The 114,551-nt window shown below is 72.0% G+C and carries 102 protein-coding genes and 3 tRNA genes (1 of these 105 running past the window's edge); 63 read left to right on the top strand and 42 right to left on the bottom strand.

Annotated features, from left to right (window positions below; all coding sequences use genetic code 11):
• Window positions 1-585: the 5' portion of a GOLPH3/VPS74 family protein gene (locus IE265_RS05465; RefSeq protein ID WP_190034200.1), read on the bottom strand. The gene continues 171 nt to the left of window position 1, outside the view; the window shows 585 of its 756 coding nt (coding positions 1-585); the start codon lies at window positions 583-585; its stop codon lies off the left edge, out of view.
• Window positions 586-825: 240 nt separating this feature from the next.
• Between IE265_RS05465 and IE265_RS05460 the strand changes: the two genes are divergently transcribed.
• Together IE265_RS05460 and IE265_RS05455 are read left to right on the top strand one after the other, a co-directional pair.
• Entirely contained in the window at window positions 826-3,594 is a 2,769-nt protein-coding gene (locus tag IE265_RS05460; RefSeq protein WP_229916048.1) for a D-alanyl-D-alanine carboxypeptidase, read from the top strand.
• 166 nt (window positions 3,595-3,760) lie between these two features.
• Window positions 3,761-5,749, top strand: coding sequence for a DUF8823 domain-containing protein (locus IE265_RS05455; protein ID WP_190034198.1), 1,989 nt, complete (start codon window positions 3,761-3,763; stop codon window positions 5,747-5,749).
• 96 nt (window positions 5,750-5,845) lie between these two features.
• Here IE265_RS05455 and IE265_RS05450 read toward each other — a convergent pair whose 3' ends face one another.
• The 3 genes from IE265_RS05450 to IE265_RS05440 form a co-directional block, all read right to left on the bottom strand.
• On the bottom strand, window positions 5,846-6,859 hold the full coding sequence (locus IE265_RS05450) for a MerR family transcriptional regulator (RefSeq protein ID WP_373302904.1): 1,014 nt from the start codon (window positions 6,857-6,859) through the stop codon (window positions 5,846-5,848).
• 99 nt (window positions 6,860-6,958) lie between these two features.
• Window positions 6,959-7,474 carry a glutathione peroxidase gene (locus tag IE265_RS05445; protein WP_190034197.1) on the bottom strand — a complete coding sequence of 172 codons (516 nt, stop codon included), beginning with the start codon at window positions 7,472-7,474 and terminating at the stop codon, window positions 6,959-6,961.
• A 109-nt stretch (window positions 7,475-7,583) separates the two neighbouring features.
• Entirely contained in the window at window positions 7,584-7,949 is a 366-nt protein-coding gene (locus IE265_RS05440; protein ID WP_190034196.1) for a PH domain-containing protein, read from the bottom strand.
• A 788-nt stretch (window positions 7,950-8,737) separates the two neighbouring features.
• On the opposite strand from IE265_RS05440, the gene IE265_RS05435 reads away from it, so the two are divergent.
• Entirely contained in the window at window positions 8,738-10,381 is a 1,644-nt protein-coding gene (locus IE265_RS05435; protein ID WP_190034452.1) for a cellulase family glycosylhydrolase, read from the top strand.
• A gap of 128 nt (window positions 10,382-10,509) precedes the next feature.
• Here the strand turns inward: IE265_RS05435 and IE265_RS05430 are convergent, their stop codons facing one another.
• Window positions 10,510-10,860 (bottom strand): hypothetical protein, encoded by a 351-nt coding sequence (locus IE265_RS05430; RefSeq protein WP_190034195.1) that lies wholly within the window; start codon window positions 10,858-10,860, stop codon window positions 10,510-10,512.
• 132 nt (window positions 10,861-10,992) lie between these two features.
• Entirely contained in the window at window positions 10,993-11,400 is a 408-nt protein-coding gene (locus IE265_RS05425) for a hypothetical protein (protein WP_190034194.1), read from the bottom strand.
• 226 nt (window positions 11,401-11,626) lie between these two features.
• Between IE265_RS05425 and IE265_RS05420 the strand changes: the two genes are divergently transcribed.
• Window positions 11,627-12,997 carry a helix-turn-helix domain-containing protein gene (locus IE265_RS05420; RefSeq protein ID WP_190034193.1) on the top strand — a complete coding sequence of 457 codons (1,371 nt, stop codon included), beginning with the start codon at window positions 11,627-11,629 and terminating at the stop codon, window positions 12,995-12,997.
• A 56-nt stretch (window positions 12,998-13,053) separates the two neighbouring features.
• Here the strand turns inward: IE265_RS05420 and IE265_RS05415 are convergent, their stop codons facing one another.
• The gene (locus tag IE265_RS05415; protein ID WP_229916046.1) at window positions 13,054-13,764 is read right to left on the bottom strand and encodes a DUF4232 domain-containing protein; all 711 of its coding nucleotides are present in this window, start codon (window positions 13,762-13,764) and stop codon (window positions 13,054-13,056) included.
• Window positions 13,765-14,133: 369 nt separating this feature from the next.
• On the bottom strand, window positions 14,134-14,493 hold the full coding sequence (locus IE265_RS05410; RefSeq protein ID WP_190034192.1) for a hypothetical protein: 360 nt from the start codon (window positions 14,491-14,493) through the stop codon (window positions 14,134-14,136).
• A gap of 419 nt (window positions 14,494-14,912) precedes the next feature.
• Here IE265_RS05410 and IE265_RS05405 point away from each other — a divergent pair, with 419 nt between their 5' ends.
• Together IE265_RS05405 and IE265_RS05400 are read left to right on the top strand one after the other, a co-directional pair.
• The gene (locus tag IE265_RS05405) at window positions 14,913-15,443 is read left to right on the top strand and encodes a hypothetical protein (RefSeq protein WP_190034191.1); all 531 of its coding nucleotides are present in this window, start codon (window positions 14,913-14,915) and stop codon (window positions 15,441-15,443) included.
• A gap of 300 nt (window positions 15,444-15,743) precedes the next feature.
• Complete coding sequence (locus IE265_RS05400) at window positions 15,744-16,481, top strand: SCO4225 family membrane protein (RefSeq protein ID WP_190034190.1); 738 nt, start codon at window positions 15,744-15,746, stop codon at window positions 16,479-16,481.
• A 697-nt stretch (window positions 16,482-17,178) separates the two neighbouring features.
• On the opposite strand, the gene IE265_RS05395 is transcribed toward IE265_RS05400, so the two are convergent.
• Complete coding sequence (locus IE265_RS05395; protein WP_190034189.1) at window positions 17,179-18,480, bottom strand: hypothetical protein; 1,302 nt, start codon at window positions 18,478-18,480, stop codon at window positions 17,179-17,181.
• A gap of 94 nt (window positions 18,481-18,574) precedes the next feature.
• Window positions 18,575-18,697, bottom strand: a complete 123-nt coding sequence (locus IE265_RS38930; RefSeq protein WP_268255783.1) for a hypothetical protein — start codon at window positions 18,695-18,697, stop codon at window positions 18,575-18,577.
• Window positions 18,698-19,159: 462 nt separating this feature from the next.
• Between IE265_RS38930 and IE265_RS05390 the strand changes: the two genes are divergently transcribed.
• Window positions 19,160-19,254, top strand: a tRNA-OTHER gene (locus IE265_RS05390).
• A gap of 163 nt (window positions 19,255-19,417) precedes the next feature.
• On the top strand, window positions 19,418-19,906 hold the full coding sequence (locus tag IE265_RS38170) for a hypothetical protein (protein ID WP_229916045.1): 489 nt from the start codon (window positions 19,418-19,420) through the stop codon (window positions 19,904-19,906).
• A gap of 521 nt (window positions 19,907-20,427) precedes the next feature.
• On the opposite strand, the gene IE265_RS05385 is transcribed toward IE265_RS38170, so the two are convergent.
• Window positions 20,428-20,739 (bottom strand): hypothetical protein, encoded by a 312-nt coding sequence (locus IE265_RS05385; protein ID WP_190034188.1) that lies wholly within the window; start codon window positions 20,737-20,739, stop codon window positions 20,428-20,430.
• Entirely contained in the window at window positions 20,736-21,206 is a 471-nt protein-coding gene (locus IE265_RS05380; RefSeq protein WP_190034187.1) for an NUDIX hydrolase, read from the bottom strand. The genes IE265_RS05385 and IE265_RS05380 overlap by 4 nt, the downstream gene beginning before the upstream one ends.
• Window positions 21,207-21,224: 18 nt before the next feature.
• Here IE265_RS05380 and IE265_RS05375 point away from each other — a divergent pair, with 18 nt between their 5' ends.
• The 14 genes from IE265_RS05375 (at window position 21,225) to IE265_RS05310 (ending at window position 29,364) form a co-directional block, all read left to right on the top strand.
• A complete protein-coding gene (locus tag IE265_RS05375; protein ID WP_190034186.1) occupies window positions 21,225-22,004 on the top strand; it encodes a GntR family transcriptional regulator in 780 nt (259 codons plus the stop codon).
• Between the two features lie 139 nt (window positions 22,005-22,143).
• A complete protein-coding gene (locus IE265_RS05370; RefSeq protein WP_190034185.1) occupies window positions 22,144-22,497 on the top strand; it encodes an SCO3933 family regulatory protein in 354 nt (117 codons plus the stop codon).
• Window positions 22,498-22,499: 2 nt separating this feature from the next.
• A complete protein-coding gene (locus tag IE265_RS05365; protein ID WP_190034184.1) occupies window positions 22,500-23,855 on the top strand; it encodes an FtsK/SpoIIIE domain-containing protein in 1,356 nt (451 codons plus the stop codon).
• 79 nt (window positions 23,856-23,934) lie between these two features.
• Window positions 23,935-24,138 carry a hypothetical protein gene (locus IE265_RS05360; RefSeq protein WP_190034183.1) on the top strand — a complete coding sequence of 68 codons (204 nt, stop codon included), beginning with the start codon at window positions 23,935-23,937 and terminating at the stop codon, window positions 24,136-24,138.
• A complete protein-coding gene (locus IE265_RS05355; protein WP_190034182.1) occupies window positions 24,138-24,812 on the top strand; it encodes a DUF2637 domain-containing protein in 675 nt (224 codons plus the stop codon). Before IE265_RS05360 ends, IE265_RS05355 begins: the two co-directional genes overlap by 1 nt.
• An 18-nt stretch (window positions 24,813-24,830) precedes the next feature.
• On the top strand, window positions 24,831-25,022 hold the full coding sequence (locus IE265_RS05350) for a mobile element transfer protein (RefSeq protein WP_190034181.1): 192 nt from the start codon (window positions 24,831-24,833) through the stop codon (window positions 25,020-25,022).
• Between the two features lie 10 nt (window positions 25,023-25,032).
• Window positions 25,033-25,188, top strand: coding sequence for a hypothetical protein (locus tag IE265_RS05345; RefSeq protein WP_190034180.1), 156 nt, complete (start codon window positions 25,033-25,035; stop codon window positions 25,186-25,188).
• Between the two features lie 23 nt (window positions 25,189-25,211).
• Complete coding sequence (locus IE265_RS05340; protein ID WP_190034179.1) at window positions 25,212-25,520, top strand: SpdD-like protein; 309 nt, start codon at window positions 25,212-25,214, stop codon at window positions 25,518-25,520.
• Window positions 25,521-25,609: 89 nt separating this feature from the next.
• On the top strand, window positions 25,610-26,167 hold the full coding sequence (locus IE265_RS05335) for a GGDEF domain-containing protein (protein ID WP_190034178.1): 558 nt from the start codon (window positions 25,610-25,612) through the stop codon (window positions 26,165-26,167).
• A 90-nt stretch (window positions 26,168-26,257) separates the two neighbouring features.
• Window positions 26,258-26,443, top strand: coding sequence for a hypothetical protein (locus IE265_RS05330; protein WP_190034177.1), 186 nt, complete (start codon window positions 26,258-26,260; stop codon window positions 26,441-26,443).
• Window positions 26,443-26,646, top strand: coding sequence for a hypothetical protein (locus tag IE265_RS05325; protein ID WP_190034176.1), 204 nt, complete (start codon window positions 26,443-26,445; stop codon window positions 26,644-26,646). The genes IE265_RS05330 and IE265_RS05325 overlap by 1 nt, the downstream gene beginning before the upstream one ends.
• Entirely contained in the window at window positions 26,643-28,025 is a 1,383-nt protein-coding gene (gene repSA, locus IE265_RS05320) for a replication initiator protein RepSA (RefSeq protein ID WP_229916044.1), read from the top strand. Before IE265_RS05325 ends, repSA begins: the two co-directional genes overlap by 4 nt.
• Window positions 28,022-28,210, top strand: a complete 189-nt coding sequence (locus IE265_RS05315) for a helix-turn-helix domain-containing protein (RefSeq protein ID WP_190034174.1) — start codon at window positions 28,022-28,024, stop codon at window positions 28,208-28,210. The genes repSA and IE265_RS05315 overlap by 4 nt, the downstream gene beginning before the upstream one ends.
• Entirely contained in the window at window positions 28,210-29,364 is a 1,155-nt protein-coding gene (locus IE265_RS05310; protein WP_190034173.1) for a tyrosine-type recombinase/integrase, read from the top strand. The genes IE265_RS05315 and IE265_RS05310 overlap by 1 nt, the downstream gene beginning before the upstream one ends.
• A 71-nt stretch (window positions 29,365-29,435) precedes the next feature.
• On the opposite strand, the gene IE265_RS05305 is transcribed toward IE265_RS05310, so the two are convergent.
• Together IE265_RS05305 and IE265_RS05300 are read right to left on the bottom strand one after the other, a co-directional pair.
• Window positions 29,436-29,508, bottom strand: a tRNA-Arg gene (locus tag IE265_RS05305).
• A gap of 352 nt (window positions 29,509-29,860) precedes the next feature.
• Window positions 29,861-30,622: an IclR family transcriptional regulator gene (locus IE265_RS05300; RefSeq protein ID WP_229916043.1), complete on the bottom strand. Its 762-nt coding sequence runs from the start codon at window positions 30,620-30,622 to the stop codon at window positions 29,861-29,863.
• Between the two features lie 333 nt (window positions 30,623-30,955).
• Here IE265_RS05300 and IE265_RS05295 point away from each other — a divergent pair, with 333 nt between their 5' ends.
• A complete protein-coding gene (locus IE265_RS05295) occupies window positions 30,956-32,314 on the top strand; it encodes an enolase C-terminal domain-like protein (protein WP_190034171.1) in 1,359 nt (452 codons plus the stop codon).
• A 67-nt stretch (window positions 32,315-32,381) separates the two neighbouring features.
• Here the strand turns inward: IE265_RS05295 and IE265_RS05290 are convergent, their stop codons facing one another.
• Entirely contained in the window at window positions 32,382-34,055 is a 1,674-nt protein-coding gene (locus IE265_RS05290) for an IclR family transcriptional regulator domain-containing protein (protein WP_229916041.1), read from the bottom strand.
• A gap of 61 nt (window positions 34,056-34,116) precedes the next feature.
• Complete coding sequence (locus tag IE265_RS05285) at window positions 34,117-35,400, bottom strand: M6 family metalloprotease domain-containing protein (protein ID WP_190034170.1); 1,284 nt, start codon at window positions 35,398-35,400, stop codon at window positions 34,117-34,119.
• Window positions 35,401-36,234: 834 nt separating this feature from the next.
• Here IE265_RS05285 and IE265_RS05280 point away from each other — a divergent pair.
• Together IE265_RS05280 and IE265_RS05275 are read left to right on the top strand one after the other, a co-directional pair.
• Window positions 36,235-36,879, top strand: a complete 645-nt coding sequence (locus IE265_RS05280) for a TetR/AcrR family transcriptional regulator (RefSeq protein ID WP_190034169.1) — start codon at window positions 36,235-36,237, stop codon at window positions 36,877-36,879.
• A 178-nt stretch (window positions 36,880-37,057) separates the two neighbouring features.
• A complete protein-coding gene (locus IE265_RS05275) occupies window positions 37,058-38,593 on the top strand; it encodes an MFS transporter (protein WP_190034168.1) in 1,536 nt (511 codons plus the stop codon).
• A gap of 194 nt (window positions 38,594-38,787) precedes the next feature.
• Here IE265_RS05275 and IE265_RS05270 read toward each other — a convergent pair whose 3' ends face one another.
• Window positions 38,788-39,291: a MarR family winged helix-turn-helix transcriptional regulator gene (locus IE265_RS05270; RefSeq protein WP_190034167.1), complete on the bottom strand. Its 504-nt coding sequence runs from the start codon at window positions 39,289-39,291 to the stop codon at window positions 38,788-38,790.
• Between the two features lie 131 nt (window positions 39,292-39,422).
• On the opposite strand from IE265_RS05270, the gene IE265_RS05265 reads away from it, so the two are divergent.
• Entirely contained in the window at window positions 39,423-40,223 is an 801-nt protein-coding gene (locus IE265_RS05265; protein ID WP_190034166.1) for a dioxygenase family protein, read from the top strand.
• Between the two features lie 201 nt (window positions 40,224-40,424).
• Here IE265_RS05265 and IE265_RS05260 read toward each other — a convergent pair whose 3' ends face one another.
• Window positions 40,425-40,943, bottom strand: coding sequence for a GNAT family N-acetyltransferase (locus IE265_RS05260; RefSeq protein ID WP_190034165.1), 519 nt, complete (start codon window positions 40,941-40,943; stop codon window positions 40,425-40,427).
• Window positions 40,944-41,111: 168 nt separating this feature from the next.
• Here IE265_RS05260 and IE265_RS05255 point away from each other — a divergent pair, with 168 nt between their 5' ends.
• Complete coding sequence (locus IE265_RS05255; protein WP_190034164.1) at window positions 41,112-42,110, top strand: sigma-70 family RNA polymerase sigma factor; 999 nt, start codon at window positions 41,112-41,114, stop codon at window positions 42,108-42,110.
• Window positions 42,111-43,329: 1,219 nt separating this feature from the next.
• Here the strand turns inward: IE265_RS05255 and IE265_RS05250 are convergent.
• Entirely contained in the window at window positions 43,330-44,295 is a 966-nt protein-coding gene (locus IE265_RS05250; RefSeq protein WP_190034163.1) for a helix-turn-helix transcriptional regulator, read from the bottom strand.
• 159 nt (window positions 44,296-44,454) lie between these two features.
• Here IE265_RS05250 and IE265_RS05245 point away from each other — a divergent pair, with 159 nt between their 5' ends.
• From IE265_RS05245 to IE265_RS05230, 4 genes are all read left to right on the top strand, one after another.
• On the top strand, window positions 44,455-46,071 hold the full coding sequence (locus IE265_RS05245; protein ID WP_190034162.1) for an MFS transporter: 1,617 nt from the start codon (window positions 44,455-44,457) through the stop codon (window positions 46,069-46,071).
• A gap of 207 nt (window positions 46,072-46,278) precedes the next feature.
• On the top strand, window positions 46,279-47,040 hold the full coding sequence (locus IE265_RS05240) for a DeoR/GlpR family DNA-binding transcription regulator (RefSeq protein ID WP_190034161.1): 762 nt from the start codon (window positions 46,279-46,281) through the stop codon (window positions 47,038-47,040).
• Window positions 47,037-47,984: a 1-phosphofructokinase gene (gene pfkB / locus IE265_RS05235; RefSeq protein ID WP_190034160.1), complete on the top strand. Its 948-nt coding sequence runs from the start codon at window positions 47,037-47,039 to the stop codon at window positions 47,982-47,984. Before IE265_RS05240 ends, pfkB begins: the two co-directional genes overlap by 4 nt.
• Before the next feature lie 286 nt (window positions 47,985-48,270).
• Complete coding sequence (locus tag IE265_RS05230) at window positions 48,271-50,394, top strand: PTS fructose transporter subunit IIABC (protein ID WP_190034159.1); 2,124 nt, start codon at window positions 48,271-48,273, stop codon at window positions 50,392-50,394.
• A 262-nt stretch (window positions 50,395-50,656) separates the two neighbouring features.
• Here IE265_RS05230 and IE265_RS05225 read toward each other — a convergent pair whose 3' ends face one another.
• The 4 genes from IE265_RS05225 to IE265_RS05210 form a co-directional block, all read right to left on the bottom strand.
• Complete coding sequence (locus IE265_RS05225; RefSeq protein WP_190034158.1) at window positions 50,657-51,442, bottom strand: DUF6227 family protein; 786 nt, start codon at window positions 51,440-51,442, stop codon at window positions 50,657-50,659.
• 157 nt (window positions 51,443-51,599) lie between these two features.
• Window positions 51,600-52,817 carry a L,D-transpeptidase gene (locus IE265_RS05220; protein WP_190034157.1) on the bottom strand — a complete coding sequence of 406 codons (1,218 nt, stop codon included), beginning with the start codon at window positions 52,815-52,817 and terminating at the stop codon, window positions 51,600-51,602.
• A gap of 291 nt (window positions 52,818-53,108) precedes the next feature.
• Window positions 53,109-54,137: a P1 family peptidase gene (locus IE265_RS05215; RefSeq protein WP_190034156.1), complete on the bottom strand. Its 1,029-nt coding sequence runs from the start codon at window positions 54,135-54,137 to the stop codon at window positions 53,109-53,111.
• 20 nt (window positions 54,138-54,157) lie between these two features.
• Window positions 54,158-55,390: a low temperature requirement protein A gene (locus tag IE265_RS05210; protein ID WP_190034155.1), complete on the bottom strand. Its 1,233-nt coding sequence runs from the start codon at window positions 55,388-55,390 to the stop codon at window positions 54,158-54,160.
• A gap of 233 nt (window positions 55,391-55,623) precedes the next feature.
• Here IE265_RS05210 and IE265_RS05205 point away from each other — a divergent pair, with 233 nt between their 5' ends.
• On the top strand, window positions 55,624-55,812 hold the full coding sequence (locus IE265_RS05205; RefSeq protein ID WP_190034154.1) for a hypothetical protein: 189 nt from the start codon (window positions 55,624-55,626) through the stop codon (window positions 55,810-55,812).
• Between the two features lie 46 nt (window positions 55,813-55,858).
• Here the strand turns inward: IE265_RS05205 and mscL are convergent, their stop codons facing one another.
• The 6 genes from mscL to IE265_RS05175 form a co-directional block, all read right to left on the bottom strand.
• Window positions 55,859-56,341: a large conductance mechanosensitive channel protein MscL gene (gene mscL, locus IE265_RS05200; protein WP_190034153.1), complete on the bottom strand. Its 483-nt coding sequence runs from the start codon at window positions 56,339-56,341 to the stop codon at window positions 55,859-55,861.
• A gap of 129 nt (window positions 56,342-56,470) precedes the next feature.
• On the bottom strand, window positions 56,471-57,019 hold the full coding sequence (locus tag IE265_RS05195; RefSeq protein ID WP_190034152.1) for a CpaB family protein: 549 nt from the start codon (window positions 57,017-57,019) through the stop codon (window positions 56,471-56,473).
• Between the two features lie 181 nt (window positions 57,020-57,200).
• A complete protein-coding gene (locus tag IE265_RS05190; protein ID WP_190034151.1) occupies window positions 57,201-58,043 on the bottom strand; it encodes an S-methyl-5'-thioadenosine phosphorylase in 843 nt (280 codons plus the stop codon).
• 93 nt (window positions 58,044-58,136) lie between these two features.
• Window positions 58,137-58,463 (bottom strand): FmdB family zinc ribbon protein, encoded by a 327-nt coding sequence (locus IE265_RS05185; protein WP_190034150.1) that lies wholly within the window; start codon window positions 58,461-58,463, stop codon window positions 58,137-58,139.
• A 68-nt stretch (window positions 58,464-58,531) separates the two neighbouring features.
• The gene (locus IE265_RS05180) at window positions 58,532-59,821 is read right to left on the bottom strand and encodes an MFS transporter (protein WP_190034149.1); all 1,290 of its coding nucleotides are present in this window, start codon (window positions 59,819-59,821) and stop codon (window positions 58,532-58,534) included.
• Between the two features lie 471 nt (window positions 59,822-60,292).
• The gene (locus tag IE265_RS05175) at window positions 60,293-61,801 is read right to left on the bottom strand and encodes a potassium/proton antiporter (RefSeq protein WP_190034449.1); all 1,509 of its coding nucleotides are present in this window, start codon (window positions 61,799-61,801) and stop codon (window positions 60,293-60,295) included.
• Window positions 61,802-62,283: 482 nt separating this feature from the next.
• On the opposite strand from IE265_RS05175, the gene IE265_RS05170 reads away from it, so the two are divergent.
• Window positions 62,284-65,046, top strand: a complete 2,763-nt coding sequence (locus tag IE265_RS05170) for a penicillin acylase family protein (RefSeq protein ID WP_190034148.1) — start codon at window positions 62,284-62,286, stop codon at window positions 65,044-65,046.
• Between the two features lie 58 nt (window positions 65,047-65,104).
• Here IE265_RS05170 and IE265_RS05165 read toward each other — a convergent pair whose 3' ends face one another.
• Window positions 65,105-65,737 (bottom strand): 5-formyltetrahydrofolate cyclo-ligase, encoded by a 633-nt coding sequence (locus IE265_RS05165; protein WP_190034147.1) that lies wholly within the window; start codon window positions 65,735-65,737, stop codon window positions 65,105-65,107.
• A gap of 94 nt (window positions 65,738-65,831) precedes the next feature.
• Here IE265_RS05165 and galU point away from each other — a divergent pair, with 94 nt between their 5' ends.
• The 7 genes from galU to IE265_RS05130 all read left to right on the top strand — a co-directional run bounded on the left by galU (window position 65,832) and on the right by IE265_RS05130 (window position 71,456).
• Window positions 65,832-66,734, top strand: coding sequence for a UTP--glucose-1-phosphate uridylyltransferase GalU (gene galU / locus IE265_RS05160; protein WP_190034146.1), 903 nt, complete (start codon window positions 65,832-65,834; stop codon window positions 66,732-66,734).
• A gap of 4 nt (window positions 66,735-66,738) precedes the next feature.
• On the top strand, window positions 66,739-68,061 hold the full coding sequence (gene glp, locus IE265_RS05155; protein WP_190034145.1) for a molybdotransferase-like divisome protein Glp: 1,323 nt from the start codon (window positions 66,739-66,741) through the stop codon (window positions 68,059-68,061).
• 62 nt (window positions 68,062-68,123) lie between these two features.
• Window positions 68,124-68,603, top strand: a complete 480-nt coding sequence (moaC, locus tag IE265_RS05150; RefSeq protein ID WP_190034144.1) for a cyclic pyranopterin monophosphate synthase MoaC — start codon at window positions 68,124-68,126, stop codon at window positions 68,601-68,603.
• On the top strand, window positions 68,600-69,103 hold the full coding sequence (locus tag IE265_RS05145; protein ID WP_190034143.1) for a MogA/MoaB family molybdenum cofactor biosynthesis protein: 504 nt from the start codon (window positions 68,600-68,602) through the stop codon (window positions 69,101-69,103). Before moaC ends, IE265_RS05145 begins: the two co-directional genes overlap by 4 nt.
• Window positions 69,100-69,762 (top strand): GNAT family N-acetyltransferase, encoded by a 663-nt coding sequence (locus IE265_RS05140; protein ID WP_190034448.1) that lies wholly within the window; start codon window positions 69,100-69,102, stop codon window positions 69,760-69,762. Before IE265_RS05145 ends, IE265_RS05140 begins: the two co-directional genes overlap by 4 nt.
• 173 nt (window positions 69,763-69,935) lie before the next feature.
• A complete protein-coding gene (gene sepX, locus IE265_RS05135) occupies window positions 69,936-71,285 on the top strand; it encodes a divisome protein SepX/GlpR (protein WP_190034142.1) in 1,350 nt (449 codons plus the stop codon).
• A gap of 97 nt (window positions 71,286-71,382) precedes the next feature.
• Window positions 71,383-71,456 (top strand) — tRNA-Ala (locus tag IE265_RS05130).
• Between the two features lie 151 nt (window positions 71,457-71,607).
• Here IE265_RS05130 and IE265_RS05125 read toward each other — a convergent pair.
• Window positions 71,608-72,084 (bottom strand): GNAT family N-acetyltransferase, encoded by a 477-nt coding sequence (locus tag IE265_RS05125; protein WP_190034141.1) that lies wholly within the window; start codon window positions 72,082-72,084, stop codon window positions 71,608-71,610.
• Window positions 72,085-72,162: 78 nt separating this feature from the next.
• Between IE265_RS05125 and IE265_RS05120 the strand changes: the two genes are divergently transcribed.
• Window positions 72,163-72,966, top strand: a complete 804-nt coding sequence (locus IE265_RS05120; RefSeq protein WP_229916039.1) for an exodeoxyribonuclease III — start codon at window positions 72,163-72,165, stop codon at window positions 72,964-72,966.
• Window positions 72,967-73,063: 97 nt separating this feature from the next.
• Here the strand turns inward: IE265_RS05120 and IE265_RS05115 are convergent, their stop codons facing one another.
• Window positions 73,064-73,690, bottom strand: coding sequence for a MerR family transcriptional regulator (locus tag IE265_RS05115; protein WP_190034447.1), 627 nt, complete (start codon window positions 73,688-73,690; stop codon window positions 73,064-73,066).
• Window positions 73,691-73,855: 165 nt separating this feature from the next.
• Here IE265_RS05115 and IE265_RS05110 point away from each other — a divergent pair, with 165 nt between their 5' ends.
• The 4 genes from IE265_RS05110 to IE265_RS05095 all read left to right on the top strand — a co-directional run bounded on the left by IE265_RS05110 (window position 73,856) and on the right by IE265_RS05095 (window position 77,495).
• Window positions 73,856-75,394, top strand: coding sequence for a flavin-containing monooxygenase (locus IE265_RS05110; RefSeq protein WP_190034139.1), 1,539 nt, complete (start codon window positions 73,856-73,858; stop codon window positions 75,392-75,394).
• Complete coding sequence (locus IE265_RS05105) at window positions 75,391-76,314, top strand: alpha/beta fold hydrolase (RefSeq protein WP_190034138.1); 924 nt, start codon at window positions 75,391-75,393, stop codon at window positions 76,312-76,314. Before IE265_RS05110 ends, IE265_RS05105 begins: the two co-directional genes overlap by 4 nt.
• A complete protein-coding gene (locus IE265_RS05100) occupies window positions 76,311-77,201 on the top strand; it encodes an SDR family oxidoreductase (RefSeq protein ID WP_190034137.1) in 891 nt (296 codons plus the stop codon). Before IE265_RS05105 ends, IE265_RS05100 begins: the two co-directional genes overlap by 4 nt.
• Before the next feature lie 81 nt (window positions 77,202-77,282).
• Window positions 77,283-77,495, top strand: coding sequence for a hypothetical protein (locus IE265_RS05095; protein WP_190034136.1), 213 nt, complete (start codon window positions 77,283-77,285; stop codon window positions 77,493-77,495).
• 283 nt (window positions 77,496-77,778) lie between these two features.
• Here the strand turns inward: IE265_RS05095 and IE265_RS05090 are convergent, their stop codons facing one another.
• Complete coding sequence (locus tag IE265_RS05090) at window positions 77,779-81,132, bottom strand: S41 family peptidase (protein ID WP_190034446.1); 3,354 nt, start codon at window positions 81,130-81,132, stop codon at window positions 77,779-77,781.
• Between the two features lie 478 nt (window positions 81,133-81,610).
• Here IE265_RS05090 and IE265_RS05085 point away from each other — a divergent pair, with 478 nt between their 5' ends.
• The 4 genes from IE265_RS05085 (at window position 81,611) to IE265_RS05070 (ending at window position 86,443) form a co-directional block, all read left to right on the top strand.
• Window positions 81,611-82,201: a TetR/AcrR family transcriptional regulator gene (locus IE265_RS05085; protein ID WP_190034135.1), complete on the top strand. Its 591-nt coding sequence runs from the start codon at window positions 81,611-81,613 to the stop codon at window positions 82,199-82,201.
• 112 nt (window positions 82,202-82,313) lie between these two features.
• Window positions 82,314-84,548: an MMPL family transporter gene (locus tag IE265_RS05080; protein WP_190034134.1), complete on the top strand. Its 2,235-nt coding sequence runs from the start codon at window positions 82,314-82,316 to the stop codon at window positions 84,546-84,548.
• Between the two features lie 540 nt (window positions 84,549-85,088).
• Complete coding sequence (locus IE265_RS05075) at window positions 85,089-85,601, top strand: YbaK/EbsC family protein (protein WP_190034133.1); 513 nt, start codon at window positions 85,089-85,091, stop codon at window positions 85,599-85,601.
• Window positions 85,598-86,443 (top strand): EamA family transporter, encoded by an 846-nt coding sequence (locus IE265_RS05070; RefSeq protein ID WP_190034132.1) that lies wholly within the window; start codon window positions 85,598-85,600, stop codon window positions 86,441-86,443. Before IE265_RS05075 ends, IE265_RS05070 begins: the two co-directional genes overlap by 4 nt.
• Window positions 86,444-86,668: 225 nt before the next feature.
• Here IE265_RS05070 and IE265_RS05065 read toward each other — a convergent pair whose 3' ends face one another.
• From IE265_RS05065 to IE265_RS05040, 6 genes are all read right to left on the bottom strand, one after another.
• Complete coding sequence (locus IE265_RS05065; protein WP_190034445.1) at window positions 86,669-87,856, bottom strand: serine hydrolase domain-containing protein; 1,188 nt, start codon at window positions 87,854-87,856, stop codon at window positions 86,669-86,671.
• A gap of 92 nt (window positions 87,857-87,948) precedes the next feature.
• Window positions 87,949-88,398, bottom strand: a complete 450-nt coding sequence (locus tag IE265_RS05060; protein WP_190034131.1) for an organic hydroperoxide resistance protein — start codon at window positions 88,396-88,398, stop codon at window positions 87,949-87,951.
• Window positions 88,399-88,512: 114 nt separating this feature from the next.
• On the bottom strand, window positions 88,513-88,962 hold the full coding sequence (locus IE265_RS05055; RefSeq protein ID WP_190034130.1) for a MarR family winged helix-turn-helix transcriptional regulator: 450 nt from the start codon (window positions 88,960-88,962) through the stop codon (window positions 88,513-88,515).
• Window positions 88,959-89,717 carry an energy-coupling factor ABC transporter ATP-binding protein gene (locus IE265_RS05050; RefSeq protein WP_190034129.1) on the bottom strand — a complete coding sequence of 253 codons (759 nt, stop codon included), beginning with the start codon at window positions 89,715-89,717 and terminating at the stop codon, window positions 88,959-88,961. Before IE265_RS05050 ends, IE265_RS05055 begins: the two co-directional genes overlap by 4 nt.
• Window positions 89,705-90,466 carry a cobalt ECF transporter T component CbiQ gene (cbiQ, locus tag IE265_RS05045; protein WP_190034128.1) on the bottom strand — a complete coding sequence of 254 codons (762 nt, stop codon included), beginning with the start codon at window positions 90,464-90,466 and terminating at the stop codon, window positions 89,705-89,707. The genes IE265_RS05050 and cbiQ overlap by 13 nt, the downstream gene beginning before the upstream one ends.
• A gap of 1 nt (window position 90,467) precedes the next feature.
• Window positions 90,468-91,529 carry an energy-coupling factor ABC transporter permease gene (locus IE265_RS05040; protein WP_190034127.1) on the bottom strand — a complete coding sequence of 354 codons (1,062 nt, stop codon included), beginning with the start codon at window positions 91,527-91,529 and terminating at the stop codon, window positions 90,468-90,470.
• 192 nt (window positions 91,530-91,721) lie between these two features.
• On the opposite strand from IE265_RS05040, the gene IE265_RS05035 reads away from it, so the two are divergent.
• Window positions 91,722-92,063 (top strand): SsgA family sporulation/cell division regulator, encoded by a 342-nt coding sequence (locus IE265_RS05035; protein WP_190034126.1) that lies wholly within the window; start codon window positions 91,722-91,724, stop codon window positions 92,061-92,063.
• Window positions 92,064-92,222: 159 nt separating this feature from the next.
• Here the strand turns inward: IE265_RS05035 and IE265_RS05030 are convergent, their stop codons facing one another.
• From IE265_RS05030 to IE265_RS05020, 3 genes are all read right to left on the bottom strand, one after another.
• A complete protein-coding gene (locus IE265_RS05030; RefSeq protein ID WP_190034125.1) occupies window positions 92,223-93,941 on the bottom strand; it encodes a penicillin-binding transpeptidase domain-containing protein in 1,719 nt (572 codons plus the stop codon).
• A 126-nt stretch (window positions 93,942-94,067) separates the two neighbouring features.
• Window positions 94,068-95,684 carry a penicillin-binding transpeptidase domain-containing protein gene (locus IE265_RS05025; RefSeq protein WP_190034124.1) on the bottom strand — a complete coding sequence of 539 codons (1,617 nt, stop codon included), beginning with the start codon at window positions 95,682-95,684 and terminating at the stop codon, window positions 94,068-94,070.
• A 288-nt stretch (window positions 95,685-95,972) separates the two neighbouring features.
• The gene (locus tag IE265_RS05020) at window positions 95,973-97,715 is read right to left on the bottom strand and encodes a dolichyl-phosphate-mannose--protein mannosyltransferase (RefSeq protein WP_190034123.1); all 1,743 of its coding nucleotides are present in this window, start codon (window positions 97,713-97,715) and stop codon (window positions 95,973-95,975) included.
• 62 nt (window positions 97,716-97,777) lie between these two features.
• Between IE265_RS05020 and rsmI the strand changes: the two genes are divergently transcribed.
• The 13 genes from rsmI to galK all read left to right on the top strand — a co-directional run bounded on the left by rsmI (window position 97,778) and on the right by galK (window position 114,460).
• Entirely contained in the window at window positions 97,778-98,635 is an 858-nt protein-coding gene (rsmI, locus tag IE265_RS05015) for a 16S rRNA (cytidine(1402)-2'-O)-methyltransferase (protein WP_190034122.1), read from the top strand.
• 176 nt (window positions 98,636-98,811) lie between these two features.
• Window positions 98,812-99,333 carry a hypothetical protein gene (locus IE265_RS05010; RefSeq protein ID WP_373302903.1) on the top strand — a complete coding sequence of 174 codons (522 nt, stop codon included), beginning with the start codon at window positions 98,812-98,814 and terminating at the stop codon, window positions 99,331-99,333.
• A gap of 101 nt (window positions 99,334-99,434) precedes the next feature.
• Window positions 99,435-100,304, top strand: a complete 870-nt coding sequence (locus tag IE265_RS05005; protein ID WP_190034121.1) for a TatD family hydrolase — start codon at window positions 99,435-99,437, stop codon at window positions 100,302-100,304.
• A 135-nt stretch (window positions 100,305-100,439) separates the two neighbouring features.
• Complete coding sequence (locus tag IE265_RS05000; protein ID WP_190034120.1) at window positions 100,440-101,840, top strand: resuscitation-promoting factor; 1,401 nt, start codon at window positions 100,440-100,442, stop codon at window positions 101,838-101,840.
• Window positions 101,841-101,900: 60 nt separating this feature from the next.
• On the top strand, window positions 101,901-102,800 hold the full coding sequence (gene rsmA / locus IE265_RS04995; RefSeq protein ID WP_190034119.1) for a 16S rRNA (adenine(1518)-N(6)/adenine(1519)-N(6))-dimethyltransferase RsmA: 900 nt from the start codon (window positions 101,901-101,903) through the stop codon (window positions 102,798-102,800).
• Window positions 102,797-103,711, top strand: a complete 915-nt coding sequence (locus IE265_RS04990) for a 4-(cytidine 5'-diphospho)-2-C-methyl-D-erythritol kinase (RefSeq protein WP_190034118.1) — start codon at window positions 102,797-102,799, stop codon at window positions 103,709-103,711. Before rsmA ends, IE265_RS04990 begins: the two co-directional genes overlap by 4 nt.
• A 149-nt stretch (window positions 103,712-103,860) precedes the next feature.
• Window positions 103,861-105,669 carry an ABC-F family ATP-binding cassette domain-containing protein gene (locus IE265_RS04985; protein ID WP_190034117.1) on the top strand — a complete coding sequence of 603 codons (1,809 nt, stop codon included), beginning with the start codon at window positions 103,861-103,863 and terminating at the stop codon, window positions 105,667-105,669.
• A gap of 211 nt (window positions 105,670-105,880) precedes the next feature.
• Window positions 105,881-107,773 (top strand): outer membrane protein assembly factor BamB family protein, encoded by a 1,893-nt coding sequence (locus IE265_RS04980; RefSeq protein WP_190034116.1) that lies wholly within the window; start codon window positions 105,881-105,883, stop codon window positions 107,771-107,773.
• Between the two features lie 88 nt (window positions 107,774-107,861).
• On the top strand, window positions 107,862-109,700 hold the full coding sequence (locus tag IE265_RS04975; protein ID WP_190034115.1) for an outer membrane protein assembly factor BamB family protein: 1,839 nt from the start codon (window positions 107,862-107,864) through the stop codon (window positions 109,698-109,700).
• Between the two features lie 278 nt (window positions 109,701-109,978).
• Entirely contained in the window at window positions 109,979-110,668 is a 690-nt protein-coding gene (locus IE265_RS04970) for a helix-turn-helix transcriptional regulator (protein WP_190034114.1), read from the top strand.
• Window positions 110,669-111,263: 595 nt separating this feature from the next.
• Entirely contained in the window at window positions 111,264-112,340 is a 1,077-nt protein-coding gene (gene galT, locus IE265_RS04965; RefSeq protein ID WP_190034113.1) for a galactose-1-phosphate uridylyltransferase, read from the top strand.
• Window positions 112,337-113,305: a UDP-glucose 4-epimerase GalE gene (gene galE, locus IE265_RS04960; protein WP_190034112.1), complete on the top strand. Its 969-nt coding sequence runs from the start codon at window positions 112,337-112,339 to the stop codon at window positions 113,303-113,305. Before galT ends, galE begins: the two co-directional genes overlap by 4 nt.
• Window positions 113,306-114,460, top strand: a complete 1,155-nt coding sequence (gene galK / locus IE265_RS04955) for a galactokinase (protein WP_190034111.1) — start codon at window positions 113,306-113,308, stop codon at window positions 114,458-114,460. It begins immediately after the preceding gene.
• The last annotated feature ends 91 nt before the right edge of the window (window positions 114,461-114,551 follow it).

Here is a 114,551-nt window from a genome sequence, read left to right as displayed (position 1 = left end):
GAGACCGCCCATGGGGTCGTGCCTGATCAGGTCCCGGAGGCGGGAGCGCGACGAACGCCCTTCGTTCCCCGGGTAGAGGTGCTTGCCCAGGCCGACGGCGTGCGCCAGCGCGGCCAGTGCGGCGGTCCGCGGGTCCGGCGGTACGCCGGTGCGGATCGCACTGTCCAGCCGGGCCCTGATCTCCCGGCTGATCTCCGTGTCCGTCGCCTGATAGCGAGTCGTCGGAAGCACCCCGCACATCTGGCCCGCCACGGCATGCACCATGCCGCACCGCTCCAGATGCGAGAGATATGTCTGGCGCAGCCCCAGCCGGGGCCCGCCGATCCAGTTCACAGCGCGTACCGGTGCACCCCGCCTGCGGAGTAGCTCCAGCGCACAGTCCAAAGTCGGATCTCCGGTCGGCCGTGGTACCACCACGGCGATACGATCCCCGTCTGGGGCTATCCGTCCGGCCAGCGCCAGCTCCACTAGCTGCGCTCCGGCCAGACCGAGGTCGAGCGACTGCGGCTGCGCGGTGGTACCCGTGGTCGGGTCCAACGCCAGCAGCAGAAGCTCCTCCGGAATAGTTCTGCGGCTCCTGCCCATCCATGCCTCCCCGCGTGGATGAATGACAGGGTGACCCCTCTCACATTGGTCTGTCGAGAGTGCGTGACCGGTTCGTAGTGGAACCGGCAGGTATGTCGTTCTCGTCTACCGAGGGGGGTAAGCCCGCACACAGGACACTGGTACATGGTTCGGACACGCGTTGTCGGGCCCCGCGTGCACGGGTTGACGGGTTCATGGTTCGGTTGGGCGCACGGTGTGTGGCGCACGGAGGAGGCATCGGTGGCGGGCGAGTCCCCCGACAGGTCGAAGCAGCACGAGTCGTCGGCGGAACCGGCGTCGGGGAGTACGGCTCCGGTTCCGGATCCGAGGCTCGCGGTGGCACGGGAGACCGTGACGGCGGCTTCCCGGACGGACACGGCGACGGCCGTGTTCTCCACCAAGGGCGCCACGACGGGCCCCGCGAAGGGAGCCGAGGGCTCCACGCGGGGTTCCGCGGAGGCCCGGGTGTCGGGCGAAGGGCGTTCCCGGGGGAGTGACGGTTCTGCGGAGCCCGCCGGACCCGCCGACGGCCCGGAGGCCCCGGAGCCCGCCGAACCGGCGGACGGGACCGACCGGTCCGACTCGGGCGAGGGCCCCGTCGCGGGTGACGCGCGGCTGCGCGAAGCGGTGGCCGCGTGGGTCTCCGGAACGGGCGGGGAGGCCCCCGAGGGGACCTCGGGCGCCGGTGACGGCGATTCCGAAGCGGCGCCCGCCCCTGACGCCGCGGACACGGGAGAGGCCGCGGGAGAGGCCGCGGAGGGCTCCGGTGCGGCGCGCGACGCGGACGCGGAGGCCGACTCCGGTGCCGACGCCGACATCGATGGCGACTCAGGTACCGACTCGGTCCCGGGTGCCGACGCCGAGGACTCCTCCGCGGAGGGCGGGAGCGCCGGGAACGCGGAGGGCACCGCGACCGCCGCGACCGCCGAGGACGGTCCCGGTGACGCCGAAGGGGACGCGGACGCGGCTCCGGCCGCCTCGAAGTCCGACTCCGCGTCCGGTGCCGATACCGACTCCGATGCCGACACCGATGCCGAATCCGACGCCGGGACAGGGTCCGTGTCGGACACAGGCACAGGCACAGGCACGGGCACAGGCACCGGTACCGGTGCAGACTCCGCTGCCGTCGGCGACGAGGGCTCGGACTCCGAGCCCGCCGGTGGTGCCCGCTCCGAGGAGCCGGACGCACCGGACGGGTCCGAGGGCGGAGCCGCGCGGGAGACCGGTGCGGCGACCGGGGGCAGGCCCGGCGCCGGAGCCGATTCGCACGCGAAGCCCTCCGCCGACGAGCCGGACGCCGGCCCCGAGGCCGACGAGGCCGACGAGACCGACGGCGCGACGGCGGGGAAGCCCCGTGTCGACCAGCCCACCGCCGTCTTCAAGGTGCGCCCGCCCGCCGTGGACCAGCCCACGACGATGCTCAAGCTGGGCGACGCCCGGCCCGCCGCGGGTCGCGCCGGGTCCGACGCGAGGACCGGCGCCGAGGCCGGGGGCCGGACGGCCGAGAAGCCCCGGTCCGAGCCGCCGGCCGCGCCGACGGCCAAGCCCTCCGACGAGCCCGTCGCTGAACGCACAAGCAAATTCGTGGCGCTCAAGCCGCTCGACGAACAGGCGTCTCCGACGGCGGCCCCCGCTGCCCGGGGGCCCGTGCCCGCGGCTGCCGAGACGGCCGTCGTCCCGCAGATCGGCCCCGAGCGGACGACGCAGCAACCGCTGCCGCCGAAGCCGCCGTTGGACCTGCTGGCGGAGCTGACCAACACTCCGCCGCCCGCGCAGACGCCGGTGCGCACGCTGCTGCGGCGGGTCAAGATCTGGACGCCCCTCGTCCTGCTGCTCGTCGTGGTGTTCGCGGTCGCGCAGGCCGTCCGTCCGCTGCCGACGCCCGAGCTGACGCTGACTGCCGACGAGTCGTACCGCTTCGAGGGCGACAAGGCGTCCCTGCCGTGGCCCGACGAGGGCCAGGGCTGGATGGACGTCAACGGCATCGGGACCGTCGACACGTTCGGCGAGCAGAAGCCGGTCGCGATCGGCTCGGTCGCCAAGGCCATGACGGCGTACGTGATCCTCAAGGAGCACCCGCTGAAGGCGGGTGAGGACGGCGAGTCGATCCCCGTCGACGCGAAGGCCGAGACGGAGGGCGGCTACGACAAGGACGGCGAGTCGACGCTCAACACCGTCAAGGAGGGCGACACCCTCACGGAGAAGGACGCCCTGGCGGCCATCATGATCCCCTCCGCGAACAACATCGCCCGGCTGCTGGCCCGTTGGGACAGCGGTGGTTCCGAGGACGCGTTCGTCGACAAGATGAACGCGGCCGCCGAGGACCTGGGGATGAAGAACACGACGTACACCGACCCCTCGGGGCTGAAGGAGACCACGGTCTCCACCGCCGAGGACCAGGTGAAGCTCGGCAACGAGCTGGTGCGGATGAAGGCGCTGGTGGACATCACCAAGCTGCCGAGCTGGGTGGACCCGTCCGGCAAGAAGTGGGACAACTACAACCGCCTCGTGCCTTACAACAACGCCATCGGCATCAAGACCGGCTCCACCACCAAGGCCGGCGGCAACCTGCTGTTCGCCGCCACCCAGGAGGTGGGCGGCGAGAACGTGATCGTCGTCGGCGCGATCCTCGGCCAGCACACGCCGCCGATCATCGACACGGTCAACGCGGTCAGCAAGGAGGCGATGATCGCCGCCCAGGAGGCGCTGACCTCGCGGAAGATCCTCAAGAAGGGTGACGTCGTCGGGTACGTGGACGACGGGCTCGGCGGCAGGACGCCGGTGGTCGCCACGAAGGACGTCTCCGCGGTGGGCTGGGCCGGGCAGACCGTGAGGCTGAAGCTGGGCGAGGACGGCACGAAGATCCCGCACGAGGCGAAGGCGGGAACCGTGGTCGGCACGCTGAGCGTCGGTGGCGGTACGACGGGAGACGCGGTCGAGGTCCCGGTGGCACTGCAGTCGGACCTCACCGAACCGGGCTACGGCACCAAGGTGACGCGGATCCTCTGACGCGGACGTACACTCCCAAGTCCGACGAACCGGCCGCACCCCGCCGACGGAGAGCCACTCGGGCGCTCTTCGGCGGGGTGCGTGCTAGCGTCGCGAGAATTGGGGCAGGTCGCCCGCCGCGGGGCACGGCCGAGAGTGGAACAACGGGACACGGGAGTGCCTTCACGTGGCGACAGCGGAGCCGACGCACGCCGATGACGCCGAGCCGGGCCAAGAGGCCGGCCCGCGAATAGGAGTGCGCACACGACACGTCGAGGGCACCGGCGGTACCGGGGCCCCGGGCGGAGACACCTCCACCGATGCCGATGCCGATGCGGCTGCCCGAGCCGATGTCGACGGTGAGGTCGAAGCCGGAACCGACGCCGACGCGGGGACGGCACCCGATGCCGGTGCCGGTGCCGGTGCCGATGCCGGGTCCGACTCCGGGGCCGGCGGCGGGGACTCCACCAGGCTGAGCCGCTTCCTGCGGCACCCGGCGACCCTGGCCACCGCCCTCTCGGGCGTCCTCCACATCATCTGGTTCTTCACGTTCGCGAACAGCGGTGGCGATCTCGCGGCCCAGGACGCCTGGGCCGAGTTCGTCGGGCGGCACCCGGACTCCGCGTACAACCTCGCCTGGTACGGCGGCATGCACCCCGTGTCGTACAGCGTGGTGTCCCCGTACCTCATGTCCGTGTTCGGCGTGCGGACGACGATGATGATCGCGGGGACGGCCTCAGCCGGGCTGCTCACGCTGGTCCTGATGCGCAGCCGTGCCGTGCGGAACCCCGTGTGGCCCGCCCTCGCGGGCGTCTTCGCGCTCCTGTGCAACGCGGTGTCGGGACGGGTGACCTTCGGCCTCGGCATGCTCTTCGGGCTCGGCGCGACGGCCGTCGTCTTCTGCTGGCCGTACCGCTGGCGCTACAAACGCTGGGCCAAGGCCCTGTGCGCCGCCCCCCTCGCGGCGCTCGCGACCGCCGCGTCCCCCGTCGCCGGGCTCTTCGTCGGGTTCGTCGCGGTGGCGCTCTTCCTGCAGAAGCGCCGGCCGGGCGCGTACGCGCTGGGCCTCGCGCCGGCCGCGGTGGTCGGGGTGTCCGCCTGGCTGTTCCCCTTCTCCGGCACCCAGCCGATGCTGTTCGCCTCGACCCTGCTGCCGCTCCTGTACTCGGTGTTCGTCTACTTCCTCGTCCCCAGGGAGTGGAAGACCGTCCGCATCACGGCGGCGGTGTACGGGCTCGCGGTCCTCCTCGTCTGGCTGATCAGCTCGCAGATCGGCTCCAACATCAGCCGTCTCGCGATGCTCTTCGCGGGCGTCGCGCTGATCGCGGCGCTGCCCTTCACGGTGCCGGCGTCGCGCAAGTGGTACGCGATCATCGTCACCTTCATCGGCCTGAACGTCTGGATCGGCTTCAAGGCCGTGGACGACGTCGTGCACACCACGCCCGTCGCCTCCTGGGCCCGCGAACTGGCGCCGCTCGTCAACCAGCTCCAGGTGGTCGGCGCCGAGAAGGGCCGCGTCGAGGTCGTACCGGCCCGCTCCCACCGCGAGGCGTCCGCCCTCGCCCCGTACGTCAACCTCGCCCGCGGCTGGAACCGGCAGGCGGACATGGAGCGCAACCCCCTCTTCTACGACGACACCCTGAACTCCGCGAACTACCACGAGTGGCTCCAGCGCTGGGCCGTCCACTACGTCGTCGTCCCCAAGGGCGAGCCCGACGGGGACGGCGGAGAGCGGGAGCGGGAGCTGGTGCAGCGCGGAATGCCCTATCTGAAGCAGGTGTGGGGCGACGCCAACTGGCAGCTCTTCGAGGTCACCGACCCGATGCCGATGGCCGACCCGCCCGCCGTCGTCGACCGCGCCGAGCAGGGTGAGCTGACGATCGAGGTCAAGCGCCCGGGGCGGGTCCTCATCCGCGTCCCCTACTCACCGTGGCTGGGGCTCGTCGACGCCGAGGGCAAGGGCGTGAAGCCTCCCCAGGAGACGGACGAGTCCAAGAAGCGCGAGGACGGCACGCCGAAGACGTACGAGAACGTCAACGGCTGCCTGCTGGAGACCGAGGAGGACGCGCAGGGCGACCAGTGGACGGAGCTGCTGGCCCCGGAGGCCGGCACGTACCGGCTGGCGGCGCCCTACCAGCTTCCCCGGGGCACGCCGTGCCCCGAGGAACTCCGCTGAGCGCGTCCGCCGCAACCCCCGCTCGTCCGCGGTCCCACGGTCGGGACCGTCCCCGGGGACGGTCCCGACCGGTGGTCCTCGGGGCGCCGAGAGCGACTACTGGGCCGCTGCGGGCGACTCCGGTGCCGGTGCCGTGATCGGGAACGCCACGTCGCACACCGGGTCCTCCGGCCCGGCAGCGTCCCAGTCCGCGAAGTAGATCTCGCGGCAGGGCCCCGCGTACTCCAGCCCCTCGCGCTCCATCCACGCCTCCACGGCCTCGAACGCCGACAGGATCTGCGGATGGGCGACCTGCGCCTTGGTGATACGGGTGTACGCGAGCCTTCGCGCGGGCTCGACCCGTGCCGCCGCGCCCCACGTGCGTGCTTTACCGGCCGCCCAGGCGCGCGCGGCCGCGGCGTCGGCGACGGGCACGCAGCACTCGACCGGGCCGTCGCTCTCCTCGGAGACCTCGGAGTGGTAGACGACGAACGGCGAGTCCGTCGTCCCGCCGCACTCCCGCGCGGCCGCCTCCAGCCTCCCCAGCGACGCGGGGATCCAGACGGGAAGCTCGTCCGCCAGGGTGTGCCGCTTCTCCGTGACGAGCCACTGCTCGGGCACGTCCACGGTGTGGACCTCGAACCGTGTGTTCAACTCGGAACTCCTTCCGGAAAGCCGATCACGGAGGTGGTGCGCGAGCGTGCGCTGCCCGGCGAGACGTTCCTCGACCTCGGCCCAGTACGCGGCGAGCAGCTCGGCGGCCCGAAGCCCGCCGCCGTCCCCCGGCCGACCACCGGTCCCCGGCAGCCCGCCTGCTTCCGGCCAGCCACCGGTCCCGGGTTCCCCGCCGGGGCCGTCGCCGGACCCGGCCGCCTCGACGACCTCCGCGATCCGCGCCAGCGGCATGTCGAGCCGGCGCAGCAGGAAGACCAGGCGGGCACGTTCCGTCTGGGCCGCCAGGTAGTAGCGGTAGCCGGTCACCGCGTCCACGTGCGCGGGCACCAGCAGACCCAGACGGTCGTACAGCCGCAGAGCCTTCGGCGAGAGCCGGGCACGGGCGGCGAACGCGCCGATCGTGAGCAGGCCGTCGGCCGGCGGCGTCCGGGGCGGGACGGGTTGCACGGGTTGCACGGGCTCATCCTCCGTCACCGGGCGACTGCCGCCCGGTGACGGGGACGGTGGTCCCTGCCCCAGGGGCAAGGTCAACGGCCTGCGCGGCCGTTCCTCCGCTCAGCCGAGCTGCGCCTCCACGGCGGCCACGACCTCGGCCGACTCCGGCTCGGTCTGCGGCGAGAAGCGGGCGGCCACGGTGCCGTCCCGGCCGATCAGGAACTTCTCGAAGTTCCAGCGGATGTCACCGCTGTGCCCCTCGCCGTCGGCGAAGCCGGTCAGCCGCTCGTAGAGCGCGTGCCGGTCCTCCCCGTTCACGTCGACCTTCCCGGTCATCGGGAACGTCACGCCGTACGTGGCCGAGCAGAACTCCGCGATCTCCTCGGACGTGCCGGGCTCCTGGCCCAGGAACTGGTTGCAGGGCACACCGAGCACGGTGAAGCCCTGTGCGGCGTACCGCTCGTGCAGCCGCTCCAGGCCCGCGTACTGGGGCGTGAGCCCGCACTTGGAGGCGACGTTGACGATCAGTACGGCCTGACCCTTGTACTGGCCGAGGTCCGCGGAACCGCCCTGCAGGGCATCGATGTCGACGTCGAGAACAGAGGCGGCAGAGGTGCCGGCGTTGTCAGTAGTCATAAACGGATGCTAACTCCGGTCGCTCCGGGGAGGGGCGGCGGCCCGGGCCCGGCAGGACCCCGCGCCACCCTCCCCGCGTCCGGTGCGCGGTGGTCCCGCGCGGTCGGGGCTAGCGGGCCACGAACTGGGTGAGGATCGCCTGGACCTCGTAGATGTCCACGCCCTTGGTGAAGGTCTTCTGGATCGGCGTCGACGAGCCGGAGACCCAGATCTTCAGCTCGGCGTCGAGGTCGAAGGTGCCCGCGGTCTCGACGGCGAAGTGGGTGATGCTGCGGTACGGGACGGAGTGGTACTCCACCTTCTTGCCGGTGATGCCCTGCTTGTCGACCAGCAGGAGGCGGCGGTCGGTGAACAGGATGGTGTCGCGTATCAGCATGTACGCGGCGTGCACCTGCTCGCCGTGGCCGATCAGGCGCGCGTAGTCCTGCGCGGCCTTCGCCGGGTCGATCGTGTGGGCGTTTCCGAACAGCGCCATGACAGGCCCCCCATGGGTCGTGGTGACGTCACCGGACCGATGCGCACGGCCCGGACGACCGGATCGGTGCGACACGGTCGAAGTGACCGGATCTTCGCACGGTATGCACGCCGATACGGGCTTTGTGCGGCCCCGCGGGGCCGGTTGTGGCACCGTCGTGACGTTTCCCGCCGGACGCGGCGGCGGACCGGCGGCCGCGCGTGATGACTTGACGTGTCCCTGACGTAGTGCATTGATGGGAGCGCTCCCACGTTTCTTCCGATGCCCAGGTTTCTTGGCCCCCACTCTCTGGAGTCGCAGTGAGGACAGCGAGAAGCACGACGCGAGGCACGACGAGAAGCACGTCGACCGGCACGGCACCGGGTGCGTCCCGGGGTACGACGGCGAGTACGACACGGGGTGCGACACCGGGTGCGTCCCGGGGTGCGACGGCGAGTACGACACCGGGTGCGCCCCGGATCGCGACGGGAAGCGCGGCGCGGGGCGCTTCCCGGGGCCCTGCCCGGAGCGGGTCGCGAGGCGCGCCGCGCGGTGCGGCTCGCGGCGGGTCACCGGGCGGGTCACGGGAGGCGAGGGGTGGTGGCGGGCCCCGTGCGGCGGGGGGCGGCACCCGGGTCGGGCGGGGCCGTGGGCCGCTCGGCGGGGCGGCCGTGCTCGTGTGGCTCGTGGTCCTGGGTGTCCTCGGCGCGGGTACGGCACAGGCGCGGGCCTCGGCACGGCCGCAGGCGTCCGCGCGGGTGTCCACGCAGGTCACGTCCGCCCGGCTCCCCGAGGCGCGGGTCCCGTCCGTGCGTGTCCCGGGGGCGAGCACCGCGATCGGGAGTGGCGGGGCGGCGAGTGGCGGGGCGTCGAGTGCCGCGGCGGCGCGGACGCCGGACCCGGCCGGGCCGCCCGGTGCGCTCGCCGCCGGTCTGCACATAGAGGACGGCCGTCTGGTGGAGGCCGACGGGAGCGACTTCGTGATGCGCGGCGTCAACCACGCCCACACCTGGTACCCGGGCGAGACCCAGTCGCTGGCCGACGTCAAGGCGCTCGGCGCCAACACCGTCCGCGTCGTCCTCTCCGACGGCCACCGCTGGACACGGAACAGCCCCGCCGACGTGGCCGCCGTCATCACCCGGTGCAAGGCGAACCGCCTCATCTGCGTCCTGGAGGTGCACGACACCACCGGGTACGGCGAGGAGTCGGCGGCGGGCACACTCGACCACGCGGCGGACTACTGGATCAGCCTCAAGGACGTCCTGGCGGGCCAAGAGGACTACGTGATCGTCAACATCGGCAACGAGCCCTGGGGGAACACGAATCCCGCGGGTTGGACGGCCCCCACGACGGCCGCCGTCCAGAAGCTGCGCAACGCGGGCCTCCAGCACACGATCATGGTGGACGCGCCGAACTGGGGCCAGGACTGGCAGGGCGTGATGCGCGCCAACGCCCGGGCCGTCCACGACGCCGACCCCACCGGCAACCTGATCTTCTCCATCCACATGTACAGCGTCTTCGACACCGCCCAGGAGATCACCGACTACCTCAACGCCTTCGTCTCCGCCGGACTACCGCTCCTGATAGGCGAGTTCGGAGGACCGGCGGACCAGTACGGCGACCCGGACGAGAACACGATGATGTCCGAGGCCCGGCGGCTCGGGCTCGGCTACCTCGCCTGGTCGTGGAGCGGCAACACCGACCCCGTCCTGGACCTGGCGGTCGACTTCGACCCCAACGCGCTCAGCTCGTGGGGCCGGCGCATCTTCAACGGGGCCGACGGCATCGCCCAGACCTCCCGTGAGGCGGCGGTCTTCGGAGGCTCCGGGGCCGACACGCAGGCCCCGACGGCACCGGGGGCCCCGACCGCGTCCGCCGTGTCGAGCACGTCCGTCGCGCTGAACTGGAGCGCGGCCACCGACAATGTCGGCGTCACGGGCTACGACGTCGTCCGGGTCAGCGGCGGCTCCGAGACCACCGTCGCCGCCTCCACCGCGAGCACCGTCACGGTGACCGGCCTCGCCGCCGGGACCGCGTACACGTTCGCGGTGTACGCACGCGACGCGGCGGGCAACCGCTCGGCCCGCTCGGCCACGGTGGACGTCACCACGGACGAGTCCGGCACCCCCGGCACCGGCTGCTCCGTGGGCTACCGGGTCGTCAACGAGTGGCCGGGCGGATTCCAGGGCGAGATCACCATCCGCAACACCGGTACTTCGGCCGTCAGCGGCTGGACCCTGGGCTTCGCCTTCCCCGACGGGCAGACCGTCAGCAACATGTGGGGAGGGACACCCGCGCAGAACGGCGCCTCGGTGACGGTGGCCGCCGCGTCGTACACGTCGAGGATCCCCGCCGAGGGGTCCGTCGCGGTCGGCTTCACGGCGGCGAAGGGCGCCACCAACACGGCTCCGGCCGCCTTCACCCTCAACGCCGCTTCCTGCGGAACCGGTTGATTCCTGCAGGTCGGGTGGCCCCGGGGCGGGAGCGGCCCCGGGGCCACCGAGTTGTCCTGCGCAGTCCGCTGGTCGCCGGGGCCCGCGACCGGTCGGTGCGGCGCACGAGCGACGCGGGGGAGGGGCGACTACAGGTCGACCCGTGTCTCGCCGCCGCTGCCCTTGCCGCTGTCGCCGTCACCGCGTCGGAGGACGACGTGCGCGGGCCTGAAGGGCAGGCCGCGCAGCACCGGCTCCATGACCGCGAAGAGTGCGTCGGCATCGGGTCCGTAGGCGTACAGCACGACTTCGCCCCCTCCGAACTCGTCGCCGTCGAACTCACCGACACCGGCGTCCTCGACGGCGGTCGACATCGCCCGCCCGGCCCTGTGGACCAGGGCACGCTGACCGGCGTCACCGAAACCGTCGCGCGCGAGGCGGAAGCGGGCGATGACGGCGTGCTCGTCGTCCCCTGTACCGGGGACCGTGTGCATCTCCATGCCGGACACGCTCTCACCGGGCTCTGACAACCGGGCATCCGCGGCCGGGCACGACCGCCGGGTGCGCCCGGCGGGTGAGATCGCCCCACGCCGAGGTCGGCAGCCGGCACCCCGAAAGGCCCGGCCCCGCAGTCAACTCGCCCGACCGGGCACCGACGTACGCCCGAGGCCCGTCCCGGTCGAGTCGTCGCCGATCGAGAAGGTCATCCACTCGATCCCGGGGACCGTGAACCTTCCGGAGGACGTGATCGCCGCGATCCCCTCGAACTCGCGGCGGTCCCCGCTTCCGGGACCGACACTCCAGCCCGTGCCGATCGCCCACGCGGACTCCAGCGTCGCCAGGAGCGCGTCGGCCGGGTCCGAGCGGTTCAGCGGCGACACCAGCTGGACCTCGGCGAGTCCGGGGAGCTTCCAGTAGCGCTCGTAACCGGTGATCTCCATGGGATGCCCCAGGAGGGCCTCCACGCGCCCCACCAGCCGCTCGGCCTTGTGCCGGTCGCCGACGCGCAGATGGCAACGCCAGTGCACCGACGCGAACATGGGGTACCTCCGGAGTCGGCGGAGCGGCCCGCCGTGGCGATCGAGGCCCACACCCTAGCGCCACGACCCGCGCTCGCCCGAGGCGCTGCGGGTGAGCGCGGTGGGGCCGTGTTCCTGGAACCAACCCCGGTCCCGCTGACGTGCAGATACGGGGGAGTGGTCGGGACGGTGTCCCGGACCGGGAATGGGCAGCACGGGCCGACGGATGGATGCGAGTACGCACCGCATGGACGCAATCGACGACGAAGTGGCGGAGTTCGCCCTACTGCTGGCACGTCTGAAGCAGCGGACGGACCGCAGCTACGCGGCGCTCGGCCACCGGCTGGGCATGAACGCCTCCACGCTGCACCGCTACTGCGCCGGAGAGTCCGTACCGCTGGACTTCACCCGGATCGAGCGGTTCGCCGTCCTCTGCGGAGCCACCGCCGAGGAGCGCGGCGAGTTGCACCGCCGGTGGATCCTGGCGGTCGCCGCACGGCAGCGGCCCCGCCCGTCCGACGCCGTGCGGGCAGCGGCGCCGCAGGACGCCTCGGGCACCACTTCGGGCGCCTCGGCACCGGACGCGTCGACGAGCCGGAGCGGTCCGGTGGGCGAGCCTCCGGAGCCCGCCCCGCCGGCCGAGCGGCAGCCCCGGTGCTGGCACCCCCGACGACGGCCCGCGCGATCCGTCGCGCTGGCGGCAGCGCTCGCCGTCGCGCTCGCGGGTCTCGTCACCTCCGCCGCCGGACCCCCGTCCGGCGGCGAACCGTCGGCCTCCGCCCGCACCGCGCCGCACAACTCCGCGCCGGCCGGGGACGAAGGCGGCAGACCCCTCGCCGGACCCTCCCCGAGCCACGATCCGTCGGCCTCCGCCCGTGCCGTACCCAAACCCTCGGCGTCCGACGGGCGCGACGCCGACCGCCGCGGGGAGGACGGCACCGGCGCCGGTACGGCCCCGCCGCGGACCCCGCTCACCTGGACCTCCAACTCCCAGCTCTGGCAACTCGAATGCGACCACGACTACGTCATCGCCAAGTCGCCGAAGGAGGTCCCGCCGCCGCCGGCCCCGGCGGACGCCGAGGCGTGGGCCGCCTCCCAGCAGGCGGTGCACGGGCGCACCACCGACCTTCGCGTCTCGGTCCAGGGACGCGGCTCCGCGGCGGTCGTACTGGAGGCCCTGCACGTGCGCGTGGTCAACCGCACCACCCCCGCCGTCCGCCGGGGCATCGCCTACTCCACGTACGAGGGCTGCGGCGCCCCCCTCGTCCCCCGCCACTTCGCCGTGGACCTCGACGCGCGCCGGACCCTGGCCCGTTCGGTGGCCGGCAACGACCCGGGGCGGGCGGACACCGCGGTCGACTTCCCCTACCGGGTGTCCCTGAGCGAGCCGGAGGTACTGCTGGTCTCCGCGCGCACCGAGTCCTGCACCTGCGACTGGTACCTCGAACTCGACTGGTCCTCGCAGGGCCGGACCGGCACGGTGCGCATCGACGACCACGGCCGCCCGTTCCGCACCACGAGCATCGAAGGGCTGCCGCACTACTGGTACCGCGACCCCCGCGGCTGGATCCCCATGACCGCGAACTCCGACAACGCGGCGGAATCCGACGAGGGTTGACGCACCGAGGAGCCGTACCGCCGACGGCCGCCCGGCAGGGTCCCGATACGGCCGCGTCACTTCGACATGATGAAGTCCAGTGCGTAGCCGGGAGCGGTCGTCCAGTAGGTGACCCGCTGGAAGTCGTTGGCGTACAACGTCTCGACGGGCATGGGGACGTCGATCGGCCCGCCCGCGTTGCTGCCGGGCCTGCGGCCCTGGAGGGTGAGGGTGATGCTCTTCGCCTCGTACTCGTCCATGGGCCCGTTGACGAGCAGACCGGCGTAGGCCTCCTCACCCGGGGCGAGGGTGACGGGCACCCCCGGGTCCGGGTCGCTCTCCTCGATCACGGGGGCCGTGGTGCGGCCGTCGCCGAGCCGCACGAGGGGGTAGCGGTAGAGCTTGCACTTCTTGTCGCCGGCGTTCTGGACGGTGAGGAGGAGGTGCCTGGCGTCCACGCTGTCCGCGGGCTCCTTCACGGCGGACACACCGAGGACCTCCTGGGTGCAGGCGGGGACGGCGGCCGTCGAGCCGGCCGTCCTCGGTGAGGTGGCTGCCGCCTTCGGTGCGGTCCTGGTCGCCTGCGGTGCCGTCGCGGATGCCTTCGGTGCGGTGGTGGTCGCCCGCGGTGCCGTGCCGGCCGCCTGCGGTGCGGTGGTGGTCGCTCGCGGTGTCGTGCCGGACTGCGGTTCGGTGCTGGACGCCTGCGCCGAGACACCGCATCCGAGAGCCAGGAGGATGCCCGCGGACAGGGCCGCACGGCTGCTCACAAGGGACTTCACGTTCATCCGGGTGTTCCTTCTCTGATCGGTACGAGGTCGTGCGCACCGGCGCTTCGGCCCCGCTGAGCGAGGCGTGTGCCGGGCCGGTCGTGGCCCTGCCGGGGCGTTCGGCCGTCTCAGCCGGTGCGACAGCCACAGCTTCTGACGCCTCGTCGGCACGGGACAAGACGCATCGGCCAACCTGCAACGATGGAACATCCCACCCCCGGCGACCTGCGGAAACAGGGAAGCCTGGGATGCGTTTCGGGATGACTTCGAGTTGACTCCGGGGGTGGCACCGGGACGACTTCGGGAGGGGAGGCGCCCGAGGCCGGGACTCCGTACCTCCGGGCCCCCGGGTTTCCGGCTTCCGGACCACTCACGGTCGCGGACGGTTCAGGAGCTCTCCGGAGCCGTTCGGGAATCGATGCGCCGGCGTGCCTCCTCGCGCGACGCCGCCCACTTCCTGCTGATCTCCACCGGGCGTTGGTGGCCGCACTCGACGACATCGCCGGCGGCGTCGGTGACCTCGGCGTAGCAGTCGCCGGCCTCGATCCAGACGGCGATGTTCTCGATGCCGGCCGCCCGGTCCTCCTCGTCGGTCCACAGATCGACGGAGAAGGCCAGGTCGTCGCCGCGGTAGTCGGACCGGACGCGGAGCCTCTCGCCCGGCTTCAACCACCGGTCCTCCCCCAGCGGTTCGAGCCACAGCGTGAGCCATCCGGTGGAGTCGTTGCGCACATCCATGACCGCCATGGCCGCACTCTACGTATCCGTGACGCCGCCGCACGACGGCGGCCCCGGAGGCAACCGTCGACGTCCGGAGGACGGCCGGGAACGCCACGAGGCCGTCCCCGCGTTCCGGTACGGCGTCCCGGTACCGCGTCCCAGGCAGTGCACGTTCGCGCAGGTCGGAGCGGGTGGGACGGTTGCGTCGTTGCGGGTCGACCGGGGTTGGTTGCGACGGGTTCCCGGTGCGCTCGAAGCTGTGGGTGTCGCACCGGCCGGGGCGGGACCGGGGCCCCGGCCGCACCTGGTGACGACTCCACCCCCCCACCTGCGTACCGGGCATCCCTGTGCCCGAGTGCCCGACGCAAGTACGTCCTGCGCCGTCCTGCGCCGTCCTGCACCGCCCTTCGGCGGCCTCAGGCGTCCTCCAAGAAAGAAGACACGACATGAGCAGCAACACCCACGCACGCCGTCGTCCGGGTCGCCGGGCGGCCGTCGCCGCCGGTCTCCTCCTGGCCGTCGGTCTCAGCGTGTCGACACAGGCACTGGCACAGGCCGCCGTCCCGGCCCCCGGCAAGGCGTACGCGAAGGCGGCCGCCGCGCCCCGGTCGGTCAGCGGCTTCAACGGCGACCCGGTGACCCGGGTGGCCGACTTCTACGGCGCGTACGTGGACGCGAAGGACGCCGCCGAGGGCCCGGACACCGCACTCGCCAAGGCGCTGCGTGCGCGCTACCTGACGCCGGCTTTCGCCAAGCGGCTGGCGCTGTGGGAGAGGGCGAACGGGGCGGACGGTGTCCTGCGCGCCCAGAACGTCCCGGTGCGGTGGACGGTGAGCGAGGGCGGCAACGGCCTGGAGGTCGTCGTCACACTGACCTTCGGCGGCGGGGAGTCGCCGACGGTGAGGACCGACCTCGTCGTGGAACTGGAGCCGGTGTCGGGCGACGTCACGGACATCCGCACCGCCAGCGCCGGCTGAGGACGCCGCCGCTCCAGCCTGCGCTCCACCGGTCCGCCCGCTCCACCCGGTCTGCCCGTTGCGTCCGGTCCGCTCCCGGCTTCGTCCGGGGGCGGACCGGGCAGCGGCCCTGCGGCCCTGCGGCCCTGCGGCCCTGCGGCTCAGCGAACAGCACCGGCACCCCGGAATCCGGGTGGGGCACCGGGTGTGAGTAGCCCTGTGGTCTTGTGGTTCTGCCATTGAGTACGGGTACTCATGATCGAGTGTTTCCCCGCGGTCCAGTGTGGTCGTCAACAGCCGGACCGATCCGAAGGAAGCCCGATGCCCAGCACTTCCCAACCGCACCGTCTGCGTCGACTTGCTGTGCTCGCCCGGGACAGTTGGCTCGCGCGGAGCTACCTGGTCGTCTTCGGTGTCTCCCTCGTGGCCATGTTCCTCTTCCCGGACAGCCCCTTCGCCGCGGTGCCGCTGCTGCTGACGGCACCCCTGTGCACCGTGGCGCTGTTCCTCCCCCTCGATCCCGGGTCCACCGTGGAGGGTGCGGCCGACTTCCTCGCTCTCGGCGCGGTGGGCCTGTGGCTCGCGGTGTGCGCGCTGGTGAACGCCTGCGTACTCGGCGCCGTCACCACCCGCCCGGCCACACCCCGGACGCCCGCCGCATCCGCATCCCGACCGGGCACGGAGACCCCTCCGAGACGGGTGATGGCCGAGCAGGACGGCCCGCGCGGGCTTCGGGGCGTGCTGGCGCCGGCGCTGGACAACTGGCTCGCGCGCGGCTACCTCGCCGTGGTCGCCGCAGCGCTGGGGTTCTTCCTGTACGCCGCGTATGTGCAGCAGGACGCGGGATTCGCCGCGATCTGGCCGGTCATGGCCACGGCGCCGTTCAGCCCTCTCGCCCTGCTGCTCGCGGGACCCGCGGAGTACTACTCCGCCCTTCCCTGGCTGGGCTCCCTGATCCTGCTCATCGGAGTCACCCTGTCCGGCCTGATCAACGCAGTCCTGCTCGGCCGCCTCGCCCGCCGACTGCACGGCAGCGAACCGCGTCCGGCCATGGGCTGACGGCGCGACGAGAGGCGGACGCCGGTGGCGTCGCGGCACGCGTGAGGCACGGCCGCGGTCACGGCGAAGGGCCGGTCCCGGAGGATCAACCCTCCGGGACCGGCCCATAACGGTGTGCCCCGAGCGGGACTCGAACCGGCGACGCCCGCTTCGGGGTGCACGGGAGTGGCACGGCCGGGACCATACGAAAGGGCCAGTTCGAGAGGATCGCCCCTCTGAACTGGCCCTTGGCCGTGTGCCCCCGGCAGGATTCGAACCTGCGACACCCGCTTTAGGAGTTCGATCTACACCCGCCCCTGGGGCCGTCGACGGCTGGTCCGACGGTCGTCCGGGGGCGCTGCTGTTCGCCGCTGTCCGGCCCTGTTGATGTCAGAGTTGGATGTCAGCGAAACAGTTTCGGAACTGTGCAGACCTCCAACGGATCGTCCGGCCGGTCCGCGCACCGCCACAACGCCCAGCAGGTCCGTCGGCCGTCGTCCTCTCGCTTGGAGAGCACCAGACTGCCTGACTTCATAGGCTGGTGGCACTCTGGACAGGCCGGAGCGCCGTTGATCATGAGACGCACCCTAACTGAGTGATTTCTTCGTCCCGAAGTTACTTGGAAGCGTACTCGGCTTTGATCCCGCGTCCCCTCACCTGAGCTGATGGGCCACTTTTGATGAATACGTTCTGCGCTGATTCGGGACGTTTTGGAGCATCACATTACTTTCCCGTGCGCAATGATTACTTGTTCAGCGCAAAAGCGCACAAGAGGAATTTCTTTGGAAAGTTCATCGTCATCGATGAAAGGAGAATATTTCGGCCGAGCGCCGTCCTTGGCGTGGACTAGAGAGTTTCGCGTCTGGTAGATGCGCTTTGCCAGGGCGGCCTTCATTTCAGTTTCTCGGCTGGCTTCGAGATCCACAGTAACATTCTCCGAGAATGATGGAGAATTCTCCTTATAGTAGTCAATCAAGCTTGCATCGTGTGTCCTCAAGTCATCGAGTAGGCGGTCAGTTTCGACAAATTTCTCCAATGTCAATGCTAGTGCGCGCTGCTCGTCAACGCCGCCTTCATCGCGCACTTTTCGCTGATTAGAGGTGACTAGCTTAATCACGCCTTGAATATCTTTTGTGCGTTTCAGTGAAAAGGCCGGATCTGCGATCTTCCTCCGCACCTGCTCGGCGAAGTCATCATTAAAAACCTTCTCGAAGAAATGTTCGGCAATGTGATAGTACGAAAGATATTGCAGCATGGGGCTTTCGGCCGAAACGGCTAGCTGGTAGTGATGTACCAAGTCCGAGTTGTAGGTCATTCTCGGTGCATCCATTGCGGCTTCTTGAGCTCGTCCGCGTCTGCGTACTCGCCCTGCACCCGTCAGGTGATCCGCGTTCGGTGCTACCCGGAATGAGAGGTCGTAGTTGAAGGCGAGCTGAAACAGGAATGCCTCCGCTACGTCTTTGAAATCTGGTCGTGCCTGTGTTGACTCAATTCGGAGAGTCATGAACGGCATTGCCTCGGAGACTGCTTGAGTGAGAGAGAACTCATCAGCGGATGTATTGGCTTCGTAGAATCCATAGCTTGTCCTATTGCGCAGCCTCCGGCGGGCCGTCTGGATGTAGAGTGCACCCCTCCGTGGTGGTGCATCGTTATCGTTGAGGAGGAGGTTGAGGGAGAACTCGAGGGACGGATCTCCGATGGAATACCGTAGGCCGGTATCGTTGGATGAGGTCAACTCTTCCAGATCGCGGGGAAGAATGCCTGCTGGTCCAATTGAGCTATTCCTTACGATCAAAAGCTCGCAACGGTTAGGCCATTTGATCTGGGCGCAATTGTCTCTTGATGCCCCGTTGAGACCGCTTACTGCCGCCCGTAGATCTGAAATATCAAACCGCGTCGCCTGAGTTTTCGAATCGACTTGAATCGGTGTTTCTAGAATTAGGTGATTTTCCGTCCATGCGTCGATGGCGACGACTCTCTTGAGGGCGTTAATAGCCTCCTCTTGAGTGATTTCAGTCATTGGCGCTCCGTTGATTCGTCTGCGGCTGGCGGGTACGACAAGTCACTTATATCCGAGACTTGCCACCGAGGGAATCGTTTTGAGGAATCTCAGGTCAGCCGAGGGGGTTGACCGTTCGCCACCCCAAGACCTTGACCCGGAAGGTGGGGACAAGCGTGGAGCCCTCGGTCACGACGTACCGCTCCTCCGGCATCAACTGGCTGCATGCTTTGAGCATTGCAAGGGTGCCGGTCGGGTTGAGCGGGGCGGAGGCAGGAGTCCAGTCCAGACTGCGGGCGTACCAGTGCCCACACGTCTACCAAGTGACATGACCCAGACTGCGCCGCGCCTCCTGGCTGCCGAACTATGGGCGGGACGGCCGCTGAGGTCTGCTCGGCTGGTCAGACGGTCACGCGGGACTGTTGACGGTTGGGTCCGGTCGCGATGGTTGCTGTACCTCGCTGCTATACGGCAGAGAAGGCGTCAGATACAACTGCGCCATGACGACTCAACCGACACGGCCGATGTGGTGGTCCGAGGTGGCAGTCTTGCTTGCCGTGACCGGCGCGACCCTCGTGGCGATCGCGTTCCTGGTGTCGTTGGCAAACAGAGGCGGTGACGTGACCTTCGCCGGCGTGCTGTCAATTCTGTCGACCGTGGTGTCCATCGGCGTCGGCAGGTTCGGGATGTTCGGTTCAGGGCGTGGGGGCTGCGTCGGCAAGCCGTGTCCTGTACACGGTCTTGAAAACCGTCGTGGCGCGAGTCACCGTGGGTTCAAATCCCACACCCACCGCAGGTGAATGGCCCCTGACCGGGCGAATCGGTCGGGGGCTCCCTCCTTCCCCGCTCGCTGCGAGCGACCGTGGTTCCCCGCGATTCCCTGCCTGATCGGGCACGGAAGGGGCACGGTTCTTCCGTGCATGAGCATGATCAGGCAGGGGGATCGCATACTGGCGTCATGCTCTCGCCACAGCGGTTCCGAGATGCCCGGCACACGAAGTACCACTTCATTGATCATGTGCTCGTGAGCTGTCCGAAGTGCGCTGGGATTGCGCACGTTGCCCCGGTGGCGTCGGCGGCTGAGGACGAGGTTCCTTCCGTGTTCGCGCGCCGCCGTCTCGTCTGTAGGGCGTGCGGTCTGTCACGAGAGGCTGCTGGGGGAGGGTTCCGCCTCTTCCGAGGGCGAGGCGAAGCGACAGATCCTTACTTTGGTCTGCCGTTGTGGTTGCAGACAGAGGTGCGACACGGCTGGCTGTGGGCCTACAACCCGGAACACCTGGAACTGATCCGGAAGTTCGTACAGGCACCGTTGCGTGAGCGAGCCCCATGGGATGCGCAAGTAAAAAAGATGACGCTCGTCGCGCGGCTACCAACCTGGATCAAGAGCGCGAAGAACAGAGATGAGGTTCTGCGCGCCATCGATCGGATCCGGGCGTCCCTCGCCTGACCAGCTCAACCACGCACCTACCCCAGCTCCCATCCCGTCCGCCGTCGACCCACACACCGTGGAGCGGGCGTGGTTCAGGGCGTCAAGGTGGAGCGCGCCACTGTACGAACGACCTTGACGCCCTGGGCCGCGACTGCTCGGCTCTGCCTGGGTCGACGGTGGACGGGATGGGAGCCCACCACGCTCGCCACGATGTGCCCGCGGCCGGGGACGGCGCCCCCTCCATCCCGGTGCCGGCCGATCCCCCGCCGGAGGCATCGTCGTGACCGTGGGCCATGAACGTCGGGTTCTCGACTCATGACCTCCGGGCCTATCCACCTGTGGGCGGGCGTCGGCGCAGCCGGGGCGGAGCGGGCCGAAGGCAGGAGCGGCGCCCCGAGCGGAGCCGGGAGCCCGCCCGGCGGAGCGGAGCGCAGCCGGGGCTTGATGAAGTAGAGAAAGTTCTATCCCTTGAAGCCTCAAGGCCGGCCCAACTGGTGCCTGACGGTGCGCCTAGGGGCTACCCCGCAACGGCTTCAGCGTCAGTCGATGATGGGCCCAGCCGCCGACCAGCGCTGGCCGCGGGGCCTCTGATGTCCAGACTCCAGGTGATTGCCGCTCGCATCGAGGACTGCGTAGTCGCCCACGATCTTGTGCGGATCACCATCCTCGTAGAGCCACACAGTGACGCAGCCCTTCGAGATAGAGGTGTCGAACCAGACGTCGATCCCCTCCACCTCAGAACGGACCGTGAGCGCCTCCCCCGGCTTCATCCAGTAGTCCTCGCAATACGGTTCGATGAAGAGGCAGAGGTCGATGTCGCCCTCGTTCGTCACCGGCAGGCTGTTCTTCACGCGTGCTCTGAGAGCAGACGCCTACCGTCGTGGCTCCGCACGTGAGGCCCGTTGCCGTCCAAGGCGTCCAGGAGTCGGATCGCGAAGACCTCGGCCATGCGCTCGCTGATCTCTTCGGGCGTGAGCCAGTCGACCGCGGTTGATTCGCTGGACGTGCGTTCCGTGCCCCCGGAGGGCTTGCAGCGGAAGACCAGGGCGACGATGCCCCGGGTGGTGTTCTTGTAGACCCCGGTGAGCTGGTCCACCTCGACGTGAATGCCCGTCTCCTCGAAGACCTCGCGGGCCACGCCGGCCTCGGGGGTCTCGTCGAGTTCGAGTACGCCGCCGGGAAGTTCCCAAGTGCCGTTGTCCGCGCGGCGGATCGCCAGGAGTCGGCCGTCCTCGCCGATGACCACTCCGGCCACGGACACGGAGTGGAGCGGCGTTGACTCGCCTTCCTGGGCACTGTTACTCATGTGCAGGAGCATAGGAGGAAGAGAAGGACTATGGGAACAGCAGTAGGAGGTGAGCGGTCCGTACCTCGCTACGTACAGATCGCCGACGAAATCGTGCAGCAGATCCGGGCCGGTGTCCTGGCGCCAGGCGACATGGTGCCCAGTGAGTCCGAGCTGGTCGACCGCTATGGCGTGTCAGGCGGCACGATCCGTAAGGCCATGGTCGAGGTGCGTGCGAGCGGGCTGGTCGAGACACGGCACGGCAAGGGCTCGATCGTGAAGGACCGACCGCCGGTGCGCCATCGGTCCTCCGACCGCTTCCGGCGCTCCCTCCGGCAGGGTGGCAAGGCCGCCTATCTCGCCGAGTCCGCGCAGTCCGGCGCCACGGCCAAGGTGAGCGTCCTCTACATCGGCCCAATGGAGGCCCCGGAGGATGCCGCGGAGCGGTTGGGCGTCCCCGCCGGCACTCAGGTGCTCGCCCGGCGACGGCTCTACTTCCGCAACGGCACGCCCGTCGAGACGGCGACGTCGTATCTCCCGTGGGACGTTGTGAAGGACATTCCCGAGCTGTTCGCCGAGAACCCCGGCGGTGGCGGCATCTACGCCCGACTCGAAGACCACGGGCACGAGTTCGAGGAGTTCGTCGAGACCCTGCAAGGGCGGCCGGCCTCAAAGGCGGAGTCCTCGGAGCTGGCTCTCAGCCCCGGCGCCCCGGTCATCCACCTGATCCGTGAGGCCCGTACGACCGAGGGCCGCGTGGTCGAGGTCTGCGACACGCTCATGGCCGCTGACCAGTTCGTTTTCGAGTATCGAATCCCAGCCGTCGACTGACGCGTCCTCAACTCCCCACAGCCCGTCGCGAGTTCTTCATCGCGGCGGGTTGACTCATGCATAGGAGTCATGCACTCTTCTTCATGTCACTCATGTACATGAGTGACGGAGTCCAGCCTCTATAGAGGAGTGAATCGCTGTGCGTCAGATTCCCGTCGACACCACGAACGCGACCGTGATGGTCGCCAAGGCTCCGCAGCCGAAGGTCAAGGACCGCCGAACCGGTGAGATCGCCCTCGACAAGGACGGCGTCACCCTGATGACGGTGGAGGTCATGTTCTCCACGCCGGACGAGGTGGAGATCCTCAAGCTCACCGTTCCGGCGCCGGGCGTCTCCGAGGACCTGGCCATGGGCACTCCCGTCGCGCTGACGGGCCTGGTCGCCTCGGCGTGGGAGAACGAGTTCAACGGCCAGAAGCGGCACGGGATCGCCTTCCGCGCGGTCGCCGTCACCTCGGTCGCCGCCGCTGGCTCGGCGTCCAAGGCGGCCTGATCATGAAGGTCTTAACCGTCGCGCTGGTGCTGGTCGTCGCTGCCGCAGTGATCCTGCGGTGGCGGCGCCCCGCCTGGTACTGGCTGGCCTTCGGCGCCGCCTTCGCCATCGGGCGGGTGCTGGTCAACTACACCTCGGTGATGGACGCGTGCAGGCTGACCGTCCCGCCCTCGCGCTGGCGCCTGGCCCTCGCCCGCATCGCCAACCGGCCCGTTCCGGAGTCCCGCGCCCCGCGCATCCTGCGTCTGCGCCCCACCAGGACCGGCCTGGTCCTCCGTCTCAAACTCCGCCCCGGACAGGACGCTTTCGACGTCTCAGCCGCCACGGACCGGCTGCGCCACTCCTTCGCCATGTACGGCGTGACCTCACGTGAGCTGCGCTCGGGTGTGGTCGAGGTGCGGATGACGGGCTACGACGTCCTCAAGCGGGTTCACATGCCTGCCAGGACCGATCCGGCGCCGATGCGCGTCCCGGTCGCCCTGCGTGAGGACGGGTCCGTGCACTACCGCGACTACCGAGCCGTCCCGCACGGTCTGATCCTCGGGGCCACGGAGTCCGGGAAGTCCGTCTTCCAGCGCAACCTGGTCGTCGGGCTGGCCCCTCTGGACGTCGCGCTGGTCGGCATCGACTGCAAACAGGGCGTCGAACTCTTTCCGCTGGCCCGCCGGTTCTCCGCGCTCGCCGACAACCCGGACGCCGCCCTCGACCTCCTCGAAGCCCTCGTCATTCACATGGGAGACGTCTACCAACTGATCCGGGCTGAGCAGCGGATCACGGTGAACGTCCCGGACGCGGAGATCGCCTCGGACATCTGGGACCTCCCCGACCACCTGCGCCCGGTCCCGATCGTGGTCCTGGTGGACGAGGTCGCCGAACTGGCCCTGTTCGCGTCCAAGGACGAGGAGAAGCGCCGGGACCGCATCATCACCGCCCTGGTCCGCCTCGCCCAGCTCGGCCGTGCCGCCGGCATCTACCTGGAGATCTGCGGGCAGCGCTTCGGCTCCGAACTCGGCAAGGGCATCACGATGCTGCGGGCCCAGCTCACCGGCCGCACCGCCCACCGCGTCAACGACGAATCCTCCGCCAACATGGCCTTCGGCGACATCGCCCCCGACGCTGTCCTCGCCGCCATCCAGATCCCCACCGAAGCCCCCGGCATCGCCGTGACCGGCGACTCCTCCGGCGGCTGGGCCCGTATCCGCGCCCCGCACACCTCACTGCGCCAAGCCGTGAACATCTGCAACCGGTACGCCGACCGCACCCCGGACGTCCCCGCACTCGCGCCCTTCCGGCCCGTCGTCGGGTCCCTGGTCCCGGCCTCCGAGCCGCTCGCCAAGACCGCTCCCGTGACCGCCTGACACCTCCCGCTCCTCGGCCGGCGTGACCGTCTCGCGCCAGGTCCCTACCCCCTCCATGCCTGAAGGGAGACCGATCCCCATGTGCGAACACATCGAGGACTTCCACCGCACCGTGCTGATGCTCGGAGCACTGGCCCTCTACGCGGACATGCCCGGTGCCGACGACGCGTTCATCGACACCATCGGCCCGTGCCTGGCCGCATCGCTGCCCGAGCCGCCGCCCGGCATGTTCCCGCCGGGCTACGACCCCGCCGGCGGCCCCGACTTCCCCGGTAGGGCGTGATGGCTCGCCCTGCGTTCCGCGTCGACGCCGTCCTCGTCCAGGCCGTCATCGCCGGTGCCCTGTCCTTCGCCCATCTCCACGACCTGGCCGATGCCGCCGGGCAGGACGGCTGGAAGGCCTGGGCCTACCCGATCAGCGTCGACCTGCTCCTCGTCGCTGCCTGGCGTCGGCTCCGCTCGGACGGTCCGTCGCGGCTGGCCTGGTGCTGGTTCCTCATCGCCCTGGTGGCCTCGCTCGGCGCGAACGTCGCCACCGCCGGGTTCCTCGACCTCGCTCATCCCCCGGCCTGGCTGCAATTCGGCATCGCCGGATGGCCCGCGCTCGCCTTCCTCGGCGGCACCCTCCTCGCCCACTCCCACCCGTCCGAGGATCCCGAGCCCCTTCGGCCGGCACCCGCATCACCGGTTCCGGCGCCGGAAGTGGAGCAGGAATCCGCCCCCGCCCCGGAGCCCGAACCGGCTCCTCTCCCCGCGGTCGAGGACACCCCGGCGCTCGCCCCCGCTGCCCCGGCTTCACCGCCTCCGCCTGTCCCGGCCGCGCTGGTCGACCACGCCCGCAAGCTCGCCGCCGACCACCACACCCGCACCGGATCCCCGATCGACACCGAGACCCTGCGCGCACGCCTCGGCGTCCCGCCCCAGCTCGCCGACGCCATCGCCGCCCAACTGGCCTGACCTGAGAGGAGAACCGCCATGCCTGCCCGTGACAACTTCCACTCCCTGATGCGGATCGGCCCCGTGCAGATCGGCACCCACCGCGACCGCCACGGCCACACCAAGCACGCCGCCGTGTGCACCAACGACCACTGCGGCTGGTCCGCCGACTACTCCAGCCAGACCGCCGCCCAGCTCGCCGCCCGCACCCACCGCTGCCCCGCCCGCTGAGGAGACACCCGTGCAGGTTCCGCTCTGGCTCGCCCTGATCGTCGTCGGCTCGCTCGGCGTCAAGCTCATCCGCCCGCCCTGGTGGCTCGTCGCCGTCCTCCTCCTCGGCGGCTACCTCCTCGCCGACAGCCTGCTGGCCCCCGTCATCGACACCGCCGTCAAGTAGCAGCACTCGAAAGGAGATCCACCATGTTCCGCCCCAAGGTCCCGACCATGCCCCAGCCCACCGGCCAGCTCGCCCCGCCCGCCGCCGTCGAGCCGACCACCATCATCCAGGCCGCCCCCGCCTCCACGCCGGCGCCGACATCGGCCCGGCCGACTGTCCAGCTCACCCCCGGCGCCGTGATCGCCCCCGTCGGTGGAGGGACGGCCGTGGTCCTGGTCGTCGGCACCGTCCTGGTCTCCATGCTCCTCGCCATCGCCATCACGGGTGCGTCCGTCGCCATCTGCGCGCTGGTCATCCGCTCGCTGATCACCTCCGAGAACAGGCGCCGCTGACCGGCCTCCGGACGGCGCCACAAGCCGCCAAGCATCGCCGCCGTCCGGACGGCCCACGCACCCCTTCCAACCGCCGCAGAAGGAGAACCGTGGACACCCAAGCGCTCGCCGCCGTCCTGCCGTTAGTCGGCTGGGCCACCCACTCCGGGCTCCTCGCCCACCGCCTCGCCGCCGCCCGCCGCGACCCGCTCACCGGCCTGCACACCCGAGCCGGATGGACCGCCCACACCATCCGCTTCATCCGCCGGCACTCGGACGCACTCGTCGTCCTGGTCGACCTGGACGGCTTCAAGACCCTCAACGACTCCTACGGCCACGCCGCCGGGGACTCCGCCCTCGCCGCGACTGGTGCCCGCCTCGCCAACTGGTGCGGGCGGCACGGCATCGCTGGACGGCTCGGAGGTGACGAGTTCGTCGCCGTCGTCGATCCCCTCGCCGGGCCCCAGCTGGGGGACCTGAGCCGCGATCTGCACCGGCCCTTCCTCCACGCCGGGCAGAAGCTGCCGCTGGCCGCCTCGTTGGGCTCGTGCCGCCTTGCCGACCTGCCCACCCGAACGCTCCCCGCCGCCCTGGCGGCTGCCGATGCCGCCATGTACGCGGCCAAGGGACGCGCCACCCGCCGCGGGCAACGCCCCGCCTCCGCCTGACCGGCCTCCGGGCGACGCACAAGCCGCCAAGCATCGCCGCCGCCCGGACGGTCCGGCCCCTTCCAACCGCAATCGAAAGGAACTCCCAGCATGACTCACCGCACCCGAGCCCGGTCCCGGATCTGCCCCGACTGCGACGGCTTCGCCTCCGCCGCCGTCACCCTCGGCGGCCGCGACCGTCGTGGACACCTGCGGACCATCACCGCCCACTGCCCGGCCTGCCACGGCACCGGCACCACCGCCCGCCCCGCCGCGCGACAGGCGGTGAGCGTCTGATGCCCCGCAACTGGAGCCGAGGAGTCGACCGCATTCCGCCGGACCCGATCGACGGCGACTACGACCGCCTGAAGAAGATCGTCAGGGCACACAACCTGCACGACAAGGACCGGACCGCGCAGGCCATCCGCGCCGGCCGCTCCTCCAACGAGGCGTCCAGCAGCAACGCCAGCACCCCTCAGAAGCGGGGATGGCGCCGTTGAACCTCGCAACTCAGCTCGACCCGGTCACCCTCGGCGACCTGCTGAGGGTGGCTTCGGCCGACGACTTCGACCGCTGGCACGAGCAGATCCGCCGCACCGGCGGCTGCGCCGACCCCATCCACCTCACCGGCTGGACCCTCAGCAAAGACAAGACAACCGGCGAGACTCTCCACCACTACTCCACCGAATCCGAGCCCGGCGGACGGCTCCGGCTCGCATGCGGCAACCGCCGGGCCTCCCGCTGCCCCTCCTGCGCCTGGACGTACGCGGGCGACACCTACCACCTGATCCGCGCGGGCCTGGCGGGCGACGATCGCCGCGACATCCCCTCCACCGTCCGCGATCACCCCAGGGTCTTCGCCACGCTCACCGCCCCGTCCTTCGGCCCCGTCCACAACCGCCCCGACCGAGGCATCTGCCGCTGCGGCACCCGCCACCCCGCCGACGACCCCACCCTCGGAACGGCACTCGACCCGGCCACCTACGACTACTCGGGAGCGGTCCTCTTCAACAACCATGCGGGCGACCTCTGGCAGCGCTTCACCACTCGACTCCGCCGCGAGATCGCCGCCCGTGCCGGCCTCACCCGGAGTGAACTGCCCGCCCACGTGCGGGTGTCGTACGGCAAGGTCGCCGAGTTCCAAAAGCGCGGCGCGCTGCACTTCCACGCCGTGATCCGCCTCGACGGACCGGACGGACCGGACACCCCGCCACCCTCTTGGGCAAGCGCCAGCCTTCTCACCGACGCGATCCACGCCGCCGCGGCGCACTCCTACACCTCGGTCTCCGTCCCGGCTGTCCAGGACGAACCCGCCCGCACCTTCCGATGGGGAACGCAGCTCGACGTGCGCCCCGTGAAGGCGTTCGGGGACGCCTCCGACATCACCGAGCAGGCCGTCGCCTCCTACGTCGCCAAGTACGCGACCAAGGCGGCAGAGAACACCGGCAGCCTCGACCGGCGCATCGGCGAACTCTCCGAACTCGACCGCCACCAGATCCCCGACCACACCCGCCGCCTCATCGAGGCGTGCAAGCACCTCGATCCGCTCTACCCCGACCGGCGCCTGTGGGCTTGGGCTCACATGCTCGGCTTTCGCGGCCACTTCTCCTCCAAGTCGCGCCGCTACTCCACCACCCTCGGCGAACTCCGCCAGGCCCGCGCCGACTTCCGTGCCACGCAGGAACGCGTAGCCCTCGGCCTCGAGGACCGAGAGCCGGACACCGTCCTCGTCCTGGCCGACTGGCAGTACGCCGGCCACGGCCACACCCCCGGCGAATCGGCCCTCGCCGCCACCATCGCCCGCGACCTCCAGCACAACCGCGAGACCGCCCGCGAAGCCCTACGCGACCAACTCGCCCCGGAAGGAGCTGCAGCATGACCACCGCCACCACTGAGCTGCTGACCGTGCCCGACGTCATGGCACGGCTCAAGCTCGGACGCTCGAAGGTCTACGACCTGATCCGCTCGCACCGCCTGATATCGATAAAGATCGATGGCGTGCGCCGTATCCCCGCCGACGCTGTACGGGACTTCATCCTCGGCCAGATCGAGGAGGCCGCCTGATGGCCGGACAGCGCAAGCGCAACCCCAACGGGGCGGGCACGATCACCAAGCGCAAGGACGGACGCTTTCAGTGCGCCGTCTACGTCCTCCAACCGGACGGCACTCGGGCCCGCAAGTTCGCCTACGGCAAGACGTGGGCAGAGTGCGACACCAAACGGCGTGAGCTGCTCGCCAAGGTTGACCAGGGCGTGCCCGTGCCCACCCGGTCGGCCAAGCTCTCGGAGTGGCTGCCGTACTGGCTGGAGAACGTGATCAGGCCCCGGCGGAAGCTCAGCACGTACGACAAGTACGAGGCGCACGTTCGGCTCTACCTCGTGCCGCTGCTCGGTTCGAAGCGGCTCGAATCCTTCGGAGTCGCGGACGTCCGTCGCTTTCTCGTTCGGATGGAGAAGGAGACCACCGCGGCAACGGCCAAGGAGTCTCACCGCGTGCTGCGTTCCGCTCTGTCCTCGGCCTGCCGCGAGGAGCTGATCGCACGTAACGTCGCCAAGCTCGTAGAGCCGCCGCGCACGGACAACAGGGAGTTGAACCCCTGGACGCTGGACGAGACGCTGGACTTCCTTGCGGTCTCCCGCCGAGATCCGCTCTACGCGGCCTTCGTGCTCGCCATCGCCATGGGGCTCCGGCGGGGCGAGATCATCGGCCTCCGGTGGTCGGACCTCGATCTCGACAACCGGGTCCTCTACGTCCGGCAGCAGACCCAGCGCCGTCGCGGCGTCCTCTACGACGACGATCCCAAGAGCCGCCGTCGCCGGGTCGTCCCGTTGCCCGCTCTCTGCATCGCCCCGTTGCGCTGGCACCGGATGCGGCAGTCGGCGGCACAGAGCAGGGCGGGGGAGCAGTGGCACGAGTCGGGCTACGTCTTCACCACCCGCACCGGCCGCCAGGTCGAGCCACGGAACGTCTACCGCTCCTTCACCCGAGTCGCCGAGTCCGCCGGCCTTCGCGTGATCCGGCTGCATGACGCTCGGCACGGCACCGCCACCCTGCTCACGGCCGCTGGAGTCGCGCCCCGCGTCGTGATGGAGATCCTTGGGCACTCACAGATCAGCATCACCATGGACGTGTACACGCACGTCGTGCAGGACACCCAGCGCGAGGCCATGAGCCACATGGATCGGCTGCTCAGGAAACGGCGGCCCGGTCGTGAATAACCGCCCGCGTTGATGTCAGAAGTAGATGTCAAAGGCCCCGGACCATGATCGGTCCGGGGCCTTTTCCCATGTGCCCCCGGCAGGATTCGAACCTGCGACACCCGCTTTAGGAGAGCGGTGCTCTATCCCCTGAGCTACGAAGGCAGTGCCTTGAGCGTGCCGGCCGGGTGTTGCGGTCGTGCCGGGGTTCCCGCGGCATGACGCAGCCCCTGCCAGGTTGCTCGATCCACAGGGTACCGGATCGGTGGTGGGCCGGTGGTGGGCCGGGCCCAGCCGTGTGCACGTGCCGCACGCGGGCGCTCCACGGGACCCCGCCCCACCCCTCCCGGACCTGGTTGCCCCGCAGCCCGACGCAAGGAGAGTCGGCTCACCGCGACCCGCGCCCCCACCCGCAGCGCGCAGCCCGCCCCGATCCACGGAAGGCCGGCCCACCACGCCCCCACCCGCACCCGGAACCCCCATCCGGAAGCCCCACCCCACTCCCGGACCCCCGGCGTCAGCGCCAGTCCGGGGCGCCCGGGGCCGGTGCCAGAACGCCCTCGATCTTCGCGCGTACCTCCCGCATCACGGCGACGACCCGTTCCTCGTGGGCCGCGTCGAGGCGGGTCACCGGGACCGAGCAGCTGATGGCGTCCGTGGCCGGGCTGCCGTACCGCAGGGCGAATCCGAAGCCCGCCACGCCGGTCACCGTCTCCTCGCGGTCGATGGAGTAGCCGCGCGCACGTACGTCCGCGAGGTCCGCGATCAGCGTGGCGCGCCCGGTGTGCGTGTTCGGCGTGAACCTCTCCAACGGGTCGTCCGGCAAAGGGAGTTCGGCGTCGTCGCGTTCGGCGAGCAGCGCCTTGCCGAGGGCTCCCGCGTGGGCGGGGATCCGCCGGCCGACCCGGCTGATGGTGCGCAGGTACTCGTGGGACTCGCGCGTCGCGAGGTAGACGACGTCCGGGCCGTCGAGGCGTGCCAGGTGGATCGTCTCGCCGAGTGCGTCGGAGGCCTCGTCCAGATACGGGCGGACCGTGCGGACGTGCGGGTCGCTGTCGAGGTAGCTCGTGCCGGTGAGCAGGGCGCGGATCCCGATCCCGTACAGGGACCCGGTCGTGTCGGAACGCACCCAGCCGCAGTCCACCAGCGTCTGCAGCAACTGGTACATGCTGCTGCGCGGTACGCCCAGTTCCTCCGCGAGCTCGTCCAGGCGGGCCGGGCGGTCGCCCCGTGCGGCCAGCAGTTCGAGCAGCGCGACCGTACGCGACGCGGACTTCACGCTCCGGACCCCGGACGTTTCGTCCCGGACCCCCGACGCCGCGCCGTGTCCGCCCGGCGTCCCGCTCCGGGACCCCGGCGTGCGGCCGCGGCCCCTCGATGTCCCACGGGCCCCCGCACTCCGGGCCCCTTCGCTCTCCGGCATGGGCCACATCGTAGATCCGCCCCGTCCGGCCCATTGACCCCTTCGGGTTCATCCACCTAGCCTCGATTCCTATACATGGACAACATCTGCATATGGGGACCATGCTCATGGCAGGATCAGCGCCTCGTACGTCCTCGCCCTGTGGCCGCAGGCCCCCGTCACCCCCACCGACCAAGGATGTCGACACGCATGAGCCCCAGTCGGCCGACCGTCACCGAGTTCGCCGTCTACCCGGTCGCCGGACGGGACTGCATGGCACTGAACCTCTCCGGCGCCCACGGCCCCTACTTCACCCGCAACGTCGTCGTCCTCAAGGACTCCGAGGGCCGTACGGGGCTGGGGGAGGTGCCCGGCGGGGAGCGGATCACCCGGACGCTGAGGGACGCCGAACCCCTGGTCGTCGGAGCGGAACTGGGTGACTACAAGCGTGTGCTGCGCGAGATCGGCGAGCGTTTCGCCGACCGCGACGCGGGAGGGCGCGGCGTCCAGACCTTCGACCTGCGGACCACCGTGCACGCCGTCACGGCCGTCGAGTCCGCGCTCCTCGACCTGCTCGGCCGGCACCTCGGCGTCCCCGTCGCGGCGCTGCTCGGCGACGGCCGGCAGCGCGACTCCGTACGGGTGCTGGGCTACCTCTTCCACGTCGGCGACCCCGACCGCACCGACCTGGAGTACGTCCGCGAGCCCGACGCGACGACCGACTGGTACCGGGTCCGGCACGAGGAGGCGCTGACACCCGAGGCGATCGTCCGCCAGGCCGAGGCCGCCCACGACCTCTACGGATTCCAGGACTTCAAGCTGAAGGGCGGGGTCCTCGCCGGAGCCGAGGAGGTCCTGGCCGTCCGCGCGCTCAAGGACCGCTTCCCCGACGCGAGGATCACACTCGACCCGAACGGCGCCTGGTCGCTGCGCGAGGCCGTCGAGCTCTGTACGCCGCTGGTCGGCACCCTCGCCTACGCCGAGGACCCCTGCGGCGCCGAGGAGGGCTACTCGGGACGCGAGATCCTGGCGGAGTTCCGCCGGGCCACGGGGCTCCCCACGGCGACGAACATGGTCGCCACCGACTGGCGGCAGTTGACGCACGCGCTGGCCCTCCAGTCGGTCTCCATCCCGCTGGCCGACCCGCACTTCTGGACCATGCAGGGCTCGGTACGCGTCGCCCAGCTCTGCAACTCGATGGGCCTGACCTGGGGTTGCCACTCCAACAACCACTTCGACATCTCGCTCGCCATGGTCACGCACTGCGGGGCGGCGGCACCGGGCGCGTACAACGCGCTGGACACCCACTGGATCTGGCAGGAGGGACTGGAGCGCCTCACGGTCGACCCGCCGCGGATCGTCGGCGGGGAGATCGCGGTCCCGGACGCGCCGGGCCTCGGCGTGGAACTGGACATGGACCGCCTGCTCGCGGCCAACGAGCTGTACCGGCGCAAGGCCCTGGGCGCGCGGGACGACGCCGCGGCGATGCGACACCTCGTGCCCGGCTGGGAGTTCGACGCCCGACGCCCCAGCCTGGTGCGCCGGCTCCGGCACGGTCGACGGAACTGACACCGGGACGGACACCGGCACCGGTCCAGACAGCGGTACCGGCACCGGCACGGACACCCGTGCGGGCTCAGGCGACCGGTACGCGGGTGAACCGGCCCGCCACCCGCAGGTCCGCCTCGATCCGGCCCGCCGTGGCGGACAGTTCGGGCAGGACCTCGCCGACGCACTCCTCCAGCGTCCGGCGCGTGCTGTGCATGGCGACGTTGACGGCCGCCACGGCCCTGCCCGTACGGTCGCGGACCGGGACCGCGATCGACCGCAGTCCCTCCTCCAACTCGCCGTCCACCAGGGCGTACCCGGACCGCCGCACGTCGTCCAGGACCTTCGTGAGCGCGGCCGGGTCCGTGACCGTGCGCGGTGTCAGGGCGCGCAGCTCCGGCAGATGGCGGGCGGCCGGCGGGAGGTCCGCGAGCAGCACCCGGCCCAGCGAGGTCGGGTGGGCCGGCAGCCTGGTGCCGACGGTGATGTTGACGCTCATGATCCGGCTGGTCGCGACCCGGGCCGTGTACTGGATCTCGTCGGCCGTGAGCACCGCGAGGGACGCCGAATCGTGCAGCCGGTCCGCGAGTTCGGCGAGATGCGGCGCGGCGATCTGCGGAAGCGTCGTACGGGACAGGGGAGGGAAGCCGAGGGCCAGCACGCGGGGTGTCAGGGCGAAGGTGCGTCCGTGGGCCGTGACGTAGCCCAGGTGCTCCAGGGTGATCAGCGCGCGCCGGGCCGTCGCGCGCGCCAGCCCCGTGGCCTGCGCGACCTCGGTCAGCGTCAGGTCGGCCCTGCCCTCGCCGAACGAGGTGATCACCGTCAGACCGCGGGCCAGCGACTCGATGAACTCCCGCCCCAGTTCCTGCTTCGACGCCCCGGTCCAGGCCGCGAGTCCGGCCGGCGCGGCGGGCGGCGCGGCCCGGGCCTCGCGCAGGTCGCGCTCCATGGCGCGCACGGTCGCGCCGAGACGCGGCAGCAGGGAGTCCCGCAGGGAGTCGGCGGTGTGCCGGCTGGTGTGGCTCACCACGCTCACCACGCAGGCGACATGCCCCTCGCGGTCCCGTACGGGGGCGGAGAGGGCGACGAGTCCCGGCTCGATCAACTGGTCGTCGAGCGTCCAGCCCCGGGAGGCCGCCTCCCGTGTCCACTCCTCGAACTGCTCGTCACCGGAGGGGTGTTCGCGCGGCGGTACCGCCGGAAAGCCGAGGTCCCGCGGGTCGGCGGCGCGGCGCTCGCGCCAGCGGTCCCAGTCCCCGGGCGTCCACTCCGTCGCGAACAGCGGCCCGGGCGCGGTCCGTTCGGCCGGCAGGAGGTCGCCGATCCGGAAGCTCAGGGACATCGCGCGCCGCCGTGTCGCCTGGTGGATGAAGCGGATTCCGTCCCGGTCCGCGACGGCGAGGGACACCGACTCGTCCAGCTCGTCCGCGAGGGCGTCGGCGCGCGCGTCCAGCAGCCGGGGCAGCCGCAGGGCCGCCAGGTACGCGTTGCCCAGCTCCATGAGCCGCGGCGTGAGTACGGCGTCCCGGCCGTCGAGGCGTACGTATCCCATGCGGGCGAGCGTCGCGGCGATGCGGTCCACGGTGGACCGGGCGAGCCCGGTGGTCTTCTCCAGGGCGCTGAGACTCGACGTCCCGCCCGCCTCGGTGAGCCGGCGCAGCACGGTGATCCCGCGCATCAGCGGGGCCACGGCTTCGGCGGGGGCGGTCGCGCCGGGGGTGCCGGGCGCCGGCGTGTGGTCTGTCGGGTCTGTCGATCGCATGGGTTCTCCGTGACGGTGTCCGGACCACCGTAGTTGGGCCGCCGCGGCCGGCCGCAACGCGTCAGCCCCGGGTGACGTACACCCGGTGGTTCCCGGCGGCGTCCGCGCCCGCGACCGTGATCCGGATACCGGATTCCAGGTCCTTGAAGTACTGGCCGGGGGAGAAGGGCGCGTCGGACAGCTCCGCGTGGACGTTCGGGCTTCGGGTGCAGCCGCCGCTGTCCCTGGTGGAGTCGACGACGGTGACCGGGCCGCGGCCGGTGTCGACGGTCGCGTCGACCTTGTAGACGAGCACGCCCGGCTTGCAGACCGCCTCGTCGTTGCCCGCCCTGGTGCGCAGCTCGACGGCGTAGCCGGTGGTGGCGTCCACGGGGACGAAGACCAGCTTCGCGCCGGTGCCGGGCTCGGCCAGCGGAGTCAGGACGTGCTCGGTCGTGCCGGGGTCGGCCGCGCAGCCGACCTGGGAGTCGTCCAGCCAGCCGAGCTTCCACTTGTGCCAGCCCAGCAGATCGTTGTCCGCCCCCCAGTCCTCGCTCATGATGTCCCAGTGCCCGACGGCGCCGCCGCCGTCCTGGGTGTACAGGTCGGGCAGCCCGAAGACATGGCCGTTCTCGTGGGGGAGCACGCGGTAGCCGGTCTCCGCGTACGAGCCGGAGCCGTCGTCCTGGCGGCTGTAGACGAACGAGGCGTTGGCGACGGGCACGCCGTCCGCGACCGGTGCCTCGGTGTTTCCGGCGAACGTCACGGAGAGCACCGTGTCCAGGGCGGAGGGGCCGGCGTTCGGGGTGATCAGGATGTTCAGCAGGTCGTACCTGCGGAAGTCCACGGCAGGGTCGGCGGCGGCCACGATGTCCTGGACCAGCTCGCGGTAGCCGGGGTCGAAGGGCGCGCCCCGTTCTATGCCGTACGCCTTGAAGGGTTTGGGCATGCGCAGCCAGTCCCCGATCGGGGCCTCGGGGCGGTAGTCGAGACGGCCGTACGAGCTGGTGCGGAACCAGTCGGTGGTCTGCGGGAAGAACTCGCCGTAGCGGTCGAGCGCGTCGCCCTCGCCGGTCGCGTCGGAGAAGTCGATCATCAGGTTCAGTGCCCGGACGGTACCGGTGGAGCGCGCGTAGCCGGCGGAGGTGGGGACGCCTTCCGACATCTGCACCCCCATCGCGCCGCTGATCATGCATGCGCCCAGCGGGGAGGCCCGGGTGGGCGCTATGGGCCCGGCCGCCGTGGACGAGCCCGCCGTCAGGTGCCCAGATCCCGCCGAGGTGCTGACCGCCAGGGTGAGGACGGTGACCGAGGCGAGGGCTGCGGCCCGGCGGCGCGGGCGTATCCGACGGCTGGTCGGCTGCATTCAGGGGCCTTTCGCTCCAGGCAGCCGGCCGTTTCGGGCTGCACCCTGTCCGATCACCCTGTGACGCCGGATGCCGCGGCGCGCGCTGGGAGAGCCCGATCGTGGGAGTCCCGGGCGGGGGCGCGGGCCACGCCGGACCCGCTCGGGGCCACGCCTTGGGCGGGGGCACGCCTGTGAATCGGGGGCCGTCGTCGGGGGGCGCCTTCGGGCCCGGGGCCCGTCGCGGGGCGTGCCGCTGGGTCCGGGTGCCGGTCGTGGTCCGGGCGTGCCTGTGGGTCCGGTGCCGGTCGTGGTCCGGGCGTGCCTGTGGGTCCGGTGCGGGTCGTGGTCCGGGCGTGCCTGTGAGTCCGGGGCCCGCCCGAGTCCGGGGACACCTGTGGTTCCGGGCACGTCGTGGTCCGGGGGGCGTCCATGCGTCCAGGGCCCGCAGAGGTCCGGACCGCGCGCATGGGTCCGGGCCCCGCCCCAGTCCGGGGCACGCCCATGAGTCCCGGCGTGCTGCCGCCGGGCACGCGTGCCCGCGAATCCGGCTCACGCCGAGGTCGGGCCCCCGCCCGGCACCCCGCCCCGCCGCCCGCCGGGGCACCCGCGCGCCCGCCCGGAACCCGATCCGGGGCGATCGAAATTCCGCCCCGGGAGTGATGTGACTCAGGTCACATCGAATCGGGGAAATAACCGGGGATCGCTTCCCCGTTTAGCCAGGTGTCCGGATGAAACGGGGAGAGGCTCCCCGGATCGTGACGCCGGACCGACCGGGATCCCACCAGGCCCCTGTCGCCGCCCGGGATCCGACCGACCCCGGGCAGATCCGATCCGATTCCGAAGGAGTACGCCGTGGAGACCGCCACCCCCGCGCAGCACAGGACGCCCCGACCGCGGGCCGACGCCCTGCGCAACCGGGAGCGGATCGTCGCCGCCGGACGGGAGATGTTCGTGGAGTTCGGTGCCGACGCGCCGCTCGACGAGATCGCCCGACGGGCCGGTGTCGGCAACGCCACGCTGTACCGCAACTTCCCCGACCGGCACTCCCTCCAGCGCGAGGTCGTGTGCTCGGTCATGGACCGCGTGTCCGAGCAGATAGAGCTGATGCTCGCGGAGACCGGTGACGCCTTCGAGACCCTCTCCCGGTTCGTGCACATGTCGGCCGAGGAGCGGATCGGCGCCCTGTGCCCGATGCTCTCCGAGGCCTTCGACCAGAGCCACCCGGAACTGGTCGCGTCGCGTGAGCGTGTCGAGGCCCTGGTCGAGGAGCTCATGGAGCGGGCCCGTGCGGCCGGCCAGCTCCGCACCGACGTGGCCGTCGGGGACCTGATGGTCGCCGTCAGCCAGCTCACCCGGCCGCTGCCCGGTATCGCCTGCCTGAACATCGACCGTTTCGTACACCGCCACCTGCAGCTGTTCCTGGACGGCCTGCGGGCACCCGCCCGCTCCGAACTGCCCGGCACGGCCGCGACCATGGAGGACCTGCGACAAGCCTGACCGACTGACCGCGCCCGGTTCCGCGTCCTCCGCGGGTCCCCGCACCGACGACGACACAACCCGCGCACGCGCGGCCCGCACGGGGCGGGCGCGCGCCACCTCTCACGGCCGTCAGCGACGACGCGCCGCGGCTCTTCACTGCCTTTTGCCGATTCGAAGTACCGAAGTGGGTATCCCCATGTCCGAAACACTCCAGGCCAGTGCCGCCAAGGCACCGGCCCCCGACGCCAACCGCTGGAAGGCGCTCGTCTTCATCGCGCTGGCCCAGCTCATGGTCGTGCTCGACGCGACCATCGTGAACATCGCGCTGCCCTCGGCCCAGCAGGACCTCGGGATCTCCGACGGCAACCGGCAGTGGGTCATCACGGCCTACGCCCTCGCCTTCGGCGGGCTCCTCCTCTTCGGCGGCCGGATCGCCGACATCTGGGGCCGCAAGCGCACCTTCGTCACCGGCCTGATCGGCTTCGCGGCCGCCTCCGCCCTCGGCGGCGCCGCGACGGGCGAGGCCATGCTGCTCGGCGCGCGTGCCCTCCAGGGCGCCTTCGGCGCGCTGCTGGCGCCCGCCGCGCTCTCCCTGCTCGCGGTGATGTTCACCGACGCCAAGGAGCGCGCCAAGGCGTTCGGCATCTACGGCGCGATCGCCGGCGGCGGCGGCGCCGTGGGCCTGATCCTCGGCGGCTTCCTCACCGAGTACCTCAACTGGCGCTGGACGTTCTTCGTGAACATCCCGTTCGCGATCGTCGCCGCCGCGGGCGCGTACTTCGTGATCCGTGAGCCGGCCGGCCGCAACCGCTCGCCGCTCGACATCCCCGGTGTCGTCCTGTCCACCCTCGGTCTCGTCTCGCTGGTCTACGGCTTCACGCGCGCCGAGTCCAACGGCTGGGACGACTCGATGACGATCGGCCTGTTCGTGGCCTCGGCCGTGCTGCTCGCGGCCTTCGTGTTCACCGAGTCGAAGGTCAAGGCGCCGCTGCTGCCGCTGCGCGTCGTCACCGAGCGCAACCGTGCCGGTGTCTACCTCTCGCTGGGTCTCGCGATCATCGCGATGTTCGGCCTGTTCCTCTTCCTGACCTACTACCTCCAGATCGTGCAGGGCTACTCGCCGGTCAAGACCGGCTTCGCCTTCCTGCCGATGATCGTGGGCATGATCGTGGGCTCCACCCAGATCGGCGCCCGCCTGATGACCCGCGTCGCGCCGCGCCTGCTGATGGGCCCGGGCTTCCTGGTCGCGGGCATCGGCATGCTGCTCCTGACCCAGCTGGAGATCGGCTCCTCGTACGCGGGCCTGCTCCTGCCGGCGCAGCTCCTGCTCGGCCTCGGCATGGGTACCGCGTTCATGCCCGCGATGTCCCTCGCCACCCACGGCATCGAGCCGCGTGACGCGGGTGTCGCCTCGGCGATGGTCAACACCTCGCAGCAGGTCGGCGGTGCCATCGGTACGGCCCTGCTGAACACGATCGCCGCGTCGGCCACCACGGCCTACCTGAAGGACCACCTGGGCGGGGCGGGCTCGAAGGCCCAGCAGCAGCTCGTCCAGATGGAGGGCCTGGTCCACGGCTTCACCAACGCGATCTGGTTCGCCGTCGGCATCCTCGGCGTGGCCGCGCTGATCGCCTTCACCTTCGTCAACACCGGCCGGCCCGACATGTCGTCGACCTCCGGCGCGGGCGACGAGGCGCAGGACGAGGTGAAGATCCCGGTCATCGCCCACTGACGCGACCGGGACCACGCGGGGCCACCCACTGGCCCTCGTGCGTACGCGGGGGTGGGGACGCCCTCGTACGCACGAATCCGGGAACTGCCCCGGCTCTCCGAGCGGTGGAGCCGGGGCGGTTCCATGCCCGCAGCCCGCAGCCCGCAGCCCGCAGCCCGGGGAGCGGCGAGCGGGGAGTGGGGAGCGGGGAGTGGTCAGCGCAGCCAGGGCAGGTCCGCGCCCGCGCCCTCGGGTTCGAGGCCCTCGGCGATGAGCCGCATGGCCTCGCCGAGGGCCTTGTGCTGCTCGGGGGTGAGCCGGTCGAAGAAGGCCTGGCGGACGGCGGCGACATGGCCGGGGGCGGTACGCCTCAGCTCCTCGCGCCCCTCGTCCGTGAGGACGGCGAACTGGCCGCGCTTGTCCGAGGGGCAGTCCTCGCGCCGTACCCAGCCGTTCCCCTCCAGCCGGGCGACGGCGTGCGAGAGCCGGGACCGGGTGATCTTCGCGTGCATCGCCAGCTCGGTCATCCGCAGCCGGCGGTGCGGAGCCTCGTCGAGCTGGACGAGCAGGCCGTAGTAGATGTGCGGCATGCCCGCGTCACGCTGAAGCTGGCGGTCGAGGTGGTCCTCGAGGAGAGTGGTGGCGTGCATGTAGGCGCGCCAGGTGCGCTGTTCCTCGTCGCTGAGCCAGCGCGGCTCGTCAGCGGATGCCGTGTTCATGCCCCCACTGTACGAGGCTTCTTCTTGAAATTTAAACAAGTCGGGGGTAGTCTCTCGACCAAGAGCTTGAGAGTTCAAGCAATGTGATCGAGTCGAGCAGCCGGGATCCGTCCAGAGAGGGAGCCGCCGCCATGTCCGCCACCGCCGAGGAACACGCCGTCGCGGAGCGCATGCCCGCCCTCTACCTCTCCCACGGCGCCCCGCCGCTGGCCGACGACCCGGTCTGGCCCGGCCAGCTCGCCGCCTGGTCCGCGGACCTGCCCCGCCCGAAGGCCGTCCTCATGGTCTCCGCGCACTGGGAGGAGGCCCCGCTCGCCCTGTCGGCGACCGAGCCCGTCCCCCTCGTCCACGACTTCTGGGGCTTCCCCGAGCACTACTACCGCGTGCGCTACGACGCCCCCGGAGCCCCCGGTCTCGCGGACTCCGTCCGCAAGCTGCTGCGCGCCCCCGGCATGCCGGTGCAGGACATCCCGGACCGGGGCCTGGACCACGGCGCGTACGTCCCGCTGGTGGAGATGTTCCCGGAGGCCGACATCCCCGTCCTCCAGGTCTCGATGCCCACGCTGGACCCCGTACGCCTGATGGACATCGGCCGCAGGCTCGCCCCGCTGCGCGACGAGGGCGTGCTGATCATCGGCTCGGGCTTCTTCACCCACAACCTCGCGGCGCTCCGGCAGGGCGGAATCCCCTCTTGGTCGGCGGAGTTCGACGCGTGGGGCCACGAGGCGCTCGACTCCGCCGACGTGGACGCACTCCTGGACTTCCTCCACAAGTCCCCGGCGGGGCAGCTCGCCCATCCGCGCACGGAGCACTTCGCCCCGCTGTTCGTCACGATGGGCGCGGCGGAGGCGTCCGGCGGGCTCGACGCCCAGCGCTCGGTGATCGACGGGTTCTGGATGGGCCTCGCGAAGAGGTCCGTGCAGTTCGGCTGAAACGGTCCGGTGGGCCTCCCCGGCGGACGGAGCGGGCCGCCCGGGAGGTTTCACCCCTGCCCGCGCGGGCATCCGCCACGGACCGGGACGCGCCGCGCGGCGCCTCTCCGGCACCGGGGCCGCCGCTCTGGGCCCGCTCCCGCTCCCTGGCCGCTCCCGGGCCTCACCGGCCATGAGGACCGGGCCCGCGGTGCCCGGCTCTCAGAGGTCCTTCTCGTACCAGGCGACGTCCCAGTACCGGCCGAACTTCCGGCCGACCTCCCGGTACGTGCCGAGGTGCCGGAAGCCGAAGCGCTCGTGCAGCCGTACGGAGGCCTCGTTGGGCTGGGCGATCCCGGCGTACGCGCGATGGAGGTCCTCCTCCGCGAGAGCCTCGAACAGGGCCTTGTAGAGAAGGGTGCCGACACCGCGCCCGCCCGCGTCCGGGGCCAGGTACACGGTCACCTCCACCGAGGTCCCGTACGCGGGCTTCGCGCGGAACGCGCTCGACGTGGCGTAGCCCAGAATCGCCTGTGAGTCCGCGGCCACGGCAACCTTCAGGCGGTGCGGGCCGTCTTCAGGGTGGGAGAGCAGCCAGGGCCGGCGCTCCTCCGGGGTGAACGCCACCGTGTCGAAGGTGATCGGTGTCGACTGCACGTAGTGGTTGTAGATGTCCGTGAGGGCAGCGAGGTCGGCCTCGACCCCCGGTCTGACCTGCACCTCAGTGGGTTCCGCCGGCATCCGTCCTCCCTTGGTGGCGGCACAGGGTACTGCAAGATCAGAAAAGTAGAGGGTCGGGTTGGGAATTCTGTCCGGATTCCAGTCGTTGTTTCCATCGGATGCAGGGCACCCGAGAAGGTGTCCGAGCCACCACCAGGACCGCAAGCCCACCATCGCAAGGGAGCACGCATGGCAACCCGTGCCGTCGCCCGTCGTAAGTCCGCCTCCGGCGAGACCGACGCGGCACGCAGTGTTCGCGTCGTAGGCGGCGAGATCGCCGACCGCGACCTGGTCGGCATGTATCTCGACGAGATCGCACGCACACCGCTGCTCGACGCCGCCAAGGAAGTCGAGCTGTCCCAGACCATCGAGGCGGGCGTCTACGCCCAGCACATCCTCGACGGCGAGGTGGCCGACACCGAGGTGAAGGCGTCCCGCGAGGAGCTCGAAACGCTGGTCGCGGCCTCCGAGCAGGCCAAGGACGTGTTCATCCGGTCGAACCTCCGCCTGGTCGTCGCGGTCGCCCGCCGCTACCCCCGCAGCGGTCTGCCGCTGCTGGACCTGATCCAGGAGGGGAACGCCGGCCTGGTCCGCGCGGTCGAGAAGTTCGACTACCGCAAGGGCTTCAAGTTCTCCACGTACGCGACCTGGTGGATTCGCCAGGCCATCACCCGCTCCATAGCCGACCAGTCCCGCACCATCCGGCTGCCCGTCCACCTCGTGGAGGAGCTGGGCCGGATCCGGCGGGTGCAGCGCGAGTTCAACCGTGAGCACGGCCGTGAGCCGGAGCCCGCGGAGATCGCCGCCGAGCTGGCCTCGACCCCGGAGCGCGTCGTCGACGTCCTCGACTGGGCCCGCGACCCGGTCTCGCTGAACATGGCGGTGGACGACGAGGGCGAGACCCAGTTCGGTGACCTCCTGGAGGACACCTCGGCCGTGTCGCCCGAGCAGTCCGTGCTCACGCTGCTGCGCAGCGAGGAGCTCGACGACCTGATCGGCAGGCTCGACCAGCGCACCGCGTCCATCATCAAGATGCGGTACGGCATCGAGGACGGCCGGGAGCGCACGCTCACCGAGGTCGGCAAGGAGCACGGCCTGACCCGCGAGCGGATCCGCCAGATCGAGAAGCACGCGTTGCTCGAACTGAAGAAGCTGGCCCGCGACACGGGGTTCGACGCCGCGGCGTAGTCCCCGGGCCGGGCCGCCCGAGGGGCGACCGCGATCGCCGCGGCCGCCGGCCGGACCCCGTGTCCGGCCCGGCAGCAGTGGTTCTTCGGCCGCCGCCCGGCAGGGCGGGCGTGGTGCGCGGGACGGTTGCGGACCGGGCCGGGCGGCGCGTTCCGGCGGGCGGGCTGCCGCCCGGGGGCGCACGGACGGCCGCTTGCGTTAGCGCGGGCGGGCGACCTGCTCCCGCCGTTTGGGCGCAATCGCGCCTGGTGAGCGCGCGGAAGATGTTCGCGTCCGGGAGGATTGGCTTCGTCGGGGCCGGGCAGACGGTCCAGCGCAGCCCCGGCGCGGCCCACCCGGCCGCGTACCGGTCCCCTGTCGGCCAGGCCCTCGCGGCAGGGCCGCGCAAGGGTTCGAACGCGGTCGCACAGAAGTCCGTTTACAGTCGCTTCAACACATCCGCCCCGGGGCACAAGACTCCAGGGCGGCCCACAGAGCCGAGTCCCGACGCACTCCCCCCCGGCGCCGGGACTCTCCCAGAGCCGGACCCCGGCGCCTCCCCCCCCTGGCGCCGGAGTCCGACTCTCCCGGAGCCGGGCTCCGGCGCCTCCCCCCCTGGCGCCGGGGCCCGGCTTCATTTCCGCGTTCCCGGTCCCCCCGTTCCGCGTCGCCTGTCCCCGTCGCCGGTGGGTTCTCCGCGAGGGGGCGGGACACGCTTCGGACGAGAGCGGGACGCCGTGGAGTCGGGCGGGGTGTGGCTGCCCGTGCCTGTGGCTGTGTCGGCGCCTGCGTCGGTGCTGGCGCCTGTGCCTGTGTTCGTGCGAGGGCCCGAGTTCGGGCCGGTGCCTGGGCCCGTGTTCGTGCCGGTGGCCGGGTGCGGCTGCCGTGGTTCGGCCGGAGGCTGCCGCGGCCGGACGGGGGTTGCCGGGGCCGGACGGAGGTTGCCGGGGTCTTGGCGGCCGAGGGTGCCGGGTCTCGGTGCGGCTCGCGCGAGCCGGGGGGCGAGGGGTCGGGGAGGGTCCCGGGACCGGGGGAGTCCTGGTGCCGGAGCGTGATCCGGGTGGAGGTGCCGCCGGGCAGAGGTGCCGGGGCCGGACCTTCGCGGGCAGGACCGCCGTGCCCGCCTCGGACGTGAGTGCCGGGCCACCCCGAACCTGAACCCCGGGGTGACCCGGGTGGCACATTCTGCCACGGGGGCACCTGCCGCCGATCTCCGCGAGGCCCCTCGACGGGCCCCGGGCTACGCGCCGGCCGCCCGGCTCAGCCGGCCTCCGAGGTCCCTCACGTACCCGACGAGTCCGGGCGGCTCGTGGACCGTGAACTCGCAGTCCATCATGGCGAGTCGTACAGCCAGCCACTCCATCGGTCCGCCCGCCGCGGCACGCAGCCGGCAGCTGTGCTCGTCGACCGGCTGAGGCGTCCCGAGCCACGCCGGGAGCCGGGCCGCGACGACCTCCGCCGGGGCCGAGAAGGTCACCTCGAACTCGTAGGTGTCCTGCCGCCGTTGCATCGACTGCCGCAGGAACTCGGCCGCATCGCCCGTCGGCAGCTCGCGCGGGGTGAAGCGGGCGCCGGTCGCGAAGGGGTCCGACACCCGGTCGACGCGGAACGTCCGCCAGTCGTCGCGGTCGAGGTCGTACGCCACGAGGTACCAGCGGCGCTCGGTCGAGACGAGGCGGTACGGCTCGGTCCGGCGGCGGCTCTCCGCCCCGTCCCTGGCGCGGTACGCGAACCGCAGGCCTTCCCGGCCCGCGATCGTCGAGGCGATCACGGTCAGCGTCTCCGGGGCGATGCTCGCCCCGTCACCGCTGGTCAGAGGAGTGGTGGCCGCCTGGAGGGTGGCGACGCGATGACGCAGCCGACCGGGCAGGACCTGTTCGAGCTTGGCCAGCGCCCGTACGGAGGCCTCGTCCACCCCCTCGACGGCGTGGCCGGCACCCGCCCGCAGGCCCACCGCGATGGCCACCGCCTCCTCGTCGTCCAGGACCAGCGGCGGCATCGCCTTTCCCGCGACCAGCCGGTACCCGCCGTCCGCGCCCATCGTCGCCTGCACCGGATAGCCCAGCTCACGCAGCCGGTCGACGTCCCGCCGGACCGTCCGCCGCGAGACGCCGAGCCGGTCCGCCAGCTCCCCGCCCGGCCATTCGCGCGGGGTCTGGAGGAGGGAGAGGAGCTGAAGCAGCCGTGCCGGGGTGTCCGTACTCATGACGCGCCTCCCGCCGGCCGCGGCGCGCGGTTCCGCCTCCGTGCCCGGGCCGTCGTCCGGTCCCGGTTCAGTGCCCTTGTCCGTTCCCGTGTCGTCATGCGCCAAGACTGCCGCACATCTAGGACGGTAACTGTCCTACTTGGCCTCTACGGTCCTTCCATGACCTCTTCCAGCAGCACTCCCACGACCCCGGGGCCGGGGACCGACCGGCGGCGCTGGTTCGCGCTCGCCATCGTGATGACCGCGGCCTTCATGGACCTGGTCGACGTCACGATCGTCAATGTCGCGATCCCGTCGATCCAGCGGGACTCCGGCGCGTCCTTCAGCCACGTCCAGTGGATCACCGCGGGGTACGCGCTCGCGTTCGCCGCCGGTCTGATCACCGGCGGCCGGCTCGGCGACATCCACGGCCGCAAGCGGCTGTTCCTCGTCGGCATCGGCGGGTTCACCCTCGCGTCCGCGCTGTGCGGATTCGCGGTGAACCCCGACATGCTGGTCGCCTCCCGCATCCTCCAGGGGGCGATGGCCGCGCTGATGGTTCCCCAGGTCCTGTCGATCGTGCACGCCACCTTCCCCGCGCACGAGCGGGGCAAGGTCTTCGGCCTGTTCGGCGCGATCGTGGGGCTGGGCGCGGTCAGCGGGCCCCTGCTGGGCGCGCTGCTCACCGAGTGGAACCTGTTCGGCCTGGAGTGGCGGCCGATCTTCCTCATCAACCTGCCCGTCGGCATCGCCGGCCTGATCCTCGGCCGCCGCTTCATCACCGAGTCCAAGGCCCCGCGCGCCCTGCGCCTCGACCTCGTGGGCGTCGCGCTCGTGACGCTGGGCCTGCTGATGCTGCTCTACCCGCTCACCCGCGGCCGTGAGCTGGACTGGCCGGTGTGGGGGTACGTCTCGATGGGCTGCGCCGTGCTGGTGTTCGGGGCCCTGGTCGCGTACGAGAAGAGGAAGGCGGCGCGGGACGGGTCGCCGCTCGTCGAGCTCTCCCTGTTCAAGGTGAAGAGCTTCGCGGCGGGCATCGCGGTCCAGACGGTCTTCGGAGTGGCCCTCGGCATCTTCTTCCTGGTCTGGACCCTCTACATGCAGTACGGCCTCGGCTGGAGTCCGCTGCGGGCGGGTCTGACGGGTGTCCCGTTCTCGCTCGCGGTCTCGACGGCGGCCGGGCTCTCCGTGCAGCAGCTCGTGCCGAGGTTCGGACGCAAGGTGCTCCAGGCGGGCGCGCTCACCATGGGGCTCGGCGTACTGCTCTACATCTGGGAGGCGGAGAGGTACGGCATGGGGATCACCTCCTGGCAGATGGTGCTCCCGCTGGTCGTGATGGGTGTGGGCATGGGCCTGATCGTGGCGCCGCTGACGGACGCGGTCCTCTCCGAGGTGCCGCGGGAGCACGCCGGTTCGGCGTCCGGCCTGATCAACACCGTTCAGCAGATGGGCAATGCCCTGGGTCTCGGACTGGTGTCCGTCGTCTTCTTCGGCACCATCTCGGAGCACCTGCGCCCCGCCGAGGTGGGACCCGCGTTCGTCGACGCCTTCCAGTACGCGCTGGTCTGGGTCGCCGTGGTGATGGCTGCCATCTTCCTGCTGATGTTCGCCCTGCCCGGGCGGCCCGCCCAGCACGTGGAGGGGGCGGAGGCGGCCGCCGACGCGGAGTCCTTCGAGGGCGGGACCTCCGGCGCCGGGGCCGACGCCGGTGCCGGGTCCACGGGAGCCGAGCCTGCGGGCAGGGCTTCCGGGGCCGACGGCGACGGGTCCGCCGCGAAGGCCGAACTCGTCGGCTGACCGCGCCGGTTCACCGGATCCGACACGTCGGGGGCCCGGTCCCTTCGGGGGCCGGGCCCCGACGCGTGCCGCCCGCCTCCTGCCCACTCCATCGCCCCGATGTCCGTTCATGCCCATATGAATGCCCGAGCCTGTTTACTTTGCGAAAACGCGGGCGTAGCCTCCCACTGAAACCACAGGTTCGGACACAGGTGGAGGCGAACGGGCATGTACGCACCCGAGCGGCAGCAGGAGATCCTCCGGCTCGCACGTGACGGCGGACGTGTGGACGTGGTGTCCCTCTCGGAGCAGTTCCAGGTCACGGCGGAGACGATCCGGCGGGACCTGAAGGCCCTCGACCGGGCGGGGCTGCTGCGCCGGGTCCACGGCGGCGCGCTGCCGGCCGGGCGCCTCGACTTCGAGCCGGACCTCGCCGAACGGGAGACCACGGCGGCGGACCAGAAGGACCGCATAGCGAAGGCGGCCCTGGCCGAACTGCCGGACCAGGGGACGATGATCCTCGACGCGGGCACCACGACGGCCCGCCTCGCGGCGGCCCTCCCGCCGGAGGCGACGCTCACCGTCGTGACGCACAGCCTGCCGATCGCGGCCCGCCTCGCCGACCACCCCGGCATCCAGCTCCATCTCATCGGCGGCCGCGTCAGGCACCGTACGCGCGCCGCCGTGGACGCCTGGGCGCTGCGGGCGTACGGCGAGATCCGCGCGGACCTCGTCCTGCTCGCCGCGAACGGCTTCTCCGCCGGGTACGGCCTGACGACCCCCGACCTCGCGGAGGCCGCCGTGAAGCGCGCGGCCGTCGCCGCCGCGCGGCGGGTCGTGCTGCTCGCGGACTCGGCCAAACACGGTCAGGAGCACTTCGCGCGCTTCGGGGACCTCGGCGAGGTGGACCTGCTGATCACGGACACGGGACTGAGCCCCGAGGACGCCACCGCCATCGAGCGCGGCGGCACGGAAGTGGTGCGCGCATGATCCTGACCGTCACCCCCAACCCGTCCCTGGACCGCACCTACGAGGTGCCCGCGCTCGACCGCGGCGAGGTCATCCGCGCCACCGGGGAGCGCATGGACCCGGGCGGCAAGGGCGTCAACGTCTCGCGGGCGGTGGCCGCCGCGGGCCGGCGCACCGTGGCCGTGCTGCCGCTCGGCGGGGCACCGGGCGCGCTCGTCGCCGACCTGCTCGACGCGCAGGGCATCGAGGTGGCGCCGGTCGCGGTCGCGGGAGCGACCCGCTCGAACATCGCGCTGGCCGAGGCGGACGGTGTGCTGACGAAGATCAACGCACCCGGGCCCGAACTCAGCGCCGCGGAGCAGGAGTCACTCCTGGAGGCCGTGCGCGTCCGGTCCGCCGACGCCGACTGGATCGCCTGCTGCGGCAGCCTCCCGCGCGGGCTCGCCCCCACCTGGTACGCCGAACTGGTCGCCCGCTCCCACCGGGCGGGCGCCCGGATCGCGCTGGACACCTCGGGGCCGGCGCTCCTCGCGGCCCTGCGGGAGGGCCCCGACGTCGTCAAGCCGAACGCCGAGGAACTGGCCGGGGCGGTGGGCCGCCCGCTCGCCACGGTCGGCGACGCGGTCAAGGCGGCCGAGGAACTGCGCGGCCTCGGCGCGCGAGCGGTGCTCGCCTCCCTGGGCGCGGACGGGCAACTGCTCGTCAGCGAGGGGGGCGTGTGGTTCGCGAGCGCACGTGTCGGCGTCGTACGGAGCAATGTCGGCGCGGGCGACGCCTCGCTCGCCGGGTTCCTGGTCGCCGGGGGCGAAGGGCCGGGCGCGCTCGCCTCGGCGGTGGCGCACGGGGCCGCGGCCGTCCAGTTGCCGGGCAGCGTGATGCCGCGGCCGGCGGACCTCGATCCGGACGAGGTGACCGTCACGTCCGCGGTCCCCGTGGACCGTGTGCTGACGGAGCCGGTTTCGTGACGCGGCAGCCGTCACGTCACGCTTCGGGTCACCCCTGCCCGAGACGTCCGACAGGCCCGACAGGCCCGCACCACCGTTCGTCCGGCACGCCCGGTGACGCGACCGAGGTCCCAGCGGTCGCCCGTCCCTCCGGCCGCGCCATGTCGGACCCCATGCCGGTTGCCGTTCCCGTCCCCATGCCAGTCCCCCTCCCCACCCCCGTCCCCACCCCCGTCCCCACCCCCACCCCCGTCCCCACCCCCGCCCACAGCCCTTCCCGGGCGATACGCGTGCGAAGGAGCCCGCGATGAGCGAGATGATCACCGCGGACCTGGTCGATCTCGACCTGTCCGCCGATACGAAGGAAGCGGCGGCCCGTGCCCTCGCCGAGCGCATGGTCTCCCTGGGCCGGGTGACCGACCTGGAGGGCTTCCTCGCCGACGTGGCCGCCCGGGAGGCCCAGATGCCCACCGGCCTCGACGGTGGCATAGGCATCCCGCACTGCCGCAGTGAGCACGTCACCGAGCCGACGCTGGCCTTCGGCCGCAGCACGGCCGGGATCGACTTCGGCGCGCCGGACGGCCCCGCCGACCTGGTCTTCCTCATCGCGGCCCCGGCCGGTGCCGACGACGCCCACCTCACCATCCTCTCGTCGCTCGCCCGGCAGTTGATGAACGCCGACTTCACCTCCGCGCTGCGGTCGGTGACCGGTCCCGAGGGCGCGGCGGCACTGATACGCGGCGACGCCGCGCCGACGAGCGAGGCCGCGGGCGAGGTGCGGGACGCGGAAAGCCCGGGCGGCGAGGGCGGGACCGTGGGCGCGGTCCCGGCCCCGGCGCCGGTCCCCGCCGAGGAGCGTACGGACGGCGTGGTCGCCGCGGAGTCCGCAGCGGCCGCGCGTGCCGGGGCGGGTGAGCCGGAGGCCGGGCGGCCGTTCCGGATCGTCGCCGTCACGTCCTGTCCCACGGGTATCGCGCACACCTACATGGCGGCGGAGTCGCTGGAGAACGCGGGCCGTGAGGCCGACGGCGTCGAGGTCGTCGTCGAGACGCAGGGTTCTGCGGGCTTCAACCGGCTCGACCCGGCCGTCATCGCGGCGGCGGACGGCGTGATCTTCGCCCACGACGTCCCCGTGCGCGAGAAGGACCGCTTCGCCGGGAAGCCGACCGTGGACGTCGGGGTGAAGGCGGGCATCAACCGGCCCGCCGACCTGATCGCCGAGGTGCGCGGCAAGGCCGAGCGCGGCGAGAGCACGGCGGCGGCCCGCCCCGGCGGTACCCCGGTCGACCGGGCGGGCGAGCCCGGCGACGGCTACGGCACGCGACTGCGCAAGTGGTTGATGACCGGCGTGAGTTACATGGTTCCCTTCGTGGCCGCGGGCGGCCTGCTGATCGCCCTCGGGTTCGCGATCGGCGGCTACCGGATCAACGAGGCCAAGCCCGTCACCGAGCACTTCGACTGGGGCCAGGTCGACAGCTGGGGCGCGCTGCTGTTCCAGATCGGCGGTGTCGCCTTCGGCTTCCTGATCCCCGTACTCGCCGGATACATCGCGTACGGCATGGCGGACCGGCCGGGACTCGTGCCGGGCTTCGTCGGCGGCATGATCTCGTTCAACATCAACGCCGGCTTCCTCGGCGGCCTCGTCGCCGGTCTGCTGGCCGGCGCGGTGGTGCTCGCCATCCAGCGGGTCAGGATCCCGCCCGTGCTGCGCGGCATCATGCCGGTGGTCGTGATCCCGCTGATCTCGTCGATGGTCGTCGGCTTCCTCATGCTGATCGTGATCGGCAAACCCATAGCCGAGGCCCAGGACGCCATGACGGACTGGCTGGGCGGCCTCTCCGGCACGAACGCGATCCTGCTCGGCGTCCTGCTCGGCCTGATGATGTGCTTCGACCTGGGCGGCCCGGTCAACAAGGTCGCGTACGCCTTCGCCACCGCCGGCATCGCCGTACAGGACCCGAGCGACTCGGCGATGAAGATCATGGCGGCCGTGATGGCCGCGGGCATGGTCCCGCCGCTGGGCATGGCGCTGGCGACCACCGTCCGCAGGAAGCTCTTCACCCCGGCGGAGCAGGAGAACGGCAAGGCCGCCTGGGTCCTCGGAGCCTCCTTCATCTCCGAGGGCGCCATCCCGTTCGCGGCCGCGGACCCGCTCCGGGTCATCCCCGCCTCGATGGCGGGCGGCGCGGTCACCGGCGCCCTGGCGATGGCCTTCGGGTCCACGCTGCGCGCCCCGCACGGCGGCATCTGGGTCACGTTCCTGATCGGCAAGCCGTTCCTGTACCTCTTCGCGATCGCTGCCGGTACGGCGGTCACGGCCGGCCTCGTCGTCCTCCTCAAGGGCATGCGCGCCCAGGCACCCGGGGGCGGAACCGGCGCGGCCCCCGGCACGCAGTCCGCGTCGCAGAGCAAGGAGCCGGTCGCGGCCTGACCGTCACCGCGGCCTGACCGTCACCAGGACTTGGCCATCACCGTGGGCGGTGGGCGGTGGGCGGTGGGCGGTGGGCGGTGGGCGGTGGGTGGTGGGCGGGGTGCGGAGGCCGGTGGTCCACCGCGAGTCCTCGATCGCGTACGCCTCGGCCGGGAAGGTCTCCCCGGCCGAGGCGTACGGGCGTCGTGCCCCCGCCGGGGCCGTCGCCGGTGCGGGGGCTCGGCGCCCGTACGCCGCGTGGCGGCAATGAACCGCCGGACCGTCAGCGGAGGTTCGCCGCCCGCCGCTCCATGGCCTCCCGGGCGTCCTCCTCCGAGGGGTACACCTCGCACATGTGCCGCCCGTCGGGCGTGAGCGTGTGCTCCACCTCCCACAGCGACAGCTCGCGGCCGTCGCTGAGCAGGAACGCGTGCTCGTAGAGCGAGAAGCTCAGTCCCCGCTCACCTGCCCGGCACGGCCGACCGAACGCCTGGGTGATCTGGTGCGCGAGAGCCGTCCGCAGCAGTCCGGCCGTCTCCTCGCCGGGCCTGTCCGTGTTCTCCGCGCGCCGCAGCAGCCGCCGGCCGTGGTCCGCGGAGTCGTCCGGCACGTGCTTGCCGGGGCGCTCGGTGCCGCTCGACCACAGGGTCCCGCCGTTGCGCGGGGTGGGGGCGGGGGACAGTCTCACGAGCACGGGGATCTCGAAATCGGGAGCCTCGGGCGGAAGCGGCAGGCGCGCGGTCGCGGTGCGCAACTCCTCCTCGTCCACGTACACCTCGTGCTGTGTCTCACCGTCCGCCGCCGTGTTGTGGACGAGCTCCCACAGCGTGAGCGCGCTCCCATCGGCCAGCAGCCAGGTGTGTCGGTACGTCTCGCGGTGCAGGCCCGCGCTGTGGTGCGCGGAGTGCAGCGAGCTGTCATGGGCCAGGGAGCGGTCGAGCCGCCGTATGGTCTCGTCCGGGAGCTCGAAGGAGTTCAGGGCGCGACCGAGGAGTCGCGCGAGATGCTCCTCAGGAGACTCGGGCGACTCGGGTGGCTCGTACGCTGCCGTCTCGTACGGAACGCTCAAGGCATCTCCCGGCGTTGCTGCATGTCACCTTGTGGGTGCATACCGTAGCCCCTTGGCCGGACATCATGTCCGGGAACCGAGAAAACGTACGCTGCGAGAACGCCGGGGCCGTGCGAGATGTTCCCGCGCGGCCCGGCGATGGGTCAAAACCCTTTGGTCAGAGGGCACTTCCGGCGGTCCATGCGCTCCACTCCATGTTCCAGCCGCTCAGCCCGTTGTCCGGGGCCACCGTCTTGTCGGGGGAGTTCCTGACCGTCACCACGTCCCCGACGAGGGAGGAGTCGAAGAACCACTTGGCGTCCGTGTCGGCCTGCGCGCCCCGCACGTCGGCGAGCCCGACGCATCCGTGGCTCGTGCCCTGCTTCCCGAAGGGCGGATTGCCCTTGTTGTACCAGTAGTTGCCGTGAATGAACGTCCCGGACGTCGTCAGTCGCATCGCGTTGGGTACGTCGGCGATGTCGTACTCCCCGCCGTAGCCGACCGTAGAACCGTTCATCCGCGTCTTCCTGAACTTCTCCGAGATCACCATCTGCCCGTTGTACGTCGCGCTGTCCGCGCTGCCCGCCGAGATCGGCACCGTCCTGACGGTCTTCCCGTCGCGCACGACCGTCATCGTCTGCGTGCCGGCGTCCACCGTGGAGACCTGGGAACGGCCGACGGTGAAGGTGACCGTCTTCTTCTGGACGCCGTGCACGCCGTCCGCGCCCTCGACCCCGTCCAGGTCGATCCGCGTGGTGACCTTGGAGCCCGCCTTCCAGTACGTCTCCGGCCTGAAGTCCAGCCGCTGCGTGCCGAACCAGTGGCCGACCACCTTCTGGCCGCTGCTCGACGTGACCCGGATGTGCGACTGCACGGCCTTCCTGTCGCTGATGGCCTTGTCGAACCTGAACGACACCGGCATTCCGACGCCCACCGTCGTGCCGTTGTCGGGCGTGTACGTGCCTATGAAGCTGTTGTCCGTGGACACCGTCGTGAAGCTGGAGTCGGCCTGGGCCGTCCTGCCGCCGTCACCCTTCGCGGTCGCCGATATCCGGTACTTCGTCCCCCGCTCCAACTGCTCCTTCGGCTTCCACTTCTTTCCGTCCGCCGCGATCGCCCCCGGCACGGCGGTGCCGGTGTCCGACTCCGTCATCCTGACCTCGGTCAGCCTTCCGTCGCTGACCTTCACCCCGGTCGAGTTGATCGAGGCGCCCGTCGAGCCGTTCTTCGCGGAAATGACGATCCTCGCCGCCCCGGAGCCGCCCCCTCGGCCGTCGTCGGTGCCGTTGGTGTCCGCGCCGGCGTCGCCGCCGCACGCGGTGAGGGTCAGCGCGCCGACCATCAGGGCGGCGCAGGTCATCAGTGCGCGTCCAGCTGCTGTGTCCGGCGTCGTCACGAGTTGCTCCAATTCCTCTTGCTCGGGAGGGGTCTGCTCGTTTCCGTGAAGAAGGATCCACGGGGAAGGAGGGGAACACCGGTCGCCCGGGTTCCCACCGATCCGGCATGGGCACCATCACGTGACAGAGTCGGGACAATCGGCTCGGACGGGCAGCGCCGACACGGGGCAGCGCTTCCGTGGACCGGCCGGCAACGCTCCCGTGAACCGGCCCGCCCCGAGTGCCGGGAAGCCCTCGACAGGGGCGCCGACGCGCTCGCCCCATCGCCGAACGGCCTCCCAACCGCCCTTCTACGCCTGCCCGTAGAGCTCCGAGTACGACCGCCACACCCCGCCCGGTCCCTCCACCGACCCGGCCGCCCGCACCGCCCGGACGATCGCGCGCGTCACCAGGTCGGCGCCCGCCGCGAGGACCTCGTTCAGCGCGAGGGGGTCGTCGGCCGGCAGCGGGCGCGCACCTGTCGCGAGGGCGAACACCGTGTCGCCGTCGTGGAGCAGATGCACCGGCCGGACGGCCCGAGCGATGCCGTCGTGGGCCGTCCCCGCCAGCTTCTGGGCCTGAGCCTTCGACAGGTCGGCGTCCGTCGCGACCACCGCGAGCGTGGTGTTCAGCGGGGGGACGGTGTTCCTCTCCGCCGCCTCCGCGAGTCCGGCCCGCGCCGCTGCGTGCACCTCCTCGGACGGGCGGGCCAGGAGGCCCTGGACCAGCTCGCCGTACAGCGCCCCCGTCCCCGGCTCCACCACCGACCCCGCCGCGTTGGCCACGACCAGGGCCGCCACCGTGACGCCCGAGTCGAGGACCGTGCTCGCGGTGCCGACCCCGCCCTTCATCATCCCGACCGCCGCTCCCGTGCCGGCGCCCACGCATCCCTCCGGCACGGGCGCGCCCACCGGGTCGGCCGCGGCCGCCTCCACCGCCTCGCGGCCCGTCCCGGCGTCCGGCCGGGCCCGGAAGTCGCCGCCGCGGCCCAGGTCGAAGACGCACGCGGCCGGAACGACCGGCACCACATGAAGCGGGTCGGGCCCGACCCGCACACCGCGGCCCCTCTCCTCCAGCCAGGCCATCACGCCGGTGGCCGAGTCGAGCCCGAACGCGCTGCCCCCGGTCAGGACGATCGCCTCGACCCCGCGCACCACGTTGCGTGGATCCAGTGCGTCGGTCTCCTTGGTGCCGGGCCCGCCCCCGCGCACGTCCACGGCCGCGACCGCGCCGCCCTCCGGGGCGAGGACGACCGTGGTGCCCGTGAGCCAACCGTCGCCGACCCGCGTGGCGTGTCCCACGCGCAGTCCGGCCACATCTGTCAGAGCGTCAACTGTCATACGCCCAGTCTGGTGGTGTCTCACACGGCCGGGGCGTCCGCTTTCCCCCGCGAGTCGGTCCGGGCGCCGAGGACCACCCCGGCCGCCACGGAGAGCGCCGTGACGGTCCCCGCCGCGAGCACCGCCCAGTGGCCCAGGAACGTGCAGAGGATCACCGCGAGGGCCGTACTGGGCAGGACGAGTTGCTGGGTCGTGCCCGTCTTGAAGTAGCGGGCGTGCAGCACCCAGACCGTCAGCAGGTACAGGGCCGTCGGCAGGGTCACCGCGGCGGACGCGGACAGGGTGGAGATGTGCGCCTTGCCGACCGTCTGCTCCACCACGACCTCCAGACCCGCGCCGATCGCCGCGGCCGAGGCGAAGATCAGGTAGTGGCCGTAACCCCACAGGAACGACTGCCTGTTGGTCCGGAGATGGGCGTGGATCGGGACCACGAAGTAGATCCACCACGCCGAGAAGACGATCAGCAGCCCGCCGGCGGCGATGGGGACCAGCTCGCCCAGCGCGTCGTTCTCGTCGATGCCCGACTTCACGGCGATCGTGGCCGCGGCGATCGCCTCGCCCAGCACGATGATGGTGAACAGGCCGTACCGCTCAGAGATGTGGCGGGGGTGCCAGGAGGTGTTGAAGTCCTTCTCCGCGTAGAGCGGCACACTCATCTCGGCGATCGCCAGCACCAGGAACAGCCACGGCGTGACCGAACCCGGCAGGAGCAGCAGCCCCAGCCAGCCGGCCTGGCAGAGCAGCACCCCGCCCACATAGCGCAGCGCGGTCCGCCGCTCGGCGCCCTCGGTGGTCCGGGCCACCCGCGCCCACTGGATCGTCAGCGCCAGGCGCATGATCACGTAGCCCAGCCAGACGATCAGGAAGTCGTGGTCCTCGAAGGCCTCGGACACCCCGGCGGCCAGCACGAGCACGCCCGCGATCTGGATCAGCGTGACGACCCGGTACAGCACGTCGTCGTTGTCGTATGCCGAGGCGAACCAGCTGAAGTTCATCCACGCCCACCAGATGGCGAAGAAGACCATCGCGTAGTACAGGATGCCCTCGGCCGCGTGCGCCTCCGCCACGGCGTGCACCAGCTGCACACCGGCCTGGGCGATGGCCACCACGAAGCAGAGGTCGAAGAAGAGCTCCAGCGGTGACGCGACCCGGTGCGCCTCGTCGCGCTCGCGTGCCGTCATGGGGCGCAGCGGGGGACGGGCGGCGGGGGCCGCTGACCGGCGCGGACCTGGGGAGGGAGGACTGGGCGTCATGCGACCAAGCAGAGCAGAAACCGGCCGAAAGTTCAGGGGCGCGCCAGAGACCGGCAACCCGTCGGAAGTACCGGTCCGCGGGACGGACGAGGCGGCACGCCCACCGTGCCTGTTCCGGGAGCGGGAGCGGACACGGGGAGACGGGCGGGGGAGACGGCGTGGGAGGGGCCCCGCCCGCGGCGCAGGGAGGGCGTCCCGGGACCGGCGCGCCCCCGCCGCCGTACCCTGGAGGCATGAGCACCGTCCCCGTCCCCGCCCCCGACGCCGAACCCCGCGATCCCAAGGCCGCGCTGGTCTTCGACGATCCGCTGAGCCGGCCGTCCGCGGACGACACCGACCGGGGCTGGGGCGACCGGCCCAGTGGCGACAGCGCCGCCGACCTCGCCCGCTTCCTGGACGAGAAGCCGCCCCACCACATCTGACCCCGCCACGCCCTCCGGACCGCGTCGGCCCGGAGGACGGCGGCCGCTAGCGAGCGTCGTGCCCCGAGCCGCGCTGCGCCACGAGGGCGTCGCGGATCTCCTTCAGGACCTCCAGCTCGGTCACCTCGATCACCTCGTGCGTGCCCTCCTTCGCCTTCTGGCGGGCCGCCTGCTTGGCGAGGTACTTCGACATCGGCAGGACCATCAGGAAGTAGACGACGGCCGCCGTGATCAGGAAGGTCAGCGTCGCGCTGAGGACGGTGCCCCACATGATGGGGATACCGCTCGTCGCGGTGCCCGTCGCCTCGTCGAACTTGCAGGGCTCCCTCAGACACGAGCTGTACCTGTCGAGGTCCTTGGTCCCGAAGGCGCCGACCAGTGGGTTGATCACGCCCTTCACCAGGGAGTTGACGATGTTGGTGAAGGCGGCGCCGATGACGACCGCGACAGCCAGGTCGACGACGTTTCCACGCATCAGGAAGGCCTTGAAGCCCTCCCAGACGCCCGGTTCCTTCTTCTTCTCGCTCACCACGGAGCCCCTCTTCAGACGCGCGAACTGTGGAATCAACAGCTCCGCAACCTACGTCAGGGCGTGGCGACGCTGTCCAATTGCGGCACTCCAACGAGGGACTTGAAGGTGATCGCCGGGGCATTTCGGTCAGGGGTGCCACAGGGTCACCGCCAGACGTGAGGTCGCGCCGGCCCCGGCCAGCCGTGTCGCGGTCCGCCGTGACACGGAGAGGACGAGCAGGGCTCCGCCCTCGGACACGCTGTCCGGCGCTTCGGGCACCTTGGTCACCCGCGCTCCGGCGGCCACCACCCGCGCGTCCCCCGGGCCCGTCGCCGACTGACGCGCCGCGATGACGTCGACCCGGTCCCCCGGCCTGAGCAGCCGCACGGTCGCGCCGTCGGCGATCCGCACCGGCGCGGTCACCCTTCCGACCGGCCGCCCTTCCGGCGCCGGTCCGGCCGACGGGCGGTCCCTCGGCGGTCCCGTGTCCCGGGCTCCCGCGCCCCTCGGTCCCGCGGCGACCAGCGCCGCCGCCGTCACCGCGAGTCCGGCCGCCACGGCCCGCCTGCGGTGCCGCACGAGCCGGCGCGGCCGGTAGCGCCCGCCGCGCACCCGCACCGGGCCGAAGTGGGGCACCTCGCACGTGCCGGGTACGTCCGTGCCCAACGGGCGCGGGAAGGAGGAGAGATGCGACACGGGTACACCACCGCCTGCGGTCGGGAGTTCGGCTTGCGACCCCAGCCTGCGGCCTCGTGCCGAATCCCGCCGGAGCCCGTGGACGACCGCGCGGTTGTGGACAACTCGCTCACCCGAAGGGGGTGTTCCAAGCCCGGCCGGAGACCGGACGAGGTCCGTGCGACCTCTTCGACCGCCCGGGCTAGGGGAGTTCGAAGCCCGGATCCATCCCGCCCAGCGCCGACGCGCACAGGCAGTCCCTCGCCGCGTTCTCCGGCAGTCCCGCCACCGCGTCGAACAGCACCTCGCGCAGCCGGTCCACGTTGGCCGCGAAGACCCGCATCACCTCGTCGTGCGAGACGCCCTGGCCGGTCTCGGCACCCGCGTCCAGGTCGGTGACCAGGGTCATCGACGTGTAGCAGAGCTCCAGTTCACGCGCGAGCGCCGCCTCGGGATGGCCCGTCATGCCCACCACCGACCAGCCCTGCGCCCGGTACCAGAGCGATTCCGCGCGGGTCGAGAACCGCGGCCCCTCGACCACCACCAGGGTCCCGCCGTCCACCGCCTCCCAGTCCCAGCCGCGCGCCGCCTTCAGGGCGACCTTGCGACCGGTGGGGCAGTAGGGGTCCGCGAGCGACACGTGCACCACGTTCGGCTCGGTGCCGTCGGGCAGCGGCAGCCCGTCGAAGTACGACTGCTTCCGGGACTGCGTACGGTCCACGAACTGGTCGGGGACCAGGAGCGTCCCGGGCCCGTACTCGGGGCGCAGCCCGCCCACGGCGCACGGCCCGAGCACCTGCCGCGCCCCGACGGAACGCAGGGCCCACAGGTTGGCGCGGTAGTTGATGCGGTGCGGCGGCAGATGGTGGCCGCGGCCGTGACGGGGCAGGAAGGCGACCCGCCGCCCGGCCAGCTCACCGAGGAAGAGGGAGTCGCTGGGAGGCCCGTACGGGGTGTCCACCCGTACCTCGGTCACGTCCTCGAGGAAGGAGTAGAAGCCCGACCCGCCGATGACGCCGATCTCGACGTTCTCCGTGTTCGCCATGGTCCGCACCCTAACCGGACGCGGACACACGAAAGACCCTGCCGCCCGGGGCGACAGGGTTCCGTGACGAAGAGGAGCCGGTGCGAGAAGGCCTTACGCGGCGGTGCTGCCGGACGACGAGCTCGCGGACGACGACTTCGAGTCCGAGGACGGCTTGGAGTCCGACGAGGACGAAGTCGACGACTTCGTGTCGGTCGAGCTCGACGACTTCGCGGTCGAGGCCGGGCTGCTGCTGGACGACGAGCCGCGGCTGTCGTTGCGGTAGAAGCCGGAGCCCTTGAAGACGATGCCGACGGCGGAGAACACCTTCTTCAGGCGGCCATCGCAGCTCGGGCACGTCGTCAGGGCGTCGTCCGTGAACTTCTGCACCGCCTCGAGGCCCTCGCCGCACGCGGTGCACTGGTACTGGTAGGTCGGCACTTGTCTTCCTCCTGGCACTCTCACTCAATGAGTGCTAACGACGGTCCATAGTGACGTATTCCTCGGGATCAGTCCACTGTCACCGGCACGCGGTGACCGACGCCACGTGCGACGGTGCGGCTGACGGCCTGCGGTACGAGCCGCGAGCGCAGGGCCACGAGTGTCGCCAGGGCGAGCAGTGTGCCGCCCATCGGGACGAGGAATCCGGCGCCGTCCCAGAGGCGGTCCTCCAGCTGTCCGGCGACCGTGACGGCCGCCGCCTGCCCGAGGGCGACCGCGCCCGTGAGCCAGGTGAAGGCCTCCGTGCGGGCGCCCGCCGGCACGAGTCCCTCGACCAGCGTGTAGCCGGTGATCAGGGCGGGCGCGATGCACATGCCGACCAGCAGGCCGACTCCGGAGAGCACGAGCACCGACTCCGCCGCCCACAGGCCCGACGCGGCCACGGCCAGCGCCGCGTAACCGATCATGAGGCGGCGGCGCGGGGCCACCTTCCACGCGATCGCGCCGCAGACGATGCCCGACAGCATGTTGCCCGCGGCGAAGGTCCCGTACAGGACGCCGTTCAGGCCGGGCTCACCGATCGACTCGCTGAACGCGGCGAGCGAGACCTGCATGCCGCCGAACACGGCGCCGATCCCGAGGAAGGCCACGATCAGTACGCGCACTCCGGGCACCGAAAGGGCGGAAGCGTGCTTCACGCGCGCGTGCCCCTTCGGAGCGACGGACGGCTGGGTGCCGCGCTGCGCCGCGAACAGCAGACCGCCGACCAGGGTCAGCGCGGCCTCAGTGAGCAGGCCCGCGGCGGGGTCCACGGCGGTGCACAGGGCGGTCGCCAGCAGGGGCCCGAACACGAACGTCAGCTCGTCGGTGACGGACTCGAAGGCCGCCGCGGTGGGCATCAGGGGCGATCCCTGGAGCTTGGCGCCCCAGCGGGCCCGCACCATGGGGCCGACCTGCGGCACCGAGGCGCCCGTCGGCACCGCGGCGGCGAACAGTGCCCACATGGGAGCGCCCGTGAGCGCCAGCGCGGTCAGGGACAGGCCGGCCACCGCGTGGACGAGGACGCCGGGGACCAGGACGGCCCGCTGGCCGTGGCGGTCGGCGAGACGGCCGGTGAGGGGCGCGAACACTGCCATGGAGACACCGGTCACGGCGGCCACGGCGCCGGCTGCCCCGTACGAGCCGGTGGTGTGCTGCACGAGCAGCACGATCGACAGCGTCAGCATCGCGAACGGCTGTCGTGCGGCGAAGCCCGGGAGCAGAAACGTCCAGGCGCCGCGTGTACGCAGCAGCTGTCCGTATCCAGGGCGGGCGGAAACCGGGGTCCCGGCGGACTCCGGAGTGACCGTGGATGCCACGGCCCGTGCCTTTCTGCCGCCTGGTAGCGCGCCCGTGCGGGGGCGCCGAGAGCTGTCCTCTTGCGCGGAACTGCGGTAGATACCGGGCCGCCCAGAGAGGAGGGCACCGCGGCCGCCATACGGTCGCGCCAGCTCTGCGTCAGGCAGAGTTGGTTCGATCAACGTGCGCCTTGATGATACAGGCCCGAAGGATTGTGCCCCTGTGAAAGTCGGCACGTTCCCGGCTGCCGCCTGGGATTGGCCGCGTACCGGTGCCCGCCGCCCAGCCCTCGCACCCCCGTCCAGGCCGGACCGCTCGCGCCCCCGCCCAGTGCCCCCGAGCCCCGACGCCCGGCTCCCCGAGCGCCCCGCCCAGTGCCCCGGGCCCCCCGCCCAGTGCCCCGGGCCCCCCGCCCAGTGCCCCGGGCGCCCCGCCCCCGCGCCGTGCCCCGGCGGGGCGGGCGGCGCCGGGGGGCCCGGACGGGCCGGGGCTCAGCGTTCCGGGCCGCCTCCGTCGGTGCCCAGCCAGCTCGCCAGCTTGCCGCCCTGGCCGACCGCGCGGAGCCGCCGCTCGGCCGCGTCCCGGACCGGGTCCGTCGCCACCACGAGCAGTTCGTCGCCCCGGCGCAGCACGGTCGTCGGGAGCGGTACGAAGGACTCCTTGGCGCGGACGACCAGGGTGACCGCGGAGCCCGCGGGCAGCCGCAGCTCGTTGATCTCCACGCCGTGCATCTTCGAGCCGTCGGGGATCGCGACGGACAGCAGGTGCCCGCGCAGCCGTTCCAGGGGTGCCGACTCGATGCCCAGGTCGGCCGCCTCCGAGGCGGACTTGCCCAGCCGCAGCTTGCGGGCCAGCCAGGGGAGCGTTGGCCCCTGGACGAGTGTGTAGACGACGACCAGCACGAAGACGATGTTGAAGATCCGGCGGCTGTCCTCGACGCCGTTCACCATGGGGATCGTGGCCAGGATGATGGGGACGGCGCCGCGCAGGCCGGCCCAGGACATCAGGGCCTGTTCCTGCCAGCGCATCCGGAACGGCAGCAGGGCGACCACGACGCTCAGGGGCCGCGCGACCATGGTCAGCGCCAGGCCGATGACGAGCGCGGGCACGATGTCGTCGCCCATCTCGTGCGGGGTGACGAGCAGGCCGAGCAGCACGAACATGCCGATCTGGGCGAGCCAGCCGAGCCCGTCGGCGAAGCCGCGCGTCGCCGGCCAGTGCGGCAGCTTCGCGTTGCCCAGCACCATCGACGCCAGGTAGACGGCGAGGAAGCCGCTGCCGTGGGCCAGCGCGCCCGCCGCGTAGGCCGCGACGGCGATGGCCATGACCGCGATCGGGTAGAGGCCGGACGCGGGCAGGGCCACGTGCCGCAGCCCGTAGGCGCCCACGAAGCCGACCGCGAGGCCGACGGCCGCGCCGATGGCCAGTTCCAGCGCTATCTCGCCCAGCAGCACGTACCAGTGCTCCACCGGGCCCGCCGTGGAGAAGGCGACGACGAGGATGACGACAGGGGCGTCGTTGAAGCCGGACTCGGCCTCCAGGATGCCCGTCACGCGCGCGGGGAGGGGCACTCTGCGCAGCACGGAGAAGACGGCCGCCGCGTCGGTCGAGGACACCACCGCACCGATGATCAGCGCCTGCCGCCACTCCAGGTCGATCAGGTAGTGGGCGGCCGTCGCCGTGACGCCGACGCTCACCGTGACGCCGACCAGCGCCAGCGAGGAGGCGGCCGGGAGGCCCGGTTCGACCTCCCGCCACTTCGTGCCGAGACCGCCCTCGGCCAGGATCACGACGAGGGCCGCGTAGCCGATGACCTGGGTCAGTTCGGCGTTGTCGAAGTGGATGGCGCCGATGCCGTCCTGGCCCATGGCGACGCCGATCCCCAGGTAGACGAGCAGGCTGGGGAGCCCGCTGCGCGAGGAGATGCGTACCGCCGCGACCGCGACGAGCAGGACGAGCGAGCAGACGAGCAGGAGCTGGTTGAGGTGGTGGACAGTCAGGGGCTGATCCCTTCTCGCCGTTCCGAGCGGACCGGTCTGACCGTTTCGATCGGTTCTTCCGTTTGCCGCCGGTCAATCCTGGTTCATATCGTTCCTGCCGATGCGAACCGGTCTGATACGGCGTGCCGTTGAGTACCGGATCGTCCCGGTTTCCTCCGGCGGTCGGGTTCTCCCGGATCGATGCTGCGGATCGGCCGGACCGTGGTGCTCGATGGATGGGGTGCCTGCGGACAGGCCGACCGCCGACCGGGTCGAGCGGGTCGGCCGGGGTCGGTCGAACCGCGTCGGCGGTTCAACCAATTCATTACCTTACCTAACTCTTGACGCTTCCTTGACGCTCGCCGGTGCAAGATCGAACCCCCGCCCGCCCGGGTTCCCGACTCCGCGTCGAGGCCGAGTTGGCCCTGCGCCTATGGTTGCTCCAGCGCTCAGTCAAATGGACATGCCCGCCTGCCGCTCGCGTGAGGACAGCAAGGACAGCGATGCCCCCCAACACCACCGCATCTTCCGGTCACAAGCCCGGCAAGTCCGGCAGGAAGAAGGGGCGCAGAGCCCGTCTGGTCCTGATCGTCCTGGTACTGGCCATTGTGGGTGGCGCAGCCTTCGGGGCCTTCTGGGGCGTCAGCACGGTCCGCGCCTCCTTCCCGCAGACCAAGGGTTCGCTCACGCTCGAAGGCCTCTCCGGCCCGGTGGACGTGAAGCGGGACGGCTACGGGATCCCGCAGATCTACGCCTCGTCCGACGAGGACCTGTTCATGGCGCAGGGCTACGTCCAGGCGCAGGACCGGTTCTACGAGATGGACGTCCGCCGCCACATGACGTCCGGCAGGCTCTCCGAGATGTTCGGCGAGAGCCAGGTCAAGAACGACGCCTTCCTGCGCACGCTCGGCTGGGACCGGGTGGCGAAGAAGGAGTACGAGACCACGCTCTCCGCCGAGACGAAGAAGTACCTCCAGGCGTACGCCAAGGGTGTCAACGCGTACCTGAAGGGCAAGGACGGCGAGGACATCTCGCTGGAGTACGCGGCGCTCGGCTTCTCCAACGACTACGCGCCGACCGAGTGGACCCCGGTCGACTCGGTGGCCTGGCTCAAGGCGATGGCCTGGGACCTGCGCGGCAACATGCAGGACGAGATCGACAGGTCCCTGATGACCAGCCGCCTCGGCCCGAAGCAGATCGCCGACCTGTACCCGCAGTACCCGTACGACCGGAACAAGCCGATCGTCCAGGACGGGCAGTACGACAGCGTGACCGGCAAGTACCGGCAGGGGAGCGTCACGGGCGCCGCCGCGGGCACGCAGGACGCGGCCGGCAGCGGTCTCACCGGTGGCGCCGAGGCGCCCTCCGGTCTGGAGAGCCAGCTCTCGGGCCTCTACGACGTGCTGGACGACGTCCCGGAGGCCGTCGGCGTGAACGGCAACGGCATCGGCTCCAACTCCTGGGTCGTCGGTGGCGAGCACACCATCAGCGGCAAGCCGCTGCTCGCCAACGACCCGCACCTGTCGCCCTCGCTGCCGTCGGTCTGGTACCAGATGGGCCTGCACTGCAGGAGCGTCTCCGCGAAGTGCCAGTACGACGTCTCCGGCTACACCTTCTCGGGCATGCCGGGCGTGATCATCGGCCACAACGAGAAGATCGCCTGGGGCATGACCAACTCCGGCGCCGACGTCACCGACCTGTACCTGGAGAAGCTCACCGGGGACGGGTACGAGTACAACGACAAGGTGCTGCCCTTCACCACCCGCAAGGAGCGCATCGACATCGCGGGCGGCGGCAGCAAGACCATCGTCGTGCGGGAGACGAACAACGGGCCGCTGCTGTCGGACCGCAACGACGAACTGGTGAAGGTCGGCCGGAAGGCCACCGTCGACAGCGCGGCCCCCGACCGCGGCGACGGCTACGCGATAGCGCTGCGCTGGACGGCGCTGGACCCGGGCAACTCGATGGACGCCGTGTTCGCGATGGACAGGGCGCGTGACTGGAGGGACTTCCGCAAGGCGGCCACCCTCTTCGACGTGCCCTCGCAGAACCTGATCTACGCGGACACCGAGAACAACATCGGCTACCAGCTGCCGGGCCGGATCCCGACCCGCGGCAAGGGCGACGGCTCGCTCCCGTCGCCCGGCTGGGACTCCAAGTACCGCTGGACCGGCTACATCGACCAGGCCGAGCTGCCGTACGAGTACAACCCCGACCGCGGCTACATCGTGACCGCGAACCAGGCCGTCGTCGACAAGGACAAGTACCCCTACACGCTCACCACGGACTGGGGCTACGGAACGCGCAGCCAGCGGATCGCCGACCTGCTGGAGTCGAAGACCAAGAACGGCGGCAAGGTCTCGACGGACGACATGCGGCAGATGCAGCTCGACAACAGCAGCGAGATCGCCAAGCTCCTCGTGCCGCAGCTGCTGAAGATCGACGTCGCCGACAAGGACGTCCGCGAGGCGCAGAAGCTCCTGGAGGGCTGGAACTACACCCAGGACGCCGACTCGGCCGCCGCCGCGTACTTCAACGCCACCTGGCGCAACATCCTCAAGCTCGGCTTCGGCAACAAGCTGCCCAAGGAGCTGCGGGTCAAGGGGCAGTGCCTGTACGTCGAGCCGTCCGACTCCACCGGCCCGGTCGACGTGGACGACGACAAGGTGCGCGAGTGCGGCCAGCGCGACGCGGACAGCGCGCAGCCCGACGGCGGCGACCGCTGGTTCGAGGTCGTCCGCTCGATCCTGGGCGACGAGGACAACGCCTGGTGGTCGGCGCCCGGAACGCGCACCGACGACGCCGTCGACACACGTGACGAGCTGTTCGCGCGGGCCCTGGAGGACGCACGCTGGGAGCTGACCGCCAAGCTCGGCAAGGACATCGACACCTGGAGCTGGGGCCGGCTGCACCGGCTCTACCTGAAGAACCAGACCCTGGGCACCGCGGGTCCCGGCTTCCTCAAGTACGCGCTCAACAGGGGCCCGTACAACATGGGCGGCGGCGAGGCGGCGGTGAACGCCACCGGCTGGAACGCGGCGGGCGGCTACTCCGTGGTGTGGGTTCCGTCGATGCGGATGGTGGTGAACCTGGACGACTTCGACAAGTCCCAGTGGATCAACCTCACCGGCGCCTCGGGCCACGCCTACAGCGCCCACTACATCGACCAGACGAGCAAGTGGGTCAAGGGCGAACTGCTGCCGTGGGTCTCCTCGGAGCGCGCGGTGGGCAAGGCCACCTCGGACACGCTGGTCCTCAAGCCCTGACGTCCCCCGCAGGCACCGGAACGGCCCTCCACGCACGCGTGGAGGGCCGTTCCGCGGTTCAGGCCGCCGCGGGGCCGCCCGGGAAGCGGCGCACGCCCGACGGGGTCACCGCGGCGCGCACCGGCCTGTCGTGCGGCTCCTCGGGGACGCGGTCGACCACCTCGGTGTCGTACAGCAGCACCACCAGCGCCGGATCGGCGCCCGCCCGGTCGAGGCGCGCGAGCACCCGGTCGTACGACCCGCCGCCGCGGCCGAGGCGCATCCCGCGCGCGTCGACGGCGAGACCCGGCAGCAGGACGGCGTCGGCCCCCAGCACGGCGTCGGGGCCCAGCCGCCCGCCGCCGGGCTCCAGGAGGGTCATGCGGCCGCCGTGCCGGACGGGGACCAGGGAGGCCTCCCCCGTGTACTCGCCCCAGTCGAGGTCGTTGTCCGCAAGGAGCGCGGGGAGCAGGACGCGCACGCCCCGCGCGTGGAGTGCGTCCAGGAGCGCGCGGGTGCCCGGTTCACTCCCCACGGACACGTACGCCGCCACCGTGCGAGCATGGGCCAGTTCGGGCAGCTCCATGGCCCGGGCCGCGAGTGAGGTCCCGGACTTCCGCACGTCATCGGCCGTCAACCCGGCCCTCACCGTGAGGAGCTCCCGCCGCAACAATCGCTTGCCAGACTCGGCTTCGGGTCCCAGGCGGCTCATAGACTTGTTCCGTACCCTTCATAATGCGCTCATATGAGAGCGAATTGACCGGAGCCACAGATTCACTACAAAGGCACCGGATATGGTGTCGGGCATGACTCAGTCGCACCCAAGGATCAGCAAGGCTGTCATCCCGGCAGCAGGTCTCGGCACCCGGTTCCTGCCGGCCACCAAGGCCACTCCCAAGGAGATGCTGCCGGTCGTGGACAAGCCGGCGATCCAGTACGTGGTCGAGGAGGCCGCGTCCGCGGGCCTCGACGACGTCCTCATGATCACGGGCCGCAACAAGCGCCCGCTGGAGGACCACTTCGACCGCAACTACGAGCTGGAATCGGCCCTTCAGAAGAAGGGCGACGCCGGGCGGCTCGCCAAGGTGCAGGAGTCAAGCGACCTCGCGACCATGCACTACGTGCGCCAGGGCGACCCCAAGGGCCTCGGGCACGCCGTGCTGTGCGCCGCCCCGCACGTCGGCAACGAGCCGTTCGCCGTGCTCCTGGGCGACGACCTCATCGACCCGCGCGACCCGCTCCTCAAGCGCATGGTCGACGTCCACGAGCAGTACGGCGGCAGCGTCATCGCGCTCATGGAGGTCGAGCCCGAGCAGATCCACCTCTACGGCTGCGCCGCCGTCGAGAGCACCGCGGACGGCGACGTCGTCAAGGTGACGGGACTCGTCGAGAAGCCGGACGCGGCGGACGCCCCCAGCAACTACGCCATCATCGGCCGGTACGTCCTCGACCCGCACGTCTTCGACATACTCCGCACGACGGAGCCCGGCCGCGGCGGCGAGATCCAGCTCACCGACGCCCTCCAGCAGCTCGCCGACGACGAGAAGGTCGGCGGTCCCGTGCACGGCGTCGTCTTCAAGGGCCGCCGCTATGACACCGGCGACCGCGGCGACTACCTGCGTGCCATTGTCAGACTCGCGTGCGAACGTGAAGACCTGGGCCCGGACTTCCGGACCTGGCTCCGCAGTTACGTCACCGAGGAGATGTAGCACTTTGAGCAGCGCCGCGACCCGTGCCACCGGCCAGGAGCACCTCTGGTCGGTGTCCGAGCACCTGGAGGACATCCTCGCGACCGTCCGCCCCCTGGAACCCATCGAGCTGCAACTCCTCGACGCCCAGGGCTGTGTCCTGGTCGAGGACGTCACGGTGCCGGTCTCGCTGCCGCCGTTCGACAACAGCTCCATGGACGGGTACGCGGTCCGGGTCGCCGATGTCGCGGGCGCGAGCGAGGAGTACCCGGCGGTCCTCACGGTCGTCGGGGACGTCGCGGCGGGCGAGTCGGAGCTGCTCCACGTCGGCCCGGGGGAGGCCGCCCGCATCATGACGGGCGCGCCGCTGCCCCCCGGCGCCGAGGCGGTCGTCCCGGTGGAGTGGACCGACGGCGGTCTCGGCGAGGGGCCGGTCTCCGGGATGCGCGCCCGCAGCGCGTCGCCCGAGGCCGCCTCGGGCCAGGTCCGCATCCACCGCCAGGCCGAGGCGCGCGCGCACGTGCGCGCCGAGGGCAGCGACGTGAAGGCCGGCGACCGCGCCCTCTCCGCGGGCACCGTCCTCGGCCCGCCCCAGATCGGGCTGCTGGCCGCGATCGGCCGCGGCACCGTGTGCGTGCGTCCGCGTCCGCGTGTGGTCGTGCTGTCCACGGGCAGCGAACTGGTCCAGCCCGACGAGGCGTTGGGCACCGGCCAGATCTACGACTCGAACAGCTTCGCGCTGTGCGCCGCCGCCCGGGACGCGGGCGCGATCGCCTACCGGGTGGGCGCGGTCGCCGACGACGCCGAGACGCTCCGCGCCACCATCGAGGACCAGCTGATCCGCGCCGACCTGCTGGTCACCACGGGTGGTGTCAGCGTCGGCGCGTACGACGTCGTCAAGGAGGCGCTGTCCTCCGTCGGCGACGAGGACGAGGAGGGCGGCGGCATCGAGTTCCGCAAGCTCGCCATGCAGCCCGGCAAGCCGCAGGGCTTCGGCTCCATCGGCCCCGAGCACACCCCGCTGCTCGCGCTCCCGGGCAACCCGGTCTCGTCGTACGTGTCGTTCGAGCTGTTCGCGCGCCCCGCGATCCGCACCCTGATGGGTGTGGAGGACGTCCACCGCCCCGGCTCGAAGGCGGTGCTGCGGGCGGACAAGGCGCTGACCTCGCCCGCCGGGCGCCGGCAGTTCCTGCGCGGCCGGTACGAGAACGGGGAGGTGACCCCCGTCGGCGGCGCCGGGTCCCACCTCATCGCGGCTCTCGCGCACGCGGACGCGCTGATCGTCGTCCCCGAGTCCGTCGAGTCCGTGGAGCCCGGCACCGAGGTCGACGTGGTCCTGCTCGGCTGAGGACCCCGGCTTGGGGGTACCGTGTCGCGCACAACAGGCCCGACCGGGAGCGCCGCCACAGTATGAGTACGCAGGACCGACTGACCCACATCGACGAGGCGGGCGCCGCCCGTATGGTCGACGTGTCCGAGAAGGACGTGACCGCACGCACGGCCCGAGCCAGCGGCCGCGTCCTGGTCTCGCCCCGCGTGATCGAACTGCTGCGGGGCGAGGGTGTGCCGAAGGGCGACGCCCTCGCCACCGCGCGCATCGCGGGCATCATGGGCGCCAAACGGACGCCGGACCTGATCCCGCTCTGCCACCCGTTGTCGGTGTCGGGTGTCAGACTTGACCTGTCGGTCGTGGACGACGCCGTCGAGATCCTGGCCACCGTGCGGACCACCGACCGCACCGGCGTCGAGATGGAGGCCCTCACCGCGGTCAGCGTGGCGGCCCTCACCGTGATCGACATGGTCAAGGCGGTCGACAAGGGAGCGGTCATCACGGACGTGCGCGTGGAGGAGAAGACGGGCGGCAAGTCGGGCGACTGGAGCCGGGCATGACCTACCGCGCGCTCGTCGTCACGGCCTCGAACCGGGCCGCCGCAGGGATCTACGAGGACAGGGGCGGTCCCCTGATCGCCGCCGGGCTCGGCTCGTACGGATTCGAGGTGTCCGGGCCGCGGGTCGTCCCCGACGGGGACCCGGTGGCAGCCGCGCTGCGCGCCGGTGTCGCGGAGGGGTTCGACGTCATCGTCACGACCGGTGGCACGGGCGTCTCGCCCACCGACCGCACGCCCGAGGCCACCCGTGAGGTGCTCGACCGCGAGATCCCCGGCATCGCCGAGGCCATCAGGGCGTTCGGCCGGGACAAGGTGCCCACGGCGGTGCTCTCGCGCGGACTCGCGGGTGTCGCGGGCGGGACGCTGATCGTGAACCTGCCGGGCTCCACCGGCGGGGTCCGGGACGGCCTGGCCGTGCTCGAACCCCTCCTGATCCACGCCGTCGACCAGATCCGCGGCGGCGACCACCCCGGCTCCGGCGGCACCGGGGGTGCGAGCTGAACAGCCCATCCTGGCCGGTCGAGCTGGTGGACGGCGATGTGGTGCTCAGGCCCATAAAGCTGCGCGACCAGCGGGTCTGGCGCGAGGTCAACCGCCGGAACCGCGACTGGCTGCGGCCCTGGGAGGCGACCATTCCGCCGCCCACGCCCAGCGGACCGATCACGCACCGGCCGACGTACCGCCAGATGGTCCGGCACCTGCGGGCCGAGGCCGGCGCGGGGCGGATGCTGCCGTTCGTCATCGAGTACCAGGGGCGGCTCGTCGGGCAGTTGACGGTTGCCGGAATCACCTGGGGCTCGATGTGTTCGGGCCATATCGGCTACTGGGTCGACCAGTCGGTCGCCGGTCGCGGAGTGATGCCGACGGCCGTGGCGCTGGTGTCCGACCACTGCTTCCGGACCGTTGGTCTGCACCGCATCGAGGTCTGTATTCGCCCCGAGAACGGGCCGAGCCGCCGGGTCGTGGAGAAACTCGGATTCCGCGAGGAAGGACTCCGCCCCCGTTATCTGCACATCGACGGCGCGTGGCGGGACCACCTCGTCTTCGCGCTCACGGCCGAGGAGGTGCCCGAGGGCCTGCTGGCGCGCTGGCGCCGGACACGCTCGCGGAACGCGCCGGAGAACTCTCCGAGGGACACCCCCGGAACACCCTGGAAATGAAATGGGTGTTCGAAAATGATCGGTGATCGACCAAGCTCGGGCATTAATTTCGCCCCCGAGGCGGCCTGTTGATCGCATCGGTCACAAAAAAAGCTCGAAATATCAGCCAGATCGTGCGACACACCGGCTCAATTGGCAGATGGCCTCACACAAACCCCTCTACCGTGTGAGGCGTGAGCAGCAGCGGCCTCATCTACGCAGTCATTGTCGGGGCCTGGGCCGCCTACTTGGTGCCTATGTGGCTCCGTAGGCAGGACGAGCTGAATGAGGCCCGTCCGACGGAACGCTTCAGCACCGCCATCCGGCTCCTGTCGGGACGGGCGGGAATGGAGCGCCGGTACGCCAAGGACCTGCGGGCGCGCTCCACCGAAGAGGGGGAGCAGCGCGCCGACCCGGACGCAGTCACCGACTCGGTGGACGTCCGGGCCTTCGCCATGCCTCCGACACGCCGGGAAGTACGGGCGGACGTCGACGACGCGCGGGACGTACGGGATGTACGGGACACGCGGGGCGACGACCGGCCGGACGCGCGGGGCCGGACCGCCCCGAAGCCGGCGCAGCACTCCAAGCAGTCGGCGGGGCAGGCGCCCCCGGCGCCCTCCGAGACGGGCTCCCGGCCCGCGGGCGCAGCGGTGCCGAAGCCGGCGCGCGCCACCGGCAGCAGGCCGGTGCCCCACCAGGGCTCCAGGCCGCCAGCCTCCGGCACGTCCGGTACCTCGCCCGAACGGCGGGCAGCCGCCGCGGAGGCCGCGGCACGCGCCCGGCGTTCGAAGGTGCTCGCGCGCCGACGGCGTACGACCGTCGTCCTCTTCCTCGCCTTCACCCTCGGCGCGATCGTCGCCGCGGTCGGCGGGCTCGCTCTCCTGTGGGCGCCCGGCGTGCCCGCGGTCATGCTCAGCGTCTACATCGCGTACCTGCGCTCCCAGGAGCGGCGGCGGTTCACCTACGTGATGGACCGCCGGCGCGCCGAGGCCGCGGCGCAGCGGCTGCGAGAGCGGCAGCCCAGGCGGCGGCCGGCCGCCGAGCCGGGCGCCGCCGACGAACCGGAGGAAGGATCCGGGCACGACACCGACCCCGGTCTGATGGCGCTCGCCGCCGACCGCCGCGCCCTCGTCGAGCAGACCGACCACGCCGAGTGGGTCGACCAGCAGCGCGAGCGCCGCAACGGTCCGGGCCGCGGAGACAGCTGGGACCCCGTCCCGGTGCCGCTGCCCACCTATGTGACGGCTCCGGTCGCCCCGCGAGCCACCTCCGACGTCGACCTGGGCGCGCCCGACGCGTGGAGCTCGGCGCGCTCCAGCGCGGTCGAGCCCACCGACGAGTGCCCGGTGGAGGCCGACGGGCAGGGCGGGGCGGCAGCGTCCGCCGCGGCGGACGCCGACGACCCGGAGGCCGACGGCGGCCCGGACGGCGCCGCCGACGCCCGCCGCGCCGCCTCGGCCCGCCGTGCCCGCGAGCGCGGCCGTACGCCGCTCTTCGACCAGTACGACGAGGGCGGCCGCCCGCGCGCGGCCAACGAGTGACGGTTCCTCAGGGGTCCGGCCCCTGACCAGCGGGACAGCCGCCGGGAACGGATTTCCAAGCACCCCGATCGGGATGCTAGAGTTTCACTCGTTGCAAGGGCCTGTGGCGCAGTCTGGTAGCGCACCTCGTTCGCATCGAGGGGGTCTGGGGTTCAAATCCCCACAGGTCCACCGCAGCTCAGAGCCCCCGCCGGGGAAATCCGGCGGGGGCTCTGCTCGTATGTCCGGACGTGGGGTCCGGTGGGGCCGTGCGGGCGCCGGGGTGCCTCGGGGCGGGCCGGCGGCCGGTGGCCCGGCGGGTGCCGGGCCGGGCGCGGACGTTTCAGAGTCGCTTCGCGAAGCAGCGGCTGTTCTCGTGGAAGCGGTAGTGGCCGAACTTCGGGCAGGGCTCGTAGCCGCTGGACGTGTAGAGGGCGATGGCCTCGGGCTGCTTGTCGCCCGTCTCCAGGACCATGCGGACGCGGCCGGCCGCGCGGGCGTCGTCCTCCAGGGCCGCCAGGATGCGGCGGGCGAGCCCGTTGCCGCGGGCCTCGTCGACCACGTACATGCGCTTCAGTTCCGCGTCGCCGTCCGAGTAGCCCTCGTCGTTCTCGTCCTGCGTGCGCCAGCCGCCCGTGGCCACCGGGCGGTCCCGTGTGTCGTACGCCACGAGGTAGAGGCCGGACGGGGGCGCGAACATCTTCGGGTCGAGCGGTGTGACGTCTCCGCCGTCCCCGTAGCGCCGGGCGTACTCGGCCTGTACCTGGTCGTTGAGCTTGACGGCGTCGGGGTGGTCGAAGGCGACGGGATGGATATTCATACTGGACATCGTAGTTCTATGCAATCGGTGGGTGGGATGGAGCGGTGTGCCCGTCCAGTGTGCCGGTATCGTGCCCGGGTGCTGACTGTGACCTCTGTGAATGTGAACGGGCTCCGGGCCGCCGCCAAGAAGGGCTTCGTGGAATGGCTGGCGCAGACGTCCGCGGACGTGCTCTGCCTCCAGGAGGTGAGGGCCGAGCCCGAGCAGCTCCCCGAAGGGGTGCGCCGGCCCGAGGGGTGGCACGTCGTGCACGCGCCCGCCGCCGCGAAGGGGCGCGCCGGGGTCTCCCTCTACACGCGCCGTGAGCCGGACAGCGTCCGGATCGGCTTCGGATCGGCGGAGTTCGACGGCAGCGGGCGGTATGCGGAGGTCGATCTGCCGGGCGTCACGGTGGCCAGCCTCTACCTGCCCTCCGGTGAGGTCGGCACCGAGCGGCAGGACGAGAAGGTCCGGTTCATGGGGGAGTTCCTCGCCCATCTGAAGGTGCTGCGCGAGCGGGCCGCCGCCGACGGCCGCGAGGTCGTGGTGTGCGGCGACTGGAACATCGCGCACCGGCCGGCCGACCTCAAGAACTGGCGCGCCAACCAGAAGAACTCCGGCTTCCTGCCGGAGGAGCGCGAGTGGCTCGGCCGGGTCCTGGACGAGGCCGACGGCGGATACGTCGACGTCGTCCGCGCCCTGCACCCGGACGAGGAGGGCCCGTACTCGTGGTGGTCGTACCGCGGGCGCGCCTTCGACAACGACTCGGGCTGGCGGATCGACCTCGCCGTCGCCACGCCCGGACTCGCCGCACGCGCGGTCAAGGGGTACGTGGAGCGGGCGGCCAGTCACGGGGAACGCTGGTCGGACCACGCCCCGGTGACGGTCGTCTTCGACCGCTGAGCAGCGCGTCCGCGGTGAGGGGCGGCGCGGCGCCGTGCCGGGCCCGCGTCCGCGTCCGCGGTGAGGGGCGGCGAGGCGCCGTACCCGGCTCGGCCCGTCACTTCGCCAGACGGCCGATCCTGCGGTCCAGCGCCATCGACAGTTCGGCCTCGACCACGCTCTTCGCCAGGGGGCGCAGCCGCTGGAGGTCCTCCGCGGTGCGGTCGGTGCCCAGGGTCAGGGTGGTGAACAGCTCGGCCAGCGCGTCGGCGTGCTCGCGCACGCGGCGGGCCGCGGCGAGGACGTCCGCGAGCGGTACGCCCTCCCGGACCAGGGCCGCCGAGGCTTCGAGCAGGCGGCGGCTGATGTGGACGAGGCCGCCCCCGTCGGTGGCGAGGTAGCCGAGGTCGAGGGCCGCGGCGAGGTTCTCCGGGGTGTCCTGGCCGGCGAAGAAGTCGGCGAGCTCCTCGGGGGAGAGGCGGACCGGGGTCTCCTCGGTGGGCGCGCCGAGGCCGAGCAGTTCGCCGACGTCGCGGCCGTGGTCGAACGCCTCCGCGAGTTCGGCTATGCCGTTGAGGGTGTGGCCGCGCTCCAGGAGTGCGGCGATCGTGCGCAGCCGGGCGAGGTGGTCCTCGTCGTACCAGGCGATCCTGCCCTCGCGGCGCGGCGGCGGGATGAGCTTGCGCTCACGGTAGAAGCGCAGCGTGCGCACGGTGATGCCGGCCTCCCTGGCCAGCTCCTCCATCCGGTACTCCCGCTTGTCCGCCACCCGAGCACCCTATGTCGTACCGACGGTAACTTTCCTTGCTCCCGCCCCCTACCCATCGGTATGGAGCTGCTCTAGTCTCCCATTGCGCCAGTGTTCACTGGCGGGATCAGCGGAAGTCATACGTGGCATGGAGGCGTCGGGATGACCGAGCACGAGCATGTACGGGTGGCGGTGATCGGCTCCGGGTTCGGCGGGCTGGGCGCCGCCGTGCGGTTGCGCCGCGAGGGCGTCACCGACTTCGTCGTCCTGGAGCGGGCCGGCAGCGTGGGCGGGACCTGGCGGGACAACAGCTATCCGGGATGCGCCTGCGACGTGCCGTCCCACCTGTACTCGTTCTCTTTCGCGCCCAACCCCGACTGGCCCCGCACCTTCTCCGGACAGGAGCACATCCGGGCCTACCTGGAGCACGTGACCGACGTGTTCGGGCTGCGCCCGCACCTGCGCTTCGACTCCGAGGTGAAGCTGATGACCTGGGACGGGGAGAACCTTCGCTGGGAGATCGAGACCAGCAGCGGAACGCTCACCGCCGACATCGTCGTCTCCGCGACCGGCCCGCTGTCCGACCCCAAGGTCCCCGACGTCCCCGGCATCGAGACCTTCCCGGGCAAGGTCTTCCACTCGGCCCGCTGGGACCACGACTACGACCTGCGGGGCAAGCGCGTCGCGATGGTCGGCACGGGCGCCTCGGCCATCCAGATCGTGCCGGCCGTGCAGCCCGAGGTCGAGCGGCTGACCGTCTTCCAGCGCACCCCGCCCTGGGTGATGCCGCGCGTCGACCGGGCCATCAGCGGCGCCGAGCGCCGGCTGCACCGGCTGCTGCCCCTCACCGCGCAGGCCCGCCGCGGACTCCTGTGGGGCATCCGGGAGCTACAGGTCCAGGCGTTCACCAAGCGGCCCAACGAGCTCGGCCTGGTCGAGCGGCTGGCCAAGCGCAACATGACCCGGGTCATCAAGGACCCCGAGCTGCGCGCCAAGCTGACACCGACGTACCGCATCGGCTGCAAGCGCATCCTGCTGTCGAGCACGTACTACCCGGCCCTCGCGCAGCCCAACGTGGACGTGGTGGCGAGCGGGCTGAGCGAGATCCGCGGCTCCACCCTCGTCGCCGCGGACGGCACCGAGACCGAGGCCGACGCGATCGTTTTCGGCACGGGCTTCCACGTCACCGACATGCCGATCGCCGAGCGCGTCGTCGGCGCGGACGGCCGGACGCTCGCCGAAGCCTGGTCGACCGGAATGAAGTCCCTGCGCGGCGCCACCGCGGCCGGGTTCCCGAACTGGATGACGGTCATCGGACCCAACACGGGGCTCGGAAACTCCAGCATGATCCTGATGATCGAGTCCCAGCTCAACTACCTGGCCGACTACGTACGCCAGTTGGACGTGGTGGGCGGCCGGGCCGCCCTCGACGCGCGGCCCGGCGCGGTCGAGGCGTGGAACACCCGGGTCCAGGAGCGGATGAAGCGCACCGTCTGGAACACCGGCGGCTGCACCAGCTGGTACCTCGACGCCAACGGTGTGAACACGACCGTGTGGCCCGGCACGACGACGGAGTTCCGCGGCGCCACCCGCCGCGTGGACCTCGCCGAGTACGACCTGCTCCGGCCGCCCGCGCCGGACCCCGCACCAGGGCACCGCGCCGACGGCGGGCGGAAGAAGAAGCTGGAGGCCGGAGCATGAGCCGACCGACACAGGCGGCCGGCGGACCCTACGCGCCGCCCGCCGCCGGGCGCGAGCTGACCGCGGAGTCCGCCGACGGCGCCCGGATCCACGTGGAGGTGCACGGACCCGAGGACGCCCCCGCCGTCGTGCTCGCGCACGGGTGGACCTGCTCCACTGCCTTCTGGGCCGCGCAGATACGGGATCTCGCCGTCGACCACCGGGTGGTCGCGTACGACCAGCGGGGCCACGGACGCAGCCCGTCGAGCCCGGCGTGCAGCACGGAGGCACTCGCCGACGACCTCGAGGCGGTGCTCGCCGCGACGCTCGCGCCCGGCGAGAAGGCCGTCCTGGCGGGGCACTCGATGGGCGGCATGACGCTGATGGCCGCGTCCGGGCGGGCCCGGTTCCGGGAGCACGCGGCGGCCGTCCTGCTGTGCAGCACGGGCAGTTCACGGCTGGTCGCCGAGTCGCTGGTGCTGCCGATGCGGGCCGGCCGGGCGCGCACCTGGCTGACGGCGAAGGTCCTCGGGTCCCGGGCGCCGCTCGGTCCGGTGACGCCTCTCGCGCGGCGCGTCCTCAGGTACGGGACGATGGGACCGGGCTCCGCACCCGCCATGGTCGACGCGTGCGCGCGGATCGTGCACGCGTGTCCGAGGAAGGTGCGGCACGCCTGGTCGCAGGTCCTGGCCGGGCTCGACCTGGACTCCGGAGTAAGGGAGTTGACCGTGCCGACGGCCGTCGTCGCCGGCACAGCGGACCGGTTGACGCCCGTCGTCCACACCCGCGGTCTCGTCGCGGCGCTGCCGAACTGCGTCGGCTCGACCGAACTGCCCGGACTCGGCCACATGACCCCGATCGAGGCACCCGAGCTGGTCAGCGGGCGCATCCGGGAACTCGTCGGCACCTACGTACGCATCGAGCAGAGGGAGGGCGCATGAGCAGGGTCAGCCTGGAGGGACAGGTCGCCGTCGTCACCGGGGCCGCGCGGGGCGTCGGGGAACTCCTCGCCCGCAAGCTCTCCGCGCGCGGAGCCACGGTCGCCCTCGTCGGACTGGAGCCGGACGCGCTGAAGAGCGTCGCCGAACGGCTGCACGGAGACAACGGCCACTGGTACGCCGACGTCACCGACCACGAGGCGATGACACGGGTCGCCCGGGAGGTGAAGGAGCGGTTCGGGAGGATCGACATCGTCGTGGCCAACGCCGGGGTCGCGAACGGCGGGCCCTTCGAGGACTCGGACCCCGTCGCCTGGCGGCGGGTCGTCGAGGTCAACCTCGTCGGATCCGCCGTGACGGCACGGGCGTTCCTGCCCGCGCTGACCGAGAGCCGGGGCTACCTGCTCCAGATCGCCTCGCTCGCGGCGATCACCCCGGCGCCCATGATGAGCGCCTACTGCGCGTCCAAGTCGGGGGTCGAGGCGTACGCGCACTGCCTGCGGGCCGAGGTCGGGCACCGGGGTGTGCGGGTCGGGGTCGGCTACCTGTCGTGGACCGACACCGACATGGTGCGCGGGGCCGATCAGGACGACGTGATGCGGGAGTTGAGGCAGCGGCTGCCGTGGCCGGCCAACAAGACCTACCCGCTGGGTCCGGCCGTCGACCGGATCGTCACCGGGATCGAGCGCCGCTCCAGTCATGTGTACGGGCAGTGGTGGCTGCGCGGGATGCAGGGCGTACGCGGGTACCTGCCGGGGCTCATCGGGACGGTCGGGCAGCGCGAGGTGCGGCGGTTCGCGCCGCGGCTGTCGACGGTCGGGAAGGGGCTCGTCGGGGCGGGCGGCGCGGCCGACGAGCAGGCCCGGGACGAGGTGCGTCACAGTCCGTGATCGGTCGACATGCGTGGCGTGTCCGGGCGTGCCAATCTGGTCGAGCCCCAACCACCTCACCCACATCGGGAGTGACATCACATGGGCATCAAGGACCAGTTCCAGGAGAAGGCCAAGCAGCTCGATGCGCAGCCGCGTGAGCGTGCCGGCCGGCCGCAGGACGACGTGAACGAGCGCGGTCAGCAGCGCGAGCGCCAGCCGCAGGGGCCGCAGCGCGGGCGTCAGACGCCCGAGGGGCCGGAGCGCGTGCAGCGTGACGCGCGGGAGCGGTTCGACCAGGACTTCGATGCCTGACGGAGCGCTGCGGGTGGTGTGACCGCCCGTTCGTGAGCGTGGGGTGCCCTCCTTCTCCGGGGGCGCCCCGCGCTTCTTTGTGTTCGCGCCGTGGTTCGTCGGGTGCGGCGCCGTCGTGGCTGGTCGCGCAGTTCCCCGCGCCCCTGCGGGGGTTGGGGTCCGGTGGGTGGGTTTGCGCGGTTCCCCGCGCCCCTGGGGGGTGGGTTGGCTGGGTTGGGTGTCGGCCGTCCCGCCGGTGAGGGTTGGTCGCGCGGTTCCTCGCGCCCCTGCCTCGTGTGGTGGGTCAGGGGGTTCTTGGGGGGAGGGGTGGGCGGGACCTGTCGGGGATGTCGTCGTAGCCGGGCGGGGTGGCCGCGGGGCGGTCTGCCAGGAGGTCGAGGGCCAGGCGCACCGCGTCGTCCAGTTGGGCGTGGCGGCCCTCCGCCCAGTCCAGGGGGGTGCGCAGGGCCTCCAGATCGGGTGTGACGCCGTGGTTCTCCACGGACCAGCCGTAGGCGTCGAACCAGGCCGCGTTCATCGGCACCGTGATGACCGTGCCGTCACCCAGCGCGTGGCGGCCCGTCATGCCGACGACACCGCCCCACGTCCGCTGCCCGACCACCGGTCCGAGTCCGAGGAGCTTGAAGGCGGCCGTGATCATGTCGCCGTCCGAGGACGTCATCTCGTCGGCCAGGGCGACCACGGGACCGCGCGGGGCGTTCGACGCGTACGAGACCGGCTGGGCGTCGCGGGTCAGGTCCCAGCCGAGGATCGTCCGGGTGAGCTTCTCGACGACCAGCTCGCTGATGTGGCCGCCGGCGTTGCCGCGGACGTCGACGAGGAGGGCCGGACGCGACACCTCCAGGCGCAGGTCGCGGTTGAATTGGGCCCAACCCGAGCCGCCCATGTCCGGGATGTGCAGGTAGCCGCACCGGCCGCCGCTCAACTCCCGTACGACCGCGCGGCGTTTGGTGACCCAGTCCTGGTAGCGCAGCGGCCGCTCGTCGATCAGGGGGACCACGGCGACCCGGCGCGAGAGGCCGCCGGGACCCTGCGCCGGGGTGAAGGTCAGCTCCACGGTCGTGCCGCCCGCGCCCGCGAGCAGCGGGTAGGGGCCCGTGACCGGGTCCACCGCGCGGCCGTCCACATGTGTGAGGACCGCGCCCTCGCGGATGCCCGTACCGGCCAGCGGGGAACGCGCCTTGGAGTCCGAGGAGTCGCCGGGCAGGATGCGCCGGACGACCCACTGGCCCTCCCTGCAGACGAAGTTGGCCCCCAGCAGGCCCTGGGCCCGCTGGTAGTGCGGCGGCCCCTCGTTGCGGCGCGCCGCGGACACGTACGCGTGCGAGGTGCCCAGTTCGCCGAGCAGTTCGCGCAGCAGGTCGGCGAACTCGTCCGGGGAGGCGACCCGTTCGACCAGCGGGCGGTACTGCTCCAGGGCCGCGTCCCAGTCGATGCCGCACATGTCGGGGGCCCAGAAGTAGTCGCGGGTGAGGCGGCCCGCCTCGGCGTAGGCCTGCCGCCACTCGGCGGGCGGGTCGGCCTCGTGCAGGATGCGCCGCAGGTCGATCCAGACGGTCGAGTCGCTGTCGCCCGACTCCGTCGACGGCACGGCCCGCAGCTCGCCCTCGTCGACCACGACGAGCCGGCTGCCGTCGCCGCTGGTCGCGAACCAGTCGAGGTGGTCGACGAGTTCGGACTTCTTGGCCTTGGTGATGTTGAAGTGTTCGAGCGTGGGGCGACCACTCGTGTCGTCCGGGTTGGCGAACGTCTCGCCGAGCGCGCCGGAGATGGGCCAGCGGAGCCAGACCAGTCCGCCGCCCGCGACCGGGTACAGCGCCGAGTACTTGGACGCCGTGACCGGGAACGGGGTCACCCGGCTCTCCAGGCCCTCCATCTCCACGGTGACCGTGCACGTCGCCGTGCCGCTCCCGGTGTCGTCCGGAAGGGCGTCCGTGTCGTCCTCGACCGGGTCCAGGCCGCCCGCCGCCGGACGCCCTTCCGGGGTCAGCGCGAACGGCGACGGCGTCGCGCAGGACAACGGGACGAGGTAGGGACGGCAGCCGAGCGGGAAGGACAGGTCGCCGGTGTGGACGTCGTACACCGGGTCGAAGCCGCGCCAGGAGAGGAAGGCGAGATAGCGGCCGTCCCGGGTGAAGACCGGGTTCTCGTCCTCGAAGCGGCCGTTGGTGACGTCGACGACGGTGTGCGCGCCCGGGCCCCGGACGCGGGCCATCTTGATCTGGCGCAGGGAGCGGCCGATGCCCGGATGGGACCAGGTCAGCCAGGTCCCGTCCGGCGAGAACGCGAGGTCGCGCACCGGGCCGTTGATGGACCGGATGAGTTCGGTGACGCTCCCGGGGCCGGGTTCCGTCCCGCCGGGCTCCTCCGGGTTTCCCGAATTGGTCGAGTTGTCCGGGTCCTCCGGGTCCTCCGGGTCCTCCGGGTCCTCCGGGTCGTCCGAGGCGTCGAGCAGCAGCAACCGCCCGTCGTGCGAGGCGACGGCGAGCCGCCCGCCCTCCGGGTCCGAGACCAGTTCCAGCACGCGGCCCAGCTCGCCCGAGGCCAGCCGTCGCGGCTCGCGCCGGCCTGTCGCGCGCGGCAGATAGGCGATCTCGACGGCGTCCTCGCCGTCCGCGTCCGTCACGTACGCCACCTGCCCGCCGGAACCGAGCATCTCCGGCAGCCGGACGCGGACCCCGGGGGTGTCCGCGATCGTGCGCGCCGGGCCGTCGCGGTGCGTGAGCCAGTACAGGCTGCCGCGGACCACGACGGCGCAGGCCCGGCCGGTCTCGTCCACGGAGATCCCGTCGACGTGCTGCGCGGCGGGCACCTGGTACGGGCGTCGGCCTGTGCGGGGGCCGCCGAGGCGTACGTCGAGGCGGCGCGGCACGGAGTCGGCGGTGAGGGCGTCGACGATCCACAGGTCGCCCGCGCACTGGTAGACGACCCGCGTGCCGTCGCTCGACGCGTGCCGGGCGTAGAAGGCGTCGTGGTCGGTGTGGCGGCGCAGGTCGGAGCCGTCGTGCTGGCAGGAGTACAGGTTGCCGATGCCCTCGTGGTCGGAGAGGAAGGCGACCCGGTCGCCGACGAACATCGGGCAGTCCACATGGCCGCCGAGGTCGGCGAGGATCCGCTGTCCGTGCACCCAGAGCCGGCCCATGGCCCCGCCCCGGTAGCGCTTCCACGACGCGGGCTCGTGCGGCGGAGTCCCGGTGAGCAGCAGGGTCCTGCGCTCCTGCGCGAAGTCGGCGACGGCGAGGGCGGAGACCGGGCCCCACGGGAGCTTGCGGCCGGGCCCGCCGTCGACGGGCACGCTGTAGGCCCACGTGTAGTACGAGAAGGGTTCGCCGTGCGAGGCGACGGCGAGGATGTCCCCGTCGGGCGACCAGCCGCACACCTGGGTGTCGGCGTTTCCCCAGTAGGTGAGCCGGCGGGCCGGGCCGCCGTCCACGGGGGTCAGGTGGATCTCCGGCACCAGGCTGCGCCAGGTCGTGTACGCGATGTGGCGGCCGTCGGGCGAGAAGCGCGGGTGGCCGACCTTCGTGCGGTCGACGGTGAGCCGCCAGGCGCGTCCCGGGTTGTCGAGGGGGGCCACCCAGAGGTCGTCCTCGGCGGCGAAGCACAGCCGGTCGCCACTGAGGTGCGGGAAGCGCAGATAGGCGGCCGATCCGTCGCCGCCGTCCGCCGGACCGGCGCCTTCCGCAGTGCCGCCGGGGCCCGCAGTGCCGCGGGGATCGGCGGTGCCGCCGGAGTCCGTGGTGCCGCGAGTGGTGGGGGCCCGGGCGTCGGCGGGGGCCGCCGCCGCGGACCCTGCGCCATCGGTGGTGTCCGTCGTCGGGGGGCGGGGCTCGCCGTCCGCCGTCGCAGGGCCGTCCGCGGTCGCTCTCTCGTGCTCGTGGCTCACCTCCCCATGCTTTTCCGGTGGGCCTGGCCCGGCAACTCGTGGCCCGGTGCGCGGCCGCCCCCGGCACGGCCCGCGGGGGTGCGGGACACCGTGACGCAGCACACGTACGAAACGGTTTCGTTTCGCACAATCCATGGGGTACCTTCAGAGCAGTACGAGACAGTTTCGATCGAGTGGATCCAGCGGACACACTGGATCCGGTGGGCATCGAGTGGAAGCGGTGAGCGGGATGGCCGAGGCGGCAACGACGCGTCGCAGCCGGATCACGCCCGAGCGCGAGGCCGAGCTGTACGCGGCCGTGCTCGACCTGCTCAGAGAGGTCGGCTACGACGCTCTGACCATGGACGCCGTGGCCGCCCGCACCCGGTCCAGCAAGGCCACCCTCTACCGCCAGTGGGGCGGCAAGGCCGAACTGGTCGTCAAGGCGATGCGGCACCAGAAGCGGGGCCGGGTCGCCGACATCGACACGGGGTCGCTGAGAGGCGACTTCCACGCGCTCGTGACCCACGAGGACGACTGCCACATGGAGCAGAACTCCGCGCTGATGCGGGGCCTGGCCATGGCCGTCCACGGGAACCCGGACCTCCTCAAGGCGTTCCGGGAACTGCTCGTCGAGCCGGAACTGGTGGAATTCCGCCGGGTCCTGCAGCGCGCGGCCGACCGGGGTGAGATCCGTGCGGACAACCCCGCGAACGACTTCGTGCTGCACATGATGATCGGTGCCTTCGCCGCTCGCACGCTGATCGACGAACTGCCGCCGACACAGGAGTTCCTCCTCTCGTACATCGACGCCGTGGTCCTCCCCGCCCTCGGCGCCTGATCCCCACCCCCCTTCGGCACCTCGCCAGCTCCACCTGACGCGACCGCTCACGTCGTCGGGCCGATGAACCCTGCCCTGATGCCCTCACCGACCTGACCGGGAGTACGCCCCCGTGGCCACATTCCTTTACAAACTCGGCCGACTCGCCTTCCGGCGACGGCACTTCGTCGCCCTCATATGGGTGGCACTGCTGACGCTCGCGGGTGTCGGCGCGGCCTCCGCGCCCGTCGCCGGATCGTCCTCCTTCTCGATTCCCGGCACCGAGGCGCAGAAGGCCTTCGACCTGCTGGAGGACCGCTTCCCCGGCATGAGCGCGGACGGGGCGACCGCACGGGTCGTCTTCGAGGCGCCCGCCGGCGAGAAGATGGCCGACAAGGACAACAAGGAGACGGTGCGCAAGGCCGTCGAGGAGCTGCGCACGGGCTCCGAGGTCACCTCCGTCGCCGACCCGTTCAAGAGCCACGCAGTGAGCGAGGACGGGTCGATCGCCTACGCCTCGGTCAACTACGAGGTCTCCGGCATGGAGCTGACGGACGCCTCGAAGGAGGCCCTGCAGGACGCGGCGCAGGAGGCGCGGGACGCGGGCCTGACCGTCGAGGTGGGCGGTGACGCGCTCCAGGCGACGCCCGAGACCGGATCCACCGAGATCGTCGGCATCGCGATCGCCGCCGTGGTCCTCGTGATCACCTTCGGCTCCCTGATCGCGGCCGGGCTGCCCCTGCTGACCGCGCTGATCGGCGTCGGCATCGGCGTCTCCACGATCACCGCGCTGGCAAGCGCGCTCGACCTGGGCTCCACGACGTCGACCCTCGCGATGATGATCGGCCTCGCGGTCGGCATCGACTACGCCCTGTTCATCGTCTCCCGCTACCGGGCGGAGCTTGCGGAGGGCCGCGAACGCGAGGAAGCGGCCGGACGGGCCGTCGGTACGGCGGGCTCGGCCGTGGTCTTCGCGGGCCTGACCGTCGTCATCGCGCTGGTCGGTCTCTCCGTCGTCAACATCCCGATGCTGACGAAGATGGGCGTCGCGGCGGCCGGCACGGTCGCCATCGCCGTCCTCATCGCGCTCACCATGATTCCCGCGCTGCTCGGATACGCGGGCCGCAAGGTCCAGCCGGCCGGCAGCAAGAGCAGGTTCCTCGGCGGCGGCCGTGCCGCGAGGAAGGCCGGCAGGCCCAACATGGGCACCCGCTGGGCGAGCTTCGTCGTCCGCCGTCCGCTCGCGGTGCTGATGCTCGGTGTGATCGGCCTCGGCGCGGCGGCCGTCCCGGCGGCCTCGCTCGAACTGGGTCTGCCGGACGACGGTTCGCAGCCGACGTCCACGACGCAGCGCCGCGCCTACGACCTGCTGTCCGACGGCTTCGGGCCCGGCTTCAACGGTCCGCTGATGGTCGTCGTCGACGCGAAGGACAGCGACGCGCCCAAGGCCGCGTTCGCCGAGGTCACCGACGAGATCAAGGACCTCGACGGCGTCGTCAGCGTGTCGCCCGCGCAGCCCAACAAGGCAGGCGACACCGCGATGATCACGGTGGTCCCGGAGTCGAAGCCGTCCTCCGTCAAGACCGAGGACCTGGTCCACTCCATCCGCGACGCGGGCGACGGGATCAGGGCCGATACGGACTCGACCGTGCTGGTCACCGGCTCCACGGCCATGAACATCGACTTCTCGCAGAAGCTCAACGACGCGCTGGTCCCGTACCTCGCGCTCGTGGTCGGGCTCGCGTTCCTGCTGCTGATCGTGGTGTTCCGCTCGATCCTCGTCCCGCTTAAGGCGGCCCTCGGCTTCCTGCTCAGCGTGATGGCGGCGCTCGGCGCGGTCGTCGCGGTCTTCCAGTGGGGCTGGCTGTCCGGGCTGATCGGCGTCGAGGAGACCGGGCCGATCATGTCGATGATGCCGATCTTCATGGTGGGTGTCGTCTTCGGTCTCGCCATGGACTACGAGGTGTTCCTCGTGACACGGATGCGGGAGGCGTACGTCCACGGCGAGAAGCCCGGCCAGGCGATCGTGACCGGGTTCAAGCACGGCGCCCGGGTCGTCTCGGCCGCCGCGGTCATCATGATCGCCGTCTTCGCCGGGTTCATCGGCTCCAGCGAGTCGATGATCAAGATGATCGGCTTCGGCCTCGCGATCGCGGTCTTCTTCGACGCGTTCGTGGTCCGCATGGCGATCGTCCCGGCGGTGCTGGCGCTGCTCGGCCGCAAGGCCTGGTGGCTGCCGAGGTGGCTGGACCGGGCGCTGCCGAACGTCGACGTCGAGGGTGAGGGCCTGCGCGCCCACGACGAGCGGTCGAAGGGCCTCGGCGGGGACGAGGACGGGGACCGGGACCGGGAGCTGGCGCGCGCCTGACGCGACGGCTCCGGCACGACCGGCCGGTGAGGGCTCCGTGGGGACGGGCGCCCTCACCGGCTTCTCCATGCGGTACGGCGCTGCCGGGGCGGCTGTCCGGGCTGTACGGCTCGGTCCGGGCGGCGGATCGTGCCGCACGGCTCCGACCGGGGGCTCGGGCCGTACGACTTCGCCCGGGGCTCTGGGCCCGGGGCCCCGGCCCGGTTCCGGTTCCGTGGCGCGGCGGCCGTCGGGTCCGGGCAGCCGCCCGAGGGGGACCGGGTCGACAGGGACCGGGTGCCGACCCGGGCCGGCCGAACTGGGCCGGCCGGAGTCGGGCTCGGCCGGAGTCGGGCTCGGCCGGATCGGAATCGGCCGGATCCGGACTCCGGCCGGTGTCGGATCGGCCGGATCGGGGCCGGCCGCTGTCGGGGCCGGTTTCACCGGGGGCCGCCGGAATCGGCGTCGGCCGGCCGGAGTAGGGGATGGCCGGGCCATCGTCGGCGGCCCGTCGCAAACCGGTTCGCACGCCGCCCGTACGCACCACTAGCGTGCCGTTCCATGACGACGACCGACACCGCTGCCGAGGGCTCCGGAGCCCACCCCCGATTCGCAGAGGCGCTCGCCGAGCTGGGGCTCGGCGAACTCGTGGCACGCGTCCGCCGCTTCCCGGACGCCACCCGCACCGCCGTGGAGGCGGCCGAGGCGATCGGCTGCGACCTGAGCCAGATCTGCAAGTCCCTCATCTTCGCGGCCGACGGTGTCCCGGTGCTGGTCCTGATGGACGGGGCGTCCCGGGTGGACATCGAGCTGGTGCGCAGGGAACTGGGGGCCGGGAAGGTCACCCGGGCGCGGGTGGAACTGGTCCGCGAGACGACGGGGTACGCGATCGGCGGCGTGCCGCCCTTCGGACACCGCACCCGGACCCGGGTCCTCGCGGACCGCTCGCTGCTGGACCACGACGTCGTGTGGGCGGCGGCGGGCACCCCGTACACCGTGTTCCCCATGGAACCGAAGGCGTTGATCGCCCAGGCGGGCGGCACTCTCGTGGACGTGCGCGAGCAGTCCGAGTGACGCCGCTCGTCACCGCGGCGGTGCTGCTCGCCGCCGTCACGCACGCGAGCTGGAACGCCATCGCGCACCGGATCACCGACAAGCTGGTCGGGTTCACGCTGATCGCCAGCGGCGGCATGCTCATCGGGCTCGCGATGGTGCCGTTCGTGCCGTTCCCGGCGGCCGGGGCGTGGCCGTACCTGATCGCCTCCGCCGTGATCCACGTCGCGTACTACGTACTGCTCATGCGGTCCTTCCGGCTGGGGGACTTCGGCCAGGCGTACCCCATCGCCCGGGGAACGGCCCCGCTCGTCGTCACCGTGCTCGCGGCGCTGTTCGCGCACGAGATGCCGGACGGCTGGGCCGCTGCGGGCGTCGCCGTGTCGTGCGCGGGCCTGACCGGCGTCGCGCTGTGGGGGCTGCGCGGCCGCCGGCCCCACTGGGCGGCGATCGGGGCCGCGCTGGCGACGGGACTGTCCATCGCCGCGTACACGGTCGTCGACGGCCTGGGCGTACGGGCCTCGGGCTCGTCGCTCGCCTACATCGCCTGGCTGATGGCGCTGGAGGGGGTCGTCATCCCGGTGTACGCCCTCCACCGGTGGCGCGGGCGGACGGTGGCCGTCCTGCGCCCGTTCGCGGTGCTCGGCCTGCTGGGCGCGGCCCTCTCCGTGCTCGCGTACGGGCTGGTCCTCTGGGCGCAGACACGCGCGGAACTCGCGCCGATCGCCGCGTTGCGGGAGTCGTCGATCATCGTGGGCGCCGCGATCGGCGCGGTGTTCTTCAAGGAGCGGTTCGGGGCGCCGCGGATCGCTGCCGCGGGTTTGCTGGTGGTGGGCATAGGCCTGATGCTCCACGCCGGCTAGCCCCGCGGCTCCCACGCCCGCGCGCCGGGGCTCTCCACGGGCCGCCGAGGTCAGCCGGGCCTTCCGGTCGGTGTACGAGGTCCCGTCGCGCGAGGTCCGCAGGCGTGCCGGGGCCGGGGCCCGCGCGGCCGGGGGCCGCGGGCGGGTGGGAGGGGCGGGCCGGAACCCCGGGGGAGTACTGCCCCGCCCCGGGCACTGCACGGACCCGGCCCGGGGCCGGCAGGCTCACGTCCGCGCGTGCGAGCCGTCCCCGGAGGGCAGCGAGGCCCGTACCGCCCGAACCAGCGCCTGGGCCCGGGGGTCGGCCGTCACCGTGCTCCGGAAGCCGTTGGTGACGTAGCCGAAGGCGACACCGGACTCCGGGTCGGCGAAGCCGAGGGAACCGCCGCGCCCGGGGTGTCCGAAGGAGCCCGGTGCCAGGAACGGCGACGAGGGGCCGTGGAGCATGAAACCGAGGCCGAAGCGCGTGCCGACCACCAGGACGCGGTCGGGGCCGGCCGACTCCTCGGCACGGGCCGCCGCCAGGGTGTCCGGCGCGAACAGGGGCGGCCGTCCGCCGGCCCCGCCGATCAGTGCCGCGTAGGAGCGGGCCAGACCGTCGGCCGTCGCTATGCCGTTGGTCGCGGGCAGTGCCGCCGCCCGGTACGCCGGGTCGTTCTGGTCGGGGAAGGGGCTGATGGCGCCGAAGGCCCGGCGGGTCAGCGACCGCGGGTCCTCGTAGGCCGCGGTGACCGACCGCTTCGGACGGGCCCGCAGCGCGCCGTCGTTCTCGGGCGCCTCGACCGGGCCGACCCGGCCCACCCGGCCGGCCTCCGCCGCGGGCAGCCCGACCCACAGGTCGGCACCCGACGGCCCGGTGACCTCGTCGGCGATCCAGTCGCCGATCCCGCGGCCCGTCGTGCGCCGCACCAGCTCACCGACGAGCCAGCCGTACGTCAGCGCGTGGTAGCCGTGGTCGGTGCCCGGCTCCCACACCGGGGCCTGGCGTGCGACGGCCTCGGCCCCGGGCAGCGGTTCGAGAGCCTGGGCCGGAGTCAGCGGCCGGTCCAGGACGGGCAGTCCCGCCCGGTGCGACAGCACCTGCCGGACCAGGACCCGTTCCTTGCCCGCCGCCTTGAACTCCGGCCAGTACGAGGCCACCGGCGCGTCCAGGTCCAGTACGCCCCGCTGGTGCAGCAGGAGCAGCGCCGCGGCGGCGACCCCCTTGGTCGCCGAGCGCACGAGCTGGGCGGTGTCCCGCTCCCAGGGAGCCGTGCCGTCGACGTCCTTCGTGCCGCCCCACAGGTCGACGACCCTGTGCCCGTCCCGATAGACGGCGACGGCCGCGCCCCGGTCCCCCAGCACCTCGAAGTTCCGTACGAACGCGTCCCTGACCGGCTCGAAGCCCTCGGCCACCGTGCCCTTCACGTCCACGTCCGCCGCCACGTCCCGCTCCCTGTCGTCGTACCGCCCGGTCCTGCCCGGTCCTGCCGGTCGGTGCAACGCGCGTCCGCCTCGGCCGATTCCTAGCCGAGCACGATCGTGACCTCGATGTTGCCGCGGGTGGCGTTCGAGTACGGGCACACCCGGTGGGCCGCATTCACGAGCTTCGACGCGATCTCCTGGTCGACTACGGGCAGCGAGACGCTCAGGGCGACCGCGAGCCCGTACCCCCGCTGCTTGTTGGGGCCGATGCCGACCTTCGCCGCGACCGTGGAGCCGGACAGGTCGAGGCCCTCGCGGCGGCCGACGAGGACGAGCGCGTTGTGGAAGCAGGAGCTGTACCCGGCCGCGAACAACTGCTCGGGGTTGGTGCCGTCGCCGTCGCCGCCCAATGCCGGCGGCATCGCGACCTTCACCGCGAGCCGGCCGTCCTGGCTGGTGACATGCCCGTCGCGCCCTCCGTGGGCGGTGGCCTCGGCCACGTACATGATCTTCGTGGGACGGCTGTCGAGCCGAGCGGCCGTGTCGGTCATGGATCGCCTCACCCCTGGGCGCGCGGAAGCAATGTGCACAAGTACATCGCACACAATGTATCCAGTGGTGAACGACTGTTCCTACCCGGGGGTAGCCCCCGGGACGGCCCCGATTCAGGTCCGCACGCGCTCCGCCAGGCTCCGCAGGTCCTCCCGCAGCCGCCGTACCTCGGCCTCGGCCAGCCGGGTCCCGGCCAGCAGGGCCGACGGCACGCACTCCGCGCGCTCCCTCAGCTCCTCGCCCCGCCCCGTGACCGCGACGAGCACCGAGCGCTCGTCCCGCGCGGAGCGCTCCCGGCGCACGAGCCCGGCCGACTCCAGCCGCTTGAGCAGGGGCGACACGGTCCCGTAGTCGAGCCGCAGGGTGGTGGCCAGCTCCTTGACGGTCAGCTCGCCGCGCTCCCACAGGACGAGCATGACCAGGTACTGCGGATACGTCAGCCCGAGTGCCTCGAGCAGCGGACGGTACGCGGCGGTCACGGCGCGCTGGGCCGCGTACAGCGCGAAGCACAGCTGGTCGTCGAGCAGCAGCGACCCCGCCGGCGGATCCTCTTCGTTCGTCACGCGCCCATTGTCACGGAGCGCGGGTCGAAGCCGAAGGGCAGCTCCAGCCGGTGCTCCCGCATCAGCGCGTCGTCCGCGAGGAGTTCGCCCGTCCTGCCGTCCGCCGCGATCACGCCCTCGCTCAGGACGAGGGCGCGGGGGCACAGTTCGAGCGCGTAGGGAAGATCGTGCGTGACCATGAGGACGGTCACGTCCAGCGACCTGAGGATGTCCGCGAGTTCGCGCCGGGAGGCCGGGTCCAGGTTGGACGAGGGCTCGTCGAGGACCAGGATCTCCGGCTCCATCGCCAGGACGGTCGCGACCGCCACCCGGCGCCGCTGCCCGAAGGAGAGGTGGTGCGGCGGACGGTCGGCGAAGGCCTCCATCCCGACCTGCTCCAGTGCCGTGCGCACCCGGGCCTCCAGCTCCGGCCCCCGCAGTCCGGAGGCGGCCGGCCCGAAGGCCACGTCCTCGCGCACGGTCGGCATGAAGAGCTGGTCGTCCGGGTCCTGGAAGACGATGCCGACCTTGCGCCGGATCTCCGCCATGTGCCGCTTGCCGACGGGCAGTCCGGCCACGGTGACGGTGCCGGCGCCGCCGGTCAGGATGCCGTTGAGGTGGAGTACGAGGGTGGTCTTGCCCGCGCCGTTCGGGCCGAGCAGCGCGACCCGTTCGCCGCGTGCGATGCGCAGGTCCACCCCGAAGAGGGCCTGGTGGCCGTCGGGATACGCGAAGGCCAGTCCGGCCACTTCCAGAGAGGGGGTCACAGCGTCCATCCCAACAGGCATACGGCGAGGGCGGCGAACGGCAGGCGGAGCGCGTAGGACCACTGCGCCCGGGACGCGGTCACCTCGTCGATGACCGGCATCGAACCGGCGTACCCCCGGCTCACCATGGCGAGGTGCACACGCTCGCCGCGTTCGTACGAGCGGATGAAGAGCGCGCCGGCGGACTTGGCGAGGACGCTCCAGGAGCGGACGCCACGGGCCTCGAAGCCGCGCGACTCGCGCGCGATCCTCATCCGCCGCATCTCGTCCGCGATGACGTCCCCGTAACGGATCATGAAGGAGGCGATCTGCACGAGCAGCGGGGGCAGCCTCAACCGCTGGAGTCCGAGCAGGAGTTCACGCAGTTCGGTCGTCGAGGCGAGCAGGACCGACGCGGCGACGCCGAGGGTGCCCTTGGCCAGCACGTTCCAGGCGCCCCACAGGCCGTTCACGCTCAGGGACACGCCGAGCACGTCCACCCGCTCGCCCTGCGCCACGAACGGCATCAGTACCGCGAAGGCGACGAAGGGCACCTCGATCAGCAGCCGTTTGAGCAGGAAGCCCGCCGGGACCCGGGCCGCGTGCGCGACTGCCGCGAGGAGCAGCGCGTACAGGCCGAAGGCCCACATCGCCTCGCGCGGGGTCGAGACGACCACGAGGACGAACGCGAAGACGGCCGCCAGTTTGGTGTGCGGCGGCAGCGCGTGCACGGGCGAGTGCCCGTGCCGGTAGAGCCGGTGCGCGTGTCCTGCGCCCATGTCAGGCCGATTCCCCCACCCGGGGTGCGCCGGTCGTGGCGGACGCGGCGGACGGGCGGCGCCTGCGTACGGACCAGAAGACGCCGGTGCCCGCGGCGACCGTGACGCCCACGCCGATGACGCCCGCGAGGCCGCCGGACAGCCGGGCCCCGGTGAGGCCCTGCACGCTGTAGTCGGCGAGCGGCGAGTCGGCCGCGCCGTGCTCCTCGACCTTGGCGTCGATGCCCTTGTCGGCGGCCACCTTCTCCAGTCCGTCGGGGCTGGCGGAGGCGTAGAAGCTGACGACGCCCGCGAGGACGAGGGAGGTGGCGAGGCCCGTCAGCCAGACCTTGCGGTGGGACCGGGCCGCGACCGGTACGGGCTCGTCCGCCGGGGCGTCCACGAGTTCGCCGCCGACCCGCAGCCTGAGGGGGGCGGTCAGTCCGCGGGCCCCGTGGACCAGGTCGGGACGGACCGCGATGACGGCGCCGACGGTGAGCGCGGTGATCGCCGCCTCGCCGATGCCGATGAGCACGTGGACGCCGACCATCGCGGTCAGCACCTTCCCGATGGGGATGTCGGTCGTGCCGCCGATCGCGTACACGAGCGTGAAGGCCGCGGCGGCGGCCGGCACCGAGAGGACGGCGGCGACGAAGGCGGAGACGGTAATGGAACGCCGTTTCCGGGGAAGAAGCTTCACCAGGCCGCGGAAGACCGCGTACGCGACGACCGTCGTGACCACCGCCATGACCGTGATGTTCACGCCGAGCGCGGTGAGGCCGCCGTCGGCGAACAGGACTCCCTGCATGAGGAGGACGACCGAGACGCACAGGACCCCTGTGAAGGGGCCCACGAGTATCGCGGCCAGCGCACCCCCGAGCAGATGTCCACTGGTCCCGGCCGCGACCGGGAAGTTGAGCATCTGCACGGCGAAGATGAAGGCGGCGACCAGCCCGGCCAGCGGGGCGGTGCGCTCGTCCAGCTCTCTGCGGGCACCGCGCAGGCTCACGGTGACTGCCGCGGCGGCGACCACACCGGCGGCGACGGAGACGGGAGCGTCGATAAATCCATCAGGCACATGCACGCGACGATGATAGTGCCTTGTTGCGAACTACTCGCAAGAGCGAGGGAACCATCAATAGGCCGGGAAGTCACCCGGGGGCGCATTGCGGAAAATATGCGACATTGGAGAGGAAGCGCCTCAAAGAGGTCCTTCGAGGTTCTCCATGGGCTCTCCGGGCGTTCGCGACGAGGGCCCCAGGCGAAGGAGCGACCGATGTCCGCCGTCGAGCAGTACGCCCGCGCCCACATCGTGACGGACGCGGCGCAGGATCCGCCCGCCGTCCCGGTGGCACTCCGGTACGACCCCGAGGCCGACCCTCCAAGGGTGCACATCACCCTGCCCGGCCGGAACGAATGGGCCTTCGCCCGCGACCTGCTCGAACAGGGGCTGCGCGCCCCGGCCGCCGCCGGTGACGTACGCATCTGGCCGTGCGGCCGCGTGCAGGCGGTCATGGAGTTCCACTCGCCGCACGGCGTGGCCGTCGTGCAGTTCGACTCGAAGACGCTGATCCGCTTCCTGCGCAAGACCTACTCGGCGACACCCGTGCGGCACTGAGCCGTCTGCCGTCTGCCGTCTGCCGTCTGCCGTCTGCCGTCTGCCGTCTGCCGACCGCCGTCCGCCCGGGCCGCGTGACCTCTCCGGTCGCGCGGCCCTCGCGTCCGGTCGCGCGGCCCTCCGCGCTGGCGCCGGCTGCCGGACGTCAGCCTCTGGTGGTCAGCTGCCCGACCTCAGCAGCGCCGCCACGATCGGCCCGGCCGCCTCGCCGCCGTGGCCGCCCTGCTGGACCACGCCCGCCGCCGCCAGGTCGCCCTTCCAGGCGGTGAACCAGCCGTTGGGCTTCTTCTGGTTGTCGACCTCGGCGGAGCCGGTCTTGGCCCCGTAGTCGGGACCGAGGCCGGACATGGCCTCGGCGGCGGTGCCGGCCGCGGCGGTGTACCTGAGCAGTTCCTTCAGCTCGGTCTGCGTCTCCTCGGACAGGGAGCGCTGCGCCTTGGCCAGCGAGCGGTCGTCGACGTCGGGAGCGACGAGGTAGGGCTGGTGGAACGTGCCCGTCTTGGCCGTGGCCACGACGGACGCCATGTTCAGCGGGTTCATCCGCACCCCGCCCTGGCCGATCAGCGAGGCCGCCTTGGAGGCCTGCGACTGGACCGGCACCGAACCGTCGAAGGTGGGCACGCCGACCGCCCAGTTGTCCATGCTCAGGCCGAAGACCTGCTGGGCCTGCTTGGTCAGGTCGTCGTCGCTCAGCTCCTTGGCCTGGCTGATGAAGGCGGTGTTGCAGGAACGCGCGAAGCTCGCCTTGAACGTGCCGCCGTCGATCTTGAACTTGTCGTCGTTCTGGAACTTCCAGCCGCCGTACGAGGAGTACTTGGGGCAGGGGTGCACCTTGTCGACCGACGCGAGCCCCTTGTCGATCAGCAGCGAGGCCGTGATGATCTTCATCGTGGAGCCGGGCGCCAGCGAGCCCTGGAACGCCGTGTTGAAGCCGTGCCCCGAGTTCGCGACGGCCAGGATCTCGCCGGTCGACGGCCGGACGACGACCACCGACGCCTTCTCGCGCGTCGTCACCTGCGCCTCGGCGGCGCCCTGGAGCTCCGGGCTGAGCGTCGTACGCACCGTGCCGGGGGTGCCCTCGCTCAGCTCCAGCAGCGTCTTGTCGGGGTTCTTGTTGGTGGTCTTGTCGTTCTTGCCGTCGTTGGTGCTCTTGGCGGTCTTCCCGGCGCCGGAGTCCTTCCCCCCGCCGCGGACCACCCGCAGCTCGATGCCGGCCTTGCCGCCCGCCTTCTTGCCGTACTTCTCCCGCAGACCGTCCAGGACCGTCCCCAGGGACGGGTACACGTCCGTGGTCAGCTCGCCGCCGTCGCGGTCGAGGGCCTTTATCGGCGGGGTGCCGGCCGCGCCGGTGACCAGCCGGTCGCCGGTCTCCAGCTCCGGGTGCACGACGGAGGCCTGCCAGTCGACGACCGGCTCGCCGTCCTTCGCGCGGCGCACGACGGTCAGCCGCGACTCGTACGCGAGGGACTTGTCCGTCCCCTTGTACGACACCGTGCCCTTGACCGAGAACGGCACGGAGGTGCCGGAGCGCTTCTTGGCGGTGAGGCTCACCTTCTTGATGTGCGCCTCCTCGCCGTACCCCGTGAGCTGGGTGCGCGCGGCCGGGACGTCGTTCGTGGCGGCCGCCGCGGCGGACACGTCGCCCTTCTGCCAGGCCGCGAGGAACGCCGTGGACGCGGACTTGACCTCGGCCGACGACAGCGGACCGGTCTTCACCGTCCCCACGCCGGAGGCCGAGCCCTCGTCGTCGGCCGCCGCGCCGCCGCCGTACAGGGTGTAGGCGGCGAGTCCCGCACCCCCGACCACCACGGCGATCAGCCCGCCGACGACGGCCGGCTTCGTCCTGCCGCGCTCTGCGGCACGCCTTCTCTTGCCCACGGCTTCCGTTCCTTCGCTGCTTCCCCGGTGCCCTGATGCTCCGCTACGAGAACGAGAGCCGCCACCCCGGAGTCCCGCCCTGTGCGGGTGAGTTCGACCACCTGTGAATCGGCGGCCTCCGGACGTTCATCCCCCCGCCCGCAGGACCTGCGCCACGATAGGCCCGGCGGCGTCACCGCCGTGACCACCCTGCTGGGCCATGGCGGCGGCCGCGATGTCCCCGCGGTAGCCGGTGAACCAGCTGTTGGACTTCTCCTGCCCGTCGACCTCGGCCGATCCGGTCTTGGCGCCGAAGTTCGGGCCGAGACCCGTCATCGCCCGGGCGGCGGTGCCGCTCGCCGCGGTGCGGTTCATCATCTGGCGCAGTTGCGCCGCGGTGCCGGCCGGCAGGCCCCCGGCCCGGGCCAGGGGCCTGTTGTCGAGGCGCTGAGGCACGATGACCGGCTGCCGGAACGTGCCCGTGACGACGGTCGCCGTGACCGAGGCCATGTTGAGCGGGCTCATCTGCACCTCGCCCTGCCCGAGCATGTTGGCCGCCGTGTTCGGGCCGCCGGAGGCGGGCACCGAGCCGTCGAAGGACGCGATGCCGGTCTGCCAGTCGTCCCGGCCGAGCCCGAAGCGGTCCCGGGCCTCCTTGGTGAGCGAGTCCACCTTCACCTCGTCGGCGTACTTCACGAAGGCGGTGTTGCAGGAGCGGGCGAAGCTCTCCGACAGGGTCGCGCCCTCGTTGGGCTCCATGCCCTCGAGGTTGCGGAAGGTCTGGCTCTGCCACACCGCGTCGTCCGGGCAGGGTGCGGGGCCCGTCGAGGTCGTGATGCCGTTGTCGATCAGCGTCGCCGCGGAGACGATCTTCATGGTGGAGCCGGGCGCGAGCTTGCCGAGGAACGCCGCGTTGAAGCCGTCCTCGCGGTGGTTGGCGACCGCCAGGACCTCCCCGGTGCTCGGCCTGACCGCGACGACCGACGACTCGGCGTACTTCCCGACGGCCTTCTCGGCCGCGGCCTGCACGCTCGCGCTGAGGGTCGTGCGCAGCCTGCCGGCCCTGCCCTCGGCGAGGGTGACGAGCGTTTCGTCGGCCGTGTTCTCGTCGGCGTGCCTGACGACCAGCTCGACGCCGGGAGTGCCGCCCGCCGTGTCGCCGTACTTGTCCCGCAACTGGTCCAGGATCGGACCGAGCGAGGGGTACTTCTTCTTCGTCAGCACCGCGCCCGACCGGTCCACGGCCTCGATGGGCGGGCTCTCGGCCTCGCCCGTGACCAGGGTGTCGCCGTCCTTGAGGTCCGGGTGGACGACAGCGGAGCTCCACGCCACCCGGGGCTTGCCCGTCGTCTGCCCGCGGACGACGGTCAGCTCGCTCTCGTACGAGAACGGCTTGCTCTTCCCGTCGTACGACACCGTGGCCGCGACGGAGAACGGCACGGTCGTGCCCGACGGGGTGCCGGGCGTGATGCGCACCTTGGTGAGGTGCGCGTCGTCGAGGTAGCCGGCCAGCAGGCGCTCGGCCGCGCCGGTGGTGTCGTTGGTCTGCTCGGCGGCCGCGGCGGCCCGCCCCTTCTCCCAGGCGGCGAAGAACAGGCCGCTGGCCTCCTCGACCTCCTCGGCCGACGGCGGTCCCGTCCGGGCGGCCTCGGGCCCGGACGCCCCGTCGACCCCGGACACGACGGTGTACGCGCCGTACCCGGCGCCCCCCACCATCACCGCGAACACACCGCCCACTAGGGCGGCCTTGGCCCCGCTGCGCATCGCGCGATCCCCTCCCGCCAACCTTTCTGAACGCGTTCAGAAAGATGTCCCATGCTCGCACTGTATGCGGGAGGAGTGGTGTATGGGGCCGCAGTGGCCAGAAGTTGTCCGAAGAGAGACGGGGCCGGGCCGTCCGGGGCCCGGACGCCGCGTCCGGGGTGCGGCGGGGCGGCGCGGTTCCGGCTGGTTCGTCCGGCACCCGGTCGCACGCGGGGTCCGGCCGTGACACGGCGGGAGGGCGCGGCGGCGTGCCACGCCCTCCCCTCCGGTCCGCCGGCGCCGGGCCGCTCAGACCCAGGTGTCCAGCCACATCCGCGAGCGCCAGTGCTCGATGGGGATCGCCTGGCCGGTGTAGATGGGCCAGAAGTAGATGAAGTTCCAGACGATGAGCAGGACCAGCGCGCCCGAGGCCGCCGCGCCCACCACGCGGCGGCGTTCGGACGAGCCGGGCGGGCCGAGGAGCGCGCCGATCATCATGGCCACGGCCAGGCACAGGAACGGGACGAAGACGACGGCGTAGAAGAAGAAGATCGTCCGTTCCTGGTAGAAGAACCAGGGCAGGTAGCCCGCGACGATGCCGCACGCGATCGCCCCGGCCCGCCAGTCGCGGCGGAACAGCCAGCGCCACAGCACGTAGAGCAGCGCGAAGGCGCCCGCCCACCACAGGAGCGGGGTGCCGAGGGCGAGGACCTCGCGGGCGCACTTCTCGGCCGTGTCCGCGGGGCAGCCGTCCTTGCCGGGGAGCGGGGACTCGTAGAAGTACGAGACCGGGCGGCCGGTGACGATCCAGCTCCACGGGTTCGACTCGTAGGTGTGCGGGGAGTGCAGGCCGACATGGAACTCGTAGACCTGTGACTCGTAGTGCCACAGGCTGCGCCACCAGTCGGGGAACAGCCAGGACCAGTCGCTGGTCCGGCCGTCGGCCGTGGCCCAGTCGCGGTAGTAGCCGCCGGTGCCGTCCTTGGCGGACAGGAACCAGCCGGTCCACGAGACGACGTACGTGGCCACGGCGACCGGCACGGTGGCCAGGAAGGCCCAGCCCAGGTCGTGCCGGAGGACCGCGGTACGGGGGCGGCGGGCACCCGCCACGCGCCGTGAGCCGACGTCCCACAGGACCGTCAGCAGGCCGAACGCGGCCAGGATGTACAGGCCGTTCCACTTGGTGCCGATGGCCAGACCCAGCATCAGGCCCGCCGCCCAGCGCCACGGGCGCAGGCCGAGGCGGGTCGTCTCCGCGATGTGCGCGTCGGGGCGCACCACCCCGTCGGCACCCTGCCCGAGCGCCGCCGCCAGGCGTTCCCTGGCCCGGTCGCGGTCGACGACCAGGCAGCCGAAGGCCGCGAGGACGAAGAACATGAGCACCTGGTCGAGCAGCGCGGTGCGGCTCATCACGAAGTGCAGGCCGTCCACGGCCATCAGCGCGCCGGCCAGGCAGCCGAGGAACGTCGAGCGGAACAGCCGCCGGCCGATCCGGCACAGCATCAGCACGGACAGCGTGCCGAGCAGCGCCGTCATGAAGCGCCAGCCGAAGGGGGTGAAGCCGAACATCCACTCGCCGAGTCCGATGACGTACTTGCCGACCGGCGGATGGACGACGTACGCCGCGTCCGTGGGGATCGGCACGTCGCCGTTGTTCTGCAGGATCAGGTCGTTGGCGTTCTTGGCCCAGTTGACCTCGAAGCCGCGGTGGATGAGCGCCCACGCGTCCTTGGCGTAGTACGTCTCGTCGAATATCACCGCCTTCGGGCTGCCGAGGTTCCAGAAGCGCATCAGGCCCGCCACCAGCGTGACGAGCAGCGGACCTCCCCACGCCGACCAGCGGGTGATGCGGTCCGCGGCCTCCTTGCGGAGCCCGAGCGCCGCCCACAGGCGGGGGCCGGGCCCGGTGTACGCGGGCACGAGGCGGTCGCGGACGTCTTCGTCGGGTCCGGCCGCATGGCCGAACCGGCGCAGTCGCTGCTGCCACGGCGGCCGCTGCTCGTCGACGCCCTGTCCCTGCCGGGTGTCCGTGGAGGACGCGGTACTGGTCACCGCGCCATCGTAGGGAACACGTCTGTGTGAGTCCCGTGGCCCGCCCCTGCGAGGATGGAACCGTGACAGGAACTCTCGTACTCGCAGGCACGCCCATCGGGGACATCGCGGACGCGCCGCCGCGGCTGGCGGCGGAACTGGCGGGGGCCGACGTCATCGCCGCCGAGGACACCCGGCGGCTGCGGCGGCTGACGCAGGCGCTGGACGTACAGCTGTCCGGGCGCGTCGTGTCGTACTTCGAGGGCAACGAGTCGGCGCGCACGCCCGAACTCGTGGAGGCCCTGACGGGCGGGGCGCGCGTGCTGCTCGTGACCGACGCCGGGATGCCGTCCGTGTCCGATCCCGGATACCGGCTGGTCGCCGCGGCCGTCGAGAAGGACATCAGGGTCACGGCCGTGCCGGGGCCGTCCGCGGTGCTCACCGCGCTCGCGCTGTCCGGGCTGCCCGTCGACCGGTTCTGCTTCGAGGGGTTCCTGCCCCGCAAGGCCGGCGAGCGGCTGTCGCGGCTGCGGGAGGCCGAGGGCGAGCGGCGGACGATGGTCTTCTTCGAGGCGCCGCACCGGCTGGACGACACCCTCGCCGCGATGGCCGAGGTGTTCGGGGACCAGCGGCGGGCCGCCGTCTGCCGCGAGCTGACGAAGACGTACGAGGAGATCAGACGCGGGCCGCTGGGCGAACTGGCCGCCTGGGCCGCCGAGGGGGTGCGCGGGGAGATCACCGTCGTCGTGGAGGGCGCTCCGGAGAAGGGCGCCGAGGACCTGGACGCCGACGAGCTGGTACGCAGGGTGCTGGTGCGCGAGGAGGCGGGGGAGCGGCGCAAGGAGGCGATCGCCGCCGTGGCCGCCGACGCGGGGCTGCCCAAGCGCGAGGTGTTCGATGCCGTCGTCGCGGCAAAGAACGCGACGCGCCGGGCCCCATGAGCCGGCAAAGGACCACGCGGTAAGGCAAAGCGGGACACCGTGCGGGCGGCCCCGCGGCAAGGAAGGCCCAAGACGGCTCCAACTCTCGACAGGTCCGGTGCGTTCACCGCGCCGGAGGAGTCCACTGGACGAAAGGGACGCATACGTCCCGGTCCACCGGACAACAGGAGCCCGCATTGAGTGAGATCGCAGGGCAGACCGGCCCGACCACCGGCGCCACCGGGAAGATCCCCGGGGAGCCCCGACACCGCACGGCGGCGACCGCCGTGGTCCACGAGTCCTACTCCTTCGCCTGCATGCGATGCGGGCACGGCTGGGAGCAGGCGTACGAGATCGAGCACCGCCTCGACACCGGGGGCACCGAGTTCGTGACCTATGTCGCGGACGGCCGTGTCGTGCCGTCACCGCTGAGCAGGCCCACGTGCGTCAACTGCGACGGCCACGTGGTGCGCATCATGCGCGCCGGGCAGGTGTCGTCCGTGCAGAGCCTGGCGCGGCGGCCAGCGCCGGGGCGCCCGCGCAGGCCCGCCGATGCCTCCGCGACCGCCTCCGCCGCGGACGCCGACACCTCCACCGACGTCTCCGACGGGCAGGGCGGGGCCGGGGCGGCCGGTCCGTCCACCGGGCCCGCCGGCCGGCAGCACCACTGGCACCTGTCCGACCTGCTGCACCCGTTCCAGCACCGCCGGGCGGGGTGACGCGCGCGCCGGCCCGGACGCCCGCGGCCCCTCCTCCCCGCCCGCGGGCACGAGACCGGCGCGACTCCTTCGCGGAGGCGACCCCTTCGTAGGATCGGTACATGCCTTCCAACGCCGAAGCCCCGCCCGCGCCGACCCCCCTGCGCGTCCCCGTCGCCGACTCCCACACCCATCTCGACATGCAGTCCGGCACGGTCGAGGAGGCTCTGGCCAAGGCCGCCTCCGTGGGTGTGACGACCGTCGTCCAGGTGGGCTGCGACCTGGCGGGCTCGCGCTGGGCGGCCGACACGGCCGCCGCGCACGACGCGGTCCACGCGACCGTCGCGCTGCACCCCAACGAGGCACCCCGCATCGTGCACGGCGATCCCGACGGCTGGTCCCGGCAGGGCGCCCGGGTGCCCGGCGGGGACGCCGCGCTCGACGAGGCGCTCGACGGGATCGACCGGCTGGCCGCACTGCCCCAGGTCAAGGGGGTGGGCGAGACCGGCCTCGACTTCTTCCGCACCGGGCCCGAGGGCATGGCGGCCCAGGAGCGCTCCTTCCGCGCCCACATCGAGATCGCCAAGCGGCACGGCAAGGCGCTCGTCATCCACGACCGGGACGCGCACGCCGACGTGCTGCGGATCCTGAAGGAGGAGGGCGCCCCCGAACGGACCGTCTTCCACTGCTACTCCGGGGACGCCGCCATGGCCGAGGTCTGCGCCCGCGCCGGCTACTACATGTCCTTCGCCGGGAACATGACCTTCAAGAACGCCCAGCCGCTGCGGGACGCCCTCGCCGCCGCCCCGCTGGAACTCGTCCTCGTCGAGACCGACGCGCCGTTCCTGACGCCGATGCCCTACCGCGGACGGCCCAACGCCCCGTACCTCGTTCCGGTCACGGTCCGTGCCATGGCCGCCGTCCGGGACCTCGACGAGGACGCCCTGGCGACGGCGATCTCGGCCAACACGGCCCGCGCGTTCGACTACTGAGCCGGCGCGGCCCGCCGTCCCCGGAGTCCGGGACCGGGGGACGCCGCGCGACACAGCGTGGTCGCGCCGCTTTGGAGAGTGACGAACGCTCCGCTAGGTTCCACTCGCCCGATCCGGACCCTGGAGCGTGTCGTCGTGAGCAATACGCAGTACGAGACGTATGACCCGAGGTACGAGACGCCCGAGCCGTACGCACCGGCCCCGGCGCCCGCGCCCGTGTCCGCGCCCATGACAGCGCCCATGACAGTGCAGGCACCGGCGCCCGTGACGGGGGACACGTACCGGCCGGCCCGCGGGAGCGCGTACCCGGGCGGGCGGGCCGCGTGGGCCGACCCGGAGGCGCCCACGCTTCCCCGGCAGCAGGTGCCGCCCACCGTCGAGGTGCCGCGCTCCGGCGGGCGCGCCGAGGCCCGGCGGGCCGCCCGGCACCGCAGGACCGCCGAACGCCCCGATGTGCGCCGGCTGCTCCCCCGGGCGCTGGTCGTGGCCTTCCTCGCGGGCGGCACCTCCGCGTTCGTCGCCGACGACAAGGCGGTCGAGCTGAGCGTCGACGGGACGCCCCGCACCCTGCACACCTTCGCGGACGACGTGGGCGAACTCCTCGCCGACGAGGGCGTCAGGGTCGGCGCGCACGACACCGTGGTGCCCGCCGCCGGCACCCCCCTGACCGGCGGGACCGAGGTCTCCGTGCGGTACGGGCGGCCCCTGAGCCTCACCCTCGACGGCTCGCGCAGCCGGGTCTGGACGACGGCCGACACGGTTGAGGGGGCGCTGCGGCAGCTCGGCGTGCGCGCCGAGGGCGCGTACCTGTCGGAGGCCCGCTCGCACCGGATCGGGCGCGAGGGGCTCGCGCTCGACGTGCGGACCGAACGGACCGTGACGGTCATGGCGGACGGCCGGGCCCGCACGGTCCGCACGAACGCGGCGACGGTCCGCGAGGCCGTCGAGGGCGCCGGGATCGTCCTGCGCGGCCAGGACACCACGTCCGTGCCGCCCGGCAGCTTCCCCCGCGACGGGCAGACCGTGACGGTCATGCGGATCACCGGCACGAAGGAGGTGCGGGAGGAGCCGATCCCCTTCGAGGTGCGGCGGACCGGGGACCCGGCGCTCCTCCGCGGCACGGAGGTCGTCGAGCGCGCCGGGCGCGCCGGGCTGCGGCGGGTCACGTACGCCCTGCGGACGGTCAACGGCGTCCGGCAGCGGCCCCGGCGGCTCGGCACCGAGGTGCTCCGCGAACCGCAGGCGCAGGTGGTCAAGGTGGGCACGAAGGAGGCGCCGACGTCCGTACGGGGCGCCGACCACCTGGACTGGCAGGGGCTGGCCGCCTGCGAGTCGGGCGGCCGGGCGGGCGCGGTCGACCCGTCGGGGACGTACGGCGGGCTCTACCAGTTCGACACCCGGACCTGGCAGGGCCTCGGCGGCTCCGGGCGCCCCCAGGACGCCTCGGCGGACGAGCAGACCCTGCGGGCGAAGAAGCTCTACGTCCGCCGGGGCGCCAGTCCGTGGCCGCACTGCGGGGCGCGGCTCCAGGGCTGAGGGGCCGGGCCCGCGGGGGCGTGAACCGGCCCCCACCCGCATCACCCGTACCCTTGGACCGTGACCAGCCCCACCTCCGACGCCCTCCTGGGCCCCGCCGAGGTCCGCGAACTCGCGGACGTCCTCGGCGTACGGCCCACCAAGCAGCGCGGTCAGAACTTCGTCATCGACGCCAACACGGTCCGCCGCATCGTGCGCACCGCGGAGGTACGCCCCGACGACGTGGTCGTGGAGGTGGGCCCGGGGCTCGGCTCACTGACGCTCGGCCTGCTGGAGGCGGCCGACCGGGTCGTCGCCGTGGAGATCGACGACGTCCTCGCGGGCGCGCTCCCCGCCACGATCACGGCCCGGATGCCGCAGCGGGCGGACCGGTTCGCCCTGGTGCACTCCGACGCCATGCACGTCCGTGAGCTGCCCGGACCGCCTCCGACGGCCCTCGTCGCGAACCTGCCGTACAACGTCGCCGTGCCCGTCCTGCTGCACATGCTGGAGACCTTCCCCAGCATCGAGCGCACGCTCGTCATGGTGCAGGCGGAGGTCGCCGACCGGCTGGCCGCCCCGCCCGGCTCGAAGGTGTACGGGGTCCCGTCCGTGAAGGCGAACTGGTACGCCGACGTACGGCGGGCCGGAGCGATCGGGCGCACCGTCTTCTGGCCCGCCCCGAACGTCGACAGCGGACTCGTGTCGCTGGTGCGCCGGGCCGAGCCGGTCCGCACGACCGCCTCCCGGCGCGAGGTCTTCGCCGTCGTCGACGCCGCGTTCGCGCAGCGCCGCAAGACCCTGCGGGCCGCCCTGTCCGGCTGGGCCGGCTCGGCCCCCGCGGCCGAGGCCGCCCTCGTGGCGGCGGGCGTCTCCCCGCAGGCCCGCGGCGAGTCCCTGACCGTGGAGGAGTTCGCGCGGATCGCCGAGTCGGCGCCTTCGCGCGACACGGCGCCCACGGCCCCGGAGGCGCGGCAGTGAGCGTGACCGTACGCGTCCCGGCCAAGGTCAACGTGCAGCTCGCGGTGGGCGGCGCCCGCCCCGACGGCTTCCACGACCTGGCCAACGTCTTCCTCGCGGTCGGCCTGTACGACGAGGTCACCGTGAGTCCGGCCGACACGCTCCGCGTGACCTGCGAGGGCCCGGGCGCCTCCCAGGTCCCCCTCGACCGCACGAACCTGGCGGCCCGGGCGGCCGAGAAGCTCGCCGCCCGGTACGGGCGCCCGGCGGACGTGCACGTCCACATCGCCAAGGACATCCCGGTGGCCGGCGGCATGGCGGGCGGCTCCGCGGACGGGGCGGGCGCGCTCCTCGCCTGCGACGCCCTCTGGGGTACGGGCGCCTCGCGCGAGGAACTCCTCGACATCTGCGCCGAGCTGGGCAGCGACGTGCCGTTCAGCCTGGTCGGCGGTGCGGCCCTCGGCACCGGACGCGGCGAGAAGCTGCGCACCCTGGAGACCGGCGGGACCTTCCACTGGGTGTTCGCGGTGGCGGACGGCGGACTGTCGACCCCCGCCGTGTACGGGGAGTTCGACCGGCTCAACGAGGGCGTCGAGGTGCCCGCCCCGGTCGCCTCGACGCGACTCCTGGACGCCCTGGCCGCCGGTGACCCCGACGCCCTCGCGGCGGCCCTGACCAACGACCTCCAGCCCGCCGCGCTGTCCCTGCGCCCGTCGCTGGCCCGCACCCTGGACGCGGGCACGGCCGCCGGCGCCCTGGCCGCGCTGGTCTCGGGCTCCGGCCCGACCACCGCGTTCCTCGTCCGCGACGCGGAGTCGGCGGCCACGACCGCCGAGGCGCTGCTCGCCTCACGGACCTGCCGCACCGCGCGCGTCGCGGCAGGTCCGGTGCCCGGCGCCACCGTGCTCGGGTCCGGGACCGCCCCGCACTGATCCGGCGCAGCCGCGCCCGTGCAGCCGCGTCCGTGCCGCCGCGCCCGCGCGGCGGCGCCCGCCGGCGGGAGCGCGCGGGCGGCCCGAGCCGGGGTCCGCGCGCGGCGACTAGGCTTGAACGTCGATCGACCCCCCTTGTCAGGAGAGAAATGGCCGTCAATCTGGTCAATGTCGAAGCAGTCGGCAAGGTGTACGGAACCCGTGCCCTGCTCGACGGGGTCTCGCTCGGCGTGTCCGAGGGAGACCGGATCGGGGTGGTCGGCCGCAACGGTGACGGCAAGACCACTCTCATCCGGATGCTCGCCAAGCTGGAGGAGGCCGACACCGGGCGCGTCACCCACTCGGGCGGCCTGCACCTGGGGGTACTCACCCAGCACGACTCCCTCGACCCCGGGGCCACCGTCCGCCACGAGGTGATCCGGGACATGGCGGACCACGAGTGGGCCGGCAACTCCAAGATCAGGGACGTGCTCACCGGCCTGTTCGGAGGACTCGACCTGCCGGGCTTCCCGCAGGGGCTCGACACCGTGATCGGACCGCTGTCCGGCGGTGAGCGGCGGCGCATCGCGCTGGCGAAGCTGCTGATCGAGGAGCAGGACCTGATCATCCTCGACGAGCCCACCAACCACCTCGACGTCGAGGGCATCTCCTGGCTCGCCCAGCACCTGCGCGAGCGCCGCTCCGCGCTCGTCTGCGTCACCCACGACCGCTGGTTCCTCGACCAGGTCTGCACCCGCATGTGGGACGTGCAGAAGGGCGACGTGTACGAGTACGAGGGCGGCTACACCGACTACGTGTTCGCGCGTGCCGAGCGTGAGCGGATCGCCGCCACCGAGGAGGTCAAGCGGCAGAACCTGGTCCGCAAGGAGCTGGCCTGGCTGCGCCGCGGCGCCCCCGCCCGCACGTCGAAGCCCCGCTTCCGCGTCGAGGCGGCCAACGAGCTGATCGCCGACGTCCCGCCGCCCCGGGACAGCAGCGAGCTGATGAAGTTCGCCTCGTCCCGGCTCGGCAGGACGGTCTTCGACCTGGAGGACGTCACCGTCCAGGCCGGGCCCAAGGTGCTGCTCAAGCACCTGACCTGGCAGCTCGGCCCGGGCGACCGGGTCGGTCTGGTGGGGGTGAACGGCGCGGGCAAGACCTCGCTCCTGCGGGCCATGGCCGACGCCGCCCGCAGCGAGGGTGAGGCGCAGCCCGCCGCCGGACGGATCGTCACCGGGAAGACCGTGAAGCTCGCCTACCTCTCCCAGGAGGTCACCGAGCTCGACCCGGCGCTGCGGGTGCTCCAGGCCGTGCAGGCGGTCCGCGACCGTGTCGACCTCGGCAAGGGGCGCGAGATGACGGCGGGCCAGCTCTGCGAGACGTTCGGCTTCAACAAGGAGAAGCAGTGGACGCCCGTCGGGGACCTGTCCGGTGGTGAGCGCCGCCGGCTCCAGCTGCTGAGGCTGCTGATGGACGAGCCCAACGTCCTCTTCCTCGACGAGCCGACGAACGACCTCGACATCGAGACCCTCACCCAGCTGGAGGACCTCCTCGACGGCTGGCCCGGCTCCATGGTCGTGATCTCCCACGACCGGTTCTTCATCGAGCGGACGACGGACCGGGTCTTCGCGCTGCTCGGCGACGCGGCGCTGCGGATGCTGCCGCGCGGGATCGACGAGTACCTGGAGCGGCGGCACGCGATGGAGCAGGCCGCCGCGGCCGCCGTGCCGGCCCTCGCGCAGCCGGCCGAGAGGACCGGCGTGTCCGCCGCCGACGCGCGCGCCGCGAAGAAGGAACTCCAGCGGATCGAGCGGCAGCTGGACCGGATCTCCGACAAGGAGACCAAGGTGCACGCTCAAATGGCCGAAAACTCCACGGACTTCGGCAAAGTGGCCAAACTGGACAGTGAGCTGCGTGAACTGGCCACCGAGCGCGAGGAGTTGGAAATGCGCTGGCTGGAGCTCGCCGACGACGCGTGAAGAGCGCGTGAAGGAGCGTAACGGGGGCATCACGGGCCGGTCCTCCCTTGGGAACAGGGGAGAACCGGCCCGCTGTTCGAACGCGTTCGGGTGATAGAAAGAGCCGTCTGAGCCCAGTCTGAGAAGTCTCGATACCACTCTGAGTGCGCCGCCCGTGCCGGTGCGTACTCCAGGGCATGGCTAAAAATCAGTGAAGAGGGGGAACGCGCTGATGACTCAGCCGCCCGACCAGCCGCCGCAGGGCGAGTTCGGAGCACCGCAGGACCAGCCGCCGAAGGACGGGTCCGCCGCACCGCAGCCGCCGCAGGGGGCAGCGCCCCCGCCGCCCGCCCAGCCGCCGCAGGCGCCCCCGCCTCCGCAGGGCGCCCCGCAGGCCGCCCCGCAGGCGCCGACCCCGCAGCCGGGCCACGGCCACCCGCAGGCACCGCCGCAGCCCGGCTACGGCTACCCGCAGCAGCCGGGTCCGTACGCCCAGCCCGGTCCGTACGCCCAGCCGGGTCCGTACGGTCAGCAGCCTGGGCCCTACGGCCAGCCGCAGGCGGGTCCGTACGGGCATCCGCAGCAGCCCGGTCCCTACGGCCAGCCCGGTCCCTACGGTCAGCAGCCCGGCTACGGGTACCCGGGCCAGCCGCAGTTCCCGGGCGCTCCGGGCACCCCGCCGGGCGGCGGCTCGCGCAACCCCTTCAAGGGGAAGCCCGCGGCCGTCATCGGCGCCGCGCTCGCCGCGGCCCTGGTCGTCGCCGGCACGGTGTGGGCGGTCAACAGCGGCGGTGACGACGGCGGGAAGAAGCCGGTCGCGCAGAAGAGCCGGGACGCCGGGCCCTCCGCGTCGGACGACCCGGTCAACCCCGGTGACGGCGACGGCGACGGCGGCTCCGACCCCGAGGACCTCAACGCGGGCCGCAAGGCGGGCGAGGCGCAGGTGCTCTGGTACAAGGAGGCGCCGGACGCGCCCGCCTCGGGCGCCGAGGCCCCCGGCATGTGGATCACCGACAAGGTCGCGGTGAAGGCCGCCTACAAGCAGGTCCTCGGCTACAACGTCGGTGACGGCGAGCCCGCCTGGCCCGAGCTGACGATGCCTCAGCCGATCTGCGCGGTGTCCCAGCAGCAGACGTCCGACGGCAAGGTGTTCGTGGCGTACAAGGAAGGCGTCAAGGACACCGCGGCGTGCAACCAGCTCGTCGAGATCGACCTCGACACAGGCAAGAAGGGCTGGACCGCGGAGGTCGAGGAGGGCGAGCTGTTCGACAGCGCCCTGAGCCTGAGCCTGAACGTGGTCGGCGACACCCTCATGGTCGGCCGCTCCATGTCCGGCGTCGGCTACGACGTGAGCAGCGGCAAGAAGCGGTTCGAGAAGAAGAAGTACGGCACGGCCTGCTTCCCTTCGGCGTTCACCGGCGGCGCCAAGCTCCTCTCCGTCTCGTCCTGCGGGGCCGGCGGCGACAACGAGCACGACGAGGTCCAGGAGCTCGACCCGGCCACCGGCAAGACCAAGTGGACGAAGAAGATCCCCAAGGGCTGGCGCGTGGAGCGGGCCTACTCGGTGGACCCGGTCGTCCTGTACCTCACCAACGCGGACAAGAAGCAGTGGAACGTCACCGCGCTGAAGAACGACGGCACGACCCGTACGCAGGTCGACGTCGACGAGTCGTTCGCGCCGGAGTGCGGATGGGCGATCCTCTCGCGCGACCTCCAGGGCTGCGGGGGAGTCGCGGCCGACGCGAACACCCTCTACCTGCCGACCGAGGCGAAGAGCGGGGCCAACGAGGTCGTCGCGGTCAGCCTGGAGTCCGGCAAGGAGAAGTGGCGCGTCAAGTCGCCGGCCGACGAGTCGATGATGCCGATGCGGATGGAGGGCACCGACCTCGTCGCGTACGTCCAGCCGTCCTACGACGCGGGCGGGCGGATCGTCTCGATCCCGACCGGCGGCGGCTCGCACACGCCGAAGAAGCTGCTGCAGAACCCGCAGGGCACCGCGGACATCGAGAACGGGTTCTTCTCGAAGTCCGTCGACTGGGTGGACGGGCGCTTCTACCTGTCCACGACCCGGCTGACGGGCAACGACGAGTCGAAGGAGAAGCTGATGCTGGCCTTCGGCAAGTGACCCGGCCGGCTCGCACCCCCGCACTCCGCGGACGCCCCGTCCCCCGCCCCACCTCCGTCGTCCCCTTCGTCCCTGAGGTACACACGCCATGAGCCAGCCGCCGCCCCCGCCGCCCAACCAGCCGCCGCAGGAAGGCGGATTCGGCGCCCCGCAGACCCCTCCGCCCGGCGGATTCGGACCGCCGACGCCGCCCGCGGGACCGCCGACGCCGCCGGCCGGTCCGCCCACGCCGCCCGCCGGGCCCCCGCAGCCCGGTTACGGCTACCCGCAGGCGCCGCCGCCGCAGACCCCGCCCCCGGCGGGCCCGCCGCAGCAGCCCTACGGCTACCCGCAGGCCCCCGGCGCCCCGCAGCCGCCGGCCCAGCCGGGCTACGGCTACCCGGGACAGCAGCAGCCCTACGGCTACGGCCAGCAGCCGTACGGCCAGCCGCAGCCGCCCACCCTGCCGATGCAGCCGAACGGCTCCGGCGGCAGGCGGGGGATCAGCGCGCAGACGGCGATCATCGTGGCGGCGGTCGTGGCGATCGCGCTCATCGTCGGCGGCGGGGTCCTGTACGCGGGCCAGAACGGTGAGGACGACAGCAGGAACAACTCGTCGGGCTCGTCCGGCGGCACCGGCGGCAAGGACGACGGCGGCAGCGGCGGTGGCGACGGGGGCGGCACCGGCGGCGGTACCGAGAAGGTGCCGTCGAGCACCTCCGCCAAGGTGCTCTTCCAGCTCCCCGCGGCCGAGGTGCCCAAGAAGGACGTGTGGAGCGTCGCGGGCTCCTGGCTGACGGACAAGGTGTACGCCAAGGCCGGCGTCAGCGAGATCGTCGGTCACGACCCGGACTCCGGGGCGGAGTCCTGGACGCTGCCGCTGTCCGGGCTGACCTGCGCGGGCTCACCCGAGACGACCGAGGACGGCGTCGCCGTCGTGGTCGCTGAGGCGGCAAAGCGCACCAAGGCGGACCCGTACCCGGAGTGCACCGAGATCACGGCCTTCAACCTGAACACGGGCAAGAAGCTGTGGACCGAGTCCGTGGCCCCGGGCGGCGGCGAGAAGATCGCCTTCAAGGAACTCAGCATCACCGGCACGACCGTGGCGGCGGGCTCCGGCCTGCGCGGCGGCGCCGCCTTCGACATCAAGACCGGCAAGGTCCTGTGGCAGCCGAAGGTCGGCACCTGCGAGGACGTCGGCTACGCGGGCGGTGAGCAGCTCGTGGCCGTCCGCAAGTGCGGCGACTACGGCAACGAGAAGTACGAGGTCCAACTCCTCGACCCGAAGTCGGGCAGCGTCAAGTGGAGTTACAAGCTGCCCGCCGGCATCGACAACGCCAAGGTCATCTCGACCAAGCCGGTCGTGTTCGGCGTGGACTCCGGCGAGATCACCGCGTCCGGCGCGACCGACGTCTTCTCGCTGGACGACAGCGGCAAGCTGCGTACCAAGATCACGCTGGAGGACGGCAAGTACGAGCACGACTGCGGCGTGAACAAGGTCCACGACTGCCACGCCATCGCGGTCGGCAACGACAAGCTGTACGTGCCGACGAAGCGTCACGAGGGCGGCGAGGAGTACTCCCAGACCAACGAGATCGTGTCGTTCTCGCTGGCCACGGGCAAGTCCACCGGTGACCGCGCCGACGCGGGCGACGGCTACGAGATCTTCCCGATCCGGATGGACGGCACCAACATCCTTGCCTACAAGGGCGGCCCGTACGACAAGGGCTCCCAGGTCGTCACCATCGACGGCAAGTCCTTCAAGGAGACCGCGCTCCTGGAGACCCCGGCCACCGACCAGGTGCGCAGCGCGATCAGCGCGATGGTCCCCAAGTCCTCGGAGATGCTGTACACCTCCGGGCGGCTCTTCATGGCCCAGGACCTGATCAGCGCCCCGTACTCCGCGGACTCCAAGCAGTACGCGGCGATCGGCTTCGGCGCCCGGTAGCCGCCCGCCGCACACCGGAGGGGGACCTCCGGCCGGTCGTCCGCCGATCATGCGTTCGCCCGTCGATCACGGTCCCGTCCCTGCTCAGGGGCGGGACCGTTCTCGTACCCCCCATCGCTCGCGAATGTGAGGAATTTCGGTAATCCGGGGCACTTCTCTCCAGTAGGGGAAGCGCAACGTCGAACAAGCGTGTAGCTTCCGGGGGATGGAGAGCCGGGGGGCTCCTATCCATGGGGTTGCCAGTGGGGATCCTTGGGGGGACTGGGGGGTTGGGCTCGATGGGAGTGCGGCTCATGGTGGTCGACGACCACCGACTGCTCGCCGAGGCGCTGGCCTCGGCCTTGAAGCTGCGCGGGCACCGCGTGCTCGCCGCGGCCGCGCCCGCCGCCGGGGCGGCGGAGCTGGTGATCACACGGGCGCCGGAGGTGTGCCTGCTGGGCACGGCCACGCCTGCCGAACCGGGCATATTCGACCCGGTGGTGAGGATCAAGCGGGAGCGTCCGCAGGTCGCGGTCCTGGTGCTCGGGCCGGTTCCGAACCCGCGCGGCATCGCCGCCGCGTTCGCCGCCGGCGCGTCCGGATACGTGCGGCACGACGAGCGGATAGAGGGTGTCGAACGGGCCATCATGAAGGCCCGCGCGGGAGAGGCGGCGGTGGCGCCGCAGTTGCTGCAGGGCGCCTTCAGCGAGCTGCTCAACCCGGCCGCGCAGCCCGACGACGAGGGGCAGCGGCTGCTCCAGATGCTGACGCCCCGCGAGGTCGAGGTGCTGGTGAGGGTCGCCGACGGCGAGGACACCCGGCTCATCGCCGCCGGCATGGGGATAGCGCCGAGCACCGCGCGCACGCATGTGCAGCGCGTACTGATGAAGCTCGGCGTCGGCTCCCGCCTGGAGGCGGCCGCGCTGGCCGCCCGTACGGGCCTGCTGGACCGCGCGGGTCCGCTGCCGGTGCCGGGGCCGGAGGCATAGAGGTCCCGGGGCTCCCGGGGCCCTGCGGTCCCGGGGGTCCGTCCCGGCGGCCGTCCGTCCGCGCGGTGCGGGTGGTCGCTGCCGGTGCCGCCCCGCGCCGCGGTGAAGTCGCCGCCGTGTCCGCGCGTCGGCGGGTCGGCCGGCCCATCCAGGCCGCCGCACTTCTTCAGGACCCACGCTGGGCGGGATCGGCGCGGCGACGGCGAACAACCGCGCGGCCTCGTCGTGGATCGCGGACGACGGTCCGCCGGGCGTGATGTGCCACCGGGCCGAGGACGACCATGGCCTGGATGGCGCCCGTTCACCACCGGCGCACGGTGCGGACCCCGTGCCGGACGCCGTCCGCGACCGTGCCGAGAGTCTGCGTCGCGCCGCGCTTCTCGGCGACGAGCGCCGGGCCCACTCCGCTGCCCGGTGCGCGGGGGACGCGTGGGGCGCGGGGACCCGACCTGCTGGGGAGAGGGAGTGCCACATCCGGCACTCCCTTCACTTTGGTGTTCTTTGTTGGTTGTGGGGGTGACGGGCATGGGGGTTTGTGGTTTGATGTGTTTGGTTCTGTTGAATGGCTTGATCGGGTACGGATGGGGAGTCCGCAGTGAAGAAGACCTCGACCCGACTGGCCGACGGTCGTGAGCTGATCTACTACGACGTGCGCGACGACGCCGTGCGCGACGCGGTCGACCGGCGCCCGCTCGACCGCACGGTCACCGCCTCGCAGGTGCGCCGCGACCCGCTGCTCGGCGACGCGGTGGCGATCGCCTCGCACCGCCAGGGACGCACCTACCACCCGCCGGCGGACGAGTGCCCGCTGTGCCCCTCCGAGGGCGACCGGCTCAGCGAGATCCCCGACTCCTCGTACGACGTGGCCGTCTTCGAGAACCGCTTCCCGTCGCTGGCCGGCGACTCGGGCCGCTGCGAGGTCGTCTGCTTCACGTCGGACCACGACGCGTCCTTCGCCGATCTGACCGAGGAGCAGGCGGGGCTGGTCCTCGACGCCTGGACCGACCGCACCGCCGAGCTGTCCCACCTCCCGTCCGTGGAGCAGGTGTTCTGCTTCGAGAACCGCGGTGCCGAGATCGGGGTGACCCTCGGGCATCCGCACGGGCAGATCTACGCGTACCCCTTCACGACGCCTCGGACGGCCCTGATGCTGCGCTCGCTGGCGGCACACAAGGAGGCGACGGGCGGGGAGAACCTGTTCGACGCGGTCGTGGAGCGGGAGCTGGCCGGGGAGCGGGTCGTGCTGGCGACCGAGCACTGGGTGGCCTTCGTGCCCTACGCCGCCCACTGGCCGTACGAGGTGCACCTCTACCCGCGGCGCCGGGTGCCGGACCTGCTGGGGCTCGACGAGGGGGCGCGCACAGAGTTCCCCCAGGTCTATCTGGAACTGTTGAGGCGCTTCGACCGGATCTTCGACGGCACGGGGGCGGGCACGGACGAGCCGCGCACGCCGTACATCGCCGCCTGGCACCAGGCGCCGTTCGGCACACTGGCGGAGTTCGACGGCGTGGTGCGTGAGGACTTCGCGCTCCACCTCGAGCTTTTCACCGTCCGACGTACGTCCGGCAAGCTGAAGTTCCTCGCGGGTTCCGAGTCCGGCATGAGTGTGTTCATCAACGACGTGCCGCCGGAGACCGCGGCCCAGCGACTGCGAGAGGTAGCGAGTTCATGAGTGGGAAGTACCTGGTCACCGGCGGTGCGGGCTATGTGGGCAGCGTGGTCGCGCAGCACCTGCTGGAGGCCGGCCACGAGGTGACCGTCCTCGACAACCTCTCCACCGGTTTCCGCGAGGGCGTCCCGGCCGGCGCCGCCTTCGTCGAGGGCGACATCCGCGACGCCGCCAAATGGCTGGACGCCTCGTACGACGCGGTGCTGCACTTCGCCGCGTTCTCCCAGGTGGGCGAGTCGGTCGTGAAGCCGGAGAAGTACTGGGACAACAACGTCGGCGGGACGATGGCCCTGCTCGCCGCGATGCGCGAGGCGGGCGTGCGCACGCTGGTCTTCTCGTCGACCGCCGCCACGTACGGCGAGCCGGAGACCACGCCGATCGTCGAGTCCGCGCCGACCTCCCCGACCAATCCGTACGGAGCCTCGAAGCTCGCCGTCGACCACATGATCACCGGCGAGGCGGCCGCGCACGGGCTGGCGGCGGTGTCACTGCGCTACTTCAACGTCGCGGGCGCGTACGGGACCTGCGGTGAGCGGCACGATCCCGAGTCGCACCTGATCCCGCTCGTCCTGCAGGTCGCCCAGGGCCGCCGCGACGCCATCTCCGTCTACGGCGACGACTACCCGACACCGGACGGCACCTGCGTGCGCGACTACATCCACGTCGCGGACCTGGCGGACGCGCACCTGCTGGCCGTCGCCGCCGCGCGGCCCGGCGAGCACCTGATCTGCAACCTCGGCAACGGCAACGGATTCTCCGTGCGCGAGGTCATCGAGACCGTGCGCCGGGTGACCGGCCACCCCGTCCCCGAGGTGGCCGCCCCGCGACGGGCCGGGGACCCGGCGATCCTGGTGGCCTCGGCCGCCACGGCGCGCGAACGGCTCGGCTGGAACCCGTCCCGCGCGGATCTCGCGGGCATCGTCGCGGACGCGTGGGAGTTCGCGCAGAACATCACAAGGGAGCAGTAGATGGGGGCACAGCAGGTACGCGAGGGCTTCGAGGCGCTCTACGGGGCCGCTCCCGACGGCGTCTGGGCGGCCCCCGGCAGGGTCAACCTGATCGGCGAGTACACGGACTTCAACGAGGGCTTCGTGATGCCCCTCGCGCTGCCGCACACGGCGGTGGCCGCGGTCTCGCGCCGCGCGGACGGGGTGCTGCGGCTGCACTCGGCCGACATCGAGGGACCGGTCGTCGAGCTGCACGTGGACGAGCTGGCGCCGCTCGGCGACACCGGCTGGGCCGCGTATCCGGCGGGTGTCGTGTGGGCGCTGCGCTCGGCGGGCCACGTCGTCACCGGCGCGGACGTGCACCTCGCGTCGACGGTCCCCACGGGCGCCGGCCTGTCCTCCTCCGCGGCCCTGGAGGTGGTGACGGCTCTGGCCCTCAGCGACCTGTTCGGCCTCGGGCTCACCCCGCAGGAAGTGGCCCGCTTCGCGCAGCGCGCGGAGAACGACTTCGTCGGCGTGCCCTGCGGGATCATGGACCAGACGGCCTCGGCCTCCTGCACCGAGGGCCACGTACTGCACCTCGACTGCCGGGACCAGTCCGTGCGGCAGGTGCCGTTCGACCTGCCCGCCCACGGGCTGCAGCTCCTCGTCGTGGACTCACGGGTCAAGCACGCGCTCGGCGACGGCGAGTACGCCGAGCGCCGGACGGGCTGCGAGGAGGGGGCGCGGGTGCTCGGCGTGCCGTTCCTGCGGGACGTGCCGTACGAGGACCTGGACGCGTCGCTGGCGCGGCTCTCCGACGAGCGCGTGCGCCGCTACGTGCGGCACGTCGTCTCGGACGACCACCGGGTCGAGCGGGTCATCGGGCTGCTGGACGCGGGTGACGTGCGGGCGATCGGGCCCGTGCTCACGGAGGGCCACGCCTCTCTGCGGGACGACCTGCGCATCTCCTGCCCGGAACTGGACCTGGTCGTCGCCACCGCCAACGAGGCGGGGGCGCTCGGAGCCAGGATGACCGGGGGCGGCTTCGGCGGCTCGGCGGTCGTCCTGGTCGAGGCCGCGGACGCGGACACCGTCACCAAGGCGGTGGAGGAGGCCTTCGCCGCGGCCGGGTTCACCGCGCCGAGGGTGTTCCCGGCGGTTCCCTCCGCGGGGGCGCGCCGCCTGGAGGGCTGACCTCGCCGACCCGGCCGCCCGCGACCCAGCCGCCCGCGACCCGGCCGCCCGCGACCCGGCCGCCCGCGACCCGGCCGCCCGCGACCCGGCC

It is taken from the genome of Streptomyces fructofermentans (assembly GCF_014651055.1).
In the GTDB taxonomy this organism is placed as follows: Bacteria; Actinomycetota; Actinomycetes; order Streptomycetales; family Streptomycetaceae; genus Streptomyces; species Streptomyces fructofermentans.
The sequence above is the reverse complement of the archived record's forward strand: the minus strand, read 5'-3'. Positions and strand labels throughout refer to the sequence as shown.

Coding starts and splice junctions, on each gene's coding strand:
- IE265_RS05445 (WP_190034197.1), bottom strand. CDS start 7,474: ATGACTACTGACAACGCCGGCACCTCTGCCGCCTCTGTTCTCGACGTC.
- IE265_RS05440 (WP_190034196.1), bottom strand. CDS start 7,949: ATGGCGCTGTTCGGAAACGCCCACACGATCGACCCGGCGAAGGCCGCG.
- IE265_RS05430 (WP_190034195.1), bottom strand. CDS start 10,860: ATGGAGATGCACACGGTCCCCGGTACAGGGGACGACGAGCACGCCGTC.
- IE265_RS05425 (WP_190034194.1), bottom strand. CDS start 11,400: ATGTTCGCGTCGGTGCACTGGCGTTGCCATCTGCGCGTCGGCGACCGG.
- IE265_RS05420 (WP_190034193.1), top strand. CDS start 11,627: ATGGACGCAATCGACGACGAAGTGGCGGAGTTCGCCCTACTGCTGGCA.
- IE265_RS05415 (WP_229916046.1), bottom strand. CDS start 13,764: ATGAACGTGAAGTCCCTTGTGAGCAGCCGTGCGGCCCTGTCCGCGGGC.
- IE265_RS05410 (WP_190034192.1), bottom strand. CDS start 14,493: ATGGCGGTCATGGATGTGCGCAACGACTCCACCGGATGGCTCACGCTG.
- IE265_RS05405 (WP_190034191.1), top strand. CDS start 14,913: ATGAGCAGCAACACCCACGCACGCCGTCGTCCGGGTCGCCGGGCGGCC.
- IE265_RS05400 (WP_190034190.1), top strand. CDS start 15,744: ATGCCCAGCACTTCCCAACCGCACCGTCTGCGTCGACTTGCTGTGCTC.
- IE265_RS05395 (WP_190034189.1), bottom strand. CDS start 18,480: ATGACTGAAATCACTCAAGAGGAGGCTATTAACGCCCTCAAGAGAGTC.
- IE265_RS38930 (WP_268255783.1), bottom strand. CDS start 18,697: ATGCTCAAAGCATGCAGCCAGTTGATGCCGGAGGAGCGGTACGTCGTG.
- IE265_RS38170 (WP_229916045.1), top strand. CDS start 19,418: ATGCTCTCGCCACAGCGGTTCCGAGATGCCCGGCACACGAAGTACCAC.
- IE265_RS05380 (WP_190034187.1), bottom strand. CDS start 21,206: ATGCTCCTGCACATGAGTAACAGTGCCCAGGAAGGCGAGTCAACGCCG.
- IE265_RS05375 (WP_190034186.1), top strand. CDS start 21,225: ATGGGAACAGCAGTAGGAGGTGAGCGGTCCGTACCTCGCTACGTACAG.
- IE265_RS05365 (WP_190034184.1), top strand. CDS start 22,500: ATGAAGGTCTTAACCGTCGCGCTGGTGCTGGTCGTCGCTGCCGCAGTG.
- IE265_RS05360 (WP_190034183.1), top strand. CDS start 23,935: ATGTGCGAACACATCGAGGACTTCCACCGCACCGTGCTGATGCTCGGA.
- IE265_RS05355 (WP_190034182.1), top strand. CDS start 24,138: ATGGCTCGCCCTGCGTTCCGCGTCGACGCCGTCCTCGTCCAGGCCGTC.
- IE265_RS05350 (WP_190034181.1), top strand. CDS start 24,831: ATGCCTGCCCGTGACAACTTCCACTCCCTGATGCGGATCGGCCCCGTG.
- IE265_RS05340 (WP_190034179.1), top strand. CDS start 25,212: ATGTTCCGCCCCAAGGTCCCGACCATGCCCCAGCCCACCGGCCAGCTC.
- IE265_RS05330 (WP_190034177.1), top strand. CDS start 26,258: ATGACTCACCGCACCCGAGCCCGGTCCCGGATCTGCCCCGACTGCGAC.
- IE265_RS05325 (WP_190034176.1), top strand. CDS start 26,443: ATGCCCCGCAACTGGAGCCGAGGAGTCGACCGCATTCCGCCGGACCCG.
- IE265_RS05315 (WP_190034174.1), top strand. CDS start 28,022: ATGACCACCGCCACCACTGAGCTGCTGACCGTGCCCGACGTCATGGCA.
- IE265_RS05310 (WP_190034173.1), top strand. CDS start 28,210: ATGGCCGGACAGCGCAAGCGCAACCCCAACGGGGCGGGCACGATCACC.
- IE265_RS05295 (WP_190034171.1), top strand. CDS start 30,956: ATGAGCCCCAGTCGGCCGACCGTCACCGAGTTCGCCGTCTACCCGGTC.
- IE265_RS05290 (WP_229916041.1), bottom strand. CDS start 34,055: ATGCGATCGACAGACCCGACAGACCACACGCCGGCGCCCGGCACCCCC.
- IE265_RS05285 (WP_190034170.1), bottom strand. CDS start 35,400: ATGCAGCCGACCAGCCGTCGGATACGCCCGCGCCGCCGGGCCGCAGCC.
- IE265_RS05275 (WP_190034168.1), top strand. CDS start 37,058: ATGTCCGAAACACTCCAGGCCAGTGCCGCCAAGGCACCGGCCCCCGAC.
- IE265_RS05270 (WP_190034167.1), bottom strand. CDS start 39,291: ATGAACACGGCATCCGCTGACGAGCCGCGCTGGCTCAGCGACGAGGAA.
- IE265_RS05265 (WP_190034166.1), top strand. CDS start 39,423: ATGTCCGCCACCGCCGAGGAACACGCCGTCGCGGAGCGCATGCCCGCC.
- IE265_RS05260 (WP_190034165.1), bottom strand. CDS start 40,943: ATGCCGGCGGAACCCACTGAGGTGCAGGTCAGACCGGGGGTCGAGGCC.
- IE265_RS05255 (WP_190034164.1), top strand. CDS start 41,112: ATGGCAACCCGTGCCGTCGCCCGTCGTAAGTCCGCCTCCGGCGAGACC.
- IE265_RS05250 (WP_190034163.1), bottom strand. CDS start 44,295: ATGAGTACGGACACCCCGGCACGGCTGCTTCAGCTCCTCTCCCTCCTC.
- IE265_RS05245 (WP_190034162.1), top strand. CDS start 44,455: ATGACCTCTTCCAGCAGCACTCCCACGACCCCGGGGCCGGGGACCGAC.
- IE265_RS05240 (WP_190034161.1), top strand. CDS start 46,279: ATGTACGCACCCGAGCGGCAGCAGGAGATCCTCCGGCTCGCACGTGAC.
- pfkB (WP_190034160.1), top strand. CDS start 47,037: ATGATCCTGACCGTCACCCCCAACCCGTCCCTGGACCGCACCTACGAG.
- IE265_RS05230 (WP_190034159.1), top strand. CDS start 48,271: ATGAGCGAGATGATCACCGCGGACCTGGTCGATCTCGACCTGTCCGCC.
- IE265_RS05215 (WP_190034156.1), bottom strand. CDS start 54,137: ATGACAGTTGACGCTCTGACAGATGTGGCCGGACTGCGCGTGGGACAC.
- IE265_RS05210 (WP_190034155.1), bottom strand. CDS start 55,390: ATGACGCCCAGTCCTCCCTCCCCAGGTCCGCGCCGGTCAGCGGCCCCC.
- IE265_RS05205 (WP_190034154.1), top strand. CDS start 55,624: ATGAGCACCGTCCCCGTCCCCGCCCCCGACGCCGAACCCCGCGATCCC.
- IE265_RS05190 (WP_190034151.1), bottom strand. CDS start 58,043: ATGGCGAACACGGAGAACGTCGAGATCGGCGTCATCGGCGGGTCGGGC.
- IE265_RS05170 (WP_190034148.1), top strand. CDS start 62,284: ATGCCCCCCAACACCACCGCATCTTCCGGTCACAAGCCCGGCAAGTCC.
- IE265_RS05165 (WP_190034147.1), bottom strand. CDS start 65,737: ATGAGCCGCCTGGGACCCGAAGCCGAGTCTGGCAAGCGATTGTTGCGG.
- galU (WP_190034146.1), top strand. CDS start 65,832: ATGACTCAGTCGCACCCAAGGATCAGCAAGGCTGTCATCCCGGCAGCA.
- moaC (WP_190034144.1), top strand. CDS start 68,124: ATGAGTACGCAGGACCGACTGACCCACATCGACGAGGCGGGCGCCGCC.
- IE265_RS05145 (WP_190034143.1), top strand. CDS start 68,600: ATGACCTACCGCGCGCTCGTCGTCACGGCCTCGAACCGGGCCGCCGCA.
- IE265_RS05125 (WP_190034141.1), bottom strand. CDS start 72,084: ATGAATATCCATCCCGTCGCCTTCGACCACCCCGACGCCGTCAAGCTC.
- IE265_RS05115 (WP_190034447.1), bottom strand. CDS start 73,690: ATGGAGGAGCTGGCCAGGGAGGCCGGCATCACCGTGCGCACGCTGCGC.
- IE265_RS05110 (WP_190034139.1), top strand. CDS start 73,856: ATGACCGAGCACGAGCATGTACGGGTGGCGGTGATCGGCTCCGGGTTC.
- IE265_RS05105 (WP_190034138.1), top strand. CDS start 75,391: ATGAGCCGACCGACACAGGCGGCCGGCGGACCCTACGCGCCGCCCGCC.
- IE265_RS05100 (WP_190034137.1), top strand. CDS start 76,311: ATGAGCAGGGTCAGCCTGGAGGGACAGGTCGCCGTCGTCACCGGGGCC.
- IE265_RS05095 (WP_190034136.1), top strand. CDS start 77,283: ATGGGCATCAAGGACCAGTTCCAGGAGAAGGCCAAGCAGCTCGATGCG.
- IE265_RS05085 (WP_190034135.1), top strand. CDS start 81,611: ATGGCCGAGGCGGCAACGACGCGTCGCAGCCGGATCACGCCCGAGCGC.
- IE265_RS05075 (WP_190034133.1), top strand. CDS start 85,089: ATGACGACGACCGACACCGCTGCCGAGGGCTCCGGAGCCCACCCCCGA.
- IE265_RS05060 (WP_190034131.1), bottom strand. CDS start 88,398: ATGACCGACACGGCCGCTCGGCTCGACAGCCGTCCCACGAAGATCATG.
- IE265_RS05050 (WP_190034129.1), bottom strand. CDS start 89,717: ATGGACGCTGTGACCCCCTCTCTGGAAGTGGCCGGACTGGCCTTCGCG.
- cbiQ (WP_190034128.1), bottom strand. CDS start 90,466: ATGGGCGCAGGACACGCGCACCGGCTCTACCGGCACGGGCACTCGCCC.
- IE265_RS05035 (WP_190034126.1), top strand. CDS start 91,722: ATGTCCGCCGTCGAGCAGTACGCCCGCGCCCACATCGTGACGGACGCG.
- IE265_RS05025 (WP_190034124.1), bottom strand. CDS start 95,684: ATGCGCAGCGGGGCCAAGGCCGCCCTAGTGGGCGGTGTGTTCGCGGTG.
- IE265_RS05005 (WP_190034121.1), top strand. CDS start 99,435: ATGCCTTCCAACGCCGAAGCCCCGCCCGCGCCGACCCCCCTGCGCGTC.
- IE265_RS04985 (WP_190034117.1), top strand. CDS start 103,861: ATGGCCGTCAATCTGGTCAATGTCGAAGCAGTCGGCAAGGTGTACGGA.
- IE265_RS04980 (WP_190034116.1), top strand. CDS start 105,881: ATGACTCAGCCGCCCGACCAGCCGCCGCAGGGCGAGTTCGGAGCACCG.
- IE265_RS04975 (WP_190034115.1), top strand. CDS start 107,862: ATGAGCCAGCCGCCGCCCCCGCCGCCCAACCAGCCGCCGCAGGAAGGC.
- IE265_RS04970 (WP_190034114.1), top strand. CDS start 109,979: ATGGGAGTGCGGCTCATGGTGGTCGACGACCACCGACTGCTCGCCGAG.
- galE (WP_190034112.1), top strand. CDS start 112,337: ATGAGTGGGAAGTACCTGGTCACCGGCGGTGCGGGCTATGTGGGCAGC.
- galK (WP_190034111.1), top strand. CDS start 113,306: ATGGGGGCACAGCAGGTACGCGAGGGCTTCGAGGCGCTCTACGGGGCC.